Origin of the sequence: Chitinophaga caseinilytica (assembly GCF_038396765.1) — a bacterium.
GTDB classification, from domain to species: Bacteria; Bacteroidota; Bacteroidia; order Chitinophagales; family Chitinophagaceae; genus Chitinophaga; species Chitinophaga caseinilytica.
Genome location: NZ_CP150096.1, coordinates 2,991,422 through 3,106,764 on the forward strand (window position 1 = coordinate 2,991,422; position 115,343 = coordinate 3,106,764).

A 115,343-nucleotide genomic window follows, 5' to 3' on the forward strand; every position below is an offset into this window, starting at 1 on the left:
GAAGGGCACGGAAATGGCCACCATAGCGGGTTGTATGGTTTTCATCCGTTCTTCCAGCAGGCGGATCAGGATTTCGTCGACGTAAGTGAGGGGTTGACGGAGGGCTTCGTACAATTCATCGAAGCTGTTGGCCGAGCGGCCGAGTTTTTCGGCGTAGCGGCTGAATCCGAAGTGCTCGTCCACACATTCCTGGATAAGATCGGACAGATCTTCGAGGTACATGGTGGCGAGGTGTTTGGCTTTGTCTTGCGTGCCCATGGAGCCGAAGGCCCAGCCGAGGTCTTCGAGCTGGGAGAAGCGGGACGCTTCGGGGAGGAAGTCGCGCTTGCAGATCCGGTGCGCCAGGGTGGGATTGTGGCCTTGCAGGAAAGAGATCACGTCGTCGATAGTATGCACGTAATCGTCTTGCAGGGCGAGAATGCGCGCCGCATTGGGGCTCAGTTCCCTATCCGCCGGAATGCGGGCGAAGAGGGTGGAAAGGCCGTTTTTGGAGAACAGCGCCACGGTGGCTTCGATGCCCAGGTCTGCCTGTACGGAGGGGATGCCCCTGGTATTGAGGAAACCTTTCAGGTAGGCCGTGGCCGGGTAAGGCGTGTTCAGCTGTGTAAAAGGCGGTGTAATGAGGAATACGGGTGCGCTCAAATTCGGATTCGTTTAAACCGCAAAATTAACCCGAAATAATTAAACCCGGATTTTTCCTATTTTACGAGCTGCGAGTTATGAAAAGAAAGATGATCATAGCGGCCATGGCCTTCGGTCTGCCGGCCGCTGCACAAACGGATACCACGGTGCTCCAGGGCGTTACCGTGCAGGGGTACGCCCAGCAGCGCGACCTCTCCACCGTTCCCGGGGCGGTGAGCGTTATCAGGGAGCAGGATTTGCAGCGGATAGCCCCCGGCTCCCTCGTGCCCGCGCTCAACGCGGCGCCGGGCGTGCGCATGGAAGAGCGTTCGCCGGGCAGTTACCGGTTAAACATCCGGGGCAGCTCCCTGCGGTCGCCCTTCGGCGTCCGCAACGTCAAAATGTATTATAATGGCCTGCCGTTCACTGATCCCGGCGGCAATACTTACCTCAACCAGTTTTCTCCCGTCATATTCTCCTCCCTCGAAGTGCTGAAAGGCCCCGGGAGCAGCCTGTACGGCGCCGGAACAGGGGGCGTTCTCCTGGGAGACCGCCGCTTCGGCCCCGAAAACAGCTTCAGCGCGGGGTATACGGCCGGCAGTTTCGGCAGTCACCAGGCGGTAGTCAGCGCCGATTTCGGCAGCACGAAGTTCCGGCAACAGGCCATGGCATCGTGGCAGGAGGCAGGCGGGTACCGCGACCGTACCTACATGCGCCGCTATGTGGCGGGCTGGGGCGGCAGATGGGAGGCCAGCGAACGGTCTGTGCTGGAAGCGCACCTGCTGGCCGGCGATCTCTATTACGAAACGCCCGGCGGTCTCACGCTGGCGCAGTTTCTCGCTAATCCGAAGCAGGCGCGCCCGGCAGCGGGGGCTTTCCCTTCCGCAGCAGGCGCACATGCCGCCATTTACCAGCAAACGCTGTGGGGCGGCTTGAAATGGGCGTACCGCTGGAACGAGCATTGGGAGCATGCCGTGGGCGTGTACGGCGCCTGGAGCGGCCTGCGCAACCCGTCTATCCGGAATTACGAACAACGCAACGAGCCCCATGCCGGGGCGCGGACGGTGGTGACCTGGAAACAGGGGCCCTGGCGCGTGCTGGCGGGAGCGGAAGCACAAACAGGGAATTTCCGCACGCGGGTATCTGCGAATAAGAACGGCGAGGCGGGCATGCTGCAGACAGACGACCGCATCCGCAACGGCCTCCTGTCCCTCTTCGCGCAGTCTGAGCTGGTGCTCGGCGGCGGCTGGGTGTTCACGGCCGGTCTGAGCATGAACGGCGCCAATACTACGATCCGCAGGGTGTCGGAAACGCCGGTATTCCGGTTCTCCACGCAATACGACAAGGAATGGGCGCCGCGACTGGCCATTCTGAAGCAGTTCAACGCCTGGGCCAGTGTGTATGCCGTAGTGTCTAAAGGGTTCTCGCCACCGGCGGTAGCCGAATTGCTGCCATCTACCAGCGTCATCAATACCGATCTGCAGGCGGAAAAAGGATGGAACTACGAAGCCGGCGCACGCGGCGGCAACAGCCGTTTCCGGTACGACGTGAGCCTGTTCCGCTTCCAGTTGAAAGACGCGATCGTGCAGCGGCGGGACGCTTCCGGCGCCGATTACTTCGTGAATGCCGGCGCCACCGTGCAACAGGGCGCGGAAGTGGCCCTTGCGTATCAGCCGCTGGATGTGCTGGGGCTCCGTGGCGGGTGGACATTCCACCATTTTCGGTACGACGAGTTTTCCCAGGCCGGCAAATCATTTAACGGCAACCGTCTTCCCGGAACGCCGCAACATGCGCTCACCGCTTCGGCGGATGTGCGCATCAGTCCTGCGTTCTCGCTTTTCGCCACCTGGCTGTACAACGACGATATTTTCATGAACGACGCCAATACCGATAAATCCGCCGCCTTCCACCTGCTTGGCCTGAAAGCCGAATACAAACTGAAGGGCAGGGGATGGGATGGCCGCCTGTTCGCCGGAGGCGAAAATCTCCTCAACCAAACCTACAGTCTCGGCAACGACATCAACGCCGCCGCCGGCCGTTATTACAACGCTGCGCCCGGTCGTTCTTTTTACGCAGGTTTCGCCGTGAAATTGAGCGGATGGAAAACGCCTGCAAGTAAATACCAGCCGATGTTCCGGTAAGGTATATAACAATAATTCCAAAAATGATTATCCCCCGGAACGCATAGCATTCCGGGGGATTTTTATTGTGTGTTCCCGTAAGAAAATATTGCTGGATAAGTTGTGCTTAAAAAAGTGCGTCGCTGCAATGGTTGCATCCAACATGCCTTTATCTTTGCTTTGTACTTGATTGGGGCCAATCCCCACAGGTACCTCATGGCGGCTCCGGCTGCCTCAACATATACCGCCCGCCCTGCCCAGGTTTACACCGAAGCATGGCGGGTACTTTTTTACACCATATATTCCCACGCACTTTTGTAAGCATCGTTCGCTTCGGCGTAGGCGATAAAACCCGCGTAGTACGGCAATCTCGATAATGTTGCGCTGTCGCCGATGACCACGAGTTTTTTGCGCGCCCGCGTCATGGCCACGTTCATCCGCCGGATGTCTGACAGGAAGCCGATCTTGTTGTCGGAATTGCTGCGCGTCATGCTGATATACACCACGTCGCGCTCCTGCCCCTGGAAGCTGTCGATCGTATTGACGGAAATCCTGTCACCGAAAATTTTAAGATCGGGATGATGGTCGAGCTGTTCGCGCAGCAAACCGATCTGCTCCTTATATGGCGCAATCACAGCGATAGAAGGGAAATTGCCGGGTTGATAATGCGGCAACAGCGTTTCCACGAAGCCCGCCAGGTGGCGGAAGAGGAATGCCGCTTCTTCGGGGTTGGAGGTGCTGGTGCCTTCCGACTTTTCATCGAACCCGCAGCCCGCCGTGTCTACGAACGCCAGCGGCGCATCTTCGCCGAAAAGCAGGTGCCCCGCCACGGAAGGGTGCGCTTTCAAACGGCTGTCGTAAAATGCGGAGGAGGAATATCCCATGATGGTATTGTGCATGCGGTATTGCTCTTCGAGCATGGTCACCGATCCCGGATGCCGGGCGGCGAGCTTTTCGAGCAGGGTTTCTGCGAGGCCGTTGCGCGCGGCGTCTGCCGATTTGATGGTAGGCGGCAGCTGGCAATGGTCGCCGGCGAGCACCACTTTTTTCCCTTTCAGCGCGGCGATCCAGCAGGCGGGCTCCAGGGCCTGGCCGGCTTCGTCGATCACCACGGTATCGTATTGCAGGTGGCGGACGGTGTAATGTTGCGCGCCCACCGGCGTGGCGGTCACCACCTGCGATTTGTCGAGAATGTCCGAAACGATGTACTGTTCCATCTTTTCGACGCTTTGCATGATGTTGCGGGCTTCGGCGAAAAGGGCTTTCCGCTGCTCGCGCTCCGACTTCCCGAAATTGCGTTTGTATTTATGCGCCATATCGCGGAACTCGTTGGCCTGCTTGCGGAGCCGGCGGATTTCCTTGACAGACGAATGGTTGCTCACCTGCGCATCCAGCGTAATGTCCGTCAATTTCTCAGATACTTTAACGGGATTGCCTACACGGAGTACGCGGAGGCCTTCGGCGAAGAGTTTCTCGCTGAGCAGGTCTACCGCGGCATTGCTGGGCGCCACCACGAGGATCTTTTTATCGTCGTTGGAAAGCAGCGCCTTGATGGCCTGTACGATGGTGGTGGTTTTGCCGGTGCCGGGAGGGCCGTGCACTACGGCCACGTCGTTGGCGGACAAAATTTTATTAACGGCTTCCTGTTGGGAAGGGTTGAGGGTTTGGGAGGAAAAGGGTGAATGATGTGCGTCGAACGCAGGTTGTTCCGCGCCGGTGAGCACGCGCACGAGGCGGCCTTCGGTAGATTTTTCGAGGAGAGATTCCGCTTTCTGGAGGGCGGAGAACATTTCTTCGTAGCTGGCATTGTCGAACAGCAGATCGATGCCCAGTTTGCCGCTGTCTGCCCATTCCGGCAATTCATCCGTTTTGAGCGTGATCTTGAGGCGGTTGCCGCTTTGCCAGGCAATGGTACCCTCGGCACGGTACTCCTTCGGATCATGCTGCGAAAACAGCACGGCCGACGCGCCGAAACGCAGCTGGTGCGGCACATCGTGATGCGTGGTGCGCTCGATTTCCACCGTCAGGTAATCGCCCCGGCTCATTTCCGAACCGCGGATGGCCACGGGGTACCAGGAAAGGCCATTGGCGCGCCTTTCGGACACGGATACGCTTTCTGTGAGTTTACGGTAATTTTCCCTGTCGTCCGACTTCTCCTGCTGCAACAACTGCCGGAGCCTGCTGAAATAATCCATCCCGCAAAGGTAATCATTCCCCGAAGGTCACCCATCAACCTTTAAGAACATATTAACATTTTGATGGCTATTTTCGGGCCGCCGTATGTCACCCAACCCTCACCTGCAACTGTCCGATCCCGAATTGTGGGATAAAGCCCGGTCTGGCGACCTCCGGGCGTTCGGCGTACTGTACGACCGCCTCTGGGAGCCGCTGTACGAAACGGCCTGGTGGCGTCTGCGCGACGAAGACGCGGCCAAAGACATTGTCCAGGAAACATTTATCCACTGCTGGCAACAGCGCGCCACGCTGCTCATCCGCGAATCGCCCGGGGCATATTTCCGGTCGGCCGTTCGCCGCCGCGTCCTGAATCATTTACAATCCGCCGCCGTCCGTGAGAAATACACCCGTCTTTCCGGCGAAAGCCTCCCCGTTTTGAGCCACGACGCTTCCGAAAAAGTGGCGGCCCGCGAACTGGAAAGCCATTACCGCGCACAGCTGGCCCAATTGCCGGAAGCGATGCGCGAAGTGTTTACGGACAGCCGTGAACTGGGCTTGAGCGTGGCGGAAATCGCGGAGAAAAGACGGTTGTCGCCCCAAACGGTGAAGAACCAGCTGTCTGGCGCGTTGAAGAAAATGCGCAAGGGGCTGGGGCAATGGTTAAAAATATTTTTCTGACGCATAGTACCGGGATGGTCCGGGCGCTGTCTATACATCAGCAAGGAGAAAAACATGGAAGATCCCCGCATCCAGGAGCTACTGGACAAACACGCCGCCAATGCCTGCACGCCGGAAGAACTGGCGGAGCTGCACCGCTGGTACGACGGTTTCCCGCAACGGGGAACGCCGGAAGGCAAGGCTGTGGCCGGAAGGGAGATGAAACAGGCCGTATTTGACGCCATCGGCGGAACGGTGGCTGTTTCCGCGCGGAGGCGCGCCATCCGCACCTGGAGCGCCGCTGCGGCCGCAGTGGCGATGCTGGCGGGCGGATGGTGGATGTTCCGGCAACAGCACGTTTCCCCGGTTATCGTAGAAGTGCGTGTTCCGGCGGGCGACAGTTCCCGCAACATCCAACTGCCCGACGGCTCCCGCGCCTGGCTCGCTGCCGGCTCCACGATCCGCTATCGCGAAGGGTTTGCGGGCGGTGATAGACATGTGGAACTGCCGGATGGACAGGTCTTCTTCGAAGTAGGGCCATCCACCGAAAAACCTTTCAGGGTTATAACGGGAAAGGGGCTGGAAGTGAAAGTCCTCGGCACCGGGTTCACCGTTACCAGCTGGCCGGAACTCCCGCAGACAGACGTGTACGTGGCTTCCGGGGCCGTGCAGGTGAGCGATAGCGCCGGTGTGGTAGGAGTGCTGCGCGCGAAGGAAGGATTGGGGTACGAACGGGGGAAACCCGTCCATAAAACCACCGGCGACCAGCCCGATCCCCGCAGCGGAACGTACCAGCTGAAGGAAGCCGACTTCGCCACGGTAGCTGCTCTCGTGAAAAGGCGCTTTGGCCTGGAACTGCGTTATGATCCTAAAACCATGCGCGAAGTTCGGTTCAACGCGATCGTGGAAGGCGGCATGACGGCCCCCCAGTTTTTCGATATGCTGCAATTGCTCAGCGGGATCCCCTGGAAACAGGAAGGGAACACCGTTTCATTTTTCAATTCATAACCCGAATCCGACAAATTAATCCGCCGGATGCGCGCCCCGCCGAAAAGCGGCAGGGAACGTATTGCCGGGACCATCCCAAACCGATACCATGCGATTTTACCTGACATGTATGCTCTTCCTGTGCTGCCTGGGCGTATCTGCCCGGCAGTCCGGGAAAATCTCGATCACATTCCCGCGGACTACGCTGGACACGGCTTTTCGCCTCCTGGAAACCAAAACCGGCTGGCACATTTCTTTCGAATCCAGCCGGGTGAAACACCTGAACGTAGCCGCCCGCACTTTCCGCGACATGACGCCGGAAGCGGTGCTGACGAGCCTGTTAGCCGGCACGCATTTAAGCTTCCGCAAAAGCGGGATGAACGTGCTCATCATTCCCCGGCCGCCGGCCAAAACGCTCAGCGGCTTCGTTTCGGACGCCGGCAGCGGGGAACGGTTGCCGGGCGTAACGCTGGCTGCGCCCGACTTCCAGCAGGGAACGGTCACCAATAGCTTCGGGTTTTACAGTCTTTCCCTGCCCGCCGATAGCTTGCGCCTGCAAGTCGGCTACATGGGTTACCGCCGGCTGGATACCGTGCTGCTCCTCCGCGACGATGCGCATCTGAACCTGCTGCTGGAACCCATTACCCAGCAATTACATGAAATAACCGTGAAGGGCACTGCCGCCGAATCGATCGAAGAAAGTTCGCAGATGAGCCGGATCACGCTGCCGCTGGGCGTTGTAGGCTCCACGCCGCGGATCCTCGGGGAGAAAGACCTTTTCAAAACCCTGCAATTACTGCCCGGCGTGAAGCAGGGCACCGAAGGCACGAGCGCCCTGCTGGTGCGTGGCGGTACGCCAGACCAGAACCTCATCCTGCTCGACGGTGCGCCCATGTATAACCCGATGCACCTGCTGGGTGTGTTTTCTACTTTCAACACCGCCGCGCTTAAAGACGTAACGCTCTACAAAGGCGCGTTCCCTGCGCGTTTCGGTGGCCGCCTTTCATCCATTGTTGACATCACCACCAAAGACGGCAACATGCAGCAAATGCATGGCGAAGCCGGCATCGGGCTACTGGCGGCCTCGCTGTCGGTGGAAGGGCCGATCAAAAAAGACAGAACGTCTTTCATCGTTTCCGCCCGCCGGTCCTATCCCGACCTGGCCGCTACTTTTTTTGTGAAACGCAACGATAAGGGGCTCGAGAAATTCAAATCGTATTTCTACGACGTCAACGCCAAAGTCCACCATCGGATCTCCGACCGCGACCAGCTCTATTTCAGCGTGTACAGCGGCCGCGATCAGCTGCATATCCGCACCCGCGACATCCCGGATAAAGAAGAGCGGAAAGATGATTACAGTATCAATAACACGAATGTGAGCTGGGGGAACCATATCGCGTCGTTCCGCTGGAACCACGTATTTTCTTCCCGGCTTTTCTCCAATGCGATGCTCATCGGCTCGCGATACCAGTTCAAGGTGAAGAACAGCCTGGAAGAAATGTATAACGGTTCTTACTTTTCCGAGCGGCTGGAATTGCATACCGGGATCGAGGATTACGGGGGAAGGATGGATTTCGATTTCCGGCCGAAGCCATCACACACCATCCGGTTCGGTACTTCGGCGATGTACAGGGTGTTTTCGCCGGGCGTGATGCGGCAGCGGCAGGAAGGGAGCGGCGTTGGCGTCCTGGATTCCACCAACGCCAACGAGCGTGTACGCGGCGCCGAATTTGACCTGTACGCGGAAGACGACTGGGAACTGACCCGCCGCCTGAAAGTGAACGCGGGTTTGCATTGGAGCGGGTTCGCCGTGCAGGGGAGGTTCTACAATTCGCTGCAGCCGCGGCTGAGCGCGCGGTACATGCTGCCGGGGAACTGGGCGCTGAAAGCCTCGTATTCGCGCATGACCCAATTCATCCACCTGCTGGCCAACAATACGATCTCGCTGCCCACCGACCTCTGGGTACCCGCCACCAAATACATCCGCCCCCAACAGGCAGACCAGTACGCTGTCGGCGTTGCGAAAAACCTCTTCGGTGGCAAATACGAATTTTCCGCCGAAGCGTATTACAAAAGCATGCGCAATGTGATCGAATACAAAGACGGCATGGGTTACATCACTTCCATCCGGGACAATCAATGGGAGCAAAGTATCGCCGTCGGGAAAGGGAGCGCATACGGATTGGAGCTGTTGCTGAAAAAGCCGACAGGAAGATTGACCGGATGGATCGGGTATACCCTGGGCTGGAGTTACCGCCAGTTGGACGGGGTGAGCATGGGAAAGCGATTCCCCTACAAGTACGACCGCCGGCACGATCTGCATATACTGGCTGCGTACAAACTGCGGAAAAACATCGAGCTCACCGCCAGTTGGACTTATCAATCCGCCGCCCCGCTCACCGTATCCGTTGGCCAGTATATGAGCATATATGGATCCAATCTCCAGTGGATCAGCCAGGTTTCCGGCCGCAACAACGTTCGCCTGTTGCCCTATCACCGGCTCGACCTGGGCGTGAATTTCACCAAAGTCAAAAAGAACGGAATGATCCGCACCTGGAACATCAGCATCCTGAACGCCTACAACCAATTCAACCCGTTCTTCGCCACCGAAGCGGCCTGGCGAGGCGATGAGCGGCGACCGGGGAAGGTGACGATGCAGCTGTCTAACCTGATGCCTTTCATGCCGAGTGTTTCCTATCAACTTAAATGGTAAAAATCATGAAACGAATATATTTACTCTTAACGCTGTGCGCCGTTGCCTTTCCGGGCTGTATTAAATATATATCGCTGGACGTGGAGCATGAAGTGAAACCCGTGCTGAACGCGCTCATGTACCGCGACAGCATTTTAACCGCGGAAGTGAGCATCAGTATGACACCGAATACCGCAATGCCAGGCCTGCGGAGCGACGCGGTAGTGAAGTTGTACGAAAACGGTACTTTCCTGGAAACGCTGGCGAAAAATGAGCACGAAGGCAAAACGCGGTACGTGAGTAGCCGGCCGCTGAAAGGGGGGACGCATTACCGGATCACCGCCGAAGTGCCCGGTTACCCGATGGTGGAAGGGGAAGACGTGATCCCCGGCCAGGTGATCGATTTTACGGCAGACCTGGAAAAGCGCCCCGCCAATGGTGCGAACGATTATTTCATCCAGTTGAAGCTGAACGATCCGCCGGCGCAGCGGAATTATTACCGTGTGCGGTTGTATTCCCTGACCCAATATTCAAATTCAACACCCTGGCGCCGTCTGAGTAACATCACGTACCTGGGGCCCGAGCTGGAAGACCTTTTCTTCGGCGAAAGCAATCTGTTTCAATATGTGTTCGACGATGCGATGTTCGGCGGGCGTATCCGGCAATTGCCGTTCAAAACCCGGGAATGGTACCGCGTTATCAAATTCGAGCTGGAAGTGAGCGAAATTACCCGCGACACGTACCTCTTCATGCAATCCGCCGAGCTGCAACGCAGCAAGAACCACCATGCTTTCGCCGAAAAAGTGACAGTGCATAACAATATCCGGAACGGGCTGGGCCTCGTTGGCGGGATCGCCATCGGGTGGAAGGAATTAATTCCCTGATAGCTACAGATTACCATGTAAAGCAAAACGGCGCCCCGTTCCCGGGAGCGCCGTTTTTTTATTACGGTACGTTGTGCGTCAGGGCTTGTCCCACCAAACAGGTTCCGCCATATAGGTCGGATTTCCCGCATTGGGATTGGCTTCCAGCACTTTGACCATGTTGTAGTTGATCTCGTACGATGGAACGGCGCAACGGCGCGGCCAGTCGGTGGGGTTGGGATAACCTTCGGCCATTACGTGCGACGGCCGTTTGAACCCTTTGTAGACACCAGTGGCTTCGTTGTAATTGCCGCCCGCGTCTGCACAGAAATTCATGCGGCGCATATCCATCCAGGCTTCCGGTGAATAGCTCAGCGCGATCCATTTCTGGATCATGATATGGCTCATCGTGATATCCTGCGCGTTTTGCACAACGGATGTGCTGGCGAGGAAATTATCGATCGTGGTGCCGGCAATGCCCATGGTGTTCATATGCGAGCGGATGCCGGCTTTGTAGGCGGCCAGTGCTTCCGGGCGCTTGCCCTGGCGGAACAGCATTTCCGCTTCGATGAAGCGCATTTCGGCGTTGGTGATCAGCAGGCCTTTGCCGCCGCGTTGGGTGTACCAGGAGCCGGTGGACACGATTTTATCGCCGGGCTTCGGGGCCACGGGGTTTTTCCGCAGCGTGATGAAACGCGCATCGCTGGCTGCCGGGCCGGATTTGGGCATGTCGGACGCCATATCTACGCCCTCGGAGCGTACCAGCACGCCGCCGGCGTCGGTTGCACTGGGGATCATGAGCGCGGCGCGCGGGTCTTCCATGTTGTTGGCGCCGGTAGGGGCGCCGGTGTATTTGTTGGTGAGATAGTCGATGAACAGTTTCGTGGGGCGATAGTTGTTGTTGATGTTCACGTATTGCAGCGCGGCCTGAACGGTAGAAGTGGCCGGCGATTCGTCTACGTATTGCATGATGGCGCCCTCATCGTCGGTTTTAGGCGCCTTGTCGAGCAGATCGAGCACGGCCTGCGGATTGAATCCCGCTTTCTTGGAAGTGTGCAGCAGGAAGCGGGCCTTCAGCGCATAGGCCATCTTGATCCAGTCGGTGGCACTGCCGCCATGCAGGTAATCGCCTTTGGAAAGGGCGGGGGCGATGGCGCCCTGGGTTTTCTGGAGGTCGGCGATGGCTTCGTCCAGCAAGGCCAGCACTTTCGTTTGCACGTAAGCGCCGTCGTCGAATTTGGGCGTGAGCACTTTCGGATCGTCGAACTCATCGTAAGGCAGCATGCCGTAATAATCGGCCATGTACCCGAATCCCCAGGCTTTCATGATCTTGCCCACGCCCACGTAATGCCAGGCGTCCACTTTCTGCGCGGCAGCGATCATGGGCTGGATGTTCACGGCAGTGTTCACATACCAGCTCTGCCACGGCCATCCGGCAATGGCAGACGATGCGGCGGTGGAATTCCAGCGGCTCATTTCGTAAGCGGCCAGACCGTTGACGTAAACGGTGGCGAGCTGTTGGGTGACGAGTGCCGCGCGGGTGCCGGCGCTTTCATATCCGTCCACGAACTGCGCGAGGATGGGCGGAAGGCGCTGCTCGGGCGTGGGGTCCGCTTCCTGGCCTACGTTCGGGTTTTGATTGATGTCCAGCCATTTCTTACAGGATGTGAAGGAAACGGCGGCTATGGTGAGAATGCAAATGATCTTTTTCATGTCCCTCAGAATTAGAATTTAACATTTAAACTAACACCCAGTCCGGAAGTGGAAGGGATCCCGCCGTAGTCGATGCCTACAGACCCGGAACCGATCACACCCGCGCCGGCAGCGCTGGTCTCGGGGTCCATACCGGTGTAGTTCGTGAACAGCAGCAGGTTGTTGCCGTTGAGGCTCAGCGATGCGTTTTTCACCCATTTCATGCTGGTGAACATTCCCTGCGGGAGGTTGTAGGTGAGCGACAGCGAGCGCAGGCGCATCCAGTTCACTTTTTCCACGAAGAAGGGGATATGGTTCAGGTACATTTCGCGGTAGAATTTCTCCGTAGCTTTTACGGTAGCGGTTTTAGCCTCGTACTTGTTGGTGCCGGGGTTCATGGAAACGCCGGTGAGGGTGATGTCCTGGTCACGGTTTTCGGTGATGGTGCTGAGGCCGTTGCTCACGAGCATGTATTCCGTTCCGTTGAACACATCTCCGCCCAGCCGGAAATCCCACAGGAAGGAAAGGTTCCAGTTTTTGTAGGTGAAGCTGTTGTTGATGCCGCCCAGCAGGTTGGGCTCGCGGTTGCCCACGTTTTCGGTGGTGTTGCCGGAGATTTTGGGCAGGCCGGTCACCCAGTCGAGGATGGTGTTGCCGTTTTCGTCGTGCTGCCAGCGCGAGCCGCTGAGGCCCATGAAGTTGCCGCCGTCGAACGAGGCTGCTTTCGCATTGCCGACCTGCACGTCTGTCACGTAAAGGATGGGCAGGGCAGCGGGGAGCGATTTCACGGTGCCTTTGTTTTTGGAGAAGTTCAGCGCCACGTCCCAGTTGAAATCCTTTTTGCGGATGGGGTTGGCGTTGATAGACACTTCAATCCCCCGGTTCTCGATCTCGCCGGTATTCACATAGCTGAGGATGTAGCCGGTGGCGTTGGACACGCGGGGCTGGAGGATCTGGTCGCGGCTGTTGTTGATGTAATACGTTACGTCCAGCCCGAGGCGGTTGCCGAGGAACCGCAGTTCCGTACCTACTTCTGTGGATGTAGTGGTTTCCGGTTTCATGTTCGGGTTACCGCGCGTCCATTCATTGCGGAAACCGCCGCCGATGGTCAATTCCGGCGTTTTCAGGTAAGTGGCGGTCTGGTAAGCCGGCGCCACTTTGCCCACCTGGGCCCAGGAAGCGCGCACCTTGCCGTAGCTGAGGATGCTGTTCTTTTCCATCAGTTCGGTGAAGACGAAACTGCCGCTCACGGCGGGGTAGAAGAACGACCAGTTATCTTGCGTGAGGGTAGACGTCCAGTCGTTACGCCCCGTGGCGCTCAGGAACACCATATTTTTATACGAAACGCGGAGATCGCCGTAAGCGCCCACGAGCCTGGAGCGGTCGAGCTTCTGCAGGGCGTAGCGGTCGCGGCGGTCGGCGTTGTTGATGGTCCATTTGTTGGGCAGCAGGAGGTTTTCCGCGCGGAGGGAATTGGATTTCGTTTTGAAATCTTCCGCGGTGGTGCCCAGCAGGAAGTTCAGGTCCCAATCCCTGCCGATGTTCTTGTGGAAGTTCAGCATGAAGTTGGAATTGATGTATTGATAGTTCCTGTCCGTTTCGGAGATCATCCCTTTCAGCCAGGCTTCCTTCACGGAGGAGCCGGGGGAAACGATGGTGGAGAACTGGGTCACGTAATTATCGATACCGAGGCGATAGGTAGCGTCCAGCCAGTCGGTGATTTTCACGTTGGCGTAGGCCGTTCCCAGCCAGCGGTTGGTTTTATCGCCCTGCGGGTTGCGGTGCAGGATCCAGTTCGGGTTTTCGAGGTCGCCGTCGGCATCGAGGCTGATGGCGGGCAGGAGGCGGACCTTTGCGCCATTGGGATCGAGCCAGTACCGCATGTCGCGGTTACGGGGCCATACCAGCGCGCCTTCCAGCGCACCGTTGGTTTTGGCTTCCCAGAGCCCGTTGGCCGTGAGGGTTTTGGTGGTGTTGGCGTGGGAGAAGGAAGAATTGATACCGAAAGTGAACCGCCCTACCTTCTGTTCACCGTTAAAGCGGACCGTGGAGCGGTTGAAGCCCGTGGTAGGCACGATGCCGGTTTGCCGGAGATCGGAGCCGGAAAGGAAGAAGTTCCCGTTCTTGTTGCCGCCCGTAACGGTGAAGCTGTTATCGAACGCCTGGCCGTGCTGGAAAAAGTTGCGGACGTTGTCGTACACTTCCTCGCCTGCTTCGAAGCGTTTGCCCCAGGAAACGGTGGTTTGGTCGGTGAACGAGCCGTTCAGCGAAGAGCCCTGCTTGAAGGTGCTTTGCTGTTTCGGTAGTTTGTTCACCCAGCTGTTGGTGTACCGGGATGTGATGGATGCGCTCACGGCGCCGTCTTTGCCCTTTTTGGTGGTGATGACGATGGCGCCGTTGGCCGCGCGGATGCCGTAGAGGGCCGCGGCGGCGGGGCCTTTCAGCACCGAAATGCTTTCGATGTCTTCCGGGTTGAGGTCCATCGCGCGGTTGGAGTTGGTGGTGGAGCGGTTGATCATCCCGTCGAAGGCGCTGTTGTCTCCCTGGCCGGTGGAGTTATCGATCGGCATACCGTCTACCACGAACAGGGGCTGGTTGTCGCGCTCGAGCGAGGTGCCGCCGCGGATAACGATGGAGGCGGAGGAGCCGGGGGCGCCACCGGAGTTGGTGATGTTGAGGCCGGCGATCTTGCCGTTGAGGGAATTGATGAGGTTGGGATCCTTGTTTTTCATCAGTTCATCGGCCTTGATGTCTTGCACGGAATACCCCAATGCCTTTCGTTCCTTTTTGATGCCCATGGCGGTTACCACCACTTCGCCGAGCGCGCTGGAACTGGTTTCCATTAAGACGCGGAGCGTGGCGTTATCCCCGATCAGCACGTCTTTGGTGACATAGCCGATAAAGGAGAACTCCAGCACTTCGCCGGGCGCTGCGGAGATGGTGAACTGGCCGGATGGGTTGGTTTGCGCATAGCGCGTGGTGCCTTTGATACGGATGGAGACGCCGGGCATAGGTGTGCCGTCGTCTCCCTGCACGGTGCCGGTGATGGCTTTTTGCTGGGCCGGGGAGATGGCTGGCAGCAATAGGAGTATTAACGACAAAGCCGTTAATAGCCTGAGCATGTTTCTCATGGTAGCTGATTTTGTGAAAGAATATAACTGGTTGACAAATAGTGACATAGCTGAGCTGCATGCACATTGCACGATTTAAATTGGTTGCCGTTCCCGTGTCTTTTGGGCAAAGGGTTATCCAGACGTGGGTTTCCCGTTTGTTTTACAATGTGTTAAGGAATAGCGATTTGATTTTGATAAATATGCTGTCGTACTCGATGATTTCCCGTTGAAAAGCGTTTTCCCTGACCGGAATTGCGAATTCGACACCAATATAAGCGCAAAACCCGGTGAAATCAATGGATGTGGATTATTTTTTATTTCATATGCTTGCGAATTGCTTTCAGGGTGTTTACATTTACGCTTTGAAATCCCCCATATCGCCCCATGATTTGTATTTTATTGATTGTTAACGGTATAGGATTTCGGGGGATGATCGGGTAGGCTTGATAGTTTAACATTTAACTAATTTACTGTATCTTTGCATTGTTATGATACCATCGAAAGAATTTGAGCATATCCGCAATACCCTGGACGCGATCACCAGTTTGCGGTCGGCCATGCGGCAGTTCATCTCCAAAAAGATCAAGGAAGGGAATTATGACATCACGTACGAGATGATGCAGCTGCTGTTGGTGCTGTGGCGCGGCCATGAAGTGAACCAGCAGGAGATCGCCAACCTGCTCATCAAGAACAAGGCGAGCATCACCCCGTTGATCGACAACCTCAGCAAGCGCAAGCTCGTGGTGCGGACGGAAGACCCGTCTGACCGTCGCAACAAGATCATCGCCCTTACCAAGGCCGGGCGTGAGTACATGGAGGCGTTCAGCCCGGTGCTCGACGATTTCTTCCATCGGATAGAGACCGGCGTGACCATGGCCGAACTGGAAATGGTGAGCGAAGTGCTGATGAAAATGCGGAGGAACCTGGTGTCCTGATTTTTTTGCCCTAATGGTTAAAGATTTAACTATATAATGTTTAACGAAGATTGATCATGAAGAACATACTTGTCATATGGACGGCGATATTACTGGCATCGGGGCCTTTGCAGGCGCAGGATTCCCTGCGCCGGGTGGTGCCGCTCCCGGAGATATTCCGCCTCACCGAAACGGCGAACCCTTCGCTGAAGGTGTCTGCCGCCGGCGTAGCCCTGGCGCGCCAGCAAACGGAAGTGGCGCGGCTCCAGCGGTTGCCGGGCCTCAACGCCTCGCTGGGAGCGGGGTACATGGGCGATCCGCTCATCATCGACCGGAACTTTTCCAACACCACGAGCGTAGCGATGCCCAGTTTCACGAACTCGTTCGCGCTGCAGGCTACCCAGCTCATCTTCAAAGGGAACCAGGTGAAAAACAACATCGCCGCGGCCACGCTCCGCGAGCAACTGGCGGAACTGGGGCTGGAAAAGAACACGCAGGACATGAAGCTCCTCGCCGCCGGGAACTACTTCGACCTCTACAAACTCTACAACCAGCGGAAGGTGTATGCAGACAACATCGCCCTGGCCGGCGAACGCCTCAAAAACATCCGCCGGATGCACGCGGAAGGGATGGTGACGCGCAACGACGTGATCCGGAACGAACTGTTGCTGTCTAACCTGCAACTGGCATCCAACGTCATCGGCAACAACATCAACATCCTCAATAAACAACTCACCACGGCGCTCGGCCTGCCCGATGAACTGCTCATCCTCCCCGATACCACTTTGCTGGAGGAACACCCGGCAGTGAAAGACATCCGCTATTACCAGGCCCTCGTGCCGGGGCACCAGCCGGATGTGAAAATGGCCGCCAAAAGCACGGAGATCGCGCAGGCGGGACTGAAAGTCACGAAGGCGGACAGGCTCCCTTCGCTGTCGGCCTACGCGGGCAATAACCTGTCGAGGCCCGTGACGTCGGTGAGCCCCGCGCTCGACGCATATGCGAACGGCTGGCAGGCGGGATTAACGCTTTCCTTCAATATCGCGTCTATCTACACGGCCCCGAAACACATCAGACAGGCGGAACTGCAGGTGGACCAGTACCGCGCGGTGGAAATGGAGAAAATCCAGCAAGCGGGCGTGGCGGTGAACGCGGCGTACGTGAAGCACAACGAAGCCATCACGCAATGGCAGACGCTGGAGCAGAACCGGCGCCTGGCGGAAGAAAACTACCGCATCATCGAAAAGAAATACCTCAACCAGCTGGCCCTGGCCGTAGACCTGCTCGATGCCACCAACGCCAAGCTGGACGCGGAACTGCAATACACGAACGCGGAAATCAATATCCTCTTCACCTATTACCAGCTCCTCAAAACCACCGGACAATTATAAACACACAACACACTACATACAATGGCAACGCAACATAACAACAACAGGAAAACAGGCCGGCACAAACGGCGGATGATGTACGTCAACATCGCCGCGTTCGTGCTCATTGCCGCGGGGCTCGTTTGGGTGCTCCGCCAGTATTTCCATGTGGGCGACGGCAGCTATACCAATGCCGCGCAGGTGGAGGCTTTCATCAACCCCATCAACACCCGCGTGCCGGGTTACATCAAAGAAATCCGTTTCATCGAGCACCAGGCAGTGAAGCAGGGCGATACACTGGTGGTGATAGACGACCGCGAGCTGCAAACGGCCCTCGCGCAGGCGGAAGCGGCGTATGCCAACGCCCTGGCGGCGAAGGCTACTACGGCATCTTCCGTGCGGACGGTCAGGAACAACATCGGTGTGTCGGAAGCGAACATCGCCGGCGCGAAAGCCCGGCTCTGGAACGCGGAACAGAATTATAAAAGATACGAAAGCCTGCTGAAGGACGATGCCGTTACCCGTCAGCAGTTCGAACAGATGAAAACGGAATACGACGCGCAGAAAGCCACTTACGACGCCCTCGTGAACCAGCGTACCACCACCAGCCTGAGCGCCGATGAAACGGCCACCCGGCTGGCGGTGAACGACGCGGAGATCAAACGCGCCAAAGCGGCGCTGGACATGGCCCGCCTCAATATCGGCTACACCGTCATCACCGCCCCGCACAACGGGTTCGTGGGCCGGCGGAGCATCAACGAAGGGCAGTTGCTCCAGGCGGGGCAACAGGTGGCCACGATCGTGACGAGCGAACAGAAATGGGTGACCGCCAATTACCGCGAGCGGCAGATGGACAAGATCCGGATCGGCCGGAAGCTCCGCATTAAGGTGGATGCGCTCGGCGATAAGGAATACATCGGTGAAGTGACGGCCATTTCAGCCGCCACGGGGAGTCGCTACGCCTCCGTGCCTGTAGATAACTCGACCGGCAACTTCGTGAAAGTGCAGCAACGGATACCGGTGCGCATCGAATTCACGCAAGACAATGCCCCGGAAGCCCTCGCGCTGCTGCGCGCCGGGATGAACGTGGTGATCACACTCGATTAATCATGAACCAGTTATACGACAAAGGACTTTTTCACAGCTGGGTGCCCAGGCCCTGGCGCTGCTGCTCATCGGCGTTTTCGAGCTGCCGGTGCTGGCGGCCGCGGGTGTATATACCGGTAATATCAGCGATATGGTGGGGAGCCTCGGCACTTATACCGAAGTGATCTCGATGGCCAATTACGCCAACGTGATCGGCATGGGGGCCGTGGTGCCGGTGATCTTGCGGCTGGAGCGGCGGTTCCGGGGGAAGGAATTGCTCCTAGGCTGCTTCCTGGCGCTGGCGGCGCTTTCCGTGCTATGCGCCATGACCACGGAGCCCCTGGTAATCGTGGGCGCTTCGTTCCTCATGGGCATTTTCAAGATGCTGGCTTTGCTGAAAATGATCCCCGTGATCATGTTCCTCATCACGCCCACCGGCGACCGCGGCAAATTCTATTCGTTTTACTATACCATCAGCATCGTGACGAGCCAGCTGGTGATCTGGGGGACCACCGGCCTGGCGTACAAATCTGAATGGCAGGCGGTGTATTATGCGATAGCGGGGATTTTACTGATCAACGCATTGCTGGCTGTGATTTTCATGCATAACAAGCGCAGTGCGCGGGCGGTGTCTTTGAAAGGCATCGACTGGTGGAGCATGGCGATCTTCGCCGCTGCTTTTCTGTTGCTGGATTATGTGCTGGTGTTTGCGCGGCAGCAGGCCTGGTTTTCGTCCACATCGATCCAGTGGGCGGCAGTGGGGTTTGTGTTGATGGCGGGCCTGTTCATATGGCGCCAGCTAATGCTTCGACATCCCTTCATAGACGTGCGCGTTTTCCGGAAAACGCCCGTGTGGCATGGATTGCTGTTGTTGATGAGCCTGGGCGTGTATATGGGCACCGCGGCCATGCAAACCACATTCACCACAGGCGTGCTGGGGTACGACAACTATACCAACGCCATCCTCTACGCCTGGATGATCCCCGGTATCATCGCCGGCGGCATCATGGGCGCGGTGGGCTTTAAACGGGGATGGCATCTCAAATACTTCATTTTCGGCGGCTATCTGTGTTTCATGGCGTATAGCGTGAGCATGTACTTCCTCATGGCGCCCGTCATCGACATCGAATATCTCTACGTCATCAGTGTGGTAAAGGGTTTGGGGATGACGGTCCTGTTCATCGGGATCTGGTATTACGCCATGAGCACCCTCCCGATGGATGAAATGCTGAGTGCCGTGAGCGTGCTCATGGTGGTGCGGACCTTCGTGGGCGTAGCGCTTTTCGCCGCGGTGTATTCCTGGGCGCAATACCAGCTGCAATGGCAAAGCGCCGCTAATCTGGCCACCGGGATGGATGCCGTTGCCTACGACGGCGGGATGGCGCTATACGGCCAATTGCAGGTGCAGGCAGTGCTGGATGCCACCAAAACGCTGTACGGGTACGTATGCATCGGGGGGCTTTTCATTTTGACGTATGTGTTGACGCATCACTTCGGCCGGCTGGATTTCCGGCGGATGGTGACGATCAGTCGCGCGATTTCCGGGACGCCGCTGAAGGCGCGTTTCCGCAGGAGGAGGGACGACGATGAGGGGGATGCGGTGGCCGCCGCGGCAGCGGCGGCTTGAGTTGTAATGGGAGAGACCGGAAGTTGTGGTTGGATTTCGGTGTTTGGCACGGCGTGGGATAGATTCCAGAATATCCCAGGCGCGATGACGATGTGCGATTCAAATCCTCCGGTTCAGGAAGTCACAGCACACGCCTACTATCACTCCCCAACAGCTTCAAAATCATTTACAACGTTGGAAATCGGTCAAAGACCGCCACGGATGCAATTCCGCCGGAAAATTCCCGGAAAATTCCCATATTGAGTCAAAATAATCTTACAAAACATATGTCTACAAGAAGAAACTTCCTGTTGCAAACCGCATTGGGACTGGTCGCCACCGCGGCGGGGCCCCTGGCTGCGGTAGCGGCGGCGCCGAAGCCGGAAGGCCAGCGCTTCCCCATGGGCATGGCGGGTTACACCTTCGCCAAGTTCAGTGTGGATGAAGCGATCGCCCAGATGCAACGCGCCGGCATCGAGTACATTTCCGTGAAAGACATCCACCTGCCCCTGAACAGCTCGGAAGAGAAGATCGCCGAAGTCCTGGGTAAGTTCAAAGCGGCCGGCATCAAGGTGTACGCCGTGGGTGTGATTTACATGAAAACCGAAAAGGCCGTGGATGAGGCGTTCGCCTATGCTGCGAAGGTGGGCGTTCCCCTGATCGTGGGTGTTCCCAATCCCGAATTGCTCGATTACACAGAGGCAAAGATCAAAGCGACGAACATCCGCCTGGCGATCCACAACCATGGCCCGGAAGACAAGCTCTACCCCGGTCCCAAAAACGTGTACGACCTCATCAAGCACCGCGACGCGCGCATGGGCATTTGCCTGGACATCGGTCACGCCATGCGGGCAGGAGAGGAGCCCGGCCAGGCGATGAAGCTGTACAAAGACCGTATTTTCGATCTGCACCTGAAAGATGTGACGGTGGCCTCCAACCAGGGGAAACCCACGGAGATCGGCCGCGGGGTCATTAATTTCCCCGGCTTTGTGCAATCGATGGCAAGGATTAATTATAAGGGCATTTGCAGTATAGAGTATGAGAAGAACATGGCGGACCCGCTGCCGGGGATCGCGGAGGGGAAAGGGTTTTTTGAGGGGGTGGTGAGGAGTTTGGTGAAGTAGGGTTCCTGATTTTTGGAGGGCTCCATGGCTGTAGTGGTCATGGAGCCTTTTTCTGTCACTGCATTTTGGATGCCGTAAGTGTCTGTATTTTTATTTAACTCAAAGATTCCGTTAGCTTCGACAAGTTGAGTATTCTCGCCATTCCGAATGTGCCAAACATTTATTGCATTTTCTAATTGAGCTGAAGTAGTGATTTAGTTTCGCGAGTAATTTTTTTATTGTTGCCATTGGATGTACGATTTCATTGTAGTGTGGGCTGATTGATGCCAAAGCTTTGAGAGGAGCAGATTGTTTTCATCCCCCATACGAACTGAAAAGGGATAGTAAAAATCCTACATTTAGAGTAGAAATAGGCGATCCATGCAACACTGTTCAGGTTAATGATCATATTTATGGACTTAGTTCAGCTCTAATTGATCCCAGTGCCAGTAATGGAGGCAATTTTATTTGTTGTATAAAAATTGTAGTCGATACGGGACCTTGCATTGATCAGCCAACTATTGATCCTACCGATACTTTATCTGTGGTAAGTATAAAGTTTCACAAGCTTACTGCAAGTCAACTGCTAATTAGTTATCAATTTACATTTACTAACTGTGGTTGTTAAACTTATTGAAACGACATTGAATATTAACAATACATAAAATCCCCTATTATGAAAAAATGGAAATTCACTTTCGCAAGTATTATTATCATTGTTGCCGTTGGATGTACGATTGCAGTACAGGCTGGGCTGATTTACGCCAAGCCTTTGAGAGTTGCAGATTGTTTCCGTCCCCCATACGAACTGCAAAGGGGGTGTTTCGGGTCGTCATTTACAGTAGAAATAGGCTCTCTATGCAATGCTGTCCAGGTTGGTGATCATGTTTTTGAACTAAGTACAACTCTTATTGATCCTGCGGTCTCCTGTTTTGGTGGCGCTTATATATGTTGCATAAGAATTGTAGCCGATAATGCACCTTGCTTTGATCAGCCAACTATTGATCCTTTCGGTCCTTTCCCTACGGGTAGGTATAAAGTCTCTCAAGTTTTCTGTAAGGCTACTCCAAATTGATGTAATTCTGTCTTTTGTTCTTTGTTGATACTAGGCGTTAGGCAGATGTACAATGTTTAATATTTTGATTCACTGTTGTATTTATTTTAGCTACATATGCTGATGTATTTTTCTTTATCGGTCCATATAACTAAAAAATACTAATCACATTCAGGTATTAGTAATTTCCTAGATTGGGCGAAAATTGAGCTCATAAGGACAGGCAACTATATTGATGGGATGTGGCTAATTCGAAATATCCAATTAGAGGTAATTTCTGCATAGGGAAGAATACATTTACCGAATCTGAATCGTACCTGGATATAATACGTTTGCGGACAAGTCCTGGATGGCCCCTTTGCATACCATCACTTTAGTGAAATGCAAGATCTCGTCAGTATATTATAGATATTCCAATATTTTAATGTTTTTCATTAAAAGGCATCATAAAGTTTGATGCCTATTTGTTTTGATAGCCTTTTCGGGGGGCGGGTAGCTGTAGCAATTACTGTGATTGAAATATAATTTGATCAATCGAGTTTAGGTTGATTTTTTTAGTATAAAATGTGATGTGCGCTGGGATTAAGGTATTTATAAAAATACTGTATAAATCTTCAGATTTTTTTTACACTGCATTCTTTCTGCTGTAGGTGTTGTTAATTTAGCTATGTCAACAGCAACGAAAAGCTTAAGACGCAAAAAGAGTACGCAATTTATTGAATGCCTATTCCACCATTTAAAGTCAATTACCATTGATTTAATTGTACCCAAAGACACAAGAGTATGCTTAAGAATGTAACTCGGAAAATCCGAATTTCACAGCTTTGCCTGGAGCTTATTGTCGCGTTGTTAATTATCTTATGGGTGTATACATCCATCAGTAAGATATTTGACTTCAGCAATTTTAAAACCCAATTAGGATTGTCGCCTTTCATAAGTGGTATGTCTGGATTTCTTTCATTTGCAATTCCTACGGGTGAATTACTACTTGCTTTATTGCTCGTAATTAAGAAAACAAGAATAGTAGGGCTGTATGCGTCTTTTGCCCTGATGCTCATGTTTACAATTTATATATACATGATGCTACAATATGCATATGATTTGCCATGTAGTTGTGGAGGTGTTCTAGCAAAAATGACTTGGAGCGATCACCTTTATTTTAATGGTGCGTTTACAATCGCTGCATTAATTGGTGTGCTAATCGTTGAAAGAAAAGTATACGTACTTAAAACAGCCTAGTTAAAGTAGAATCCTAAAAAGTAATTAATATGAGAAGAGCTGTGTTATATCGTATCGGTGGAATTGTGGTCGTTGTGACTGGATTTATGTTTCTATTAATGAGTATTACTCCACTTCCGAACGCTGCAAATAACGGTTTTTCCAGGAACTTATTGTCTAGTTCATCACTTCATGAAATCACATCATATGAGTTTGTTGAACCTTTGAATAAGATTGTGGGAATATCTGATGACAAAATATTTTTAGCCGGCGATAGTCCAACAGGATTACTAGCGATCGATAAAAAAAGTGGGAAAACCGATACGATTGTTATTCGAATGAATATCCCTCCCGATAAAATGGTGCCGTATTGTTTGGAAATAGATTCTAATAAATTGTATTTGCACTTGAATAATTTGCAGGTAGTTGTTTCAGGGTCTTTCTCCGATGACGGAATAAAAGTATGCTCGTTAAACACTCAGGTATTTACCAAATCAGTGCAGATTTCGCCAGAGCAATTGGTAATACGAACATTTAATAAGGATTTTAGCGAACAGATTTTTGAAAAGATTAGTTCCATTACAGGCGAAAAAAGTAAGGAAAAAGTTGTTGAAGAACTAATGGATGGCCAAGGCGGTATGTCTACAGACGGAATGTTGAAGTTTGAGAAAAAGAGTGGAAGACTTTTTTATGTCGAGGCATTTCGAAATAGGTTTTATTGCATGGATACAGGTTTGAATTTGTTGTATAAACATCGGACAATTGATACTATATCAACCAATGCAGTTGGAGTTGCCACGGAGGATTCTGGTGATTCCACATTGAAATTGATTCCTGGAATGGCACGAAAAAACGTGAATAGGGACATTTTGTTAGATGAAAAGTACTTATACATTGTTTCAAATTTAAGAGCTGATAACCAGAGTCACTCTTTATTTAACAACTCCGTCTCTCTTGATCGGTATCAAATTGTTGATGGTAGTTATAATGGAAGCATAATCATAAATAAAATCAGAAATAAGGCTTTTAAATCATCAAAAATTTATAAAGATGAATTATATGCCTTATATGATGGGAAGATAGTGGTTTATGATCTTAAGACAAAGTAAAAATATAGCGCTATAAAAGGATCACTTCATGTCCTTAAAATGAGGTTAATTAATCCAATTCTTAACTCTTAAAAGATTACGAACATGAAAAATTTGAAATTTAGCTTTGCTGCGATTATTGCAGTTGTTGCCCTGGGTTTCACTATCGCTGCTCAAGCCGGCGCATTTGAAACTAAAGCTGTACGCGTTGCTGATTGTTTCCGTCCTACCGTGGAACTGAAAAATGGCTGCCCTGCTGGTGAGCCTGCTCAGGTTCTGATTGGTGCAGCATGCTCTAGCGTTCAACTTAATGATCATATCTATGATCTTAGCACAACTCTTATCGATCCGACTCCTGCAGTTTGCAATTCTGGCCAATTTATCTGCTGCTTCCGCATTGTAGCAGAAACCTCTACCGCTTGTTCTGATCAGCCGACTATTGATCCGGAAGGTAGCTTACCGTCAGCTAAATACAAAGTATCTCAAGTATTTTGCAAAAGCACTAATAACTAATAGACATTAGTTGTTAATAAATGGTAAAGGGGCATCATATTTAATCGATGCCCCTTTTAATTTGAATTGTATATAGGAAGTTATTAAATATTATAATTCGTGTCGTGTTAGTGCCTGAAAAGATCTTTTAGAGTATTGCGGAGGCTAACGTCCCTTAGTTCTGGGCCGAATGATTGGATTCCGGAGCTAGCGGATTGGAAGGAAATCAGTTTTCCTTGATTATCAATTAGGATATATACTGGTATAGAAGATACACGAAAAATGTTTCCGCTAATGAGTTCATCAGGATCGATTGTATGCACCCACGGCATTGCTTCTTTAGAAAGTGCGGATTTCCAAGATTTTTCATTTTTGTCTATGGATATACTAACGATGCCTAATCCGTTATCTCCGTATATTTTATAAACTTCTTTAAGATTCGGAATTTCCTCCCTGCATGGCGTACACCAACTTGCCCAAATGTCAATTAAAACATACTTTTTTGTCGCAGCGTATTGCAAAATGCTTATAGAGTCGCCAGACTCTGTGGGAAATTTGAAATCGGGTAGGATTTTACCTTCCATGATATTGTGAGCATCTGTCAGGTAGTGGAGCGTTTTGTTAATAATTTGTCCGTAATAACTTTCCTTGACTTTGTTACTAAAAGTGCTATAAATGAAAGCTAGTTCTACTTTTCCCAGTTTTTGTGAAAATAATTCTGTAATAACACTTGTACCGTAACTATCTGGATATTTAAGTAAAGCCTTTTTTACAGTAGTTGTATATATACTGTCCATCGCGTCGCCTCCTTTTGGGAACCGGAGTCTCATGTCTTTATTAATTGCGCGTATTTCATCAATTAATTTATGATAGTTTTCATTGGTTTTGGAATTTATGAAGTTGACTACTGGCCAATTTTCTAAATTCCCTTGAATCGAGAAATTATTATTTTCTATAATAAATGGCATAGGTTCCAATCCACTCGGAACCACTTTTTTGATGTCACTTTGGTCAAATGCAAGTGCATGAATTTTCCCTACAATATCGTCGGTGCCAGACAAGTGAAAGGATTCGTTTTTGCTAAAAGTTATGCCAATGGTGTCTATTTTAGTTTCGTTATTTGTTTTAATAAGGTATATTCTGGTGCCGTCAGGTAGACCTTTAATTTTTCCTTTGACCGTATAATTAATTTGATTGCTTGCTAATGTTGTTAGTGTTGGAAGTAAACAACAGGAAAGAAAAATTAGCTTTTGTAAGGTGTATTTTCTCATTTTTAATAAGGAGGTTTATTTTGTTAGTTAACGGAAAAACTCTTCATTTTATAAAGCGGCAAGGATTTTCGCTTCAATGTCTGAGTCTAGGAAATAGGAATATGAAATTGTTTTTCCTTCTTTATTAAGTAGTAAGTATCTCGGGAATGCAAAAAATGCATAATCGGATAAATATTTAGTGGAAAAGTTTTTACCGGTATTATCTTCCGAGAAAAGTACTGTTTCCCATTTTACATTGGCGCTTGAATTTATTTTTTCAATTTTTGAAAGTGATTTTATATTCGCAGCACATGCTGCGATAACACTGAATCCTTTGTCCTTGTACTTTTCTAGTAGGAGATTGACCTTTGGAAATGCTGCAATACAACTGGAACACCCAATCGACCATAAATCCAGTAACACGACTTGACCTTTAAAATCCTTGATATTTAAATGTGTTCCTTTTGTGGTTTTTCCTTCGAACGGCAATGGTACACTATATGAATTAAATAATTTCATATTGTATTGCTGCCAGCCTTTAAGTATTTCGTTTTTTTCGTCCTCAAAACTGGTAATGAATATTAATATGTCTTCGACGGTAAGGTCGAATTCATCAATTCGAGTAAAGAATTGTTCTGTGAGTAATTGATAATAATCACTTAAATATGGTGTAAAGCCGTCTCTTTCATTCTTGATCCCAAAACTGTCAGCCTTAGCTGTATTCAAAAAGTACTCTTTTATTTTTTCAAGCATTATATCCTTGGAGGGTCTGAATGCGGTGTTTTGACAAAGCTTAAGGTAGTTTTTTAGTTTATACAAATAATAGGCTTTTGTTGTAATGTTGTCTTTACCGCCAATACTATCGATATAACAAAAGTACTCCTTTGCCATTTCGTCAAGTTGCCTTGAGTTTTTATTGTAACTTGCTGTATCTATCTCAGCTGTATATTGATGTATGTTCTTTGGTATTTTTGTATAAAGCTTTGCGCCTTCAGTTCTGTCACGCCAGTAGTGTATGTAGTTAGCTTTATTGCTTGCATTTGTTAAGAACCATTCAAATTTTCTTTTATCCTTTGGGTATTCATTCCAAAATTCAATCCATACCTGCTGAAATTTGCAAGAAAGTGAGTCCAATTTGGCAATGAGTAAGGCTCTATGCTCTGTATCATTCAGTTCTAGTTGCGCCAATCTATCACCTGCATTCCGGATTTCTGTGCCAAACTTCACTATAGAATCATACTTCAGTTGAGGGTTAGATAAATCTTTACCTTTTGCTTTCGGGACAGTAAGTGTAAGTAACAGGATAAGAATATGCAAATCCCATTTAACTTTCCTTCGAACATTCATATTTAACTATTTTAATTAAACATCGTTTTCTTAAATAAGAGTAGAAATGTTCTAAAAAGGGGTAATCACATTAATCGCTAATTACTCCAACCTGGGTTTTGCTCTAGTGACGAAAATGACATTTCGTCTTCGGGTAACGGAAGTGTATATTGGTAAGAATGGCTTAGCCGGTAAACTTGACCACCAATTGTACGTTCTATTTTGGGAGCATGGAGAGCATCGTCTTTAAGTCTGCGTAAATCACTCCACCTTATACCCCTATATATCAACTCCTTATGGCGCTCTGTCACAATTAAGTCAATTGCATCTTTCTGATTATCAATTTCAAATGGCTGGTAAGTTGAGTGCCCATTTTCGTCTGTTCTAAACCTGGTCTTAAGTAAGTTATTTACGTCCATCAGCGCAAGTTGTATATTATTTAATCTTGCATAGGCTTCCGCCCTATTTAGTAATATTTCATCATTTGCAATACCGGAGAATTTTTCACCATCATTAGAGTAGTCCCCAATAAAGATATATCCACTGTCAACTTCTTGAAAGAATACTGATTTTCGGAGGTCATTTTCTGCATAATCATTATATAGAGAAGTATCGATATACGAATCTGAGATGGATAACATTGGAATTGTCAACATCGCAGAATGAAATATTACTTCAGGATTAAAAATGCCAATGCCAAGTCTGCCAATCGGTAAGCTATTAAAATCCAATAACTTATTGTTTATTGAAAGTGACGAATCTGAGTACTTTACACATAGACCATAGTTGCCAGTTAAGAGATAAAAACGGGAAAGAAGTGCATAACAACTGTTCTTGCTAGCCCTGGTAGCAAGACTAGGTTTTGTGGGAAGTAGCGGAATAGCACTTTTTATGGCGTTTTCTATTCGTTCATATGTTTCTTTTACTCCGGCGCGTTGGCTTTTAATTGTAATATCAATACCTTCTCTTATTGGTAGCCCAAATTTGCTGATAGTACTAGCTTTATATGGTTCCGCATATAGCTGCGCAATTTCGAAGTAAGTTTTAGCAATAATAAACAACGCGTTACCTTTTATTCTGTCGTATTGTACTGCGTTATGGAGTCCCCGATCTATTTTTTCAATATTAACTAGCACGAGATTGCAAATAAATATTTTTCGATATGCTTGATTCCAATCTACGACTGCTGTATAAGGTTGTTTATATGACCAGGTATACGCATTGGTGCTATTGTTGTAATCCGGGAAGTCTATTAGATAGTTCGGCCACGTAGACTCGAGTAAATGATGGCCATCCGATGATACTTCTCCAAGTGCAGGTGTATTTGCAGAAATTGTATTGTAGTCGTCAAGCAAAAGTTCTAAGTCGTCCAAAGTTGAAGGAATGGTTTGGTTTTTATCAGCCTTAATATCAAACCAATCTTTAGAACAGGAAGTACTTAGAGCTAGAAACAAGAAAATGACTATGGTGCTGAGAGTATGTTTCTTCATGGTATAATATGATTAGTAGGTTAGAACTGTACGGATAAACCTCCGAAATAAGATGTTGGATTTGCGTAATAAGTAAATGCACCGTTCAATCTTGGATCATATTTGCTTTGTTTCCAAATTATCCCGATATTATCCACATAAAAGTAGAGTAGGACTTTTGATAAGGTTTTTGATCCTTTGAGATAAGGTGTAAGATCGCAGTTTAATCTAATGTCTTGAAGTTGAATCATATCACCACTTTCGACTAATACGCTTGCTTGGCTATATACGCTATAACGTCGATCTGGATAGGCGTCGGCAAATCCAGGTACATTCGTTATTTTCTCATCTCCAGGTTTTTTCCATGCATATAAATAGTCTTCATGTTTGAAATTTCGGTCGATATCAAAACGGCCATTGAAAGAAGACCTTAAAAACACATTTTTAAATCTATAGTTTATTCCAATCGAGGAGGAAAAGTTTCTCCACGCAACTTCGGTTCTCCAAGCTCCAGTCCAGCTAGGTGTTAGTCGGCCATTATATTCAAAGTCTTTTAGCGTTGCTGATCTAAATTGCCTGGACCCTACTATTTTGTCATCAATATAAAGTAATGCATCACCATTTTCTGCGCTAAGTCCTGCCCATTTATAGGTATATAATTTGTCGACGGGTTTACCTATTTCGGGTAATCTACCTGTGAAATTAATCGGCTGTACTTGACCTATCGGCATTTCAACAAGATAATTCGTAACTTTATTTGTATTATAACTTAAAAGAAAGACATTTCTTATTGAAATTTCACCAAGCTTATTGTTGTTTGCTAGGTTTAGATCCATCCCTTTTGTCTTTATGCTTGCATTATTGCCCTGATATTCCAGAAATCCTGTGCTTGGTGCTGATTTTATCGGTCCAATTAAATTCTGCCCATTTTTCAAATAGAATTCTAATGTCCCACTGAGTCTATTCTTAAAGAATGAAAAATCTGAAGCTATGTTAATGTGTTTGACTTTTTCCCATCCAAGTTTTGGATTAGGTGGAGTAGTAATAGTTGCATATGGAATATTTGTAGGGCTGGTAGGGTTCATGTAAGTGGCTGTAGCAAATGGGGATGTTCCGGCATTGACATTTCCACTATAGCCATATGTGATACGAAAAGCAAGTCTATCGATAAACTTTGTATTGAAGAAGGACTCATTTGATAGCTTCCAACCCAAACCAACAGAGCCTAGCGGTACAATTCTATCGTTTGCTTTCACGCCAAAGAAATTGCTCTGGTCTATTCGGCCGCTAGCAGATATTATATATTTTTCATCATAGGTGTAAGAGGCATTTGCCAAGTAACTACCAAATCTATTTACAAAACCTGATAAAATGGCAGAATAGGGAGCAATGATACTTGAGCTATTAAACGGACGTTCAATCCATGTGCCATAAAGTAAATTTTGAACCGTATTTGTTTCTTGATTGTATCCCCATTGGCGAACTTCTATGTTTTGATCTTGGTTGGTTTCTCTTCTTTCAATTGCAGCTAATGCGACGATACTATGTAATCCAAATGTTTTATTGTAATTTAAGCTTCCTCTTAAATTCCAGGAGGTGATTTTAGATGTTGATCGATCATAGGAGTCACCTTTCGGGTAGGGATATACTAAAGTGCCTGTCGATGGGTCTGTTTGTACGAATTTGTTTATTTGGTCGCGGGTGTTATACGTTTCCAAAGAATTAATCACATTGCTTTCTGCTTGATTGTGCTGGTATTGATACTGGATTGAAGCAGTTAGTGCTCCTGAAAACTGAAAATTTAAAGCCCCAATAAATCTAATATCATTTGATTGGTTTTTTATTTGCCCATTTTGAGCCTCACTTAATGGATAATAGTGCCAATCAAGAATTCCTGGAGCATTTATGGTATCAGTAAAAAGACTTCTGAAATTAGCCTGAATTGGTAATGCGTTGCCCTGATGATCAGCTAGCTTATTATACGTATATTTTAAGAGCCTATCCTGATCATTTGTTAGATTGTTTTTAGAATTTAGATCAGACTTTATCCAATTTATTTCAGTTGTAATACTTAGTTTATTAATTGGCTGCCAACTATTGTTCCATCTAAATGTTAGTCGTTCGTTTTTAGTGTTAATGTCGAATGGGACTGATTTATCGTAGCCAAAGGACGTATAATACTGGTTCTTTTCGCTTCCCCCAGTTATACTTAAGGAGTATTGCTGAGTGGTAGGGTGTTGCATTAAATGATTGTAAATTTCAGTTCTTATATCCGTATTTTCCATCTCACTGATTAACTTTTGAGTTTCGGCATTTGAAAGAGTTCCGAGCCTATTCTTGTGAAGAATTTCAGCTACAAGAGGAATCGGTTGAAATGAGTATGCACCAGTTAGATAGCCATCATAGTATCCCTGATTAAACCTTTTTTTTCCAAGTCAATTACATCTTTGCTTGGTACTGATGGGATAGATCGTATATTAGGCTTATTACTGAATGAGAAATTGCTATTGAAAGATAATGTTGCTTTTCTATTTGGTTTACCTCTTTTTGTAGTGATAACAATTACCCCGTTTCCAGCCCTTACCCCCCAAATAGATGCGGAGGCTGCATCTTTTAAAATTGTTACGCTTTCAATATCATTAGGGTTGATTACTGCGGGATCTCCCTCAAAGATGAAATTGTCAACAACTAATAGTGGAGAGGTTTCGGCGTTTATGGTTGAGATTCCTCGTATTTGATATCCAGAAAGTGGTTTAGAGATTGACGTTTGAGTTGTTCGAACAAGCCCCGGAACAACGTCGTTTAACCTATCAAGTACCTTTGATCCAACTCTTCTATTAAACAGTTCGTTATCGACAAACGTAAAACTTCCAGTGGCTCTTTCTTTAGGAATGTCTTGGTAGCCAGTTGAGACTACCTCAATCTTCTGAAGTTCAGTTACTCGCTCTTTCAATACAATGCTAACAATTGCACTTTCCTTTACTTTTAGTTCTTGATTTTCGTAGCCAATACTAGTAAATAAAAGAGTCGCATTTTTTTCGTTCGCATGTAATTCAAAGTATCCATTTTCGATAGAAATTGTATGCGTAGGAGTACCTTTAACAATAACTGTAACACCTACTAGGCCATTCCCTTTTTCATTAAGTATTTTTCCTTTTATAATAAGAAGTTTATTAGTGTCTTGCTTATTCTGAATAAAGTTAAATGTAGTTGTGAGTCGCTGCTGCTTCTTCAGAATAATCGACTTATCCTTAAACTGATACTCCACCTTAAAAGGCTCCAGCAATTCGTCCAGCACCTTTTCGATTGGAGTCTGCTTCACGTTGATCGATATCAGCGATGAAGCGTCTATCGTTCCTCCAGAATAGAAAAACGTATAGCCGCTTTGTTTCTCTATCGACTGGAGCACTTTCGATATTTCCGTGTTCTGGTAGTTCAGTGTGATTTTGGTATTCACCTGTTCGAAAGCCAGGCAAGGGATAATAAGCAAGGTCATTATCATGCCGGCGAGCAATCGAACCTTGCTGGATTTGATTGTAAACGTTCGTTCCATTACGATAGCTTTAGATAGTCAGTAAGTTTGGTTGTGTTCTTCTGCCAAAAAGAGAATTGTAGCATTCCGTGTCCGTTGTGATTGATCTGGGTAATCACGCGCTAGTTTTTTATAGTTAACGAGGGAATTGTTAATGAACGTAAATTTAACATCCACTTTGTTGGGTCATGGTTAGCCGTTTGTTAACCAACTCGTGTTTTAATGATGAGATTAACAAATAATAAACATTTATCCTTTATGGGAATTCGCAAATTTGTGTATAACATCTACGGTTGTACGTCCATGCAAATTAGTTCTAGCCTTCGATGTCCATAAAACTCAGATTCACCAGCCCCCGCCACTCAGCCGGCGGGGCGCTTTTTTTATAGCCCGTTACACCCCCGCCCACACCCACATTCCCCCCGCATCAGAAGAAAAAAATTCCTTACCTTCCCCATACCACAGAGCCCATATCAATCCATGCCCGCACAAAACAACAATAACACCGAAAATCAAATCATCAACAGCATCCCCAACGCTGCATACCTCACCGATCATAACGGTTTCATCCTCCATTGCAACTCCGCCGCCGCCAAACTCTGGGGCCGCGAGCCGGCCATCGGCCTAGACCGGTACTGCGGTGCCCACAAAGCCTTCCAGCTCGACGGGCACACCCCCGTTGACCCGGAATCCTGCCCCATGGCCATCTGCCTCCGCACCGGCGAGCCCGTGCAAGGGCAGGAGATCATCATCGAACGGCCAGACGGCACCCGCTCATACATCCTCCCCAATCCCAAACCGCTGTTCGACGCCGCCGGGAACCTGGCCGGAGGCATCAACCTCATCACCGACCTCACCGCCCAACGCCTCCAGAACGAAGGCCTCACACACCTGGCCGCCATCGTGGAGTCGTCGGACGATGCCATCATCTCCAAAACCCTCGAAGGCATCATCACCTCCTGGAACAAATCGGCCGAACGCATCTTCGGGTACAAAGCCGATGAAATGATCGGCAAACACATCTCCACGCTCATCCCGGCCGACCGGCAAGACGAAGAGCCCGCCATCCTCCGCCAACTCGCCGCCGGCAGACGGGTCGACCACTTTGAAACGGAACGCCTCACCAGCGATGGCCGCATCATCAATATATCCCTCACCATTTCCCCCATCCGCGATGCCTCCGGCACCATCATCGGTGCCTCCAAAATCGCGCGGGACATCACCAGCCAGAAACGCGGCGAACTGCTCCTCCGCCTCGGCGAAGAACGCTTTCGTATGGCTGTTTCCGCCACCAAACTCGGCGTCTGGGAAGTGGACCTCCGCACCGGGCTCGTCACCTGCTCAGACGAATGCCGCGTCATCCTCGGGCTCGATATCGACTCCGTGGCCGACCTCCAGACCCTCGAAGCCCTCCTGCACCCCGTCGGCAACACCCGCGCCCTCCTCCAACTCAAAGCCCTCGTGGAAGAGAACACCGGCGGAGATTATGACGCCGTGCACCGCATCGTCCGCCCGGCCGATCATAAACACCGCTGGGTAAGGGTCCGCGGCGCATACTTCCATGGACGCGACGGCCGCCCGGAACGCCTCCTCGGCACTTTGCTCGACATCACCCCCGAAAAAGAAGCGGAATTGCACCTCGAACGGACCGTGCAGCAGCGCACCGTAGAGCTCATCAAATCCAACGAACGCCTGGGCAAATCCAACCGCGACCTGGAAGAATTCGCCTACATCGCCTCGCACGACCTCCAGGAACCCCTCCGGAAAATCCAGACCTTCATCGATATGATCCGGGAAAACCCGGGCGACCGGCAGGCGTTCGACAAATACTTCGTCAAAATCTCCGACTCCGCCCGCCGCATGTCTACCCTCATCCGCGACGTCCTGAACTATTCCCGCCTTTCCAATGCCGAAGGCACCCCCGCGGAAACGGACCTCAACGAAGTACTGGGCGATGTGCTGTCGGACTTCGAAAGCGCCATCACCGAAAAAAGCAACCATAATAACGGGGAGTTTGCCGGTCATCATAGGCGAAGCCGCGCAATTGCGGCAGCTGTTCGCCAATTTGCTGGGGAATGCATTGAAATTCTCGACGGAATTGCCGGAAATACGGGTCCACAGCCAACCCATCACCCCCACGGAAGCGGCGATCCGGTTCAACCTGCCGGATAACAGGCCCTACGTGCAGATTACATTGGAAGACAACGGGATCGGGATCGAAGAACAGTACGTCGACAAGATTTTCGCCATTTTCAAACGGCTGCACAACCGCCAACAATACCCGGGCACGGGCATCGGGCTCGCGATCTGCAAAAAGATCGTGGAAAACCATCACGGCCATATTTTCGCGCGGCGGCGCCCGGAAGGCGGGACCGCCATGGAAGTGGTGCTGCCGCTGATTTAATCCATCATTTCCTTCAAAATTCTGATACTGCTGTTATAGTCGAAATAATTGAGGTGGTGCGCGCTCGTCTCGATCGATTCGGCTACATATGCCGCCGGCACGGTCTGAATACTATCGACGCTCACGGCAATGTCGTTGGGCGTGCTCCAATACAACATCTTTCCCACCGCCAGTTCGATCTTCTCCATCAGCCCCGTATCTTCCGCTTCCAGCTTGTATTTGGCGGAATCGCCGGCCAGAATGTAGTAACGGGTGGCGATGGGCGGTTTCGGCGCCTTGTTGAGCGCCAACAGGAAATCCGACCCAACGTCCATCTGGCCGAGCGTATTGGTAATGAGGCCCGCCGCCGATAGTCCTTTATTGACGATCTCCAGGAACGGCCCCCAGGCGCCGAGGAACTGCTTGCCGTAATTGCAGGCCAGCGTCAGCACGCGGTTGGTCCATTTGCGGACGTCTTCCAGGTTCCCGAAAGCCGATCCCGCATTGGGCGTGCCGGCCATAATCAACCGTTTCACCAGCTTGTCGCCGCCCAATTCCTCGATTATGTAACGGCTGATCAGTCCGCCCATGGAGTGAGACAGGATGTCGATAGGCTTGCTGGCGGAAACGCCGTTTTCCTGCAGGCGGTCCAGCAGTTTGGCAGCGATATCTTCGAGGTCGGTATTGAGATTTTCGTAGTCGAAGGTGAGGATGCAGTCGTATTTTTTGTCGGTCAGGAGGGACGACAGGTTGGCGGACAGGGATTTCGTGTTGCCGATAATCCCGTGGATCACGAGCAATATCCGGTCCGACTGTGCGATTTTCTCCGCGACTTTATTTTTGACATATTCCGGCTCGCCCTCCGGGAACTGCAGGTAGCGGAGTTTGAAGATTTCCTTATCGCGCCGGAAAACGACTTTCAGCAAACAGAACCACAGTGCCCGCACGGGGCTTTTGCCGGCGGCGCGCCGCTCGTCCGGCTCCCCGGGCGCATGATGCACGTACATCCGGTGGTCTCCCGAAGCGTCGGGCTCCAGGAAGCCCAACGGCACTACGATCCCGTTTTGCATCGTAAGCGCCACCACCGCTTCGTTTTCCCCGATCGGCTGGCGGACGCGGATTTCCAGCGGCGCGTTTTTCAGCGAAGCCTCGTTTTCCAGCTGCGTCAATTCCACGACGGTGTTGACGGGAGCTCCCCGCGTAGGCGGCGCCACCGGCAGAAAAGTGAACGCATCGGTATCGAACAGCGATTGCAATTCCTGCGCGGGATTCAATCCCTTCGCGCCGTTATGCGTGGGCGTAACGGCCACATCCGCCCCGAACCCGGATGTGGATTTGATGGAAATGAGGCCGTTGTCGAACTGCTTTCCCTTTTGGATGCGCTGTCCATTGCGGACGATCCGGATGCGCAGGGTCTGCGTATCCCAATCCTTCCGGAAATTCTTTTTATTGCCGTCGCCGAGCCCGCGCGATTTTACGGCGTCCAGCGTCACCATTTCCCGTTTCAGCTCCTGCGATTCTTCCACGAAATAATCCGAAAACGGGAAGAGCGCGTACACGAGTTTGAAGATCTCGGTTTCTTCGTTGACATCGTCTTCCGTGAGCATGAAGGTGATGAAATCGTTAAGGGGATTGCATTTCAGCGCAATCGCCTTGCCGTTCCGCAACACGCTCGCATCCGTGTCGGGCGATTGTTTGTCGATGGAAAAAGTGGGGGACAGGTGATAAAGCGCCACGTGGTATTCCACCTGCGAAGTATTGGCCAGCCGGATGCGGAAAGGGATTTCGGGACGGGATTCCGTAATGTCGACCGTGATTTCCTGGCCGGTACAGGATTCCCAGTTCCCGTCTTCGTCCATCAGCTGCACGTCCAGTTCGATATTCTTTTTAGGGATAGCCGTCTGCGGATTGTGCATGTTTTCCAGCGCGCGCCATTTCCCGATCTGCGCGAGGGCCTTGCCGATATAGTGGCAATGTTCGGCCTCGACGCCCATTACGCCATGCACGAGGTTGCCGGTATGATTGTCGAGGATTTTGATTTGACCGTCGGTCGTATCCAGCCGGTAATCGAAATATTGTCCGGCATCGGTATGGTAATAAATGTCGGGATCTTTCGGCAGCAGGGCTTTCACATCCGCTACCGCATCTCCGGAAATAAATATGCTGAGGCGCGGCGGCAGGTTGATGATGGACGCGGCGTACCGGGCGCCTGCGTCCGCGCCTTCCGGCACGCGCAGCACGCAATCGGTTAGTCCCACGCGGATGATGGACGTCGTGAAGTCTGGCGCCGCACTGCCCGCGTTTTTGTACAGCAGCACCTGCGCCCGGAAAAATGCCGCGCTGTCTGCCGGGATGCCGTGCAGGGCGCCGGCGTTCACCACCCATTCGTTTTCCGAGAATCGTGCAATGAGCAATGGCGCGGAAGCGTCGCTGTCGGGCCGTCCGAAAAACTGGTCGGGATTGAAGCCGCCGTATATTTTGAGTTGCGGCGTTTGTGCGTTGGCGTTTTTCCTGATCGCGGCGTACAGCGATTCGTGCAGCTTTGCGTACGACAGTCCGCCGGAATATTCCTGCAGCAGCCGCGTCATCCATCCGGAGAAAACCCCTCTCGCCGCCACGTCTTCATACGCCAGTTCGTTGCGCCCGCAGGCTGCCAGCAGCAGGTGCCGCGAGCGGGGCACTTCCAGTTTTCCGTTTCGCTGCATCTGGGCATAATTCACGCCATCGGCATGCAGGTAATCGGATAAGCTGCGGGGTATGTCGGCATCAGGGGTGAATTTCGGAAGCCCGGAATGCTGGAGGGTTTTGAGCGAACGGGTGGCGGAACCGGAATGGCAGGAATCGAGGATCACGACGGTATGCGCTTTTTCGGGGACGAGGGAAAGCAGCAGTGCCAGTTCTTTGTCGGCCAGGTCGAAGTTACCGGGCAGGCGGCTGTCGTAGAGTACGAGCGTTTCGTCTTGCGCCTGGCTGTCTTCGTTCAGTGCCAGGAATTCCGGTGCCGAGGGGGCGTGGCTGCCGTGGCCGCTGTAATAAAACAGGACGGTGTCGCCGTCGCGGATACCGGTATTTTTGCAGAGATGTTCCTGGAATGCGGCGATCACCGCTTTGCGCGTGGCACTTTCGTTCAGCAGGATGCGCACATTGCCGGGAGGATCGTCCGGAAACCGGTTGCGGAGCAGGTCGTGCATGGCTTTTACGTCGTTCAGACAGCCGTTCAATCCGGATACGCCGGAATCGGGATGGTAGGCGGAAACGCCGACGAGCAGGGCAAAGACGGACATTCGTAAATGTATTTTGAGGTTACTTCCCGAAATTACAGATTTGATGCGGATGCGGCAATTATATTTCCCGGGAAACGTATACAGGAACTTGTCATGCAAATCCGTTTGCGGTTAATGCTTTTTTCACATTTAATAGCGGAAATTTCCGGTTGTGGGGCGTATCCGCGCAAGGTTTGCTATTTTGTCGATGATCCGGTCCCACGTTTATCCGGAGATAACCAGTTAACAGCAACCTCACATGACCATCCACAGAAGAAATTTCCTGAAGCAAGGCGGACTTGCGGCGGCAGGTATCCTCACGCTGCGCATCCCTGCGTTGGCGGCCACGCAAAAGCCCTACCAGGGCGTGCTTCAGCCTACACATAATATCCCGGCAGATAAATCCATCGATGCGGCCTGGATCAAAAGTTTGTATGAGCGCGGCGAAACAACCGTATATCGTAAATCCGCCAACGAACTGAAATTTATCGGCATGCCGGCCGGCGGATTGCATGCCGGAACGGTATACCTCGGAGGCGACGGCCGCCTGTGGCTTTGGCAGGTCTACAACGATCCCCGCGAAGGGATAGACCCTAAAACGGTATTGTGGAACGACGGTAAGCAGGAAGTGAAAGTCCGCAACCGCGACGGCGCCTGCTACGTAGAGCCCGCCATCGCCGCCAACAAGCGCGTGCTCGACCAGGGCTTTGCCCTGAAAATCGAATCCGGCGGCCAGGAATGGACCAAAGAGTTGAAAGAAGACGATTGGCAGGAAGTGACGTTCGAAGCCACGTACCCCGTTGCAGTGGTGCGTTTCAAGCATAATGCGTTACCGGTGGAAGTGGAAATGTTCGCCGGCGGCGTATTCGTACCGCTGGACGCCGACGATTCCGCTTTGCCCGCCACTGTTTTCGATATCCGGATTAAAAATATTTCAGGGAAAGATGTGAAAGTGACGCTGGCCGGATGGCTGGAAAACGGCGCCCGGAAAGTATCCGCCAAAGACGGGGAAGGTGAGCGCAGGAACCAGGTTGTAAGAGGCGATGGCTTCATTACGGTACAGGGCTCCTTCGCCGCGGCAGACGGCAGTTCCAACCGCCCGGACGATGGCTATACCGCCATCACGCTCGCCGGGGAAACGGGTTTCGCCAATACCAATGCGCAACCCTGGCCGGTAACGTCCGCCTATTTTTCGACACACAGCGAAGCGCCCGCCACCGGTGCGCCTTCCGGCATCCTGAACGGCGGCATCGCTACGGAAACGAAATCCCTCGCACCGCAAGCCTCCACATCCAGCCGCTTCCTCCTCAGCTGGCATTTCAACCACCCGCTCGAAAAACTCCACGGCAAACTGAAAGACACTGAAGGCGGGTTCTTCTACGCCGCGCGCTTCAAAGACGCCGCGGCAGTGGGCAGCTATCTCGCCCGGCACCTCGATCGCCTCTGGGGCGCCACCCTGCGCTGGCGAGATACCTGGTATAATAAATCCACGTTGCCGCATTGGTTCCTGGAGCGCACTTTCCTCAATATCGGCACCCTGGCCACGGCAAACACCTACCGCTTCGCCAGCGGACGGTTCTGGTCCTGGGAAGGCGTGAACGCCTGCGAAGGCACCTGCACGCACGTTTGGCAATACGCCCAGGCCATGGGGCGCATCTTCCCCTCGCTGGAGCGCGACACCCGCCAGCGCACCGATCTCGGCATCGCCATGCAGCCCGACGGCGGTATTATCTTCCGCGCGGAATTCGAAGGCCGACCGGCGATCGACGGACAGGCGGGCACCATTCTCCGCATCTGGCGCGAGCATTGCATGAGCGCAGACAACAAGTTCCTCACGCAAAACTGGCCCGCCATCCGCAAAGCCACGCAGTTTATGCTGGCGCAGGATAAAAACGGCGACGGCCTCACCGATACGCCCATGGAAAATACCCTGGACGCTATCTGGGAAGGCGAGATCGCCTGGATCGCAGGGCTGTGTATCGCAGCGGCGCGGGCGGCGGAAAAACTGGCGGAAGACGCTGGCGACAAGGCTTTCGCTAAAATTTGCCGGGAATATGCGGACAAGGGCGGCAGGAATATGTCGCAGTTGTTCAACGGAGAATATTTCATCCACCGGCCCAATGCCGCGCACGGCCGCAGCAAACTGGGCTCGTACAATACCTGCCACATCGATCAGGTATATGGCCAGAGCTGGGCGTTCCAGGCGGGGCTCGGGAGGCTGTGGAACAAGGAAGAAACCCTTTCCGCGCTGCGCGCCCTCTGGAAATACAATTTCACGATGGACGTGGGGCCTTACATCAAGACGCACACCGGCGGCCGCCCTTACGCGGTTGCAGGCGAAGGCGGAATGGTGATGAACACCAATCCGAAAAACGAGGAAAAAGCCTATGGCGATAACGTTACCTGGCAATTGGGATACTTCCACGAATGTATGTCCGGCTTCGAGCACCAGGTGGCCAGCCACATGATGGCGGAGGGCATGACGGATGAAGCGATGGTGCTCACCCGCGTCATCCACGACCGTCACCACGCCGCGCGCCGCAACCCGTTCAACGAGATCGAGTGCAGCGACCACTACGCCCGCGCCATGGCCAGCTACGGCACTTTCATCACTGCCTGCGGCTTCGATTATCACGGGCCGAAAGGGGAGATCCGCTTCGCGCCGGCGATCGAACAGCCGGTATTCAGCGCGCCGTTTACCGCGGCGGAAGGCTGGGGCACCTATTCCCAGGAGAACCAATCCGGCGGTAGCCGTACCTGCGAACTGGAACTGGGGTACGGATCGCTCCGGCTCAAAACTTTCAAAACCGGATCGGCTGCCGCATGGAAAAAAGTGACGGTACAACTGAACGGGAAAACCCTCAAAGCCACGCTGCGCCAGGCAGATGGTACGTCCACAGTAGAGCTGGCGGATGCGGTGCGCGTGCTGGAAGGACAAAAACTGCAGATCCAATTTTCATAACCGGGCGCCCGCCGTATTTCGTAACTTCATGGTCAGCAACCCATTAAATATCGACTATGGAACCTAAGAAATACGGCGGGCCAACCGACCACCTGGCCAACGAGCGCACTTTCCTCGCATGGGTACGCACGGCTATCGGGATTATGGCGTTCGGCTTTGTGGTGGTGAAATTCTCGCTGTTCGTTAAACAGCTGTCGCTCATGCTGGGCAAGGAATATGTGGTCAAATCGCATGGATTGTCGGCCATAGCGGGTATTACGCTCGTGGCAGTGGGCGCGGCCACCGTCATTTTCTCGTATCTCCGTTACAGGAATATCGAAAAGCAACTGAACGAGGGTTCCTATGGCCATTCTTCGGGCCTCCTCACTACGCTGACCGGTTTCATCTTCCTGGTCAGCATTTTACTGATCGTTTATTTGCTGGAAAGCGTTTAGGGAAGCCGTGCTTCGAGGCAAAGCCCCAGGTCGGCGGCGATTTGCTGGTGCTCCCGGATGTTCCATTGCCAGTGGGGCTTGCTGGAATGTGTGCTCAGCATGCCGATGAACCGGTTGCCCGTCGTCACCGGTGTGGAAATCACCGAGCGGTAGCCTGCGCGGGCTGCCACGTCCCAATGCTGGGAATAGCTCTGTAGTTGCGATACGTCTGGGATAACGACGGGCTGGCCCGTCCGCAGTGCATCTCCGCAGGCGGAGCGGTCGCCGGCCGTCACCACATTGAAATGCGTGAGGAAATCCCGCCGGAAGCCGCGCTGGGTAACGATGGAAAGGGAGCGGTAGGAGGGATTGAAAAGCTGGATGTTCCCGAAATCCGCCCCATCCGCCGAAATGGCTTTTTCCAGGTAATACCCCAGTTTCGGACAGTCGTTGTTCAGGCAATTCACCTTGTTTTCTTCCGCTTCGTCGATGGCCGCACCGGCCGATTCGCTGAGCAAGGTGCTGCTTTCACTGTCGGTATGCACCCACTGGTTGTTTTTCTTTTTGAGCTGGATGGGCGGCATGACCGACATGCCGGTGTTTCCGGGGAGACGGACATTGTCGAGCGAATAGCAGTGCTGTAGCGTGTTCCAGGTTACGTTCGCGGTAAGTAACAGTTCGGCGGGGAACCCTTCGAGGGGATATCTGAATTGAATTTCGAGTTGGTTGAATAACATGTACGGGCTTTCCAATTTCTCTAAAATTAGCTGTATTGCCGCAGATTTCCAAGCCGGAAAGGGGCTGCTGACATAGGGTTGTCACTTCCTCCCCCTAAATTTCGCCCGGATACAACTACCTTCGATTTATGGAAGCAGACATTCGCCTGATGTTCGACTCGCCGGAATACAGCATCCGGGATTTCCGCTGCCGCTGCACCAGTTGCGGCGTTTCGGGGAAAGAGCACCAGGAGCACTTTTCCATCGCTTACATCCGGAAGGGAAATTTCCGGTTCAACGTGTTCCGCAACGAACTGGATGCCTACAGCGGATTGTTCCTCTTCTGCAAGCCGGGATACGAACATACCGTGGGGCATGTCCACGATCTGCCGGACGAGTGTACCATCTTTTCTTTTTCCGCCGCCCATGCCGCGTTGCTGGAAAGCCAGGCGCCCGGGCTGAAGGGGTTTTTCCGCAATCCCGACCTGCATTCCATTCTCGTGAAAGCCACGCCCGACATGGAATATCTCCACCATCGCATTTTAACGCTGCTGGAGCGCCCGCGTTTCCCGCAAATGGAAGCAGAGCAACTGATGGCCGACCTTTTCGGCAGGCTGATGAACAACGCGGATAAAGGCCCCGCGCCGTTCAGCGGCCGGGAGATCAGGCATTACATGCCGCTGGTGGAAGCAGTGAAAATCCACATCAGCACGCATTTCGATGAAGATCTGAGCCTGAACGCCCTGGCGGCCATGAGCCATATGAGCCCCTATCACTTCAACCGGATGTTCCGGCAAATGACCCACACCACGCCTTATCGCTATCTGCTCAATGTGCGCCTCCAGGAAGCGGCGTGGCAGTTGCGGCATACAGGCCGGCCGGTGACGGAGATCGCGTTTGCTACAGGGTTTCACAGTCTCGAACATTTTTCCGCCGCTTTCCGGAAAGTGTTCGGCAAACCACCGTCGGGCGCACGGGCGTAAAAACCGCAATTTTCCTTAAATGCCGCCGCGGCCGCTGCGATAGCTTTGCCGTATCAAACATTTATTATGAAAGCGAATTTGAAGAAAACACTGGAAAACGCCCGCACGTACACCCTCGCCGTGGCCGAAGCCATGCCCGAAGAAGGATTTGGTTTCAAGCCCGCCGACGGCGTATGGACGTTCAACGAATTGCTGCACCACATCGGCTATGGCATGTATTGGTGGGAAGAAAATTACATCCGCGGGCAGGCGGCCGATTGGGCGCCTACGCCCGTCACCTACGGCAAACAGGCCGTTACGAAGTACCTGGAGCAGGCGTTCGCCCATCTGGATAAAAGCGTGGCGGCGGCGAAGGAAAAGGAATTGCCGCTGGAGGGGTTCTTTGCCACGATTGACCATATTACGCACCACCGTGGACAAGCCACCGTATACCTGCGGTGCAAAGGCATCACCCCGCCGGAGTACATGTACTGACCGGCAGGTGATTTGGTTTTTTTGTTTGATGCAAAGCCGCGGGATCGCGGCTTTGCTATTGTGTTTAGCGCAGGGTCTGCACTTCGTTGATGAGCGTTCCGATGTGGTCGATGCTGATCTCGACGCGGTCGTTGTCGCGCAGGGTGAAGCTGTTGTCGGGCACGAGGCAGGTGCCGGTCATGAGGAAACAACCGTCGGGGAAGGCGCATCCGCGGAAGAGGAATTCCACCAGTTCGCCATGCCCGCGTTTCATCTGGCTGATGGCGATGCTGTCGTTATATTTGATTTCCCCGTCCCGGAAGATCGACATGCGGATCATGGTATCCGCCGGAATGGGGGATTCCGGAACGAGCAGGCAAGGCCCCAGCCCGGCGCATTTCTCGTACACTTTCGCCTGGGGCAGATAGAGCGGGTTTTCTCCTTCGATGCTGCGGGAGCTCATGTCGTTGCCGATCGTATAGCCTTCGATGGTGCCTTGTGACGACACGAAAAGCGTCAGTTCCGGTTCCGGTACGTCCCACTTCGAATCGGGCCGGATGAAAACCACTTCCCGGTGCCCGGAAACGCGGTGCGGCGTGGCTTTGAAGAATAATTCAGGCCGTTCCGCCACGTATACTTTATCGTAGAAGGTGGCGCCGCCCGCATCCTCCGATTCTTCTATCCGCGCCGTGCGGCTCCTGTAATACGTTACGCCCGCCGCCCAGACTTCTTGCGAACCGATGGGCGCCTGCAAACCTTTGGCGATGGCCTGTTCGGCAGTATGCGCGTCCAGTGGCCGCATATCCGGCAGTTCGGCCACAACGGCGGCGTAGAGGCCTTTCCGGTTCACGAATTCGTTCCAGCCGGCAGGTGTCGCGTAGAAACGGCCATCTTGCTGAACGATGATGCCTTCGGATGTTTTATAGATCCTTACTAAGTTCATAACGGGGATTATTTTTGTTGGAGGAATTGACGAACGGAATCCAGCGGCAGCTGCCACAACTTTTCCGCCAGGGCTTTCAACGCTTCGGCGTCTCCTTCGAAATGCATGGTGACCTGGCTGTATTTCCGCGCCTCACCAGGTTTCAGGGCAATAACGTCTGAAGAGGATTCCACTTCATAGAAAGGCCCCATTTGCGTGCCGTCTTCCAGCGGCCCATCATTATAACAATTCACGGCATCGCCCTTGTACGGTTCCGCCTGGTCTTCCCATTTCGAATTCACGTATTTCCCATTGGGCGTAACATCGTACAGCAGAACGGTGATAGAATTGTTGGCGAGGTCGATGCTGCCGGCGCCGGTTTTCGCGATGCCCGGCGCGATGCCGAGTTTGCCGCGCGCCTTGCCGTCGGCACGGAACAGCAGCAGGCTGTCGTTCACCTGCAGATTGCGCGCGGGGATTTTTCCGAAGTAATCGTCCGTGATCAGTTTGCGGGAATCCGCACCCGGCCGGAAAGGCGCTACCACGGCGGTTTGTTCAGACGGTTTGAACATGCCGAGGAGCCATATGCTGGGGAGCCCCGTTGTTTCCTGCCAGGCGCTGTCGCCCAGGTTGGAAACCTGGTTTTCGGTCTCGTATGCCACGCTGCGCAAGCCTTCCGGCAATGCGATCCCCAGTCTGGATTCGATGGTCTTTTTGTCGAGCAGGCGAACGGTGCGCGCTACGCCGAGCTTGAAGGTATAACCGGCGTGGTTTTGAATGGTGCCGGTATATTGATAGGAAACTTCGCCCGGAGCTTCCGCCGTTACGTTGTAATGCGCAGTGTCGATCATGCCCGGCGTTTGCCAGTGCGTGAATTCGTAAGGCTTGCCGGGAGGGAAAAACAGGGCGTACTGGCCGCCTTCCGGCCCGAGCCAGAAGCGTTCTTCGCCGCCGAAGGCGTTGATGTGCGGCGTCAGTTTGCCGGAACCGATGAGGTCGTAATTGATCCAGCCGAAGCTGTTGCCCGCGTCGCCGGAGGCGGAACTGGTCATCACGCGGGCCTGGTAATCGCCGGTAACGAGCACGCGGCTACTGTCTCCCGGAAGCTGCAGCACCACTACGTTTTTAAGATGCTGGCGCAGGAAAGCCACGTCTTCGCCGAAGTTGGCGGGTTTGCCGGGCTGCTTGTTGCCGCTGGTTTGACAACCTGCGATGCCGGCGGTTAATAAACATGCCATGAGTAATGGTTTCATATCGTTCGGATTGTTTGTTACGGTTATGATGCGGGATCAGAGCGAGACGCCCCGTTTCCAGGGGATGAAATCGTCCTGTTCCAGCAATTGCGCCTTGGCGGTGTAATGCCCGCTGGCGGAGGAAATGAGCAGTTCCATGATGCGGTCGGCCGCCTGCTCGAGGGTTTCGTCGCCATTGATGATCGGCCCCGTGTCCAGGTCGATGATGTCGGGCATTTTGGCGGCGAGCCGCGAATTGGTGGAAAGCTTCAACACGGGCGTCACGGGGTTGCCGGTTGGCGTGCCGAGGCCGGTGGTGAACAATACCACGTTCGCGCCGGCGCCTACTTCCGCCGTCGTCGATTCCACGTCGCTGCCGGGCGTGCACAGGAGGGCCAGTCCGGGCCGCTGCACCCATCCGGGATAATCGATCACATCGGTAACGGGAGAGGAGCCTCCTTTCCGCGCGGCGCCGGCCGATTTGATGGCGTCGGTGATGAGGCCGTCGCGGATGTTGCCTGCGGATGGATTGGAGTCGAATCCCGAGCCCACGGCCTCCGCGCGGGCGGCATACGTTTTCATCAGCCCGGTGTATTTTTCGGCGAGCCCTGTATTCACACATCTGTCGCTCAATTCCTGTTCAACACCGCAAAGCTCCGGGAATTCGGACAAGATCACCGATCCCCCCAACGCCACGATCCTGTCTGCCACTTTACCCACCGCAGGGTTGGCGGAAATGCCGGAAAACCCGTCGCTGCCGCCGCATTCCATGCCTACGATCAGTTTGCTCAGCGGCGCGGGTTTGCGTTCCTGCGCATTGGCTTTCGCCAGTCCGTCGAACGTTTGCCGCATCGCCTGCTCTATCAGCAGTTTTTCCGTGCCTTCCTGCTGCTGCTCGAGGATCACGAGGGGCCTGTCGTACCCCGGCGACCGCTTTTCGATCTCTTCCCGCAACATCGCCACCTGCGCGTTCTGGCAACCGAGGCTGAGCACGGTAGCGCCGGCAACGTTGGGATGCGTCACGTACCCGGCGAGGATGCCGCAAAGCGTGCGGGCATCGTCTTTGGTGCAGCCGCAGCCCATGGTGTGGGTCAGCAGTTTGATGCCGGTGACCTGCGGGAATGGGCGGCTGGAGGCCGATTCGGCTTGTGAAGTATGTTTGCCGCCGTGAAGCATTTCCTGCAGGAGGGATTCGTACGGATTGCCTTTTTGATAGCCCAGGCCTTTCGTGAGCGTTTCGTGGAGCAATTGCACGTTCCGGTTTTCGCAGAACACCAGCGGCAGGATGATCCAGTAATTGCCGGTGCCCACGCGGCCGTCTGACCGGTGGTACCCCAGAAAACTGCGGTCTTTCCAGGTGCTCACATCGGGTGCCTGCCAGTCCGTTTTCCGTTCTGCCCGCACGCCGAAATTTCCTGATGCGTGGCGGACGTTGGCGGTGGAAATGAGTTCCCCGGGCGGGAGGTCTTCCTTCGCCTGCCCCACGAGCACGCCGTACATGATCACGTCGCCGTTTTGGGGGATGAAGGTAGTGGTAAGTTTGTGTTTGGCAGGTACGTCGCGGAGCGCGGTGACGCCGCCGGCCGGGGTGCCTTTCGGAACGTCCTGCAGGGCCACGATCACATTGTCTGCCGGGTGGATCTGAAGTATTTGCTGACGCATGTTGGTTTAAGGTTGAAGGGATTGTAATGCACGGTCGAGATGAACGTAGCCGCCGTCTACATGGAGGAGCTGGCCCGTGGTGTGACTGGATTTTCCTGACAGCAGGAACGCCGTCATCTGCGCGATTTCCTCCGGCGTCGTCATCCTGTTTTCCAGCGGGATGCGGGACACGATGGAGGCGAGTTTTGCTTCTTTGTCCCCGAAAGTATTGATCCAGTTTTCGTACAGCGGCGTCCACGATTCCGCGACGATGATCGCGTTGACGCGGATGCTCCAGGGGAGCAATTCCACCGCCCATTCGCGGGTGAGTGCGTTTCTGCCGCCATTCGCCGCTGCATAAGCAGACGTATTGCCCTGGCCGGTTTCCGCCGTTTTGGAACTGATGTTGACGATGGCGCCGTGGCTTTCCTTGAGCATGGGCAGCGCATGATGCGCCATCAGGTAATAATGCACGAGGTTGCGGTGGATCGATCGCATGAAGGCTTCGTACGATCCGGACGCGAGCCCCACGCCATCATTGATGCCCGCATTGTTGACGAGCCCGTCTATCCGCTCGAATTGCTTTACTACCGCCTCAACGGCGCGTTTGCAGGCTTCGGGGTCGGTGAGCTCGGCAGCGGTTTGCCAGCCTTTTCCACCGGCAGCCTGGATGTTGGAAAGATGTTGCAGATTGTCGGCTTCGCTTCTGCCGACGATAACGGGAATGGCGCCTTCCTGCGCCAGTACCGCCGAAATGGCCGCGCCGATGCCTTTGGCACCGCCGGTCACGATAATTACTTTGTCCTGTAAGCCAAGGTCCATAACGTGTGGTATGAGGGTTTATTGAATATGCTGATCCGTTCAGGAAATGGCTGCGCGCTGCCAGTCGCCGTTCACCATCCGCCAGATGTTCCGCGGGTTTTCGTTGCGTAGCTCTTCCGGCAACATATGCCCCGGAAAATCCTGGAAACACACCGGCCGCGTGAACCGGTAGATCGATGCCGTGCCAACGGAAGTGCCGGCGCCGGGCGTAGCTGCGGGCCATGGCCCCCCGTGCACCATGGCGTGGTTCACGGCCACGCCTGTCGGGAAGCCGTTCACGAGCAGGCGCCCCGCTTTTTCGCGGAGGATGTCTGCCAGTGGCGCATGGCGATCGAGATCGGCCGGTGTACCGTGGATGGACGCAGTGAGCTGCCCTTCCAGGGCTTCGGCGAAAACGGAAAGACCGGCGGCATCGTCGCAAAGCACGAGCAGTCCCGCCGGACCGAAAACTTCATGCAACATGCCGGGTGTTTTCAATACTTTGTTCAATGACGTACGCATCATCACCGGCGCGGCTTTGCCGGCAACATCGGCGCCTTTGCAAACCGGCAGCGCGCCCAGGTCGGCGAGGCGTTGCAGGCCAGACTGGTAGGCGTTCAGGATCCCCGGGGTGAGCATAACGCCCGCCGCCAGCTGGGCGATGCCGGCTTCGAGGGCTTTGATCAATTCGTTCCCATCGCCGACGGCTACGATCACACCGGGATTGGTACAGAATTGCCCTACGCCCATGGTGAGCGATTGCAAATATTGCGCAGCGAAGGTAGCGGCGTTTTCGGCCAGCATATCCGGGAGGAGGAAAATTGGGTTAACGCTGCCCATTTCTGCATAAACGGGGATGGGCACAGGCCGTTGCGCGGCCGTTTCGAAAAGCGCCTTCCCGCCCCCGAACGATCCGGTGAAAGCGATGGCGCGCAATTGCGGATGGCGGGCCAGGTGTTGTCCTGTTTCAACAGTGGCGCCGTGAACAAGACTGAAAACCCCTTCCGGCATACCGGTTTCTTTGGCAGCTTCGAGGATGGTTTTTGCGACGAGGTGCGAAGTATGCGGATGGGCGGGATGGGCTTTGCAGACCACAGGGCACCCGGCCGCAAGGGCGGCCGCAGTATCGCCGCCGGCCACCGAAAAGGCGAGGGGAAAATTGCTCGCGCCGAAAACGGCTACCGGTCCCAGCGGGATTTGCATCTGCCGGATGTCTGGCGCGCCGCGGTCGATCCGCGCATGTACCCAGGAGCCTTCTTCGATGGTTTTCGCGAAAAGCCGGAGCTGGTTGGCCGTCCGGTCGCGCTCGCCGTTGAGCCTTGCCAGGGGCAGGCCGCTTTCTGCCGAAGCGGTCTGGAGGAGCGTTTCGCCGAGGGCTTCGATCCCCGATGCGATGGCGCGGAGGAATGCGGCGCGCGCCGTGGCCGTGGTTTTCTTGTATGCCGGGAACGCTTTGGCCGCGAGGGCTACGGCCTGGTCCACTTCCGCGGGCGTTGCTTCATGGAATGGCTGCGGGAGCCATTGCTGTTCGGCGGGGTTCCAGGCGCGGAAGGTTTGTGTGCCTTCCGCAGTCTGGCGGTTCCCGATCATCTGTGATCCGATTGTATGCATGTGTCAAACATTTATATAGATCAATTCACTTCCAGCTGGTCTTTCGGTTGCAGCTTCGGGAACGGCGCATGCGGCTCGCGCTGGTACCAGAACACGACCGAGCTGATGTCTGACTGCTGCGGCAAATACCGGCCACCGCTCCGCCAGCCCAGGTCCTGGATGGTGATTTTCAGTTCCTTGTCGAAGCGGATGGGGTCCATGATATGCCAGCGGTACAATCCGAACCGCTGCTGCGACTTGTAGAGCCCGTCCGGCCGGATCACCTGGTGCAAGCCCGCATACGGTGTAGTGAATTCCTGGTATTTCCCCTTGTTGTCGAAATTGTAGGAGCCGCAGAAATAATCTTCCGTCCCGGTGCCGCAGATCGTGGGGAATTTGCCGTCGCCGTCCATGAAAAACTTGATCTCGCCTTCTCCCCACCAGCCGTTGTTATTCACGCCCCAGGCCATGTAGGTGCCCACATAATGCCCCTTTCCCTTTATGCCGTCGATCAGCGTGAATTCCGCGTTTTTGACGGGGTTGTTTCGGCGGAACTGCGCGTGGAAATATGCCGCGTCGTCGGGCACCTGCGTGAGCGTGTAGTCGACCTGGTAGTAGAGCGTCATCCTTTCCGTATTGATGTTTTCCATGGTGATCTTACACTTCTTCCGGAAGGGCATGGGCCAGTAGCAGTTGAATGCGCTGCCGGGATTGACGGTTACGGGCAGGGATGTCAGTTGTGCGAATTCTCCCCATCCCATCCCGAAGAAATCGCCGACGGGCACTTCTACGCTGGGCGTGGTTTCATCGTCCCAATAGAAGCGGAGTATGGAATAGCGCCAGTTGCCGGTGGGCGTCATCCAGATATGCTGAATGGCGCCGGACGCGTTGATTTCCGCGAGGGTAAACGTTTGTCCGGGCTCGATGTGCACGTAGGGATTCACTTTCCATCCCTGTCCGAGATCGCGCGCGGCGCCGCGTGCGTTGCCCTGTTCGAGGGTGGCCATGCCGCCCTTGCCGGGCTCGCCGGTAAAGTTTTCCGGGGAAATGGAGCGGGTTTTGGCGTCGGATAAACGGTGGAGGTTGCCCAGGTTCATGTCGAGCCCGTTAAAAGGCTGCTGCGCTGCCGACACGAGGGCCAGGCAGGCGCAAAAGGAGAGAAGGAGCAGTGTTTTCATAATGTGTATCGTTTGAAAGGTTTTCCGCTTTATCGATTAAGCGCCCTTAACTTCGACGGTTTCCATGCACGTGGCGTATTCAGTATTTTGATGGATGGTTCAATTGGCTGCGCTGGAACGGCGCACTACCAGTTCCGCATCTATCCGGATGTCTTCCGGCGGCCGTTCACTATCGGCGATCTGGCTGAGCAGCAGTTGCACCGCGGCTTTGCCCATTTCCCGGATAGGTTGGCGGATGAAGGTGACGGGCGCGTGGAACAGGTCGAACGCCTCGCTTTCATCGAAGCTTACTACCGCCAGTTGCTCCGGCACGCGGATGCCCAGTTCGCTGATATACCGCAGCCCTTCGATTGCAAGACTGTTCGTGGCGAAAAACAGTGCGTCGGCCGGATGTTTGCCGCCGGTCAGCTGGTCGATCGCTTTGCGGATATCTTCGCGCAGGTGGCTGTACCGCGCCAGTTTGAGGCGCTTTTCCGTTTTCAGTCCGGCGTTGGCAAGGGCTACTTCGAAACCCCTGCGGCGTTCGGCGATGTGGTGAAGGCTGGTTTGGTACGCGATCATACCGATGCGTTTGCGGCCGGTGCGCAACAGGTGCTCCACCGCATTGTACGAAGCGCCGAAGTTGTTGATGCTGATGCTGCTGGCGGCGATGGAAGGGAACGGCCGGTCCATGAGCACGAACGGGAAGTGGCGCTCGCTGAGCTGGAGGATCTGCTGTTCGGAACCTTCCGAGGGGATAACGATCAGCCCGTCTACCTGCCGGTTCAGCAATACATTAATAAGGTCGGCGGATTTTTCCGCGTTTTCGTCGGAGCTGCCGAAGATGACGGTGATGTTGTGCCGTTTGGCTTCGTCTTCCACGATCCGGGCGATCTGTCCGAAGAAAGGGTTGGAGATGTCTGCCACGATGAGGCCGATGGTGTCTGTCCGCCCGCTTTTCAGGCTGCGGGCGAGGTAGTTGGGCTGGTAATTGAGCTTCCGCGCGATCTTCCTGATCTTGTTCGCCATTTCCCGCCCCACCCGGGCCTTCTCCTCTTTATTCGTCAACACATAGGATACCAGCGCCGTGGATACCCCGGCTTCCTGTGCGATGTCTTTCAGGGAGACTCTCTTCTTCATGAAATAAATATAAGCTTAAACGTTTAAGTAAGCAAGTTTTGCCGTCGAAAATCATTTTTTGGCTACATTTGCCGCTCATTTTTAGACACATGAGTTCATTAGGCTGGAAGTTAATCAGGAGTTTCGACAAGGATTTTGAAGTGAACGGAGAATCCGTGCGGGTACGTTTCGTGACGATGAATTGCGTGCATAAGCAATTGTACCAGGTGTATGTGCCGCACGAAGGCAGGGAAGTGCGTTTCCACATTCAGGAGAACGCCGCGGGGGAATTCAGGATCGTAGGCCGGGGGATTTGTCCGCCGCAGTACGTTCCCCTGGAAGCCGCGTTCGCCGAAGCGATCCTCGCATCGCCGGTAGGCTGATCTTTCCATAAAAAAAGCCGCTCTCAAAGCGGCTCCCTCTACATATATCGTATCAATCCGGCAGCGAGCGCACGTATTCCCGCGGGGTCATGCCTTTTATTTCCCGGAAAAAGCGGTTAAAGTTAGACAGGCTGTTGAACCCGCATTCATACGCCAGTCCCGAAATGGCAAGCTCGCCTTCCGCCAGCAGCTTGCAGGCATGCCCTATCCGCACTTCATTGACGAACGACACGAACGTTTTCTGCGTCCGGCTTTTGAAATACCGGCAAAACGCCTGCTTGTTCATGTTCACGAGGCGCGACACCTCGTCTAGCTGGATCTCGCTCTTGAAATTTTCGAACACAAACTTGAACACCGTATCGATCCGGTCATTGTCTTTCGCCTGGTAAGTATTCACATAGCCCTGGCTGGCCAGCAGTTCGAATTCCCGCGTACGGGTGAGCACGTCGAGCACGCGCATGAAGGAAATGAGCTGCGCGAAGGGCGGCTGCTCCGTCATCTCGAGCAATAACGATTTTAACGTCCGTTTCGCCTGTCCCGAAAATTTCATCCCCCGCCTCGATTTCTTCAGCAGCAATTCCGTTTGCCGCCCCAGCCCGAAATGCGTCATGGAGGCCAGGAGCTTGTCTGGCTCGATGAAAAGCGCCACGGACCGGGCGTGCTGGTAATTATTCCGGTCGAAATACCGGCTGTCGTTATGCCAGACATGCGGAATGTCCGGCCCCAGCAGAATCAGCTCATCGCTGTCGAAATTCTCCACACTGTCGCCGATGATGCGCCGTCCTTCGCTTTCCACCACGTACACGAGCTGGCATTCCTTATGGAAATGAAACTCCGTCGAGAAATACGGCAGGTCGATCACCCGCATCGCAAACACGCCCATGTGGGCCTCTTCCTGTATTTTGGTGAAAACCGGCTTCATATTGATGGAATTTAAATTATCCGGGATATTACATGCTAATATAAGCGTAAATCTGAAATCCCCGTAACAAATCTGAATTTCTATTGCCTCCAATTATTAAAATGATGTGACAAACTTGCTAATATAGGCGCAGAAGTCATCAACGGTCCGTTAGTATTCCCCGGGCTGTTACGTTAGTTTTGTTGCATAACCGATGCCGCTGCGCGAAATGGTGGTGGAATGAATTAACTTATGCCTGGATTAATAATGGAAAGAATGAAAGACATGCTGAAGGATAAGGTAGTCCTGCTCACGGGCGGGGCAGACGGTATCGGTTGGGAATGCGCATTGGCCTACGCTTCCGCAGGTGCAAAGGTCTGCATCGCAGACCTGAATGCCGCGGGGCGCGACAAGCTGGCGAAGCTGCCGGGGGAAGGGCATTCCTTCCTGTTGTGCGACGTAACTTCCGACACGGCCGTAGGCCAGTTGTTCGCGGAGATCGGGAAAGTGTACGGTAAGCTGGACGCGGTCCACAATAACGCTGGTATCGCGCAGCCCGCCAGGCCGCTGCACGATACGGAAGATGCAGAATGGGAAGCCCTCATGCGGGTGAACCTCAAAAGCATCTACCTCACCACCCGCCACGGCATCGCCCTGCTGCGCGCATCCAACGGCTGCATCCTGCACACCAGCTCGCTCGTAGGCAGCATCGGGCAGGAGAACCACGCCGCCTACGTTGCCACGAAAGGCGCCGTGAACGCGCTCACCAAAGCGATGGCGCTCGATTATGCGGCAGACGGCATCCGTGTCAACGCCGTGGCGCCCGCCGCCATCCGCACGCCCATGCTCGAAGCCTGGAGCGCCGAACAGCCGCAGCCGGAAATCATGCAACGGTATCTCGACCGCCTTCAGCCGCTGGGCGCCATGCCCGCCGGCGACGTGATCGCCGACGCCTGCGTGTTCCTGCTCAGCGACGCCGCCCGCTTCATCACCGGTTGCATCCTGCCCGTAACGGGCGGCGCGGAACTGGGGTACCGGGCCATGATCTGACATTTCTTTCATTACATGATAAAAAACATCGACATCGCAGACGCCCGGTTTGCGCTGAAAAACGGCGCCGGCAGCGACGCCGTGCACAAAGATCCGCAATACGCCTATGCCGTCACGCACCTGCAGAACGAACAGGGGCAACGCGGCACAGGGCTCGCATTCACGCTCGGAGAAGGCAACGACCTCGTTTGCCGCGCCGCCCGGTTTTACGCCGAAACCCTCCGCGGGAAAGACATCGAAACGCTCATGAGCAACTTCGGCAGCACCTTCCACGCACTGGCCAACGAACAACAGTTCCGCTGGCTGGGGCCGCACAAGGGCGTCGTCCACCTCGGCCTCGCTTCCGTCACCAACGCGTGCTACGACCTCTGGGCCAAACAGCGCGGCGTTCCCCTCTGGAAGCTGCTGATCGGCTTATCGCCCGAAAGCATTGTCAATACGCTCGACCTTTCTTATCTCGAAGATGTGCTCACCCGTGAGGAAGCCATCGCTATGTTGACCGAAGCTTCGGAAACGGCGGCCGGCCGGATGGGGATCCTCGAAAAAGGATATGCCGGGTACGATACTTCCGTAGGTTGGTTCAATTACGACGACGAGCAAGTGCGCGAGAATTGCAAACGCGCGCTGGACCAGGGTTTCGAAGCCATGAAACTGAAAGTGGGCTCCGCCGATCCGAAGCGCGACATCCGCCGGGCCAACATCGTCCGCCAAACCGTCGGCGATTCCGTAAAAGTGATGCTCGACGCCAACCAGCAATGGAACCTCCCGCAGGCCATTTCCATCTGCAACGAACTGAAGCAGATGCAGCCGTATTGGGTAGAAGAGCCGACGCATCCAGACGATGTGCAGGCGCACGTGACGCTGGCGAAAGCCGTAGCCCCGGTGAAACTCGCGCTGGGAGAGCATGTTCCCAACCGCGTGATCTTCAAGAACTACCTGCAATCGGGCTGCGCGGGGTTCATGCAGGTGGATGCCGTGCGGGTAGGAGGGGTGAGCGAATTCATCACCATCAGCCTGCTGTGCAAAAAGTTCGGCGTGCCGGTAGTACCGCACGTGGGCGACATGGGGCAGCTGCATCAGCACCTCGTGTTGTTCAACCACATCGCCATGGGGCATGAAGCACTTTTTCTCGAACATATCCCGCATCTGAAGGAGCATTTCCTCCACCCGGTCCGCATCGAAAACGGCGTGTACGTTACACCGCAGGAACCGGGCAGCAGTTGCGACTTAAAATAATCCAATAATCCACGTATGATCGGAACCGCAGATATCGTCATAACCATCGGTTATATCCTGCTTATCGTCGCCATCGGGCTGTGGACCGGGCTGCGGAAGAAATCCGCCGCCACGGAAGGCTCGGGCGCGTATTTCCTGGCGGGCAAAACCCTGCGCTGGCCCATGATCGGCCTGGCACTCTTCGCCACGAACATTTCCTGTCTTCACCTCGTGAGCCTCGCCCAGAGCGGGTTCGATTCGGGGCTGCTGAACGGGAATTTCGAATGGATGGCGGCATTCACCCTGATATTGCTCGCCCTGTTCTTCGTGCCGTTTTACATCCGGTCGGGCGTAGCCACGCTGCCCGATTTCCTGGAAAGGCGGTACAACCGCGCTTGCCGCGACTGGCTGGCGATCGTGTCTATCGTATCGGCCGTCATCATTCATATCGCGTTTTCGTTCCTGGCGGGCGGCATTGTGCTGGAAACGCTCTTCGGGATCGATATGTACGCCAGTATCATCGTGATCGCCGCGCTCACGGGGCTTTACACGATCGTGGGCGGCTTGCGGGCCGTGGTGGTGACCGAATCCATTCAAAGCGTAGTGCTCATCGCCGGAGCGGTCATCATTACCGTGGCGGCCTGGAACAAAATGGGCGGCTGGCAGCCGATGGAAGCGGTGCTCGCCAACCAGGGCGCGCTGGACAAACTGAGCATGATGCGCCCGGTGGGCGATGCTTCGGGCATGTCGTGGATGGCGGTGTTCCTCGGGTACCCGATTTTGGGGATATGGTACTGGTGTGCCGACCAAACCATCGTGCAGCGGGTGCTCGGCGCCAAAGACGAGAACCATGCGCGGGTGGGCGCACTGTTCTGCGGATTCATCAAAATCCTGCCGGTATTCATTTTCGTGCTGCCGGGGCTTTTCGCCTGGGCACTGTATCAATCCGGCGGGCTCGACCTGTCGGCCCTGAAACACGGGAACGGCGAGGTAGACTCCAAAGGCATATATACCCTCATGATCACGCAGCTGCTGCCTTCCGGGCTGATCGGCGTGCTGGTGGCGGCGTTGCTGTCGGGCCTCATGAGCCAGATCGCCGGGGCGCTGAATTCCATCGCTACATTGGCCAGCTTCGATCTGTACAAGCGGTTCCGGCCGGAGACGAAAGATGCCGACCTCGTGAAAGTGGGCCGTTGGGCGTCGGCGGTGGCGCTGCTCGTCTCCATCGGGCTGTTGCCTTTGCTGAACCGCTACCAGAGCCTGTTTGAAGGGATCAATGACGTGATCGCACACATCGCGCCGCCCATAACCTGCGTATTTCTGCTGGGGATTTTCTGGAAGCGGGCTTCCGCGCGGTCGGCCCAGCTCACGCTGTGGATCGGGTCTGCGCTCGGTGCGCTGGTGTACGCGATGAACAAATTGTACCCGCAGGGGCCGCTCGGCGGCATTCCTTTCATGATGATGGCATTTTACCTCTTCCTGGCCTGTGTGGCCATGCAGGTACTGTTTTCGTTCCTTTATCCCGTGGTGCATACGGAAAAGAGCGGCGCCTTGTACTGGCGCTCCTGGCGCGAGCCGCTCGAAGGGGAAGGATGGAAGGGTTTTGGTAACTATAAATTTTTGTCGGTACTGTTGCTCCTGGTGATGGGGGTGCTGTACTGGATTTTCAGATAACCATGTTTAAAAACGTTATGATGATGAAGAAACTGATACTATTGATGATGCTGTATTGCGGCGGATCGTTCGCGCAGTCGCCCGCTAAGACCGATCCCGCGGTATTGCGCCAGTTCATGGACATGCGCTTCGGGATGTTTGTGCACTGGGGGCCGGTAAGCCTCCGCGGCACAGAGATCGGCTGGTCGAGGGGCGAGCAGGTGCCAACCGCTGAATACGACAATCTCTATAAAGAATTCAATCCCGTATTGTTCAATGCGGACGAATGGGTGAAAGTGGCCAAAGACGCGGGCATGAAATACCTCACCATCACCGCCCGCCATCACGACGGCTTCTGCCTATGGCCTTCCGCCTTCACGGAATACGATATCGCTTCCACGCCTTACAAAAAAGACGTGGTAGGCGCGCTCGCAGCCGCCTGCAAGAAACAAGGCATCAAATTCTGCATTTACTATTCCGTGCTCGACTGGTGGCATCCGGAATATCCCAACCACTCGTCTACCAAGCCTTCCATCGATCCTAAATCGGATATGAACAAATACGTGGCTTACATGAAAAACCAGCTGAAGGAGCTCGTTACCAAATACGACCCCTACATGCTGTGGTTCGACGGGCAGTGGGAAGAACCCTGGACCGACGAGCGCGGCCGCGAGATCTACGCTTATCTCAAACAGCTCAAGCCCTCGCTCATCACCAATAACCGGTTGGGGAAAGAATTCGCGGCGATGGACAACAAGCAGATCGACCATACCAAAATGGTGGGCGATTATGATACGCCGGAACAGGTGATCGGCAAAATGAACCTCACAACGCCCTGGGAAAGCTGCTTCACCATTTGCAAGCAATGGGCCTGGAAGCCGAACGACCAGCTGAAATCCCTCGAAACCTGCCTCGACATCCTTTCCAGAACGGCCGGCGCAAACGGCAACCTGCTCCTGAACGTAGGCCCCATGCCCGATGGCCGCATCGAAGCCCGCCAGGTGGCGCGCCTCCGCGAAATCGGGGACTGGATGCGGAAATACGGAACAGCGGTATACGGAACGATGGGCGGCCCCTGGGAGCCGAACGACAAATTCGCCGCCACGCGCAAAGGCAATAAAGTGTTCATCCACGTACTCAAATCCGCCGAAGGCGGGCTCACGCTGAAAGCCCTGCCGGGACGGAACATCAGCAAATCCGCCATCATCGGCGGCGGCGCCGTTACCACGGAAACCGCGAGCGACGAACTGCGCATCAAAATCCCGCAGCAGCCGGCCACTTTGCCGTATGTGATCGAGCTTACGCTCGACGGCCCGGCGGAACAATTGCCTATTCTTTAATCTTTTTAAACGCAATACATGAGAACGGTTTTCGTTTTGCTCATCGTGATGCTGGCCGCAGGTTGTGCGGAAAAGAAGACGGAGCGCTTCGGGATGGTGACCGGCATCAAACCCGAAAAGATCGCCTATTACAAGCAGTTGCATGCCCATGTCTGGCCGGGCGTGGTGAAAACCATCGAGGCATGCAATATTCGCAATTACTCCATTTATCTGAAAGAGATGGATGGAAAAACATATCTGTTCAGTTATTTTGAGTACACAGGAAACGATTTCGCCGGAGATATGAAGAAGATGGCGGCAGACACGGTCACGCAGCGTTGGTGGAAAGAAACCGCTCCCGCGCAGATCCCCCTGCCAGACGCGGCCGCAACCGGCGAAACGTGGTCGAAGCTCGAAGAAGTGATGCACCTGCCTTGAAATAGTCAACCAGCACAGTAAGCAATATCCATGTACAGTTTTATGAAACGATGCGCGGGCGCCATGGCGCTTTCGCTCGCCACACTGGGCGCCACGGCCCAGCAGTTGCCCGCAAACAAGCCCAGCGCCGCCCAACAGGCGATGATCGACCGGGGATACGGCATGTTCATCCATTTCGGGGTGAATACTTTCGCAGATGTGGAATGGTCGGACGGTACCATCCCCGTCAGCCAGTACAACCCCACCCAACTGGATCCCGAACAATGGGTGAAAACCGCTAAGGACGCAGGTTTCCGGTATGTACTGCTCATCACCAAGCACCACGACGGGTTTTGCCTGTGGGACAGCAAGTACACCGAGTACGACGTGGCTTCTTCGCCCGTGAAGACCGATGTGGTGAAAGCTGTGGCCGACGCCTGCAAAAAGCACGGCCTGCAGTTCGCCATTTATTATTCGCTGTGGGACCGCAAGGAACCCACCTACAAAGATGCCGATCCGCAGCCTTACATCGACTATATGAAGAACCAGTTGACGGAGCTCTTCACGAATTACGGCCCCATCTGCGAGCTGTGGCTCGACGGTGGCTGGGACCGCAAGCCGGAGAACTGGGGCATCGACCAGCTGTATGCGCTGGTGAAGAAATTCAATCCCAAATGCGCCGTGAGCGTCAATCACACCATCGTGAACGAAGAAGGGAAACGGAATTACACGCGGCCGTCGAACATGACGGAAGACAACAAGTATTTCTTCCAGTATTTCCCGTCCGACTTCCGGCTGTGGGACCCGCAGATCATCACGCGGTTCGATAAAAAGCAATATCTCCACCAGGGGAAATCGTACTACCTGCCTTACGAAGCCACGATTTGCCTCAGCAGCCGCTACAACTGGTTCCAGAAATCGGCGCAGCTGCCCGTGCGCGAGATCGACGAAATGGAAGAACTGTTTTACTGGAGCACGGCCAACAACAATTGCCTGGTGATGAACATCCCGCCCGACCAGACGGGCCGCATCCGCGAATACGAAGCGTTGGCGGCCATCAACCTGGGGAAACGGCTGGGCCTTGCGCCGGGGAAACCTTTGCCGAAGAACGGTAAATTCGTGTCGGAACGCAGGCCCGCAAAGGCGTCGAGCGTGTATCCGGCGGATGCGAACAATCAGTACGACGGCAGTAAGGTGACCGACGGAAAGCTCGATAGCCGCTGGGCTTCGGCAGATACCCTCGCTTCCCTCGAAATTTCGCTCGATCCTTCCGAATACTTCAATAAAATCAGCATTTTCGAATACAAGGATGTGAAGAATTCCAAAGACGGGTTCTCGCAACTGCGCGAGCCGCGCATCCGGGAATATGCGATCGACATCCGCCAGAACGGCCAGTGGGAAACGATCTTTCTCGGCCATGAGCCCATGGGCGATTGCAAGGTGGTCCACCTGCCGAGGCGGTACAAGACAGACGTGCTGCGCTTCCGCGTGATGAAAGCCATCGACCTGCCGTCTATTTACGAAATTTCGGTAATCGATATGGCAAGAAAATAGGAAGTCCAGTTATTTAATTAAAATTTGAGAGAATTTCCAGAGACCGGCATCCCGATTTTTCGGGATGCTTCCTCATTAATACCCAATTAAATTGTATGATATGAAACAACTTTTTACAGGGATGCTACTCGCCGTTGCTTTCTGTGCCGCGGCGCAGCCGAAGCCGGAACATAACCTCCGGCAAACCGATCTCCCGCGGAAATGGGACGAAGCCATGCCGCTGGGGAACGGGATGATCGGCGCCCTCATCTGGCAGAAATCGGACAAGCTGCGGTTTTCGCTGGACAGGGTAGATCTGTGGGACGACCGGCCCATGGCCAACATCGACAAGCTGACTTTCAAATACGTAACGGAGCAGGTCCACAAAAAGGATTACGCCCCCGTTCAGCAATTGGGCGACGTGCCCTACGAAGCCAACGCCGCACCCACCAAAATCCCCGGCGCCTCGCTGGAACTGGACATGAAAGGCTGGGGAAACCCCGTTTCCTCCGTGCTGGACATCAGCAACGGTGTGCACGAAGCCCGGTTCGCTTCCGGGGCGGTTTTCCGCACCTACGTGCACGCGGGGCAGGATGTAGGCGTGTTTTCGCTGGAAGGCGCGGTTTTCAGTCCCGAGCTCATCGCGCCGTCGTATGTCTCGGAAAGCAAGGGCGGTGAAGCCACGAGCGTAGACGGGCAAAGCCTGGTAAGACTGGGATACGGAAAGGGAACGGTCACCAAAGGCGCGAACGCCATCCGTTACCGGCAACCGACTTACGAAGGGCATTTTTACGAAGTATTGGTAGAATGGACCGTGAAAAACGGTAAAACCACCGGCTGGTGGACGATCACCCCCGATCGGCCCGCCGTTATTCCTGCCGCTTCCAAAAACGAAGCGAAGAACTGGAAAAGCCACGCCGCCTGGTGGGCCGCTTTCTGGAAACGCTCTTCCATCCAACTGCCCGAGCCCCTGCTCGAAAAACAATACTATCTCGATATGTACAAATTCGGCAGCGTAGCCCGTGCGCATACGCCGCCGATCTCCCTGCAAGCGGTGTGGACGGCAGATAACGGCCATCTTCCGCCGTGGAAGGGCGATTTCCACCACGATCTCAACACCCAGCTGAGCTATTGGCCCGGGTATACCGCCAACCATACCGATCTCACGGAAGGTTTTACCAATTGGCTCTGGAACACCCGCGCGGAAAACGAACGCTATACGAAGCAGTATTTCGGGGTGGAAGGGCTCAACGTTCCCGGCGTTACCACGCTTACCGGCAAGCCCATGGGCGGATGGATCCAGTATTCTTTCAGTCCCACCGTGGCGGCGTGGCTGGCGCAGCATTTCTACTGGCAATGGAAGTTCAGCGGCGACGAAAAGTTCCTCCGGGAACGCTGCAAGCCATGGTTCGACCGGGTGGCCGTTTACCTGAAGAACGTCCGCGTCAAGGATCCCGCTACCGGTGTGTACAAATTGCCGCTCAGCTCATCGCCCGAATATCATGACAACAGCATCGATGCCTGGTTCACCGATTATTCGAACTACGACCTCGCGCTCATCCGTTTCTTCTTCACCGCATATGCCGAAGTGGCCGCAGCGGCGGGAGACGGATCGGTGCCTCCGGCCGCGGACGCCCTGAAAAACTATCCGGAACTATTCAGTGTAGACGGAAGGCTGGCCATCGCGCCGGGGCATCCGCAATTATCGTCGCACCGCCACCATAGCAACCTCATGGCGATTTATCCGGTAAAGATTTTGTCGTACGACCGGCCGGACGACCGCCGGGTGATCGACAGTTCCCTGGCCTGGATGAGCCGCAAAGGAACCAGGGCCTGGGTGGGTTATTCTTTTGCCTGGGCGGCGTGCCTATACGCGCAAACGGGCAATGGGGACAGTACGGTGAGCTATCTGCGGAAGTTTGCGTCGAACTTCGTGTTGAGCAACAGTTTCCATGTGAACGGCGATCAGAAAGGCGGACAATATTCCGGGTTTACATACCGTCCGTTTACGCTGGAAGGCAACTTCGCGTATGCGCAGGGTGTACACGAAATGCTGCTCCAAACCCGCGATGGCGTGGTGCTGCTTTTTCCGGCTACTCCGAAAGACTGGAAGGCGGCTGGTTTCCAGCAACTGCGCAGCGAAAGCGGTTGCCTGGTCAGCGCTTCGCTGGAAGGCGGAAAACTGAAAAGCGTGACTTTTGCGTCCGATAAAAATCAAACCGTGAAAGTGAAGCGGAATACGCCCGTGGGGAACATCGCTCCCGGGAAATCCGCTGTGGACGGGGATGTGATCACTGTAGAACTGAAGAAGGGCCGGCCCGTTACTTTGTTAGTAGATTGAGGAAACATACCGAATGAAAAAGGCTCCACGTGTTTTGCGTGGAGCCTTTTTTATGCCGGGGCATTATTATGGAACAATAAAGAATTCATGGACGCCCATGGCCGGAAGACTGATTTCCGCATCGGGCGCAAACCGTTCGCCGCTTTGCAAACGCTGTAGGCCGGAGGGTTTCAGCGATCCCCAAACGAACTTCGTGCTTTGCGCGGTTTTTTCGGGATTAAACAATCGCACCATGAGGCTGCCGTTTTCCTGCGGTGTGATGGAAGTGGCGATGACGGATTGATTGCTGAGGCTGAAGAGGCTCTGTGGCACAGTTACCCCGGCTTTCAGCGGGAAGCTCAGGAAGGGCTGGGTGAACATGGCCGCGGCTTTTTCCATATCGGCGCCGCTGTTTTCCGCGTGGGGGCGCAAAGCGTACCGGTAGCTGCTCACGCCTTCCTGGTCGGATTTGTAATTGGTATGCCAGTAATTGTTCATGACGTACGCGAACCATGTGGCGGTGGGTTTCCCGTCTTTCCGCCATTCCTTGTGGCTTTGCGAAATGGTCAACCGCTCGTCGATCATGGCGCCGGGCTCTACCATTGGTGTTTCGAGCAGCATCCATTGGACACCGCGGTTTTCATCGGAAACGTTCAGCCACCGGCGGCCGTAGAGGAAATCCATGTTGGAGCCGGGAAGCTGATCATCCAGGTAGCGCATGGTGCCATAACCCGCGTCCAATGTAGTTGTGGGCGATGTGATGCCGAAGGGGAACCCGAAATGCAGGGCTTCCTTGCTACGAACGGGCTTTTTGTCTACGATATTCTCTATCACCGCTTCTTTCGCGCCGGCATACAGGATGATGCGCTTTTCGAGGGAGCGCGCGCCGGGCGCTTCGCCTTTCAGTGAAATTACCGTCAACACCGGCCCTTCGTCGATAACGCTGGCCGTGAGCGCAGGCGTGGTTTGCGCGCCGGCGGGGTCTCTGCCGGGAACGTACCAGTAACTGTTCAGGCCCTGATCGCCGAACTGGCCGGCGAGGTTATGCCCGTCCGGCCCGGAAAGTTGCGTGATGCTCCCATTCCCCGGATGCCACGCCAGCGAAACGAATCCGTTGGAAAGGCCTTGCGCGCTGCGTTTGAACGGCGTCGCGGTTTTAACGGTTTCGTCGGAAACGGTGTAAACGGCCGATCCGAAGGGAGGGACGTTTTCTGCGATGAATGCGTAGCGGCCGTTGTGGATTTTTTGCAGGGGGGATTTTTTTCCTTTCGCATCTTTCACCGAAGCGCCTGCCACCTGTATTTCAACGGGCCCCGACGCCGGCCATGAGTGCGTGTTTACGACTACGATCTTTTTAGAAGTGGCGTCTGTAAAGGGTTCCAGGAGGGAGGTCGCCAGTGCGCCCGTCTGTTGGTCGCCGTCTTGCATGAACTGCTTCTTGATCCGCCATTGCTCCGTCACGAAATCGACATCGGGTTGGGAAATGCTGTTATGCGCACCCCAGGTATGTTCGTGGAACATGAGGATGTTGGTCCAGGCTTCGTAGAACTGCCGGCTGGAATAGCGTTTCGGCGACAGAATGGCGTAAGCGTTGGCGATCTGCTGGAGGCGCAGGCTGTTGACGCGGTTCTTCCCTTCTTCCTGCGCAGTAGAAGCGGCACCGTCTTCCCAATAAGGTGTGATGTCTCCGGAAACCACCGGCAAGTCTTTCCCGTATTGCTTTTCGAATGCGGGGAAAAGTCGGTCGGGCGTGGAAAGCACGATTTTCGGTGACGAATATTTTTCATTCCATTCCTTCACGAAACGGCTGATGGCAGTGTCTATCGGCCCATTGTCGGCCACAACGTTATAACGCCATTGCACGAGGGTGTAGGGATAGTTTTTGTTGGCCAGGTCCTGGAGGTATTCGGCGATCTTCTTCGCGCCCCGTTCGAAAACGGCGCCGGGTGCGGTACCATGCCAGGAAGAATAACCTTTCCCGCCTGTCCAGAAGAGGATTTTCTCTTCTCCCGACGGACTTTTCCAGTACACCGGCTTATCGCCCCAGGTGCGCACGAAATGCCCGACACGGTCGCCGAGGTAGGGATGGTTCTCGCCCAGGTAATTCGGGCCGCTGGAGAAATATTTCACGCCCCCTTTCGCCAGGGCCGTGACCGTAGACCAGGTGTAACCCGGCACGTCGGAGATCATGGCGCTGGGGATGGTAAACCCGAACTCCTTCCGCAATTGCTGCGCGTAGTCGGTGTAATGGAACATTTCTTCCGGGAGGCTCAGCCCGGTGAGGATGTTGGCGTACAGCGCCGAAAGACAGATGTCGCCATTTTTCACGGCCTGGACGAACGCGGCTTTCCGGTCGGCGCTGGCCTGTTTTATCCAATGCTCCACGGCCCACAGCGATTCGATGTTCCAGCGGAATTTCGCTTCGTCGGGGTAATGCTTCGTGGAAGCGATCATGTCGAGCGCATCGTCGATATTCTTGAGGTGGATTTTCAGGACGTCGGGCTGTAAATGTGAGTAGCCGATGTCGGTATGGGAATGATGGATGAAATGCAGTTCCCGGTGGATGATCGGAGCGAGCTGCACGAATTTGTCGGTAATCACTTTCTTCCCGTCGAGCACTTTGACCCGGATGCTGTCTGCCCGCTGCACGGGCGTTACCGGTACATCGAAGTTGGAAAGGCCGTCCGTCGCCACGAATGAATACGTGGCATTGCCCGCCTCCACCCGGTATGTGCGCGGCATTCCGAAATGGAGGGCCGTCAGCGTGAGGGGCTGCTTCCCGTTCCGCAACAGGAAAGGCTGTGGCGCAATGTCCACTTTTTCCTGGAACGTGAATTTGAAGGTCATGTACCAGTCGTTGCTTTGCTGCGCCTGTCCTACCACTTTCAACACTACCGGTTTTCCGGGCTGAACGGCGGAAACGGGCAGCCGCAGGAAAGCGAGGCCGTGCGCGTCATTGGCGCCGTCGCGCTTCGTTTGCATGAACACGATCCGGCTGCTGTCGGGCCCGGCGTACGACCAGTTCGGGTTGCTGTTGCCGGGGATGGTGGTGAACGTCAGCATTTTTTTGTTGTTGACATACAGGTCCCAATGGCGGTTGCCGCTGCTGGTGGCCGACGAGTGGCCCGCCACCCAGCTGAAATAGACATATTTCCCTTTGACCTTCGCGGGAACGGGAGCTGTTTCCCAGACGATTTCCTTGTGGCCGTCTGTAGCGCGGGTCAGCAGGGCGATGTTGGCATCGTCGGGGAAAGCAGAGAAATACCGGATGTTTTCGCCGGAAATTTCTTTTTCGTATCCGCTGATCCAGTCGATCTGCCCGAAATACGGCACTGTTTTTTGCGCGGTCGCCTGTAGAGCACAAGCCGCCAGCGCGGCTATTATCATCATCCTCATAGTCAGTTATTTATTGGCTGATGGGCAGCATCTCGCCGGAAGCGATCTCTTCCAGGGTTTTGCCCTTCGTTTCGAAAAGGTATTTTTTAGCGTAAAAGAAGGAGATAAGGCAACAGGCGGAGAAAATGAAGAACGTGGCCGCCACCCCGATGCCGTCGCGCAGCATGGGGAAGAGGAGGTTCACGAGCCAGTCAGACACCCACATGGTCAGGATGCACATCGACAAAGCCGTTCCCCGCACGTGCGTCGGGAAAATTTCCGTAGCGATGACGAATTTCAAGGGCCCGAGCGAAAACGCGAAGAAAAGGAGGAACAGCATGATGGACAGGAGCATCCCCCATCCCGTAACGCCCGCCAGGAAGCAGGTGGCCGTGGCAGCGAGGGCAATCGCCGAGCAGAGCGAACCTACGATGTACAGCGGTCGTCTGCCCAGGGAGTCGACTTTCCAGATGGCGATGAAAGTGAACAGCGTGTTGGCCGCGCCGAGCATCACCTGGTACAATAGCGCGTCGCTCGCTACGATGCCGGTGCTTTTCAGGATGGTGGGACCGTAAAAAATAACCGCGTTGATGCCGCTGAATTGCGACAGGGCTGTGAGTACCGCCGCCATAACGAGTAAATTCCGCAGGGGCGGGCGCATCAGTTCGTTGAACCCGCCGGCCGGTTTTTGCGACAGCGCGGTGATGGCGGTCATTTCGCGTCGCGCTTCTTCCGGGCCGCTGATGTTGGTGAGGATGGAAAGGGCTTCGTCGTTGCGGCCGTATTGCGCCAGCCAGCGCGGGCTTTCCGGCACAATGGTCAGCAGCAGGAAAAACGCCCCGGCAGGCAGCGCGCCCACGAGGAACATGCCTCTCCAGACTTCCGCCGCGAACAGCCAGCCCCAAACGCCGTCGGTACTGGCGCCGGCCGCGTGGCGCTGGATGAAAAGGTTGCTGATGTAGGCGCAGAGGATGCCGATGGTGATAGCGAGCTGGTAAAACGTGACGAGCCGCCCGCGCTGGCGGGCCGGCGCCAGCTCGGAAATATACAGCGGCGAAATATTGGAAGCCACGCCCACGCCCATTCCTGCCAGTATCCGGAACCCGATGAGCATGGTGTAAGAGGTAGACCACGCAAACCCCGCGGCGCTCACAAGAAACAGGATGGCGGCGAGGAAAAGCACTTTCTTGCGGCCGATACGGTCGCTGAGGTTGCCGGAGAACAATACGCCGATGATGCAGCCCAGCAGCGCGCAAGACACGAACCAGCCTTCCTGCGAGGCGGAAAGGCCGAACTGTGATTTCACGGGGTCGATGATGCCGCTGACAACGGCCATGTCGAACCCGAAAAGAAACCCGCCCAGCGCGGCGATGAGCGTAACGGTGATGGTGAAGAACTGTTGACGGTTTGGCTTCATAACGTAGGATTTATAATTCAGCAATGATCGTCTTTAACGTACGCTACCACGAGGGACGCGGGACTTTCACCTTCGTTGCGGCATGTGTAGGCATTTGCTTCCGCAGGCACCACGAATGTTTCTGCGTAATGGAACATTTGTTCTAATCCGCCGGCGGCCACGCTGATCGCGGATCCCGAAACGAGCATGCAGATGTGGCATTGCCCGTTGGTAGGGATTTCCACGGTGCCGGTGAACTCGTACCGGTCAACGGTGTAGAAATGTTCCGGGTGGGTAGGCAGGTGGATTTTTCGGCCGGTGTCCCAACTCTGCGCGATTTGCGGTTGGGAGATGAGCTCTTCCGGGACCCGATCGCCCTTGCGGTCGAAATACAGGTTGGCGAAGGCATGATCAAGATGGATGGGGCGCGGCTGGCCGTTGAGGCCGGGCCGGAGCCAGTCGTACATCTTGAACGTGAAGATATAGGGGGTGCTGCTGATCTCCAGCACGAGGTTGTTTTTTCCGGAGGCGTGAACGGTACCGTTGGGAATGAGGTAGAGCCCATGCTTTTCCGCGGGGAACCGTTGCACATATCGCTCCACGTCCAGCGGGATGGATTTTTCCTGCGCGTCGTTCAGCGCCGAACGGAATTCCCGCGGATCGATGTTTTCCTGGAAACCAAGGTACACCGCGGCTTCCGGCTCGCAGTCGAGTATATAATACGTTTCGTCCTGCGTGAAATTTTCCCCGAAATGTTCGCGGACGTTTTCCGGGCGCGGGTGGCACTGGATGGAGAGGTTACCGCCGTCGTAAGTGTCGAGGAAATCGAAACGGATGGGGAATTCTGTACCGAAGCGCTGGGCCGCTTTGCCGAGGAGTTGTTGATTGTTGCGGTAGGCGAGGAAGTCGAACGAAACCTCCATCAGCAAGCCTTTCCCTTCCAGCACGATCCCGTTTTCAGGCGTGATCAGCTCAAACGACCAGGCGTAATTCACTTCGTCGGGGTTGAGGCCGGCGAGGTGTTTTTTCATCCAGTTCCCGCCCCAGACGCCGGCTTCGAACCAGGGCCGGGCGCGGAAAGGCGTGCGCAGAAGCTCGTCGAGCGAGGCGCGGAAATCGTCGCCGGTCATGAAGGTGAGGGTTGCTTCCCGTTGCGCGTCGGCCATGATGGCGATACGCGGCAGGAGGGAGGCTTTGTGCAAGTTCAGTACCGGCCAGTCTACGAAGTAAAAGCGTTTATACGTTGCCGTTTCCGACCCGATGTTGGTGATACTGCCGGCCCGCATGCGGTATTGAATTTCGTTTTTGGGAACGTCGGCGTAGACCAGCATTCCGTCGGGGGAAGCAAGCGCGGCGCCCGTTCCGTATATAATGTGGATGCCGGGCGTGCTGGCGGGCCTGAGCATGGCGAGTTTGGACGGATCGAAGAAATCCCCCAGGGCGCCGGTGTATTTTTTTCCGAACACGGGATCGTCGCCACCGAGGGAAGCGGCGACTATTTCATCGATGACGGAAGTGTCGTACAGGCAGGCATTCACATCGTACCAATGCGCAGGAATCCCGCGGCGCTGCAAAGCGGTGTGCAATTGCGCACGGAAGGTTTCCCATAGCATGCCGCCGAACCCGTCTATCACCACCCGCGTTTCTCCCGCTATCTTTTCTGCCAGCGCATCGAACCCTTCGGCAATGGCGCGGCCGGTTTTGCAGGAAGGGAAAATATTGTAGCCTTCTGTGGGTTGGGCTTGAACGGGCAGCAATGGCTGGGAACTGAGGCGTGCAGGCGGTTTGGTGGATGCGTCTTTCAACGCGGCGGCGCCGGTGAGGATGCAGGGCTCAGTTTCCAGGCAGTAGGACAGGTGGATGTTCAGTCCGTTCAAACGCTGTTGCAGCGCAGGCCCGAAGTGCGCAGCCGCCCGGGCGATGTTACCGCCGATCACGAGCTCTTTACATGCAAATGCTTCCAGCCTTGGACGAAGGAAAGCGCCAAGGTTGTCGCCGAAGGTTTCGAAAATGGGGAGGGCGGTTTCGATGTGCACCGTGGCCATTTCGCGGACGGAAGTGATGGGTTGTCCCGTGGCGGTGGCGAAAGCGCGGAGGAGCCAGCGGGTGGAAAAGTAATCATCGGCCAGGGCGTCTTCGAACGGTTGGTCGAAAAACGCGCCGGAAGCGGGAATGCCGGGGCCTGATCCGGCCAGTTCGCCGTTTGCCAGGAAGGCCGATCCGAAACCCGTGCCCAGCGTCAGCAGTACCGTTTTTTTCCCTTGCAGCTGCATGCGCTGTTGCGCGCCCAATGCGAAACAATGCGCATCGTTCGCAAAAAGCACCGGCAAACCGGCGGTTTCCGGCCTGTCCTGCAACGCCTGCTTCACATGCAGCCCGAAAAGCTGTCCGAATTTCCCCACCGTTGCCGGGATGGCGCAGACGCCCTTTTTGTAATCGAACGGCCCGGGGAACGCGATCCCGATGGCCACCGTTCCTTCCATCATCACCTCGCCGATGCATGCGGCGATGGTACCGATGACGGTCTCCGCCGGTGCATGTGAATCCAGTTGGCGATGCGCCATGCGCAAAGGCGCGTCTGGCGCCCCGTCGTTAAATATTCCGGCGGAAACATGGCTCCCGCCTACATCCACCCCAATTCGTCGTTGTGCTTGCATGTAGATTTATATCGGTCTTTTGATGTTACTGATCTGCTTGCTATGGATATTTTCGGTCCCGACGGGATTCCCGTTTGCCGGGTGCCGTTCGGGCCTGTTCACTGTTTATACATCCATATTGTACATATGTACAAACATATTCAATTTGTCCATCGGTACAAAAATAATTTTCGACTGGCGGTAAGAATGATGCAAGTGAGGGCTTTATATAGTATGTTTTTGAAGAAAGCGGCCCTGGTGGCCTTATTTTTCGGGTGTTTGACCGCCTGTTTACCGGCGTCGGCGCAAGACGGTATTTCCGCCACGATGGCCGTCCAGCAAGCGATCCGTAAATCCGGGCGTGCGGTGGTGAAGGTCTTTGCGTTCGATACGGTGAAGCAGGTGCAAACCGGCGGACCGTTCAGCGCGGTGGTCGTTTCCGCGGATGGATGGCTGCTGACGGCCGCCCATGCATCGCGGCCCGGGCATACCTACCTCGTTACTTTTCCCGGCGGGAAAACCGCGCTGGCCGTAGGGATGGGCCGGATCGACACCGACGAAAAAGAAACCCTGCCAGACATCGCCACGATGAAGCTCCTCGCCGCCGGCCCATGGCCATTCGCGGAAATGGGCGCCGCGGCGAAAAAGGGAGACGCCTGTATGATGCTGGCTTTCCCCGAATCCACCGGGCTGCCGTTCCCCACGCTACGCTTCGGGCTCGTCACCGATCCGGCAGACGGGCACGGGTTCCTCATTTCCGGATGCACGATGGAAGTGGGGGATTCCGGCGGGCCGGTTTTCGATATGGACGGCAGGGTGATCGGGGTGAACAGTCGCTGCCAGGCGGCGGAAGCCCTCAATCATCATGTGCCCGTAACCGAATTCAGGAAATATTGGTCGTCGCTCACCCGGCAGGCCAATTACCACCAATACCCGCAACCAGACAGCGGTTGGGATGTGCCCGTTCCCCCGGCGATCGTTCCCGTGCTTCCGCCGCGCACGCTGGCGATACAGGGCGCGGTTGGGTTGATCAGTAAAGGAAAAACGACCGGCGGAACGGTCTGGCGTTCCGGTAAGCGGGGAACGTTCATCATCGGCAAGCTTTCCGAACTGGGGGATACGGTTTGGTTGAAAACAGCCGGTGGAAAGGAAATCCGGTTGAAAGTAGTGGCGCGCGATCCTGGAAATGACCTGGTATTGCTGTCTGCCGGAAAGGATCTCCGCTTGCCGGGTGTGGAAAATCTCGCGCGGAATGGGGAGGAGCCTGTGCTTGGAGGGTTCCTTTTCGCCGCGCTGCCAGGCGGAAAGCAGAAAAGAGGGATCACCGGCACCGGGACGTTCGACATGCCGCCCCGCCTCAGCAGCGGGTATTTCGGCGCGAAGCTGGTTGAGAAAAACACCGGTGCCTCCATCGCGTTCCTCGATCCGCAGGGCCCCGCATCGCGGAGCGGTTTTTTGCCGGACGATCAACTGTTGCGCATCAACGATCTGCCATCCTCGGGCTTCGTCAACGATCTCCAGCGATATCAACCCCATCAAACCATCACCATTACTTTTCAACGCGGCGACAGTCTACTCCGCAAATCCGTCACCCTCGCGCAGCGCCTGGAAGCGCCGCTTAACAACCATCCCGCGGAAATGTATGAAGGCGGGAAAAGCGGGCGCAGGGATGGTTTCACGAAAGTATGGTTCAGCGACCTGCACATCTCTTCCACCGAATGCGGTTCACCGGTTTTCGACGAAGAGGCCCGGTTCTGCGGGATCGCCATCGCCAGGTACAGCCGCACTGCGACGGTGGTTTTGCATGCCGCGGAGATCGTTCGCTGGATGGGATCGCTGTCGCTTTGATGAGCCGTTCCGATGTTATTTTGACTTTTGCTTCCTGAATTTTGTTGCTTGCTTGTCTATGTAAGGGAGCGGCTTTTATTTCGTGCCTTATCGTTATGAAAGGTAGATCAGACGCCGCGTTTCTATTCCAGCAACTGCCGCATGCCAATGGCGAAGCGGTGTTGATGCAATTGCACGGGTGCTACTTCGACCGGATTTTCAAGCTGGTCCTTTCGCTCGTAAAACACCGCGAATCCGCTGAGGAACTGGCCAGCGACGTGTTCGTCCAGCTCTGGCAGCGCCGCGATAAATTGTCTGAAATCAGGAATCCCGAAGTGTATCTCTACGTCACCGCCCGCAACAAAGCCTTCACTTTCCTCAAGCAGCAGCATAATTTTACCGATCCGCTCGATGGGATCGATGATTTCAAACTGGAACTGGCCCGGTCTCCGGAAGACCTCCTTATTTCCTCGGAGATGCTCCACCGCATCAATATGGCCATCAACGAACTACCCCCCAAATGCAAGCTCATCTTTCAGCTGGTGAAGGAACAATCTTTCAAATACCGTGAAGTGGCTGAAATCCTCAATCTTTCCCTCAAAACCGTAGAGGCCCAGATGGGTATCGCCATGAAAAAACTGGGGAAAGCCATCGCTTTTTCCACTATCTGAAATTTTTTCATTTCCATTTAAGGGTACCGGGCATTTTTTGCACTCCTTCTATAAACGACCGGCATTTTTCCATATGAACAGAATCTGGGAATTACTCGCTAAGAAATTCAGTCAAGAGATCACGGAGCAGGAGAGCCGGGAGTTGGAGGATTTGCTCAAAACGCACCAGCGCGATTTCCAGCAGAACGAAATGCTGCAGGCCGCCTGGGAGCTGGATGCCGTGGCGCCGGAAGACGATGGCGCCCGCGGGCGCAGCGAGTTGCGGCTGAAGAAAATGCTGGGTGAGGTGGCGGTGGAAGTGCCGGGAGAAGAGGCCGTCGTTCCGTTCGTAGTTAAAAAAACGCATTTCCGGCGATACGCCAAATTGTACATCGCGGGGCTGGTGAATGTGGCGGCCATTGCCCTGGTATTGGTGTTGCCGCGTTTGGGAGGAGGCGATCCGCTGTACAACAAGATCAATACGGAGCGCGGCGCCAAAACCACGGTGCATTTGCCCGATGGGTCTGTCGTAACCCTCAATTCCGGCAGCCGGCTGAGTTACAACAAGGATTTCGGCGAAAAGAACCGCGAAATCAGGCTGGAAGGGGAAGCCTATTTCGATGTGGTGAAAAACCCCGGCATGCCGATGATCGTTTCCACCGGGAACGTGGAAGTGAAAGTGCTCGGTACCACCTTCAACGTAAAAGCCTACCCGGAAGATTCGGTAGTGGAAGCGTCCCTGTTCACCGGTACCATCCAGCTGACCACCGAGCAGGACCCGGAACGGGTGATCATGATGCGCCCCCGGGAAAAGGTCACCATCAGCCATCAGCACGATCAACTCGCCACCGCAGCTTCCACCCGCGATAAAATGAACGAAACCGTTTCCCTCCGGCAGGTGATGTTCAACCGGTCAGACAGCAGTTTCGACGAAACCGCCTGGATGAAGAACAAAATCGTTTTCAAATCCGTCCGCTTCCGCGACGTAGCCAACGAATTACAGCGTAAATTCAACACAGACATACATTTCAACGATACCATTTTCCAGGACATCCGCATAACGGGAACATTCTCCGATGAATCCATCCACGAGATCATTCTTGAATTGCAGCAAACCATACCATTTCAGTACACCAGTTCGGGCCATAAAATCTATATCAGCCAATAATTAAATACCTGTAGAGAAAGGTATTCCACGTCTTCGGCACAGACGCATTTTTATACAACAATGCTTTACATACATGGGATGATGCGGCTTCCGGAAGCCGCAGGTATCGCCTGTTGCCTAATATGTTCATTTTAAAAACCAAAATTGACATGACTTTGATACAATGCTGCAGGTTTTTGCTGTATGCGACGGTGATACTTTGCCTGGGGCCTTTCCATGGCGCGTATGCACAGCAAGTCGGCATTCCCGGCGGGAAGAAGACGGTCAGGCAGGTGCTCGAGTTCGTAGAGCAGACTTCTTCGTACCGTTTCCTCTATACCGAAGATCCCGCGTTCGACCGGATTGCGGGCAGCTACGAGGGGAAAGGCGAGATCGCCCAGGTCCTCAACGCCGTCCTCAAACAAACGGATATCACTTACCGCGTAAACGCCAATAAGCTCGTCACCCTCCAGACACCACGCTCGGCGCAGCTGGCGGCTAAAGACAGTGTAGGCGAAAATGTTACTGTTTCCGGCACTATCTCCAATCTGCAGAACCAGCCCATCGCTTCGGTCAGTATTTATTTGAAAGCCAATCCGCTCGTAGGTACGGTGTCCGACAAAAACGGCTATTTCATCATCAGCAACATTCCCCGCCATTCCGTGCTGGTGCTTTCTTCCGTGGGTTATAGGACGCAGGAGGTGGAAGTAAAGTCCATCCCCGCCGGCAGCCTCCGCAAGTTCCCCGTGCTCATGGAACTGGAAAGCCTCACACAGAGCGAAGTGGTAGTAACCGGAACGGGCACGCAGAAGAAAGTGAGTGTGGTTGGTGCTATCACCACCGTGAACCCCTCCGAGCTCAAGGGCCCTACGCGCTCCCTCACCACGCAGCTCGCGGGAAGGGTGGCCGGCGTCACGTTCGTACAGCAATCCGGGCAACCGGGGCAAGACGGTGCTTCCTTCATCATCCGCGGCATCAATTCCGTGACGGGGAACACTTCGCCGCTGGTGCTGATCGACGGGCTGAGGAGGAACATCGATGACGTAGACCCCAACGACGTGGCCACTTTCACCGTGCTGAAAGATGCGTCTGCCACGGCGGTTTACGGGCTGGAAGGCGCGAACGGCATCATCGTCATCACCACGAAAACGGGTAAAGTGGCCTCGCGGCCCACGATCCGGCTTTCGGCTTCGTCTTCCATCAACAACGCCAGCTACAAACCGAAATGGGTGGATGCGCCTACTTATGCGCGGATGAAGAACGAGGCGCTGGTAGTCCGCGGGAAGCGGCCATACTACTCGGAAGCCGACATCGCCCGGTTTGCGGACGATGACATGGATTTTTACCCGAATGTAGATTGGTACGAAACCATGGTCAAGCAAAACAACCGCTCCAATCGCGCCAACTTCAATATCAGCGGCGGCGGCAATGCCGTTACCTACTATATGTCCGGCGGCTTCTACAATGAAAAAGGCATGTTCAACGCCCGGAACGATAATAACGCCAACTACAACCAGTTCAATTTCCGCTCCAACCTCCGCGCCGACCTTTCGCCTACCACCGCGCTGGGACTGGGCTTTGACGGGCGCTACAATACTACGACCGAGCCGGGGCAAGGGGTTGGCAACCTGCTGAATATCATGAACATGATCAACCCTACATTGTTCCCTGCGGAATTTTCGAACGGCATGGCGCCGGAGGAGCCGGCCAATATCAGGAACCCCTGGTCGCTGCTCAATAAAACCGGCTTCGTGAAGCGGTATCAGAATTACATGTCTACCAATGTGAACGTTACGCAGAAGCTGGACTTCCTCACGCAAGGGCTTTTCCTGAACGGGATCGTGTCTTTTACGAAAGGGAATGTGTATGCGCACCGCTATTCCAAGAATTACCAGCAGCATGCGCCGGATTTCGCCAACAGCCACATGGGTACCGGGCGTGATGAAAACGGGAAGCTGGTCACCATTAACAAAACGCCGGACATCGACGACAAGATGCAGTTCGTGTACGAGGCGCCAACGGGCGACCGTGTCATAGAACTGCAGGGGAGCATCAATTATGCGCGGACGTTCGGGAAACTCTCCACCACGGGGCTGCTGTTGTACAAACAGCGCGAATACCTGACCGATGCGCCGGGCGGCTCGGGCGCCACGTTGCTGATCAATGCCCTGCCGGCCCGGGAGCAATCCGTAGCCGGGCGGGTGACTTTGGGATGGGACGACCGCTATTTCACGGATGTGAATTTCGGGGCCTCGGGCTCGCAGATGTTCACGCCCGACAAACGCTGGTCTTCGTTCCCCTCGATCGGTTTCGGCTGGGTGCCGTCTTCCGAAAAATTCTGGGGCGGGATGGAAGACGTCGTAGACTTCCTCAAGTTCCGGGTTTCTTATGGATCGGTGGGTTCTGCCGGCAATGCGGAGCGTTTTGGGTACATGGCCACTTCCGGGCCGGTGACCGGATATGTGTTCGGGTTTGGACGGGCGGCAGGCAGTGGACTGGGGATTCCCGGTGTGGGAGAGTCGCGGCTGGAGCAGCTGGGCCTTACCTGGGAACGCAACCGGAAATTGAACCTGGGCGCCGAGATCGGGCTGTTCCGTGCGTTAAAGATCATCGTAGATGCATATAGCTACACCAACAACGATCAGCTGATTTTCCTGAACAGGTTGCCAGCCACGCTCGGCCTCCCTTCCGTGCCCCGTGCCAACCTCGGGAGAACGAAATCGGAAGGGGTCGATATCGATCTGACGTACGCCAAATCCTGGGGGAATTTCAAGATCAGCTATATCAAGGGCATCATCAGCTATAACAAAAATACCATCCTGGAAAACGGGCAGCTCGATCCCAAAGTTTCATACCAAAGCGGGATCGGGCTGGATTATGGCCGGCAACTGAACTACATCGCGCTGGGGCTTTTCAAAGACCAGAAAGATATCGACAACAGTCCGGTGCAAACCTGGAACAAAGTGATGCCGGGCGATATCAAGTATAAAGACATCGACGGAGACGGGGTGATCACTCCGAACGACCGGATCTGGGCAGGCAACAGCTACCCCAAATGGAGCTACTCGCTGGCGTTGGATTTACGGTATAAAAAGTGGACGCTCGCTACCCGCGCCATCGGCAAATTCAACCTGTACAGGTCCATCAGCGGCGGAAGGATTCCCTTCAACCCCTACAACTCCGGCGGTACGGATAACGGCGCCGTGTACCAGGCATCGGTGAACGACCATTGGTCGCCGGCTTCCTGGTCGGGTACCACTGCCACTGAGAATTTCAACGCCACCTATCCACGGCTCGGATTCGGAACGGACAATCAGAACAACGCGCAAACATCCACTTTCTGGCTGCGGGAATCGTCGTACCTGCGGATTGCGGACGCGGAGCTCGGTTATAACTGGACGCCCCGCACGAAAAAATCTCCCTTCAAGAGCATCTATTACTACGGGCGCTGCGATAACGTGATCACCTTTTCCCGTTTCAAAGACTGGAACCCCGAACAGGAATCATCGTTCGCTTATCCATTGAAACGTACGCTTTCAGTGGGGCTGGAAATTGGATTTGACCTTTAAAAACCGTTTATGAAAAATAGCATTCTGAAAATAACGGCGATCGTGCTGTTGACGATGCAATCCATCAGCTGTAAATACCTGGAAGCAGACGAATATCTGCACGAGGTGAACAACCTGAACGATATCTGGACGCAGCGCGTGGATATCCGTAAAGCATGGGCGGCCTGCTACGGGCATCTTCCCAACTATACCGACCTGGCCTGGTCCTGGCCTTTCAATACGAATTACGACGAAGGCCATGCCGGCAGGGATAACTATACCAGTCTCGTATTCGCACAGGGGAAATTCAATGCAGACAACGTGCTGTTCAACTTCTGGGCCAATTTCTACCGCGCTGTCCGCACCTGCAACCTGTTCCTCGAGAATTACCATAAAGCCAACGACAAGCTGCTCGTGCCCGGCGAAGTAGAAGGCTATGCGGCCGATGCACGTTTCCTGCGGGCATACTACTATTCCCTGTTGCTGCAGATGTACGGGCCATTCCCCATCGTCGAGAAAACGGTGGACTACTCCAACGAAGCCGCATTGCCCACCAATCGCAATACGGAAGAGGAATGCGTGAATTTTATCATTGCCGAACTGGATAAATGCATCGCCACGCTGCCGCAAAACGACCGGATACTCGTTTCCGAACTGGGAAGGCCCTCGCGCGAGGCCGCTATGGCATTGAAAGCCGTGGTTTTGCTTTGGGACGCCAGTCCGCTCGTAAACGGCAACCCCGACTACAGCGGTTTCAAAGATGCGAAAGGGCGTAATTATTTCAGTCCCGCAACGGATATAGAAAAGTGGCGCAAAGCGGCGGCGGCGGCCAAAGCCGTGATCGACCTGGGGATATTCGAATTGCATACCACGCCGGCCAACCGCGGCTACACGACGGTGCCGCTCGGCGATTTTCCGGGGAACGATGTGGCCTGGCCAAACGGCCCCGCGGGCATCGATCCATACCGGTCTTTCAAGGAGCTGTTCAGCGGTGGACAAACCTATTGGAACAAGGAAGGCATCTGGCAGGTGAACGTTGGATCGCAGACGGCCCTGCTGTCTTTACTCGGCTTTCCCAGGAACTATAACAACGGGGAAGACGCCACCTCGACCGCTGTTGTATACGCCACGCAGAAATTGGTGGATGCTTATTTCATGAACAACGGGGAAACGATAGACGTGGAAGACAAGCGGTTGTACAACGACGTAGGCATTGCCGAAAACGGGGACGGCTATTATATCAGCGGGTCCGGTATGGAAGCGCATACGCCGATCATTACCGGCTTCAAGCTGTCGAACACCAATGCCAAAGTGCCGAAGCGGGTCTTGAACCGGGAAGCGCGGTTTTATGCGACCATCGGGTTTATCGGCCGGGGATACCAGCAAAATAACGGAACGCTGTATTATGCCGATTACAAAGCCAATGCGCTCGACGGTTTCCTGCAATCCGACCGGCCTTCCACCCGCTCCGGCTACCCGATCGTGAAATGGGTGGCGGAAGACGACCTGAAGGCGCGCGGCAGCAGCGACAAGCCTTACTACGTGCTACGCCTGGCGGAAATTTACCTGAGTTATGCCGAGGCGCTCAATGAATACGATCCCGGTAACGCAGATGTGTTGAAATATCTGAACCTGGTCCGCTTCCGGGCGGGATTGCCGGGGTATGCCGCCGCCAGCAAGGAGGAGACGCGAGAGCGCATCAAGCGTGAAAGGCATGTGGAATTCGCTTTCGAAGGGAAACGGTATTTCGATTCGCGGCGCTGGAAAGATGCCGGGAAGCCCTTGCGCGACCGGTGGGGCAACAGCCAGGGCATGGGCGGGCTGGTGTACGGTTGCAACTATACCGCGCCCGACGGCAGTTTTTATGACCGTGCGGTGATCGACGGCTATATCTTCCGCCCCAAAAACTACTTCCTGCCGATCCCTTTCGAAGAAGTAGCGAACTATTGGGGCACCATGACGCAAAACCCAGGTTGGTAGCACATTAAAAACCAGAACATGAAACGCATTCAAAACATATTTCTTGGCCTGATCGCCACCGTCGTTTTTAACGCCTGCGGAAAGAACGACTACGAGAACAAGGAGTTCTACAAACAGGAAGTCTACATCATATCTTCCGAGTCCACCTCGGCGGTGGAAAGGGAGATCAGTGACATCCAGGTCCACACTTTCGTGGATACGCTGAAATATCTCAATGAGCAATATGATTCCGACACCATCATCGACGATAAAACTTTCATGGCGGAGATCAAGTTCAAGGTGGGTATCGGCGGATCTTTGCCTGCGGCGGAAAAAGTTCGGGTGGTAGTAGGTTTTGATAATGAAGCACTGGAAGATTACAATATCCTCAAGAATGCCGATAAAATCATTCCAGCAGCTACGGAATACATGTCCAGCAAGCCTTTCGATGATAAGGAGGGCGGTTTCGTCATCGAAATCGAAAAAGGGAGCGCGTCGGCGTCCCTGATTTTTACCGTGCCGGTGGAAAGAGCCAAAATGGAAACGTATGAGAAATTCGCTTTCCCGCTAAAAGTGCTCCGCGCCGATAATGTCCCGCTAAGCAGGCAGTTTACCAATTTCATGATCGCCGGGCTGCGGGTGGATAAAGACAAAACCGTGAACTGGTCGGGATTCCCCATCCCGAAAATCCCCACGGGCCGATACACTTCGGTACAGATCATGGGCAACCCCGGAGAAAACAATACCGACGGCCGTACCCGGAAATACAAATACATCACGCCGCTGAGCGTCACCGACGATCCGAAGCTGAACGATAAATATATGGTCTGGGGCACCAGCGCCTGGAGCTTCGAGATGTTCGGATTTCACAGCGCGGGGTACATGTACAATGTCCTGACGCTGGTCGACAAAAACTACGGCATCTACAGGATGGACCCCATCCTGCCCGGGAACAACGATTTCCCTTACCACACCTTCGCATACGCGACCACGCAGGAGCCCAGCGAAGAAAATTTCTACGATCCACGGCTGAAAACCCTTACGCTGCATTATAAAAACGTGATCGGGGAAGACTATACGGATGTGCTGACGTTCGAAAGCGAAGACCTGACGCTGAACCCCGTGCGCGGCGGGTCCTTTTATCAGCCGCAAAGCTGGGAACAGGTAAGGAGCAGAGGCTATAAATACTGGCTTCCGCTGTAGCGACTCCCGTCATTGCCATCATCCAAACATTCATCGCCTCCCGGTCCATGCAAGGGCCGGGAGGCCCGATTATTAAATATCCGATATGAAGAAAATCATGCGATCCGCCTGGATACTGGCATTCCCCCTGCTCGCCGCGTGTTCGGCCATGCCCGTGAAAACCGCTTCCAGCCCCCGCTGGCAACAGCAATTCTCCGAAACGCTTCCACTGCTGGGGCACCGCAACTGGATCATCGTGGCAGACCAGGCTTTCCCGCAATTGAAGGCGGAAGGCATCACATACATCAACACGGGCGACAGGCTGCTGCCGGTATTGCAGGAAGTAATGGCCGCCGTGCAGCAATCAGGTCATGTTAAACCCATCGTGTACCGGGATAAGGAGCTTCAATTCATCACCGAAACCCAAAGCACCGGCATCGGCGCTTTCCGCGATTCCGCAGCGGCCGCGCTCAAAGGGAATAACGTCCGCGAGATGCTGCACGATTCCGTATTCGCGAAACTGGACGCGGCCGCCGGGCTGTTCCGGGTAGTGGTGCTGAAAACGGACGAAAAGCTGCCCTACACCTCGGTGCTGCTGGAGCTGGATTGCGCGTATTGGGACGGGGAGAAGGAAGCCGCCCTCCGGAAGGCCATCGCACAACCCTGACCGCTGTAATGATATTTCCGGTAGATTACCATTAATTTGTGGTTGCTTATGAAATACCTTTTTACCACATACAGCTCGTTTTTCTATACAGCCCTCATCGCGTGCCTGACTTACCTGGTGATGGATGGCGAGAAACTGAATATCGTCATCGATGGGGAATATTATACCTTAACCAACCGGACGGGACTGTTGTATTCAGCCATGATATTGGGTTTGATGTGGCTGATCTACATCGGGCAGGATTCTTTTTTGTATTCGAAGAAGCTGATCTGGCTGCATTTCGGCGGCACATTACTAGCGGTGGCGGCCATGTGCTGGTATCATTCACAGGGGTTTGAAGGGAGATATGTGTCCATCAGTCAGCCCGGAGCTTCACGATATGGTGGCAGTTCAGGCACGCATCAATATTATGTTTTGCCTTATACCTGGCTGCTGGTGCTGCTTTTCATGGCGGCGCAGACCATTTTTATCACGCATGTCGTGAAAGGGAAGACCTCCCGTTACTGAACTTGTCAGGGCAACTTCGCGACAAGTTTTTCCGGCGCATGTTTCAGGAACAGGTGGATGAGCTTCCATTTCCATCCTGGTACGATGGTAAACCCGTTCCCTGCATTCACAACTGCTTTCGCGATGAAGGCGGGCTCCATGAGGAGGGATGCTGGCAGGTCGAGGCCGGCGGTCATTTTACTGCGGATGTATCCCGCAACGATCACGTTCACGATTACTTTCCGGGGAAACAAATGCTGCCGCAACCCGGCAAGGTATTGCGTGAAGGCCGATTTGGTGCTTCCATATATGAAATTGCTTTTCCTGCCCCTTACGCCCGATAGCGACGATAGCCCCACGATCCGCTCCAGCCCCGGGTTTTCCGGATCGGTGGCAATGATGTTAAGGATGGATACGGCCCCTGCATAATGCACCTGCATCATCCGGAAGCTCCCTTCAAAATCCACCAAAGCCTGCTCCTGTGGCACCTGGAACCCCGCGGCATACAGAACGATCTGCGGCTTTTCGGGGAGCGACCGGTAAAACGCCCCATGCCCCGCGAAATCCGTAGCGTCGAAATACAGGACGGTGACATTTGAGCCTTTCGGAACGCCCGTCTGCACAAAGCTTTCCAGCTCCGCGGTACTGCGCGATGCGGCGATAATACGGTAGCCCCGGTCTGCATATTGCACGATGGCGGCTTTGGCCACATCGGAATTGGCGCCGAGAATAAGAACGGTTTTGGGATGCATGCGATCGGTTTGGCCGGTAAAGGTAATCGTTCGGCACGAAAAAAGGTTGCGGACGAACGCCGCAACCTTCTGACAGAAAGCATCGATCATGCTACAACTTCTGGACCTTCCGGGAAACGGTTTTACCATGATGCTGCAACAGCAGGATGTAAGTGCCCGTCTGCAGGCGGGCGCCGTTCACCGGGTACGTATGTCTGCCTTGCTGGAGCATGCCGTCCACCATCACGCCCACCGTTCTGCCCTGCATGTCTACAAGCGCCAGGCGCGTTCTGCCGGGTTTCGGAAGGGTGAACGTTACGTTGGCCGTATGCTGGAAAGGATTGGGATAATGGCGCAGCTCCGTGGTTTCGATCTTCGCTTCCGCCGGCAGTTTCACTGCGGATATCGCCTGCAATCCGCTGCCGGTGAGGATGTCCACCTCCGTATAGCTGTTCCACGCATTTACGCTGTTGCCATGCCCCAGGATCCGTACGTATTTTGCGGATTGGGGCGTGATGGAAAAGGTTTCTGCGTTCAGCGAAGTGCCGCTGCTGCTGAGGTTGGCGGCCGCAGTAGCCCACGTCGCGCCGTCCTGCGACAACTGGATATCAAAAGAAGAACTTCTCACATTCCCGTTATAAAACGCGATCGCCACGCCGGATACGGTTTGCGGCGATCCGAGGCAGAATTGGATCCATTGCCCGTCGCCACTGGCCGACCAGCGGGTGTTCAGGTCGTTATCAAGCACGTTCGCCGGCACATTGCCATCGTCTCCGCTCGCGGAAACGGGCAGGCACGCGGGTTCCGTAGCCACGTTCACTTTCACTTCCGTATAACTGTTCCACGCATTCACGCTGTTGCCATGCCCGAGGATGCGTACGTATTTGGCGGTTTGCGCCGTGATGGGGAACGTTTCCAGCTGGAGCGATGCGCCGCTGCTGGAAACATTGGTTGCGGCGTTCGTCCAGCTGGTGCCGTTTTGCGACAGCTGGATGTCGAATGAGGAACTCCGCACATTCCCGTTGTAGAACGCGATCTGCACACCGGTCACCGTTTGCGCCGTATTCAGGCAGAACTGGATCCATTGCCCGTCTCCACTGGCCGACCAGCGGGTATTCAGGTCATTGTCCAGCACGTTCGCCGCCACGTTCCCATCGTCTCCGCTGGCCGCCACCGGCACGCAGGAGGGCGTGGCATTCACGGTGATATTGACGGCCGGTGTGGTCGTAGCAGCGTTGTCGTTATCGGTCGCTTTGGCGGTGATGGCGTAACTGCCCGCCGCAACATTGCTCCAGGTGATGCTGTAGGGCGACGAAGCATCTTCGCCGATTTTGGTAGCGCCCTGGAAGAATTCCACTTTGGAAACGGTACCGTCGCTATCCGCCGCGTTCGCGGAAACCGTGATGCTGGCCGGTGCCGTGAAAGTGGCGTTGGCGGCGGGCGAAGTGAGGCTCACCGTGGGCGGGGTATTGCTGCCAACGTCGCTGGGACAAAGGTCTGTCGTGCTTTTGGCGACGCAGATGTCGGCGAGGTAAATGGTTTCGTCGCGGAGGTAGGAGGGGCTGGTAAGACTGCGGTAGAACCCGAATTTAGGGGCACCATATCCTGCACCGTCTTCCCACATGTCGATGTTATTGTTGGTGCAAGACAGCAAGGTAACGCCGTCGCTGAGGCGTTTGATGACGAATTGCAGCGTGCCGGCATCGTCGTGCTTTATCTTAACGTACGCTTCCACCCAAACGCCGAGAAAAAGACTGAGATCGGCGCTGGCTTTCACGCCGCCACTTCCCGGGTGGCCAATTTCCATTTTGTTGTCGTAGCGGGGTGTGAGGTGAAGGATGGGAGCACCGCTGCCATGGCCGTTGCCATAGGCTTTGAGCTGCATGATGTGGGTGAAGTTGGGCGACGCCTGGAAGTTGGCGTCCAGCTTGAATTTCCAGCGGTAATGGGAGGTAGAGCCCTGCGTGCCCTGTTGCTGGGTTCCATTGCCGCGCAGCTCGATCCGCTGGCGGTCGGTGGCGCCGCAACGGTCGTCGTCGAGGTCGCGGTGAAGGGTAAACGCGAACACGTATTTGCCGAGCGCCGCGTCCATCACTTCCGCGATGTGGCGGACGGCGTGCCCGCAGTCGGGCGATTCCACGTTGTAGCCTTTAGGTTCCAGCAATTCATACGTGTTGCCGGGGCCGTCGGCCACGGCGGTGGATTGGGCGTTGGCGGACAACGGTCCGAAGAAAAGGGCAAAGGATAGCAGCCAGGCCGGCCTGCTGCGCGATAAGTAATTGTGGTTCATGGTGCGTAGGGTTTGAGCTTTGGTTAAACAATGATTTTCATACACGCGGAATATGGGGCGGAATTGACGGAAAATGGGAGTGCGGGCGGATTACAGTCGACCGAAACTCGATAATTTCATAACCGGGAATTTTTTGTTTTGATGAATTTAGTTATATTTATGCAAACGATTGCACGAATTAACAAGAAAGTAGAAAATTATCGAAGTAGAAAGCCCGGAATATAATAAGGACACGTTATGAACAGCTAAGCCGTTTCCGCGAAGCGTATTCCCATTGTTTACATCTGAAATGCAGGGCATGGAACATGCTCCTGGCACTGTATTGCCTTTGCATTTAATAACCCGACAATATAAACCCGTATGAAAACACATCTAACCAAACTCTATGCGCTGGCCGCCTGGCTTTGCCTGTTCATCCTCCCGGCGTCGGCCCAAACCCCGGTTTCCCAGAATGGCCAGCTGCAGGTCATCGGCCTCAAACTCTGTAATCAATATGGCAACCCCATCCAGCTGCGGGGCATGAGCACCCATGGCATCCAATGGTACGGATGGGGGAGCTGCCTCACCGAAGCATCGCTCGACGCGCTGGCGTACGACTGGGGGGCAGACGTGCTGCGGATTTCGCTGTACGTGCAAGACGATGGCTACGAAACGGATCCCGCGGGCTTCACCGCCCAGGTGAACCGCCTCATCGAAGAAGCCACCGAACGCGGGATGTACGCGCTGGTAGATTGGCACCAGCTTACGCCCGGCGATCCGAACTTCAACCTGGCAATGGCCAAAACTTTCTTCACCGCCATCGCCAATCAGCACAAAAACAAGAACAATATCATCTACGATGTCTGCAACGAGCCCAACGGTGTTTCCTGGGCAAAGATCAAAACCTACGCAGACCAGATCATCCCCGTGATCCGTGCCATCGATTCGGACGCCGTGGTACTCGTGGGCACCCATGCCTGGGCTTCCATGGGCGTGTCTGACGGGCGCTCGGCGCAGGATATCGTCAGCAATCCGCTGAACTTTTCCAACATCATGTACACGTTCCATTTTTATGCGAAAGACCACCAGGCACAATATCTCAACGAACTGAACTGGGCATCCGACCGCCTCCCGGTTTTTGTGACGGAGTTCGGATCGCAGGAAGCCACCGGCGACGGACCCAACGATTTTACGATGACGCAGCAGTTCATCGACCTGATGCGCAACAAAAAGATCAGCTGGTGCAACTGGAATTATTCAGACGATTTCCGTAGCGGGGCCGTTTGGACAACAGGCACCTGCTCCGCCGGCCCCTGGACCACCGCGCGGCTGAAGCCCGCCGGCGCATGGATCCGTCAGCGCATGCTGAGCCCGGCAGACGATTTCCCCACCGGCCCCACGAACCCCACTTGCCAGCCCGTTTCCGCCAGTGCAGACGATGGCAACGTACCGGCCAATGTGCTCGACGGTAACCTGGCCACGCGCTGGTCTGCCAGCGGCAATCCCCAATGGATACAGTTCTGCCTGGCCGATACCGTAACCGTTACCGGCGTGAAAATCGCTTTCTACAGTGGCAACACCCGCACGTCGAACTTCGACGTCCAGACGTCGCTGAACGGCAGCACCTGGGCCAATGCGATCACGAACCGCAACAGCAGCGGCACCAGCACCGCCCTGGAAACGTTCACCTTTACCGCGCAACCCGCAAAATATGTGCGCATCGTAGGCCATGGCAACAGCGTGAACGCATGGAACAGTTATACGGAAGTGCAGATCATGCAGCAAACGAACGTTCCGCCCACCGTGAGCCTTACCGCTCCCACAAACGGCGCCACTTTCACGGCACCGGCCAGCATCACGGTTTCCGCGAACGCAGCGGATAGCGACGGTTCCATTTCCAAAGTGGAATTCTTCCAGGGTGCCACCAAGATCGGGGAATCGCTCACGTCGCCCTACAGCATCAGCTGGAGCAACGTAGCGGCCGGCAGTTACGCCATCACCGCCAAAGCAACCGACAACGGTAATACTTCCACCACTTCGGCCGGGGTCAGTATCACGGTAGGCGCCGCGCCTGCCTGTTTGCCGGTAAGCGCCAGTACAGACGATGGCAACGTTCCGGCGAATGTGCTCGATAACGATCTGAACACCCGCTGGTCGGCCAGTGGCAACCCGCAATGGATCCAGTTTTGTCTGAGCACGGTGCAAACCGTTTCCGGTGTGCAGATCGCGTTTTATAACGGGAACGTACGCACGTCGAATTTCGATATCCAGGTGTCGCAGAACGGCACCAGCTGGACGAACGCCGCCACCAATCTCACCAGCAGCGGCACGTCTACCCAGCTGGAAACCTTCTCCATCGCACCGCAGTCCGCCAAATACGTGCGGATCGTGGGGCATGGCAACAGCGTGAATGCCTGGAACAGTTATACGGAAGTGAAAATCGTGGCCGGCAGCGGGCTGCAGTCCATCGCGGCGGCCAAACTGCCGGAAGGGGAAGCAGCGGCGGAACCGGAGCTCATCGCTTCACCCAACCCCTTCACATCGCGGCTGAACGTACAGTTCGTGCTGCGTAAAGCGGGACAGGTGCGGCTGATACTTTTCGATATGAACGGGAAACCGGTTACGGTGTTGCAGGAAGGACAGCTCCCGGCCGGAAGGCACAATGTTTCCCATGCCTGCGGAGAACTGGCACCGGCTACGTACATCCTGCAATTGCAGGCCGGTGGCAGATCGCTGTCGAAGAAAGTGCAGAAATTCTGACCATTACTCCTGACCTATACGATCGGGGAGCAGGCCGCAGGGTTTGCTCCCTTTTTATTTTCAAGGTCTGGCGCCGACAACCTATGCCCCGAACTGGCGCAGGTGATGGTCGGCATGCTTGTAGGCGAAAATGCCGATCTGCTCCTCGGTCATCTTGCCGAAGAAGTCGTGGATGAAGGTGGGATTGGAAAATTGCCCGTATGCCTGTACGCCCTCGATCCAGCGTTGTTTCTGCTTTTCGACGTCGCCCTCATCTTTGACGGTAAACCTTTTGCCGGTGGGGGTATTTTTTGGCAGGGGCTTTTCGTTCCGGGTGTTGCTTTTCAGCGCCCATCTGCCGAAGATTTTCCCGAGGAAATCCTGCCGGTAATCTTCGGGTTGCGTGCCCTGCACCCATTCGTCCCAGATCGTGCAATGTTTGGCCATCTGGTATACGTTCATCTTTCCCCAATTCCGGCGGCTGTTTGCGCCGATAGACCGGATGCGTTCGATGAGCTCGTTGCGGGTGGAGGGATCAAATACTGTTTTCATGGTTGAAATTGTTGATGGGTTGAAGGGAGAAGTAGTTGCCGGAATCGTCTTTAAAGAAAGCTTCCGTGCCGTAGAATTCTTTGGTAGGCGGCTTGATGAATTCCACGCCTTTCGCTTTGAGCTCTTCGTATGTGGCGTAAATATCTGAGCAGGTGAGCACGCCGCAGCCGAAAACGCCTTGTTTGATGAGGGAAATCAACGTTTCGGCGGTTTCTTTCGGGAACATCTTGCTCACTTTGACGGGGAACAGGACGATCTGGAGGTCGGGCTGTTCGGGCGGGGAAACGGTCAGCCAGCGGGAATCCGGGCCCATGGGGATATCGTCCACCACTTTGAAGCCGAGCTTGTTCACGTAGAAGTCGTAGGCGCTGTCCTGGTTCAGCACATGAATGTTGGTAATGGTCATTTTGGTGATCATGTCAGTTTGTTTTTTGATGATGAAACAAAGTTCCGGAATGGGCGGGAGATACTATTCTTCAAAATTGCTATTCTCGTGCAGCCCGAGGCGATGGGCATAACAACCGGGAATGAAGGAAAGCGGCGTGGCGCGGATTTGCTCCCGCACGGATTTTTGCCGCAGCAGAAAGGCCGACGGGGTTTCGCCGGTCAGTTTTTTGAAGAGGCCGCTGAACGACGTCAGGCTCTGGAAACCCACGGAGAAGCAGGCTTCGGCAACGGGTTTGTTATCGCGGAGCAATTGCCGCGCCGCATCGATCCGGGTGGCTTGCAGGTATTGATGGGGCGTTTTCCCGTAAATGGATTTGAACAGGCGGATGAAGTGGAACTTTGAAAAGTAAGCCTCGTCGGAAATATTGTCCAGGTCGATCTCTTCTGCATAATTGGCGTCTATGTACAGCTTCGCCTGAACGATCCGCCGGTAGAGGTATACCTTCGGATATTCTTCCGCCTGGGCGGGCGATTGGGCGATATGCGGCAGTTGCTTCGTTTCCATCCACTGCCAAATTACGGAATGGCGGCTACTGCGGCGGGTGGAGGATGTGACGGATGAAGGGGGGATTTATGCCGCGAAGCGGGCGCCGTATTTGGCAGGTTATCGAAAAAGATGCATATTGAGGCGTCACCGGCCATGCTGCCCCATCCGAATACTACAAACGGCCACCGCCCCAGCGCCGTATCATCTACTATGTAAACGAATTTTAACATGACGATCGAACAAATCTTCAAAGACAAGACCATCAAGGCCAAAGCCAAAGTGGCTACCATCGGCCAGTGGCTCGTTGCCGGTGAACTGCCGCTGGACGAACTGCTCGCTTACGCCGAAAACCAAAAGGCGGCCGACAAAGCTACCTGCATCGAATCGGTGGAATATGCCACCAAAACCGCGCCCGGCATCGCCGATGAAACCCTGCTGGCCTTCGTGACCAAATCCCTGAAAGACGAAGAGCCCCGCGTGAAATGGGAAAGCGCGAAAGTCATCGCCAACATCGCCAAACAGTTCCCTGCGCAACTGGCCCCATCCATCAAGCACCTCCTGGCGAACGCGGAGAACGATGGCACGGTCGTACGCTGGGCCACCGCCACCGCATTGGCCGAAATCCTGAAGCTGAAAACGGAAGCCAACGCCAAACTGCTGCCGGCCGTGGAAAAACTCTGCGATAAAGAAGAAGACAACGGGGTGAAGAAAAAGTACCAGGACGGTATCAAGAAAGCGAAGAAGTAAGCCGGTCAGGCCATATTGCGGACGAACGCATCGAGGTCTTCATCTTTCGCCAATCCCAGTTTTTGTTTGATGCGGTACTTGCTCATGCGGATGCTTTTCGGCTCAATCCCCATGATGCTGGCCATTTCCTTCGTGTTCCGCTTGAGGAAGATGCAGGCGCAGTATTTCAGGTCGAGGTCGGTCAGCTTATGGCCGGCCTTTTGCTGCAGGCGCTGGTAAAAGCCGGGATGCACGTCTTTGATATCGGTCTTGAGCTCCTCGAAATCATTGTCCAGCCGCGTTTGCTGGTGTAAGAGCCGGTTGAGTTCCGTTCGTTTGATGTCGGGGCTGCGATGGTCTTCCAGTTTTTCTTTCAGGAGCTGGAGCATTTTATTCTTTTGTTCCACCTGCAGGGCACCGGCCATGACTTCCTTCTGCAGGATTTCGTTCTGCGCCAGGATGATGGCCTGTTCGGTTTGCAGGCGAGCGGCTTCTTCGGCTTTGAGTTTGGCCTGTTCCTGCTGTAGCTGCGCGTTCAGTTCGGCATTTCGTTTCCCGGTTTCGAGGGTACGGTTTTCTTCCGCTTTCAATTTGGCGTGGAGGCGGGCTTCTTCTTTTTCCAGTTCCAGCAACTGGCTGCGTTGGAGGGAATACCGCAACCGGAAATGATAGGAGCGGAACATGAACAGTAAACCCGCCAGCAGCGCGGCTGCGATGGCGATGTAAAGATATTTCTGCCGCCGGTGGAAGGTTTCGCTTTCCCGGAGGAACCTGATCTCCTGTTCCTTTTCCCTGGCGAGATATTGGGCTTCGAGCTTTTTGCCGGCGCTGCTTTGTTCTGCGTCGTAGACGCTTTTATAGTCGGCCACGTAAAGTTTATGATACTGCAACGCTTTGGCGAAATCGTTCCTGCGTTCGGCGAGGTCGGAAAGATCGTGATAGATGCTGGAACGGATATAATAGTCGGGCATGGGATCCCCCGCAAAAAGCGACAGCGCCTGGATAAGGTAGGTTTCCGCAAGTTGGAAGTTGCCGCTGCGCTTGGCGTCTTCGTTCATCAGTCCGTATGCCGAGGCCTGGAGGCGTTTGTCTTTGTCTTTCGTGGCGTAATTGAATGCCAGCATGGCGTATTTGCGGAGGGAGTCCGTCGTTTGTGCGGACGCGGGGAAATGGCGGTTGTACGAATCGGCGAGATTGATGCAGGGGATGGTGATGAGTTGCACCATGCGCATGTAGGGCTCGTTTTGCAGGTATACGGCCACGGCGCGGCGGTATGCGTTCATGGTGGAGTCGAGGAGGGACGCGTCTTTCCCGCCGTTTTTCATGTATTTGTCATGCACCGCCGAGCCGATGGCCTGCCACGATTCGCAGATGTTGTTGGGGTCGCGGCTTTGCAGCGCCGCTTCGAGCGACAAATGCGCGTAATGGACTTCTTTTTCAATGTCTTCCCAGGTGGAAAAGACCGTATAGACGGCATAGTAGATGGAAGCCTGCAGCGCCGGGTCATTTCCCGTTTTAATGAACGCCAGCGCCTTCAGGAAAGCGGCCAGCGCTTCCTTTTCGTGGTTGTCCATATTGAGGTCGCGGCCTTTGTTGTACCAGGCCCAGGCTTTGGTGCGGGCGTCGGTGGTTTGGCCGGCGAAGTAGAGGCTGCTGTCGGCATCGCGGATGTTTTGGGGAACGTCGCGCAGTTTGAGGTAAATGCTGGCCCGGGCAACGTAAGCGTACGCCTTGTACCGGGCGTCGTTTTCGGCGGAGGCGAGCGTCAGCGCGCGGGCCGCCAGGCGAAAAGCTTCCGTGGTGTCGTAATAGCGGACGGTATGGGCCAGCAGGCTCAGCGGAATGATCTTGTCGCGGTCGGCGGCGCCTTCCCGGTCCACGATCGCGTACAGGCTGTCGGTATAGCGGTTTTGCGCGGCGAGGGGAAAGCCCGCAGCAATACGACCGTCAGCAATATCATGAAAAAGCGCATGCGCATTCGGATATGGATTACAGGGAAGCGTCCCAGTTCAGCGGAATGCTTTTCAGCAGCTGCCCGTGCAGTTTATCATCGTTGGAAGCGAGGTACACGCATAACGGGGCGCCTTTGTCGTTGGTAGGCACCAGCGCGATGGCGGTGTTGTTTTGCAGGAAGAAACGATAATATTGATGGGTGATGCCTTTCACTTCCGTCCATTCGTTTTCCAGTTGGAGCATGGTGGCTTCGGTGAGGCCTTCCGCGAACGCCAGGTGTGCCAATCCGCCCATGCCGGCCTGCACGTATGCCATCGACCAGAGGAAATGTTCCATCGTATCCGCGTCCAGCAGCCATTCTTCGCGGTCTGCGTCGTAGCTGCCGTATACGGCGGGGTCGGGCTTTCCGAAGTCTTCATGATCGATCCCCCAGATCACCACGTCCTGGTTTTCGGTATAAAACACGAGCATGCCGCTGTCTGACAGGTACAGTTTTTCCGGTGGCAGCAGCCGGTTGAAGGCGGTGTTCAGGGCTTCGAAACGGCCCATCGTGCGGTAATAATCCCGCAGCACGGCGGGTAACCGGCAGCCGAGGCGGGCTTCGGCGGCGGCGATGTCGGTTTCTTCATATCCCTGCGGCTGGTCGGGGAGGGAGAAGAGTTGGTGGATGAGGGGTTTATAGGTCATGCTGTTTCAGTACGAGTTTGTATTCGCGTTTGAAGCTTTTGGGATTGAGGTCCTGGAACTCGAACTGCCCCGGTTTTTCTACGAGCGTTCCGAGCAGTGCCATCGCCTGATCCTGGGTATAATCTTTCGGGTAGTATATCCCGTCGAACGTGATATCGCCGAGCCGTGCTTCGAAACTGTATTTGAATTCGTCGTCGCCGCCGTAGGTAAGGGCGATTTTGCCCGTCCAGTGTATGTGGAACGTGTTGCCGGTTTGCCGTTCGATGCGGATGTGGTGATCGGCGACGGAATCGTGCCCCAGCAAATAGATACTGAAGTTCAGATCGTCGTATTCCCAGTCGTCCGGCAGCGGGAAGGTGTCTGCCGCGAGCTGCAGCGTTTCCCATCCCCCGAAATCGAATTTTTCCCCCGGCGCAGCCACCCGGATGCCGGTATTTCCGTGTGCGGTAGACGACAACGTGCAGCTATGATAATTCCCCCAAACGGATTTGGATTGCCAGTCGGGCACCGTATCATCCTCCTCTTCCTCGCTTTCGTCTTCCGCGTAATAATCGTCCGTTTCCAGGTGGAAATGAAAGAACAACCCCGCTTCGGGGTCCATTTTGGCGCTCCAGCTGAACTTTTTCACCGCATGGCCGCCGGGGTACGGGTTATCTTTAAAATATATCCGGTTTTCCATAGCTGCATATTATTAATAAAAGTCACAGTAATAATTCCAATCGCCGGTTTTTGGATGTTTGGCGAGGAAAACCGTGCCGCTGTCTACGATATTGATATTGGCTTTTTCGTCGGTGGCGATTTGCATCACGAACTCGAAACCTTTGCCCATGCTTACGCCGGGTTGGCAAAAAGAGGGGAAACCGCCCAGTTTGTGCCCGTAATGGTTCGGGAAATCGTGGTGGTAGTCGGAAATGATCCCTTTGTCTTCCAGCGCAATAATGGTATCGCTATCGCCGGAGGCCAATCCGCCGCCGTCCCAAACGGGACAATCCTGCGCAATGAGGTTGGCTTTAAGCGGGAACGGTTTGAACCAGGAATCGGGGTTGTGCAGCTCCTTGCGCATGATAGGTTCATCGTACCCATATTCCCGGACGAGCCAGTTTTGACCGTTGGGGGTTACGCCCATGGGCAGCTCCGGCGACAGGAATACCGTGAGGAACCGGGTGTTTTTTACGATATCAGGTACGAAAGGCAGGCCTTCCAGGCAAAGCTGGAAAAGGGGGAACATGGGGTGGCCGGACTTGTCGAGGGGAATGACTTCGTTTTCCCGGTACACGAATACCCGCGATACCCAGCTTTCCGTGAGCGCCTGCGTGGGCCTGAAACCGCCGGTGCTCATCCAGGTGGCCGGGCGGCTGATATGTCCTTTTAATTGTTCCTTGTCCATGCGCAACGAAATTAATGAATTAAGCAAGCCGGTCGTCTACAAGGCAAATATAAAGTGCTGTGGCTCAGTTTGGAAAGTTGTAGACACTTTGTAGACGCTTCCCGTTTGGGGATGTAGACGCTTTGTAAGCGCCGTTTATTTGGAAGGGTGCGGATGTGGGCGCAACTTTGCCAGACCGGAATTCCGGCCTTTCATCATCCCAAAAAACACCCCGGCCCCTGGGCCGGTTACACCTCAAACATCACTTATATGGACAAAAAAACACAATCCATCGTAGCCTACATCACCATCGTTGGTTGGATCGTTGCGCTGCTGCAGTACAACAACGGAAAAGACGCCGCCGTGCGCTTTCACCTGAAACAATCGCTGGGCGTCATGATCCTCGGCCTGGCGCTTGCAGTGGCGGTCACCGTATTGACCACGATCGTTCCGGCGCTAGGGTACCTGGCGTATGCGAACGTGCTCGTGCTCATCCTCTGGATTTTGGGCATCATCAACGCCGCCAACGGCGCGCAGAAACCTTTGCCGCTTGTAGGCGGGCTCGCGGAAGCAAAACTGAATTTCTTCTGATGGAGTATACCATCACGCATCTCGACCCGCTGTTTACCGCCGGCAACGGTAAAAAACTTACACAGTACCGGGATGCGGGATGTTTGCCGGCCACGGTAACGTCGGACGAATCCCTCATCCGGCACGTCCTTCAACAGCTGACGGCCCTCCATCCCGTGCTGGCAGCGGTGCTGGACGCGGAACTGCTGGCCGGGAACCGCGTGCGCTCGGTGTTCAGCTGGCCCGAAGGCCCCTTCTGCGTAAGCCTGCTCCGGCCTTTCAAAAAACGGTATAAAGGGGCGAAACTGGAGCGGAGCCTGGGGAAAGACCCGCACTACGGCCCGGCAAGCCCCGCTATCGAACAATATTCCTCACCCCTGGCGCCCGGGCAATACCTGGCGGCAGAAAAAAATGATACGCGCATGAGCGATAATATTTTTTACACCAATGGAGATAGTCCTGTTATGCTCCAGGCCATCGCCAAAGCACAGGAAACGTTTAAATACTGCTGGCGCGAACTGAGCTGGGAAGCCCGCCGCATCGTGCCCGCGCTCGATCTCGCCTATGTCAAGATCGCTTTCGTACAGCCATCCGGCGTTCCCGGCAAGCCGAAAGTCGAATATATGTGGGTGGCCGACATCGGATTCGACGGCGACCTGATTTATGGAACGCTCATCAACTCGCCCGGCATCGTCAATAATGTGGCGAAGGGCGATGCGGTCGAAGCACCGCTCAACCAGCTGTGCGACTGGCTTTTCGCCAGCAACGATACGCCGTACGGCGGTTTCAGCATCCAGGTGCTGCGCAGTGAAATGGACGATGAAGAGCGGGATGCGCACGACGAAGCCTGGGGGCTCGACTTCGCTGAGCCAGACACGGTTTTCGTGGTGCGCGACGAGGAAACGGACCCCGCGGCGCAGGAGGAACATCCCATGAGCATCAACATGAAAGACAGCCTGCGCGATTTCCTGCAGAAAAATCCCGCGGAGGCCGGCAAAGCCGACGAAGAGGGGTTTACCATGCTGCACCGCGAAGCCATTGCCGGCAACCGCAGCACGGTGGAGGCATTGCTGCAGGCGGGCGCCGACAAATCCGCCCGAACCCGTTCCGGTAAAACGGCGCTGGATTTCGCGCGGCAACTCAACTGGCAGCATCTCCTTCCGCTTTTACAACCTGCCTGATCGATAACAGGCCGTATAAATCGCTGGTGCCCCCGGGCGCCGGCGGTTTATACGCATTTTCACCCGGCGGAAGCCCCTGCCATGGAGTGTATCCTTCAAAATAATTCCTGACTGAAATGAACTGGAAAATATACCTCGCCGCTGCGCTGGTGATAGCTGGCGTCATCTTGCTCAGTTCCTGCTACGGCACCCGGAAAACCCTGCTCTTCGAAAACCGGGTGTACCACTGGAAGGTGTATTTCGTCAAAAAACGGCACTTGTCGGTGGGGACGTATGCCCATTTTGAAGTGTACTACAAAGGCGTGCAGTTGATCCTTCCCAAAGAAATCACCGACGGAAAGCGCGCTGTCGGCGAATTCGCATCGGCCGTGGCCGTCGATAACCGCAGCAGCCAGTTCGGGACGTTGATCGTTGTTTTCGAAGGCGATTTTCAGCGGGACGACGGCGTGCCGTTCAGATCGTTCATCACCCTGCACATCCGGCCAGACGGAAAAGCGGGATTGATCGTGCACAACCCCTGCAACGGCCACGAAGCACAAATGGAAATTGCGTACCTATCCCCCGAATAAAAACTGCCAGACTGAAATCATAGCCTGGCAGTCATTTTAGTGGTGGAATCTATTTGTATTCCGGGTTCTGGGTGATCACCGCGCCCGTATTCCGCTCTATCTCCGAAAAGGGAACCGGCCAGAGGTTGTGGTACGGCTGGATGGTAAGGCCCGATTTTTCATTGTATTTCTTGTCACGGTCGTACAACAGGCCCATGCGGCAAAGGGTTACCATGCGCAGTTCTTCCACGTACAATTCCCGCAATCTTTCATCGAGGAGGTAGTCGATCGTTACGTCGGCCTCCGCCACAGGAGCGGCATTGGCGCGGGCGCGAATCTTGTTGATGTCTTCGGCCGCTTTCGATTTATCGCCTTTCTTAATGTAGGCTTCAGCGCGGAGGAGGTAAGTTTCGGCCAGGCGCATGAGGTACGCATCTTTGCTATACACATCGCCGCTGGAGTTGAACAGCAGCTGGCCGGCGAAGGGCGACTTCAGGGGATTGCCGTTCGCGTCTTTCTGGATCACTTCTATCGGAAAATCCCCTTCGGAGAAAGTCGCTTTTTTGAGAACGGGGTACCAGCTCCGGATGGTATCGGCAAAGTTGGCGGCCTTCGCCTTGAATCCATCTTTCACATACCATTTCCCATACGCGTCTGAATTTTTAGGCACACCATCCATGATGAAATCGCGGACGATGTTGTATTCGCTGTTCCGGATATCGTTGGGGTCTGTCCAGATGTCGTACAGGAAATACTTCGTCGGCCGTATCCACCCGATGCCGCGCCCAGCAAGCTGATCGTTGAACGCCAGCACCGCGGGTTGGCTCGAGGGCGGCGCTCCGTTGACGGAGGTCATCACCCGGAGGTTGGTCAGGTTGGGCATGATGGCCCACTGGATCACGTCGCGCGCGGGCGATGCGGGATTGAGATAATCGGTCTGGATGACGAAAATGCCTTCTTTGTTGCCGCTGGTACGGTTTTGATTGTTCAGCTCGAAGAGATCGCGGTACACGTCGCCCGGCTTGCCGGCCCGGCGTCCGAAACGCTGCGTCATGAGCGACAGCGCCGGATGGTTGATGGCCTGCGTAGCGGCGTTAATGGCATCGTCGTAGGCTTTCAGCGAGATGAGCACTTCGGTGAGCAGGTGGTAGGCTGCCTGTTTGTTCACAGCGCCGTCTTTCACGGCATCGATGTCTTTGAGGTAGAGCAGCGCTTCGGTGAGGTCTTTTCGGCAGAGGTTGTACACTTCGTCGCGCGTGGCGCGCACGTAATCCGTCCGCGGAATGGTAATTTCCTCCGTGATGAGCGGCACGCCGCCATAGAGATTGGCGAGCATATTGTAGCCCCAGGCGCGGAAAAACAGTGCCTGCGCCTTGAAGGAATTGCGGTCGGCCTCGGAAAGCGCTACGGCTTTGGGCACGCGGCTGATGATGACATTGGCGTTCGAGATAACGGTGTACACGTTTTGCCAGATCACTTCCACCACGTTGAAAGTGGGCACCATCGTGTTTTTATAGTCGTTGAGCTTCACCGGTGGATTGTAGTCGGTCGCGTTCACCGCAAAATCCGTGGCGTACCGCAGCGAAAAGTTCGCGTCGAGGTTGATGCCGCCGAACAGGATGTGGCGCATGCGGTTGTGGAGGTAATTGGTGGCCGACTGGAAATCCGCCGCGGTATTGAGCGCATTGTCGGGCGTATAGAAATCGAGCGGTTCCTCTTTGAGGAATTTCTCTGTATTGCAGCTGGAGGCGAGCATTACTGCGAAGGCGGTCATGCAGCCGTATCGGAAGATCTTGTTCATGGGTTCGAAATTTAAAATTCAACATTTAAACCGACGGTGTAGCTCCTGAGCAGCGGGAAGGCCTCGAGGTTGAGGCCGGTGCCCGACTCAGGGTCCCAGCCATCCCAATCCGACAGGGTGAGCAGGTTTTTACCGTTCACGTAGGCGCTCAGGCGGCTGATGTTCAGCTTTTGGGTGATAGACGCGGGCAGCGAGTAGCTGAGCGTTACGTCCTGCAGGCGAACGAAGCTGCGTTGCACGTACGGGGAGAAGGTTTCGCCCAGTGCGGCGGAGTAGTAGCCGATCTGGCGGTACCTGGCGTTGGGGTTTTCCGGCGTCCAGTAGTCGAATTTGAAGAAGTTGCGGTTTTGCATATTGTCCGGGTTGGGAAGCGTGGACCCCGGCTGGCCGTAATAATATTTTTTACCGCCCTGGATGGAATTGACGAACATCTTGAACTCGAACGCCTTGTAGCGCAGGGTGTTGAGGATGCTGAAGCGATAGGAGGGGTCGGTGTAGCCGAGGATCTTCCTGTCTGCCGCAGCGGTGTAAGATCCGTCGCCGTTTATGTCTTCCACTTTGTAAGTCCCATACGTAAATCCACCGGGGATGATGCCGGCGTTCCTGTCGGCCACCTGCCACATCCCGATGATGTTGTAATCGTATGCCACGCCGTAGGGCTGGCCGATGAAGATCTTCGACGCCACGAGATCGTCTTCCTTCCCGTCCTTGTTCGCATCGATGCCGGTGATGCTTACCACCTTGTTGCGGTTCAGGGAGAAACTGGTATTCACGTCCCAGGAAAAGTTTTTGTTGCGGACCGGCGTACCGTTCAGTGCCAGTTCGACGCCTTTGTTGTGGAGCTTCCCGACGTTGAAGGGAATGCTCGTCTGGCCGTTGACAGACGGAATATTGACCGTATACAGCAGGTTGGAAGTATTGGCCGTGTAATAATTGACTTCGCCGGAAAGTCGGCCGCTGTAGAGGGAAAAGTCCAGCCCGAAATTGAGCGTTTTGGTGGTTTCCCATTTTAGGCCCTGGTTGGCGAGGCTGCCGATCCCCTGGCCCTGGAGCGCCAATCCGCCATCGCCGAACAAATAGCCGTTGGCGATGGAGGCGTTCATGCGCGAAAGCGTCTGGTAGCGGCCTACGGTACGGTTGCCGTTGGCGCCGTAGCTCAGCCGGAACTTGAGATCGTCGATTTTCCCGAGTTTCCCTTTGGCCCAGGGCTCTTCGGTTATCCGCCAGGCCAGCGCGGCGGAGGGGAACACGCCGGTCTTGTTGCCGGGCCCGAAGCCGGAGAAGCCGTCGTTCCGCACCGTTCCCGTGAAAACGTACCGGTCTTTGTAGCTATAGATCAAGCGGTACATTTGGTAAAGACTGGTTTCTTTCCAGGCGTCGGAATTCACGGTCTGCAAACTGGGCTGCCCTGCTTCCAGGCTGTGATAGCCGAGCGCGGGGTTGGCGAAATTGCTGGCGTTGGCATTCGTCTGTTCGAATTTCCGCTTTTCAAATCCATACACGAAAGTGGCGTTGATGCCATGGTCCCCGAATTCGCGGCGGTAATTGAAGATATGGTCGAGCGTCTGGTTGTATTCGGAGGAATTCATTTTGCTGCCGCTCCCCGTGAAGTTGGCGCCATACAGGTCGAAGTTGAATTGCTGGGCGGTAACGTAGTTCTGCCCGAAATTGACGCGGTAATTGAGCCCCTTCACCCAGGGTACCGTCACGTCGGCATACATCAACCCGAACAGGTTGTAGCGTTTGTCGAGATTGTTCTGCTGCGTTTGCAGGATGGGGTTGAGGTTGGAGCCATCTGGCAGGCGCAGCGGCTTGCCGGTGGAATCATAGGCAGACAGGAAAGGCGTGTTGCGGATGACGGTCGTCAAGGTCGGCGCCACGCCTGAATAATCGCTGATGCCGTAGCTGGATTGAACGCCCACTTTCAGCCAGCTGGCCACTTTGCTTTCCAGGTTCACCCGGAAGCTGTAGCGTTTGTAAGTATCGTTGATAATGACGTTTTCCTGATTGGTATAGCCGAGGGAGAAGAAGTAGGCGGTGTTTTCCGAGCGGCCGGAAACGCTCACGTCGTGGTTTTGCATGAGCGGGTTCCGGTTGGTAAGCAGTTGCCACCAGTCGGTGTTCACACCTGCCTGGAAGCCTTTGGCGGATTCGGCGGACATGCGGGTGAGCGGGTCCCAGCTGGGGTTTGGCGCGTCGAGGTTGGCGCCGGTACGGCTTTCGTTGATCCACCGGTCGGCCACGAACTGGAGGTACCCTTCCTTATCGAGCGGGAGCATGTCGCGATTGGAGACCTGCGAAAGCGTGAGGGCGCCGTTGTAGGAGATGAGGGGCTTTTTGCCGGCGCGCCCCGTTTTGGTGGTCATGAGCAACACGCCGTTCGATGCCTGGGAACCGTAAATGGCCGTGGCGCTCGCGTCTTTCAGTACGTCGACCGAGGCGATGTCTGCCGGGTTGATGTCTGCCAGGTTGCCGCGGAAGATGATCCCGTCCAGCACGATCAGTGGACTGGTAGTGCCGCTCAGCGAAGTGCGGCCGCGGATGCTTACCGATGGACTGGAGCCCGCAGTTGTCACTGCGCCTACGTTCAGCCCAGGTACGGAGCCTTGCAGGGATTGGAGGATGTTGACGTTCGGGGATTCGCGGAAGGCGGTGAGGTTGGCCCTGGCGGTGGTGCCCGTGACGTCTTTTTTCCGGGCGGTGCCGTATCCGATCACCACCACGTCGGTGACGATGGTTTCTGCCTGGCGCTCCATAATGATCCGGAGCGGGCTGCCGTTGTAGGTGATGTCTTGCGGGGTGAAGCCGACGTAGGTCAGCCGCAGTACCGTCCCGGATTTTACCTGCAGGGTGAATTCCCCTTTTTCGTTGGTTTGCGTGGCTTTGGCGCCATCGCTGCTGCGGACCGAAACGCCGGCCAGCGGGAGGTTCCCCACATCGGTGACGCGCCCGGTGAATGACTGTGCATAACTTTCGGCGCACAGGCAAATGGTGAAGATGGTCAGCAACATCGTCTTGAACGTCGTGTGTAGCATCATCGTTAGGATTTTGATCGTTAAAAAAGTGGATGGGAACAGCAATACCCGGCCGCAGGGAGATTTCCATCTCCCCGGAAGCGAATCCATACTGTCATTTCAATCGATTGTATTTTGGGCCGTCAAAGCGGGCCGGACATAGTTCGGCTAAACATCATAACGTAGTTTTAGATGATTTGGAATGTGTGGAATTCGGAAGCCCCGGCTTTGGTTTCGCCGGAAAGAATGCATTTAATTTCGGTTAATACTTGGTTCGATCCTGGTGTTCTCGCAAATGTTTGATGAAGTACGTGTGGCGCTTGCCCGGTTATTCGTCAGTTTTTCAAATCGTGGTTGCATTGTGCTGCCGGGCCGCTGAAAACAATGATAGTAAAAAATATCATCCGGGCAATATGGCGAGTGGTTTAAATTATGGAGTTGTGAATAAACAATGCGGATTGATCAAAATTCAATCATAGCCGCGAAGGTAAGGTCGTCGACACACCGGCACAAAAATTTTTTTCCATCGCATTCACCCTTTTTAATACTTTCATTGACTTGTCGATAGAAGACCACACATGCATTGGCCGGAGGTAGTGGCCCGGTCGGTGTTACGAGTAACATGAGACAGAATTATAATATGCGATAGCATATGGATATATGCGTCTTGAGGAAATTTATTTGTACGGATAACGCTGACCTAAGTTTGGGGTAAATATGGATCAACCAATTTCAGGAGAGAACACTGCGTTCGAAGAGTTGTTCCGGCAACATTTTGTATCACTCTGCACGATAGCCTATTATGTGGTGGATGACAAAGATGCCGCACGGGACATTGTCCAGGATTTTTTCCTGGGGTTCTGGAGCAAACGCCAACAGATCAAGCTCACGCATGACTTTAAACATTACGCCACGAAGGCGGTCCGCTACGCTTCCATCAACTATCTGAAGAAAACGGGAAGGGTCAAACTGGAAGAGCTGGAAGTGATGGACGGGCTGGCCATGCAGTTCACGACCGAAGACAAGGAAGTGCGCGAAACCCGGTACCGGGCGTTGTGGGAGGCATTGAACAGGATGCCGGAACAGCGGCGCAGGATATTCCTCATGAGCAACCAGGAAAAGATCAAGTATAAAGACATCGCGGAGCAGATGGGCATTTCCATCAATACCGTCAAAACACATATCCGGCTTGCGCTCCTGTTTTTACGGGAAGAATGCAAATGGATGGTGAAGCCGGTGTCGCTACTGCTTTGCTGCCTTCAGTTGAACCTGTTATTCTAACCTTCAAACTGATCTTATGCCACAATCACCCGATCATACCGGAATCGACTGGAACAAAATACTGGAATCGTTAGAAGAAGCTAAAATCACCCACGATATGACGAAAGAAGAGTTCTCTGCCCTGGCTACCGCCCGTGAAGCACGTGCCCTGCTGGCTGCGCAGGAATTCGACGAAGACGGTGGCTGGCGGGAATTCACGGCCCTGCGCGAAAAACGCAGGAAGTTCCGGCTGCGCATCGTCCGCCTCGCCGTAGCGGCCGGCCTTGCGCTGGCCATCGGCGCCGGCCTCTGGCTATTCACACCCTCCGGCAATACGCTGCATACCGCAGATTCCGCCGGCCCCGGTAAAGTACGCCTGCGCACCGCCGACGGCCGCATCCTGGAACTGGACCGCGGCGCCGGCACCATCCAGGATAATGATATTGCCCGGATCCAGGCTGCCGGCGACTCGCTCGTTTACACCGCCGGCAACACCGGCAGTGAAGGCGCAAAAATGGATACGCTCGAAATACCCGCCGGCATGCCGTTCCGGTTGCTGCTGGCCGACGGTACCAAAGTTTGGCTGAACGCAACCTCGAAGTTGATCTACCCGGCAGCTTTCCATGGCGAGGCGCGGGAAGTTTACCTGGAAGGGGAGGGCTATTTCGAAGTGGCGCAGAACGCAAGGCAACCCTTCCGCGTGCATAGCGGCAAGACCATTACCACCGTGCTCGGCACGGCTTTCAATATCCGCGCCTACAGCGCGTCGGTGATCACCACCCTCAGCAGCGGCAAGGTGAAGGTAACGGCCGGAGCGGCTGTAGTGACGCTGCTGCCCGACGAACAATCGACGTTCGACCCGGAAAGCGGCCGCCTCGACAAGGCGCCCGCCATTGCGGCAGACATGACGGCCTGGGTGCAGGGTAACCTTTATTTCGACAGTGCGCCTCTGGCAGATATCACCGAAAGCCTCGGGCGGTATTACGGGCTCGATTTCTCTTTCGATGACGCTGCCACAAGCCAGCTGCGTTTCACATTGGACATGCCGCGCCCCGCCACCATCGAGGAAGCCCTGGCACAACTGAAAGCCAGCCGCACAGACCTCCATTTCCAGATAAACGGGAAGGTCGTCACCGTTTCCCGGCGCCTGCAACCATAAAAAAAACAGCGCAACCAACCATCATCCGCCCCGGCGGCATCCGTTCAACTTTAATATCTTATCCATATGAGCAACAAATCGGGCCCATCCTTCCTCCGGAAGGTTGCAGGAGTGTTTTGTATCCTGCCGTCCCTTATCCTGCTGATTACATGCATCCTGTTCGCCGGCCCGGCCAGCGCACAGGACGAAGCCGCCATCCTTTCGACGAAAGTGACCTACGAGGCCAACAAGTTGCCGCTGGGCAAAGTGCTCAAAGACCTCCGGCAGCAGCTGCGGTTACGGTTTACTTTCAACGAGGAGCATATCCGCAGGCAGCCAGCCATCACCATCAAGGCACAGGGGATGAAGCTGGGCGCGTTCCTGGACGAGTTGCTCAGGCCGACCGACCTTGCTTATGCGGTAGACATGGGGACGGTGATCATCATGAAAAAGGCGCCAGTCGCTTCCACGAACGTTGCGCCGGCCTCCACCGAGCTGCACCAGGTATTGCGCGGGCGGGTGGTGAGCGCATCCGGCGAACCGCTGGAGGGTGTCAGCATCCGCGCCCAGGAATCCGGCCAGATGACCGTTACCCAGGCAGACGGGATGTTCATGATGCTCCCGCGCGTGGGGGAGCAGCTCCGGCTCAGCCGCCTCGGGATGAAACCGCTGGTTTATAAAGTGAAGGCAGATTTTTCGGAACTGGTCTTTCTGCAGATGGATACCGTTATACAGGCCATCCAGGAAGTGGTGGTGAACGGCTATCAGAAGATCGATCCGCGACTGGCGACCGGTTCGGTATTGAAGCTCTCCGCCGCGGAAGTGCTCCAGCCGGGCGTGGCCACCATCGACAAGATGCTGCAGGGTAAAGTGCCGGGCCTCATGATCATCAATACTTCCGGCGGCGTCAACGCCGCGCCGAAAATGCGGATGCGCGGTACTTCCACGCTGCTGGGCAACGCTTCGCCGCTGTGGGTGATCGACGGGATGATCCGCCCCGATCCTGTCAACGTTTCATCGGCCGTCCTCAATAACATCATCAACGGCGAGTCCCGGGCTAACTTCGAACTGATGGGCAATGCCATCAGCGGTGTGAACCCATACGATATCGAAAGCCTCACCTTCCTCCGCGACGCTGCGGCCACCGCCATCTACGGCACCCGCGCGGCCAACGGCGTGATCGTCATCACCACCAAAAGAGGGAAGGAAGGCCCCGTCCGCATTTCCTACAACACCGATTTTTCTTTCCAGGCACGCCCTTCCTATAACCAGCTCCATCTCATGAATTCCAAAGAAAGGATCGAGTTTTCACGCCAGCTGCAGGAAGACCATGTGGTGATGCACTATTTTGGCGTAGGGCTCGACGAAAAACTTTCCTACGAAGGGAAATTACGGGAAATGTATGCCGGCAATATCACGGAAGACGAGTTTCACCGGCAGGTATCCATCATGGAAACCCGCAATACCGATTGGTTCAAACTGCTGTTCCGGAACGCGTTCAGCATGAAACATTCCGTGGGGATCAGCGGCGGCAGCAACAAAACTACTTATTACGCTTCGCTCATGTATGCCGACAATAAAGGCGCATCCCGCGAAGACGGACTGAAATCATATGCCGCCACCTTCAACCTCCGGACCCAGATCGGGAAACGGCTGACGGTCGACATGTCGTTGCAAAGCAATCACCGGAAGTCGAGCGCATATTACGAAGGTGTCAACCCGCTCCAGTACGCGCTGCAAACCAGCCGCATCTTCGACCCCGGCGATTACATCGCCATGCAGAACGCCGTGCTGGGCTGGGCGGCGCCGACAGATCTGGAGACGAAGCGCCCGCCTTATACGCTCAATATCCTCAACGAAATCGAACATTCGAAAAATACCTCGTCCAGCCGCTCTTCCAGCCTGAACGTGTCGCTGGATTACAAGATCGCTAACGGACTTTATTTCCGCAATAATTCCAGCTATATCATCGACGCTTCCGACGGATTGGCTTACGCCGATTACTACACTTTCGAGGCTTCGAAGCTCAGGGGCTGGGACCTGGCCTGGACGCCGACGCCTGCCGTGGTGAAGCTGTCGCCGCTGCCCGCAGGCGGTATCGCCAGCCTGAACGCGTTCAGTAAATCCGCGTTCGGGATCCGTAACAGCATCGATTACAGTACCGGTGTGTACGACAACCGCGACCAGTTCAACGTTACCCTGGGGAACGAGGTCAGGAGCGAAGTGGGTTACGGGACCAGCAGCATTACGCCCGGTTATTTCCCTGATCGGGGCGATATTTTTTCTCCGTCGGACCAGGGCCTCCGGACGCTGAGCCTGCAAGCCGTCAACCGCAGGAAAGACAACACGGTTTCAGGTTACGCCACCATGGCGTACAGCCTGAAAAACCGCTACATCTTCAGTACCACGGTGCGGGCAGACGGCTCCAACCGCTTCGGGCGGACGGCCAACACCAACTTCCGGCCGAACTACAGCGTTTCCGGCCGGTGGAACGCCGCCATGGAGCCCTGGTTCCCGAAGGGCAATTTCCTCACCGATTGGCAGGTGCGCGCTTCTTTCGGCACGCAGGGCAATGTGGTGACGGAAGTAGGCCCGAACCTCATCGCCGGCTACAGCTCCAATAAAACCAATCCCATCACGGGACTGCCTTATCTCTCCATCAAATCCATGCCGTACCCCGACCTCCGGTGGGAGAAAACCTACCAGTGGAACCTCGGCACCAACGTCGGACTCTTCAACAGCCGGCTGCTGGTGAACCTGGACTATTATTCCAAAAAATCGGTGGACGTGATCGATATGCTGCCCATACCTTTCGAATACGGGATGGACTTTATGTACCGCAATGGCAGCACCTTGTATAACGAAGGGCTGGAATTGTCTATCATGGCGCACCTGATCAGGAAGAAGCACACGGCGCTTTCCCTGAACTTCAATACCAGTAAAAACCTCAACAGGGTTTCCGACCAGCTGATCGTTCAGAACTACAGCGCCTTCTTTACCGGAAGCGGCGGATTGCCCGGCAAGGCCATCAGCGGTATTTACTCCTATATTTTCAAGGGGCTCGACAACAAGAAAGGCCTGCCTGAATTCGACAAGCTGGACAAGACCGAAAGGACCTCCGATCCCAATGCGTTCCTGGTATATTCCGGGCAACTGGAACCGAAGATGACGATGAGCCTGTCGCCCGTATTTACGTATAAATCCTTTTCATTTTCGTCTGCCATGCTGCTCAGCCTTGGTAGCGTAAAACGGCTGAACCCGCTGTATTACCGTCATGGTGCCAGCAACAACGCGCCGGGGCCTTATGCCAATATGAACCGCGAATACCTCAACCGCTGGCGAAAACCCGGAGATGAACTGCGGACAGACATTCCCGCGTTCGTAGATGGCACTTCGGACCTGAAGCTAATAGACATCCCCTACACTTCCAACAGCCGAGCCGCTGCCGGCCAGATCATGAACATCCAGGAAAACCCGCTGACGGCCTACGGTTTATCCGACCGGATGACGGTGAAGAACAATTACCTGCGTTGCAGCAACATCAACATGATGTATTCGGTGCCCCCCAGGTGGCTCGCCGGCTCGGGCATCAGGGGGCTCAATGTCGGGCTTTCCGTCAACAACGTTTTTACGATCGCCAATTCCAGTCTCAAGGGGCAGGACCCGGAAATCGACGGGGTGGGAACGTCTGCGTTGCCATTGACCCGCCAGTTCGCCGGGACCCTGAGCGCCACCTTCTAGCCCATCACCTTTTCAACGTAAGCGCATGAAAAAATTAATCGTCATATTGATCGCCGCATGTAGCCTGGCCTCCTGCAAAAAGTTCCTGGAAGAATATTCTCCTTCCGACGTAACGCCCAAATCCACGGCGGATTTCAACGAAATCCTCTTTTCGGACGGCTATCCCGATGCGAGAAAAGAGCTGCATCCCTGGCTGATGTACATGGAAGATGATATCCAGTTTTATATCAGCCCCGCCAATATCATCGACGCGCCGACTTACTATTCGGCCATCCGCGGCGCCTACGAATGGCAAGCCGTGCAGGGGCGCGACGGGTCGGGCGCTTCCCCGGAATACTTCAACGCCTGGGGCAATTATTACAAACTGCTGCTCGGCGTAAACGTAGTATTGCAGAATGTTGACCGGTCGACCGGCGACCCGGTGCTGAAAGACCAGGTGAAAGGGGAAGCCTACGCACTGCGGGCCTATTACCATTTTAAACTGGTGAACATCTACGCAAGGCCGTATAACGATTCCACCACCACGCCCGACAAACTGGCCGGCGTCCCGCTCCGTACGAACGGCGACCTGTCTGACCAGTACATGACCCGTAACACCGTGAAGGAAGTCTATGACCAGATCACCAGTGATCTGGACAGTTCCATCCTGTTACTGGAAAGATCGCGGAAAACGGACGATGTATTCCGTATATCGCACGTAGCGGCGCATTTGCTGGCGAGCCGGGTTTATCTCTATATGGAAGATTGGCGACGCTGCATCCAACACGCCGATGCCGTGCTCCATCAACATCCCCAGCTGATGAACTATATGGATTGGACCGGGGTGACGCCCGACTTCGACAATTCCTTCATTGGGCCGGAAAATGTGGAATCGGTGTGGTGTTACGGATCCGCCGAGGAATATTATCCGATGAACGAAGCTGGTTTCGGGATGTGCTTTGAAGTGTCCAGGGAACTGGTCAGCTGCTTCGAAGACAACGACCTCCGGAAAGCGAACGGTATTTTTGAGGTGCCCGCGGAATACAAACCTTTCATCGGGCTGGACTACTTCCAGAACAAACGCATGTACCCGAGCTCTGCGAGCGAGTACCTCCTGATCAATAACTCATGGCGCAGCTCAGAGGCTTACCTGAACCGGGCCGAGGCGTACATCCAGTTGTACCGTACAAAAGGCGACGCCGCCGCGGCCAGCGAGGCGCTCAAAAGCCTCAATACGCTTCGCGCGCAAAGATTCGCTCCCGCCGATTTTCAGGCCTGGACGCTGAAGCCGGCCGATATCCTCCTGCAAATGTGCCGCGATGAGCGCCGCCGCGAATTGTATTTCGAGGAAGGGCATCGCTGGTTCGACCTGAAACGGTATGGAATGCCCGCGATCCGGCACGTATACCATCCCGATCTGTCGACCACCCAGATATTCACCTTGCAGAAGCGGGACGCCCAGTACGTGGTGCCCATCCCGGAAGTCGTGCTGACCAGGAACCCGGCGCTCGTGAGGGACCCGCTGATCCCCGGCACCCGTCAACCCGACTGATCCATCATCCTCCAAGAAAAAAATCAACATGAAATCATATTTCATCCCGGTACTGGCGCTCGTTTTGATGGCTTGCAAGAAGGAAGCCCCGCTGACGGCGAGCCCCGTCAAAAAGTTCTACACGCTGCCACAGGGCAATGCTCCGGCAGACAAAGACATCCTGGACATTCACGGCAAATTCGGTACCTACATCCTGTACCGCTTTTCGCAGGACGATTACGCCTACAATTATTACAACGAGCTAAAAGACAGCGCATTCAACGCCAACCCCGCGTACATCGATACCGCGCTGGGTTTTTTCCGCCACCAGCTGATGGACCTGTACCCGGAAAAATTCCTCCGGAAAACGATGCCGTTCAAAGTGTTGCTGGCGGCTTACATCGGTACCGGAACCGCGCGCTCGGCCACGGGCTTCGCCACTACCCAGAGCATGCTCGCCATCGGCTGGGCAGACAGCACGCTGCTGCAAAAAACGCCTGCTGAATTGAGGAAGATACGCAGCCTGATGCACCGGTTTTACTGGGAACGCGCTTACCGCACCGAGAGTTTCGTTTTGCCGCCGGCTTTCCTGGCCACGGCACCCGATTACCAGAAGATCAATGTCAACAACAGGTATTCCGAAGGCATTGTGGCTGACGGGTACTACAGCCTCAACCTCAATGCAGGACAGGATTTTGTGGCCTACATCGAGCTCATCACCGGGAAAACGACCGCTGAACTGGAAGCCGGCCTGTTCCAACCCGGCATCGATACCAAAGGGCTCATCCGGAAGCGCTACCAGATCATCGTGGATTATTACAAACAGGAATTCGGGATAGACCTTCAGGCGATCGGGCAAAGGCCCTGACGCAACGTCTCCCGCACCAGCACCGTAACGATCATCCTGAAATACAGATTATGAACCATAGAAGCAGGCCCTTTATCGTGGCTGCCCTGGCTGTATCATGCAGTTTCAGCGCCCACGCACAGGAGCAGAAGGCCCCTGGCCCCGAAAACTCCTTCCGCAGCGCCGTCATCAAAAACGTACTGGAAAAAATAAAAACCAGGCACTTCTCGCCCCGCCCGTTTGACGATGCCTGGTCGGCCGCCGTGTACGACAAATACCTGCAACTGCTGGACGCCGGCAAGCAGGCGTTCCTGACCACCGATATCCGGCGGCTCCAGGCCCAACGGCTGCAGGTAGACGACCAGTTGCTGGCCGGGCAGACGGCTTTCTTCGATTCGGTGTACGCCATCTACCGCCTCCGGCTGAACGAAAACCAGCGGATCATCATGCAAGCGCTCGATGGGAAATTCGATTTCGACAGGAAGGAATCCGTCCAGCTGACCGGTGCCGCGCGCGATTATGCCGCCGGCGGGAAGGAAAAGGAAGAAATGTTGCGGAAACTGGTGAAGTACCAGGTGCTCCGCAATTACATGGACCTCAAGGCGGCAGAAGGCGATACGCTGGCGACCGCCGGGGTGCCCGATCCCGCCACGGAAGCGAAAGCCCGTGAGCGCGTGCGGAAGTGGTACGCAGATTTCTTTCGCGTGAACGGCGGGGCGAACGACGAAGACGAAAAGTTCAACCTGTACATGGCCGCGGCGGTATCGGAAATCGATCCGCATACCGTGTACAGCGGCCCGAAAGATAAATCGCTCCAGCAAAACATCACCAAACGGTATTTCGGGATCGGGATGGAACTGGGCGAAAGGGACGGCGATTTTTATATCAAACGGCTGCTGCCGGGCGGCGCTGCCTTCAAAAGCGGCAGGGTCCGGGAGAACGATAATATCCTTTCCATTTCGGGTGAAAACGGGAAGATGGTGCCCGTGAGAGGGCTCACGGCCGGCGAAGTGTCTGCCATGATCCGTGGGGATAAGGATACGGAACTGCAACTGAAATTGCAACAGCCCGGGGATTCCATCCGCACCGTTATGTTGAAAAGGGGAGAAGTGGTGGATATGGAGAACCGCGCCAAAAGCGCCGTGCTGGAACGGAACGGAAAGAAGTTCGGGTATATATCCCTTCCGCTGTTTTACATGGACCCCTCCGGCTACGGCATTACCGGTGCGTCGGCAGACGTGGCCCGGGAAGTGGAAAAACTGAAGGAACAGGAAGTGGAAGGCATCATCATGGACCTGCGCGGCAATGGCGGCGGGTCGCTGGACGAAGTGGTACGCATGAGCTCGCTTTTCCTGCCCGCAGGGCCCGTAAGCTGGTTACGCAGCCAGCAGGAATTCAAGCCCTACAACTCACCGATGGCGCAGCCTGCTTACGAAGGGCCGCTGGTAGTGATGGTAGATGAAAAAAGCGCATCCGCTTCCGAAATCCTCGCAGCAGTGATACAAGACAAACGCCGCGGCCTCATCGTAGGCCCCTCATCCACCTACGGCAAAGGCACCGCCCAGATACCGGTGAACATGGGGAAAATGGGGGACCCCGCGCGCAACATCCCCAGCGTCAGCTACGGCACCCTTCAAATGACGGTGCAGAAATTCTATCGCGTCACCGGCGAATCAACGCAGCTCAAAGGCGTTATCCCCGACGTTGTGCTCCAGGAAAGCATGAGCCCGCACGACCAGCGGGAGCGCGACTTCCCTTCCAGCATGGCCTGCGATACCGTCCGGTTCCCTGCATTCGAGCCCGCCGGCCCCGGATTCCGGTACGGCGCAGTGGTAGACAGTGCCCGCAGCCGGATCGCCCGTAACCCCGCTTTTGCTGAAGTTGCGGTGAACATGGAACGACAGAAAGAACATGCCAGCCTGCCCGTTCCCCTCGATATGCGCTCCTTCCGCCAACATTACAATACGCTCTCCCGTATCGAGACCGGCATCCGCAACGCGCGGACGCTGCCCCCCGCACAGGCCCTGGGCGCCAGCCTGCCGATGAACCGGAGCCTGCGGCCAGACCTGCGCAAAGACGAGTCCTCCCTTCCCGCCAACCAGGATTGGCTGAAAGGCATCGCACAAGACATTTACATCGGCCAATCCGTTGCTATCCTGGAAGACATGGCCGCCAACCCGGAAAAGCCCGGAAAAAAATAATCCGGTTTTCCCCTCACTCATTTCACAAACCCGATTGACTATTACTTAAATAACCGCACATGAAAAAATATCTCCTGTTCGCTTGCTGCCTTTACGGCGCAAGCGCATTTGCCCAGCAGTCTGACGGCAAAGTCACGCTGATCATCAATCAGCCGGAAAATGCCATCGTTACCGGCGACCTTGGCAGGAAATTGAACGATACCATGGTGTACCTCTACGAAATGTACGCCGGGGAAAACGACAGCGCCCAGATCAAAGACGGCAAATTCATCATCAGCAAACCCATGCCCAAAGGCGGAAGCATCCACATCATCAAGGTGGGGCAGGGCGCGGACCTGAAAAGCGTGATGCTCGCCTATGTGGAAGGCGGTAAAATGCACATCGCCGGGAAAGGTGATTATCTGACCGGTGCGAAATTTTCGGGAGACAAGTGGGTGAAGGAATGGATGGAAGTATATAACATGCTCGATCCCGAGACACCGGTCAGCAAACAGTTGGCCGTGCTGGAAGAAAAGTTCCGCGAAGCGAGCCAGTTAGGTGATGAGGATGCGGCCATCGAGATCAACAAAAAAGCGGATTCCCTGATGAAAATCCGTTTGACCGCCATGCGGAAATGGCTGGCCGGGAATATGAACTCCGGCGTTTCCGCTTACCTGGCCACCTGTTACATCGAAAATATGAAGGCGAAAGATTCCATCATGAATCTGCTCGGCGAACACGCGAAAGCTTCCCGGATCGCCCAACGGTATTTCCATCCCGGCAAGGTAGACCCTGCACCTGTGTCTATGGGCTTCGACGACAGCAAAGCCGCCGACCGTAACTTCTCCGCCGTTGCTGTAGGGCAGGACGCTCCGCAATTCTCCGCTCCCGATGTAAACGGTAAAAATGTTTCGCTGGCGGATTTCAAAGGGAAATACGTGCTGGTGGATTTCTGGGCCAGCTGGTGCGGCCCCTGCAAACCGCAGATCCCCTTCCTGAAAGCCGCGCGCGACAAGTACAAGAACAAAGACCTGGTGGTACTGGCCGTTTCGCTCGACAGCAAGAAAGAAGCCTGGGAAAAAGCGATCGCCGCCCATCAGCTCGACTGGATCAACATCTCGAACCTGAAAGGCTGGTCTGAGCCCGCGGCGCAAGCCTATGGCGCCTCCGCGATCCCCTTCAACGTGCTCATCAGCCCGGAAGGCAAAATCCTTGCCATGGGCCTTTACGGTGAAGACGTTGAAAAGAAACTGGCGGAATTCCTGAAATAATCCATCCACGTTTTGATAGAACTGGGGCTGGCGCTACGGCTGGCCCCTTTTTAATTTAATGCCATAATAACGTTTCATGAAAAATATCATACAGATCGCGCTCGGCCTGCTGCTTCCCTTCGGATGTTTGGGAGCGGACGGGTTCGTCATCAAAGGCAAAGTGTCCGGCATTATCAGCGGATACGTATCTATCGTTGCGCCGGCGGTGGAAGGCGCGGCCAAAGCCCCCGGCGAATTGCCGGAACGGGTCAGGATCGTGGACGGAGCGTTCATTTTTGCCGGCAGCGTTGCGCAACCCGAGGTCGTGGAACTGAAAGTGAGCACCCGTACCGTCCGCATCCTGCTCGAAAACACCGAATACACCGTGGAATCCAGCCTGCAAGACCTGACCGGCAAGCATTTCAAAGGTAGCCGCCTCAACGATCAGTATTGGGATTACATGGAAAGTAAATCGCCGCCGCTGACCTACGTTGCCGATCATGCAGATGCGCCCATCTCCGCATTCCTCGTGCACGAATTCACGCGCGACCTGGCAGACGTGCAAAAAGGCTACGACCTGTTGAGCCCCTCCAACAAGGCATCGTACTGGGGGCAGGAAGTGGCCGCGCGCCTGGAACAGTTCAAAACTACCGCCGCGGGCAAAGTCATGCCGGATTTTTCCATGACGGGGCCGCAAAATGAAAAGTTTTCCATCGGCAGCATGCGCGGTAAAGTGGTAGTGCTCGATTTCTGGGCGTCCTGGTGCGCGCCGTGCCGGGCGTTCATCCCGACCATGCGGGAATATTACAAGGCCTGGCAGCCGAAAGGCGTGGAGTTCGTCGCCGTGTCGTTCGACGATTCCCGGGCCAAATGGATACAGGCCATCGCCGAAACCGGCATGGAGTGGAAACAGGGCCTGGTAGACGGGGGATTTGGCGCGGATTCGCCCGTCAAAAACAAACTGAACATCAAAAGCATCCCGCATGTGATCGTTGTGGGTAAAGACGGGAAGATCGCCGCGTGGCTCGATTACTCCATGAAATCGAAGCTGCCTGAGATCCTTTCCCGTCTTGCTCCCTGATCAATTTTTATCGCGTGGTGTAACCGCCATTGGCGAAAATCGTCTGACCGGTGATCCACCATCCGTCCGTTACGAGGAATTCGATCAGCGGGGCGATGTCCTGGATATCGGTGAGGCCGCCGAGTGCCGATGCGGATTTGTGGTAGGCAACGGCTTCGGGCGTTTCCTGTCCGTAGAAGAACGGCGTGTCCATGGGGCCCGGGCCAACGGCGGTCACGGAAATGCCCCGGCTGCCGAATTCTTTGGATGCGGCCCGGGTGAAATGCTCGACAGGGGCTTTCATCCCGCCGTACGTGGCGTATAAGCCCGTGTAGGCGGCCAACAGGGAGGTGACGATCGTGCAGATCTTCCCGTTGTCGTTCAGTTTTTTTCCGGCTTCCTGGAGAAAGAAATACGCCACTTTCGCGTTGATGTCGCTCATACTGTCGAATTCCGCTTCCGTGGTTTCTACCATGGGTTTCTTCAAAACTTTGCCCACGGTATTGATCGCAATATCCACCCCGCCGAATTTTTCGATGCCGGCGTCGAAGAGTTTGGAGATGTTCGATACGCTTCTGAGGTCTGCCTGTACCAACACCGCTTCCGCGCCCGCAGCGCGCACATCGGCGTAGGTTTTTATGGCGTCTGCACCGCTGCTGTCACTATTGTAATGGATCACCAGGTTCGCGCCCCTGGCGGCGAAATTCCGGCTGAGCAAGCCGCCCAGGTTTTTTGCGCCGCCGGCTATCAGTACCGTTTTCCCTTTTACATCGTTACGTGCCATGATCGTGAGTTTTTTGTGAACTCAAAATTCAGCACTATTGACGGATGCATTATGGTGAACTTTTCGGTATTTTATGTGCCTTTGTTTTGCGATTTCCGGAATTCACCCGGCGTTATGCCCGTCCATTTTTTGAAGAACTTGGAGAAGTTGGACGGGTCGTAGGTCAGTTTCATGGCCACTTCGGCGATAGATACTTCGGGGTCGGCCAGCAACGCTTTCGCTTTCCCGATAATTTTCGCATCATAGAAATGACAGGGGTGATTCCCTTTTTCCTTTTGAACGATGTCTGTGAGGTGCTGGTGCGACACGGCCAGTTCCCGCGCGATCTGGTTCAGCTCCAGGAATTCGGGCGCAGCGCCTTCCACCACATCTTCGATATGACGGTCGATGAATTCAAGATATTGCAGTACGATCGCGGTGCTCCTTTTCTCTTTCATTGCATGATTCTTCATCGTATGCCGGGGTTGGGTGTTAAAATGCGGCTGTCGCCGGATGGGCTGTTCTGGGTTTCAAAATACATAAAATCCCTGATTATGAGGTGATATCCCTTCATTATCAAGGTATCCGCAAACGAAATTGATTCGTCAGCCGCTTCACCGGGAGCGGCTTTTTCGTGACGCAAATCATACCGGCCGGCGTACGGGATCATCGTTTCCCCGCTTCGGAATCGGCAATTTCGCGGATCATGGATGCACACCAGGAAGAAATCAGGGCGCTGCTCGACCGGAGTTATCCCTTGCTGCCGGCGCCCGTGAAGACCATCATCTGCCAATCG

The 115,343-nt window shown here is 54.6% G+C and carries 85 protein-coding genes (2 of these 85 running past the window's edge); 50 read left to right on the forward strand and 35 right to left on the reverse strand.

Annotated elements, in window-relative coordinates; genetic code table 11:
- Window positions 1-642, reverse strand: the start of a protein-coding gene (locus WJU22_RS12510) for a B12-binding domain-containing radical SAM protein (RefSeq protein WP_341843566.1). The gene continues 1,554 nt to the left of window position 1, outside the view; the window shows 642 of its 2,196 coding nt (coding positions 1-642); it begins with the start codon at window positions 640-642; its stop codon lies beyond the left edge, outside the window.
- A 77-nt stretch (window positions 643-719) separates the two neighbouring features.
- Between WJU22_RS12510 and WJU22_RS12515 the strand changes: the two genes are divergently transcribed.
- The gene (locus tag WJU22_RS12515; RefSeq protein WP_341843567.1) at window positions 720-2,762 is read left to right on the forward strand and encodes a TonB-dependent receptor; all 2,043 of its coding nucleotides are present in this window, start codon (window positions 720-722) and stop codon (window positions 2,760-2,762) included.
- Between the two features lie 269 nt (window positions 2,763-3,031).
- Here the strand turns inward: WJU22_RS12515 and WJU22_RS12520 are convergent, their stop codons facing one another.
- A complete protein-coding gene (locus WJU22_RS12520; protein ID WP_341843568.1) occupies window positions 3,032-4,936 on the reverse strand; it encodes an AAA domain-containing protein in 1,905 nt (634 codons plus the stop codon).
- An 85-nt stretch (window positions 4,937-5,021) separates the two neighbouring features.
- Between WJU22_RS12520 and WJU22_RS12525 the strand changes: the two genes are divergently transcribed.
- The 4 genes from WJU22_RS12525 (at window position 5,022) to WJU22_RS12540 (ending at window position 10,136) form a co-directional block, all read left to right on the forward strand.
- On the forward strand, window positions 5,022-5,594 hold the full coding sequence (locus tag WJU22_RS12525) for an RNA polymerase sigma-70 factor (protein ID WP_341843569.1): 573 nt from the start codon (window positions 5,022-5,024) through the stop codon (window positions 5,592-5,594).
- A 54-nt stretch (window positions 5,595-5,648) separates the two neighbouring features.
- Complete coding sequence (locus tag WJU22_RS12530) at window positions 5,649-6,581, forward strand: FecR family protein (protein WP_341843570.1); 933 nt, start codon at window positions 5,649-5,651, stop codon at window positions 6,579-6,581.
- Window positions 6,582-6,669: 88 nt separating this feature from the next.
- Window positions 6,670-9,273 (forward strand): TonB-dependent receptor, encoded by a 2,604-nt coding sequence (locus WJU22_RS12535; protein WP_341843571.1) that lies wholly within the window; start codon window positions 6,670-6,672, stop codon window positions 9,271-9,273.
- Window positions 9,274-9,278: 5 nt separating this feature from the next.
- The gene (locus WJU22_RS12540; RefSeq protein ID WP_341843572.1) at window positions 9,279-10,136 is read left to right on the forward strand and encodes a DUF4249 domain-containing protein; all 858 of its coding nucleotides are present in this window, start codon (window positions 9,279-9,281) and stop codon (window positions 10,134-10,136) included.
- Window positions 10,137-10,214: 78 nt separating this feature from the next.
- On the opposite strand, the gene WJU22_RS12545 is transcribed toward WJU22_RS12540, so the two are convergent.
- Together WJU22_RS12545 and WJU22_RS12550 are read right to left on the reverse strand one after the other, a co-directional pair.
- The gene (locus WJU22_RS12545; RefSeq protein ID WP_341843573.1) at window positions 10,215-11,828 is read right to left on the reverse strand and encodes a SusD/RagB family nutrient-binding outer membrane lipoprotein; all 1,614 of its coding nucleotides are present in this window, start codon (window positions 11,826-11,828) and stop codon (window positions 10,215-10,217) included.
- Between the two features lie 11 nt (window positions 11,829-11,839).
- Window positions 11,840-14,938 carry a SusC/RagA family TonB-linked outer membrane protein gene (locus tag WJU22_RS12550; protein ID WP_341843574.1) on the reverse strand — a complete coding sequence of 1,033 codons (3,099 nt, stop codon included), beginning with the start codon at window positions 14,936-14,938 and terminating at the stop codon, window positions 11,840-11,842.
- A 470-nt stretch (window positions 14,939-15,408) separates the two neighbouring features.
- Between WJU22_RS12550 and WJU22_RS12555 the strand changes: the two genes are divergently transcribed.
- From WJU22_RS12555 to WJU22_RS12595, 9 genes are all read left to right on the forward strand, one after another.
- Window positions 15,409-15,855 carry a MarR family winged helix-turn-helix transcriptional regulator gene (locus tag WJU22_RS12555; protein ID WP_341843575.1) on the forward strand — a complete coding sequence of 149 codons (447 nt, stop codon included), beginning with the start codon at window positions 15,409-15,411 and terminating at the stop codon, window positions 15,853-15,855.
- Between the two features lie 56 nt (window positions 15,856-15,911).
- On the forward strand, window positions 15,912-17,225 hold the full coding sequence (locus WJU22_RS12560) for a TolC family protein (protein ID WP_341843576.1): 1,314 nt from the start codon (window positions 15,912-15,914) through the stop codon (window positions 17,223-17,225).
- A gap of 21 nt (window positions 17,226-17,246) precedes the next feature.
- Window positions 17,247-18,311 carry an HlyD family secretion protein gene (locus WJU22_RS12565; protein ID WP_341843577.1) on the forward strand — a complete coding sequence of 355 codons (1,065 nt, stop codon included), beginning with the start codon at window positions 17,247-17,249 and terminating at the stop codon, window positions 18,309-18,311.
- Between the two features lie 130 nt (window positions 18,312-18,441).
- Window positions 18,442-19,917: an MFS transporter gene (locus WJU22_RS12570; RefSeq protein ID WP_341843578.1), complete on the forward strand. Its 1,476-nt coding sequence runs from the start codon at window positions 18,442-18,444 to the stop codon at window positions 19,915-19,917.
- A 266-nt stretch (window positions 19,918-20,183) separates the two neighbouring features.
- Window positions 20,184-21,020, forward strand: coding sequence for a sugar phosphate isomerase/epimerase family protein (locus tag WJU22_RS12575; protein WP_341843579.1), 837 nt, complete (start codon window positions 20,184-20,186; stop codon window positions 21,018-21,020).
- Between the two features lie 655 nt (window positions 21,021-21,675).
- The gene (locus tag WJU22_RS12580) at window positions 21,676-22,074 is read left to right on the forward strand and encodes a hypothetical protein (protein WP_341843580.1); all 399 of its coding nucleotides are present in this window, start codon (window positions 21,676-21,678) and stop codon (window positions 22,072-22,074) included.
- Window positions 22,075-22,836: 762 nt separating this feature from the next.
- Window positions 22,837-23,292 carry a MauE/DoxX family redox-associated membrane protein gene (locus tag WJU22_RS12585; RefSeq protein WP_341843581.1) on the forward strand — a complete coding sequence of 152 codons (456 nt, stop codon included), beginning with the start codon at window positions 22,837-22,839 and terminating at the stop codon, window positions 23,290-23,292.
- 29 nt (window positions 23,293-23,321) lie between these two features.
- Window positions 23,322-24,380 (forward strand): hypothetical protein, encoded by a 1,059-nt coding sequence (locus WJU22_RS12590; RefSeq protein WP_341843582.1) that lies wholly within the window; start codon window positions 23,322-23,324, stop codon window positions 24,378-24,380.
- An 84-nt stretch (window positions 24,381-24,464) separates the two neighbouring features.
- On the forward strand, window positions 24,465-24,872 hold the full coding sequence (locus tag WJU22_RS12595; protein WP_341843583.1) for a hypothetical protein: 408 nt from the start codon (window positions 24,465-24,467) through the stop codon (window positions 24,870-24,872).
- A gap of 107 nt (window positions 24,873-24,979) precedes the next feature.
- Here the strand turns inward: WJU22_RS12595 and WJU22_RS12600 are convergent, their stop codons facing one another.
- The 5 genes from WJU22_RS12600 to WJU22_RS12620 all read right to left on the reverse strand — a co-directional run bounded on the left by WJU22_RS12600 (window position 24,980) and on the right by WJU22_RS12620 (window position 32,449).
- On the reverse strand, window positions 24,980-26,122 hold the full coding sequence (locus WJU22_RS12600; protein ID WP_341843584.1) for a TlpA disulfide reductase family protein: 1,143 nt from the start codon (window positions 26,120-26,122) through the stop codon (window positions 24,980-24,982).
- Window positions 26,123-26,170: 48 nt separating this feature from the next.
- Window positions 26,171-27,448: a TlpA disulfide reductase family protein gene (locus tag WJU22_RS12605; protein ID WP_341843585.1), complete on the reverse strand. Its 1,278-nt coding sequence runs from the start codon at window positions 27,446-27,448 to the stop codon at window positions 26,171-26,173.
- 77 nt (window positions 27,449-27,525) lie between these two features.
- Window positions 27,526-28,917: a RagB/SusD family nutrient uptake outer membrane protein gene (locus WJU22_RS12610; protein ID WP_341843586.1), complete on the reverse strand. Its 1,392-nt coding sequence runs from the start codon at window positions 28,915-28,917 to the stop codon at window positions 27,526-27,528.
- 20 nt (window positions 28,918-28,937) lie between these two features.
- Window positions 28,938-31,181, reverse strand: a complete 2,244-nt coding sequence (locus tag WJU22_RS12615) for a hypothetical protein (RefSeq protein WP_341843587.1) — start codon at window positions 31,179-31,181, stop codon at window positions 28,938-28,940.
- A gap of 104 nt (window positions 31,182-31,285) precedes the next feature.
- Complete coding sequence (locus tag WJU22_RS12620) at window positions 31,286-32,449, reverse strand: SusC/RagA family TonB-linked outer membrane protein (protein WP_341843588.1); 1,164 nt, start codon at window positions 32,447-32,449, stop codon at window positions 31,286-31,288.
- A gap of 459 nt (window positions 32,450-32,908) precedes the next feature.
- On the opposite strand from WJU22_RS12620, the gene WJU22_RS12625 reads away from it, so the two are divergent.
- Together WJU22_RS12625 and WJU22_RS12630 are read left to right on the forward strand one after the other, a co-directional pair.
- A complete protein-coding gene (locus WJU22_RS12625) occupies window positions 32,909-34,600 on the forward strand; it encodes a PAS domain S-box protein (RefSeq protein WP_341843589.1) in 1,692 nt (563 codons plus the stop codon).
- Entirely contained in the window at window positions 34,509-34,832 is a 324-nt protein-coding gene (locus WJU22_RS12630) for a sensor histidine kinase (protein ID WP_341843590.1), read from the forward strand. The genes WJU22_RS12625 and WJU22_RS12630 overlap by 92 nt, the downstream gene beginning before the upstream one ends.
- On the opposite strand, the gene WJU22_RS12635 is transcribed toward WJU22_RS12630, so the two are convergent.
- Window positions 34,829-38,095, reverse strand: a complete 3,267-nt coding sequence (locus tag WJU22_RS12635) for a caspase family protein (protein WP_341843591.1) — start codon at window positions 38,093-38,095, stop codon at window positions 34,829-34,831. The genes WJU22_RS12630 and WJU22_RS12635 overlap by 4 nt on opposite strands.
- Before the next feature lie 238 nt (window positions 38,096-38,333).
- On the opposite strand from WJU22_RS12635, the gene WJU22_RS12640 reads away from it, so the two are divergent.
- Together WJU22_RS12640 and WJU22_RS12645 are read left to right on the forward strand one after the other, a co-directional pair.
- A complete protein-coding gene (locus tag WJU22_RS12640; RefSeq protein ID WP_341843592.1) occupies window positions 38,334-41,036 on the forward strand; it encodes a GH116 family glycosyl hydrolase in 2,703 nt (900 codons plus the stop codon).
- A 56-nt stretch (window positions 41,037-41,092) separates the two neighbouring features.
- Complete coding sequence (locus WJU22_RS12645; protein WP_341843593.1) at window positions 41,093-41,470, forward strand: YidH family protein; 378 nt, start codon at window positions 41,093-41,095, stop codon at window positions 41,468-41,470.
- On the opposite strand, the gene WJU22_RS12650 is transcribed toward WJU22_RS12645, so the two are convergent.
- Entirely contained in the window at window positions 41,467-42,186 is a 720-nt protein-coding gene (locus WJU22_RS12650) for a GAF domain-containing protein (protein WP_341843594.1), read from the reverse strand. The genes WJU22_RS12645 and WJU22_RS12650 overlap by 4 nt on opposite strands.
- 128 nt (window positions 42,187-42,314) lie before the next feature.
- Here WJU22_RS12650 and WJU22_RS12655 point away from each other — a divergent pair, with 128 nt between their 5' ends.
- Together WJU22_RS12655 and WJU22_RS12660 are read left to right on the forward strand one after the other, a co-directional pair.
- Window positions 42,315-43,148: an AraC family transcriptional regulator gene (locus WJU22_RS12655; RefSeq protein WP_341843595.1), complete on the forward strand. Its 834-nt coding sequence runs from the start codon at window positions 42,315-42,317 to the stop codon at window positions 43,146-43,148.
- Window positions 43,149-43,214: 66 nt separating this feature from the next.
- Window positions 43,215-43,622: a DinB family protein gene (locus WJU22_RS12660; RefSeq protein WP_341843596.1), complete on the forward strand. Its 408-nt coding sequence runs from the start codon at window positions 43,215-43,217 to the stop codon at window positions 43,620-43,622.
- 64 nt (window positions 43,623-43,686) lie between these two features.
- Here the strand turns inward: WJU22_RS12660 and WJU22_RS12665 are convergent, their stop codons facing one another.
- From WJU22_RS12665 to WJU22_RS12695, 7 genes are all read right to left on the reverse strand, one after another.
- On the reverse strand, window positions 43,687-44,544 hold the full coding sequence (locus WJU22_RS12665; protein WP_341843597.1) for a fumarylacetoacetate hydrolase family protein: 858 nt from the start codon (window positions 44,542-44,544) through the stop codon (window positions 43,687-43,689).
- An 8-nt stretch (window positions 44,545-44,552) separates the two neighbouring features.
- Window positions 44,553-45,776, reverse strand: a complete 1,224-nt coding sequence (locus WJU22_RS12670) for a DUF6786 family protein (RefSeq protein ID WP_341843598.1) — start codon at window positions 45,774-45,776, stop codon at window positions 44,553-44,555.
- 36 nt (window positions 45,777-45,812) lie between these two features.
- The gene (locus tag WJU22_RS12675) at window positions 45,813-47,417 is read right to left on the reverse strand and encodes an altronate dehydratase family protein (RefSeq protein WP_341843599.1); all 1,605 of its coding nucleotides are present in this window, start codon (window positions 47,415-47,417) and stop codon (window positions 45,813-45,815) included.
- 6 nt (window positions 47,418-47,423) lie between these two features.
- Entirely contained in the window at window positions 47,424-48,218 is a 795-nt protein-coding gene (locus WJU22_RS12680) for an SDR family oxidoreductase (protein WP_341843600.1), read from the reverse strand.
- Between the two features lie 39 nt (window positions 48,219-48,257).
- Complete coding sequence (locus WJU22_RS12685) at window positions 48,258-49,808, reverse strand: aldehyde dehydrogenase (NADP(+)) (RefSeq protein WP_341843601.1); 1,551 nt, start codon at window positions 49,806-49,808, stop codon at window positions 48,258-48,260.
- Window positions 49,809-49,828: 20 nt separating this feature from the next.
- A complete protein-coding gene (locus WJU22_RS12690; RefSeq protein ID WP_341843602.1) occupies window positions 49,829-50,965 on the reverse strand; it encodes a glycoside hydrolase family 172 protein in 1,137 nt (378 codons plus the stop codon).
- A 99-nt stretch (window positions 50,966-51,064) separates the two neighbouring features.
- On the reverse strand, window positions 51,065-52,084 hold the full coding sequence (locus WJU22_RS12695; protein WP_341843603.1) for a LacI family DNA-binding transcriptional regulator: 1,020 nt from the start codon (window positions 52,082-52,084) through the stop codon (window positions 51,065-51,067).
- An 89-nt stretch (window positions 52,085-52,173) separates the two neighbouring features.
- Here WJU22_RS12695 and WJU22_RS12700 point away from each other — a divergent pair, with 89 nt between their 5' ends.
- Entirely contained in the window at window positions 52,174-52,446 is a 273-nt protein-coding gene (locus WJU22_RS12700) for a hypothetical protein (protein ID WP_341843604.1), read from the forward strand.
- A gap of 52 nt (window positions 52,447-52,498) precedes the next feature.
- On the opposite strand, the gene WJU22_RS12705 is transcribed toward WJU22_RS12700, so the two are convergent.
- Window positions 52,499-53,368, reverse strand: coding sequence for an AraC family transcriptional regulator (locus WJU22_RS12705; RefSeq protein WP_341843605.1), 870 nt, complete (start codon window positions 53,366-53,368; stop codon window positions 52,499-52,501).
- 231 nt (window positions 53,369-53,599) lie between these two features.
- Here WJU22_RS12705 and WJU22_RS12710 point away from each other — a divergent pair, with 231 nt between their 5' ends.
- From WJU22_RS12710 to WJU22_RS12740, 7 genes are all read left to right on the forward strand, one after another.
- Complete coding sequence (locus WJU22_RS12710; protein WP_341843606.1) at window positions 53,600-54,397, forward strand: SDR family oxidoreductase; 798 nt, start codon at window positions 53,600-53,602, stop codon at window positions 54,395-54,397.
- A gap of 15 nt (window positions 54,398-54,412) precedes the next feature.
- Complete coding sequence (locus tag WJU22_RS12715) at window positions 54,413-55,633, forward strand: enolase C-terminal domain-like protein (RefSeq protein WP_341843607.1); 1,221 nt, start codon at window positions 54,413-54,415, stop codon at window positions 55,631-55,633.
- Between the two features lie 15 nt (window positions 55,634-55,648).
- A complete protein-coding gene (locus tag WJU22_RS12720) occupies window positions 55,649-57,286 on the forward strand; it encodes a sodium:solute symporter (protein WP_341843608.1) in 1,638 nt (545 codons plus the stop codon).
- Between the two features lie 23 nt (window positions 57,287-57,309).
- A complete protein-coding gene (locus tag WJU22_RS12725) occupies window positions 57,310-58,605 on the forward strand; it encodes an alpha-L-fucosidase (protein WP_341843609.1) in 1,296 nt (431 codons plus the stop codon).
- A gap of 18 nt (window positions 58,606-58,623) precedes the next feature.
- Complete coding sequence (locus tag WJU22_RS12730; protein ID WP_341843610.1) at window positions 58,624-59,022, forward strand: L-rhamnose mutarotase; 399 nt, start codon at window positions 58,624-58,626, stop codon at window positions 59,020-59,022.
- Between the two features lie 42 nt (window positions 59,023-59,064).
- Window positions 59,065-60,555, forward strand: coding sequence for an alpha-L-fucosidase (locus WJU22_RS12735; RefSeq protein ID WP_341843611.1), 1,491 nt, complete (start codon window positions 59,065-59,067; stop codon window positions 60,553-60,555).
- A gap of 100 nt (window positions 60,556-60,655) precedes the next feature.
- On the forward strand, window positions 60,656-62,875 hold the full coding sequence (locus tag WJU22_RS12740; RefSeq protein WP_341843612.1) for a glycosyl hydrolase family 95 catalytic domain-containing protein: 2,220 nt from the start codon (window positions 60,656-60,658) through the stop codon (window positions 62,873-62,875).
- Between the two features lie 66 nt (window positions 62,876-62,941).
- On the opposite strand, the gene WJU22_RS12745 is transcribed toward WJU22_RS12740, so the two are convergent.
- The 3 genes from WJU22_RS12745 to WJU22_RS12755 are packed head-to-tail and all read right to left on the reverse strand — an operon-like array spanning window position 62,942 to window position 70,282.
- Window positions 62,942-66,250 carry a hypothetical protein gene (locus WJU22_RS12745; protein WP_341843613.1) on the reverse strand — a complete coding sequence of 1,103 codons (3,309 nt, stop codon included), beginning with the start codon at window positions 66,248-66,250 and terminating at the stop codon, window positions 62,942-62,944.
- 10 nt (window positions 66,251-66,260) lie between these two features.
- Window positions 66,261-67,646 carry a sugar porter family MFS transporter gene (locus WJU22_RS12750; protein WP_341843614.1) on the reverse strand — a complete coding sequence of 462 codons (1,386 nt, stop codon included), beginning with the start codon at window positions 67,644-67,646 and terminating at the stop codon, window positions 66,261-66,263.
- A gap of 17 nt (window positions 67,647-67,663) precedes the next feature.
- Complete coding sequence (locus tag WJU22_RS12755) at window positions 67,664-70,282, reverse strand: ROK family protein (RefSeq protein WP_341843615.1); 2,619 nt, start codon at window positions 70,280-70,282, stop codon at window positions 67,664-67,666.
- A 258-nt stretch (window positions 70,283-70,540) separates the two neighbouring features.
- Here WJU22_RS12755 and WJU22_RS12760 point away from each other — a divergent pair, with 258 nt between their 5' ends.
- From WJU22_RS12760 to WJU22_RS12795, 8 genes are all read left to right on the forward strand, one after another.
- The gene (locus WJU22_RS12760) at window positions 70,541-72,109 is read left to right on the forward strand and encodes a S1 family peptidase (RefSeq protein ID WP_341843616.1); all 1,569 of its coding nucleotides are present in this window, start codon (window positions 70,541-70,543) and stop codon (window positions 72,107-72,109) included.
- Between the two features lie 95 nt (window positions 72,110-72,204).
- Window positions 72,205-72,759, forward strand: coding sequence for an RNA polymerase sigma factor (locus tag WJU22_RS12765; RefSeq protein ID WP_341843617.1), 555 nt, complete (start codon window positions 72,205-72,207; stop codon window positions 72,757-72,759).
- Window positions 72,760-72,832: 73 nt separating this feature from the next.
- Window positions 72,833-73,906, forward strand: a complete 1,074-nt coding sequence (locus WJU22_RS12770) for a FecR family protein (protein ID WP_341843618.1) — start codon at window positions 72,833-72,835, stop codon at window positions 73,904-73,906.
- Between the two features lie 149 nt (window positions 73,907-74,055).
- On the forward strand, window positions 74,056-77,454 hold the full coding sequence (locus WJU22_RS12775) for a TonB-dependent receptor (protein WP_341843619.1): 3,399 nt from the start codon (window positions 74,056-74,058) through the stop codon (window positions 77,452-77,454).
- A gap of 9 nt (window positions 77,455-77,463) precedes the next feature.
- Entirely contained in the window at window positions 77,464-79,413 is a 1,950-nt protein-coding gene (locus WJU22_RS12780) for a RagB/SusD family nutrient uptake outer membrane protein (protein ID WP_341843620.1), read from the forward strand.
- An 18-nt stretch (window positions 79,414-79,431) separates the two neighbouring features.
- Window positions 79,432-80,595: a DUF1735 domain-containing protein gene (locus WJU22_RS12785; protein ID WP_341843621.1), complete on the forward strand. Its 1,164-nt coding sequence runs from the start codon at window positions 79,432-79,434 to the stop codon at window positions 80,593-80,595.
- An 85-nt stretch (window positions 80,596-80,680) separates the two neighbouring features.
- Window positions 80,681-81,241: a hypothetical protein gene (locus WJU22_RS12790; protein ID WP_341843622.1), complete on the forward strand. Its 561-nt coding sequence runs from the start codon at window positions 80,681-80,683 to the stop codon at window positions 81,239-81,241.
- A 48-nt stretch (window positions 81,242-81,289) separates the two neighbouring features.
- Window positions 81,290-81,748, forward strand: coding sequence for a hypothetical protein (locus tag WJU22_RS12795; protein WP_341843623.1), 459 nt, complete (start codon window positions 81,290-81,292; stop codon window positions 81,746-81,748).
- 5 nt (window positions 81,749-81,753) lie between these two features.
- Here the strand turns inward: WJU22_RS12795 and WJU22_RS12800 are convergent, their stop codons facing one another.
- Both WJU22_RS12800 and WJU22_RS12805 read right to left on the reverse strand, forming a co-directional pair.
- Window positions 81,754-82,479, reverse strand: coding sequence for an SDR family NAD(P)-dependent oxidoreductase (locus tag WJU22_RS12800; protein ID WP_341843624.1), 726 nt, complete (start codon window positions 82,477-82,479; stop codon window positions 81,754-81,756).
- A gap of 91 nt (window positions 82,480-82,570) precedes the next feature.
- Window positions 82,571-84,748: a discoidin domain-containing protein gene (locus WJU22_RS12805; protein ID WP_341843625.1), complete on the reverse strand. Its 2,178-nt coding sequence runs from the start codon at window positions 84,746-84,748 to the stop codon at window positions 82,571-82,573.
- A gap of 360 nt (window positions 84,749-85,108) precedes the next feature.
- Here WJU22_RS12805 and WJU22_RS12810 point away from each other — a divergent pair, with 360 nt between their 5' ends.
- A complete protein-coding gene (locus WJU22_RS12810; RefSeq protein ID WP_341843626.1) occupies window positions 85,109-87,487 on the forward strand; it encodes a cellulase family glycosylhydrolase in 2,379 nt (792 codons plus the stop codon).
- A gap of 81 nt (window positions 87,488-87,568) precedes the next feature.
- Here WJU22_RS12810 and WJU22_RS12815 read toward each other — a convergent pair whose 3' ends face one another.
- The 3 genes from WJU22_RS12815 to WJU22_RS12825 are packed head-to-tail and all read right to left on the reverse strand — an operon-like array spanning window position 87,569 to window position 88,970.
- Complete coding sequence (locus WJU22_RS12815; RefSeq protein WP_341843627.1) at window positions 87,569-88,018, reverse strand: DUF1569 domain-containing protein; 450 nt, start codon at window positions 88,016-88,018, stop codon at window positions 87,569-87,571.
- Window positions 88,002-88,436, reverse strand: a complete 435-nt coding sequence (locus tag WJU22_RS12820) for a VOC family protein (RefSeq protein ID WP_341843628.1) — start codon at window positions 88,434-88,436, stop codon at window positions 88,002-88,004. Before WJU22_RS12820 ends, WJU22_RS12815 begins: the two co-directional genes overlap by 17 nt.
- A 51-nt stretch (window positions 88,437-88,487) precedes the next feature.
- A complete protein-coding gene (locus tag WJU22_RS12825) occupies window positions 88,488-88,970 on the reverse strand; it encodes an AraC family transcriptional regulator (protein ID WP_341843629.1) in 483 nt (160 codons plus the stop codon).
- 210 nt (window positions 88,971-89,180) lie between these two features.
- On the opposite strand from WJU22_RS12825, the gene WJU22_RS12830 reads away from it, so the two are divergent.
- Complete coding sequence (locus WJU22_RS12830) at window positions 89,181-89,699, forward strand: HEAT repeat domain-containing protein (RefSeq protein WP_341843630.1); 519 nt, start codon at window positions 89,181-89,183, stop codon at window positions 89,697-89,699.
- 5 nt (window positions 89,700-89,704) lie between these two features.
- Here the strand turns inward: WJU22_RS12830 and WJU22_RS12835 are convergent, their stop codons facing one another.
- The 4 genes from WJU22_RS12835 to WJU22_RS12850 all read right to left on the reverse strand — a co-directional run bounded on the left by WJU22_RS12835 (window position 89,705) and on the right by WJU22_RS12850 (window position 93,705).
- The gene (locus WJU22_RS12835; RefSeq protein WP_341843631.1) at window positions 89,705-91,558 is read right to left on the reverse strand and encodes a tetratricopeptide repeat protein; all 1,854 of its coding nucleotides are present in this window, start codon (window positions 91,556-91,558) and stop codon (window positions 89,705-89,707) included.
- 109 nt (window positions 91,559-91,667) lie between these two features.
- A complete protein-coding gene (locus WJU22_RS12840; protein WP_341843632.1) occupies window positions 91,668-92,318 on the reverse strand; it encodes an SMI1/KNR4 family protein in 651 nt (216 codons plus the stop codon).
- A complete protein-coding gene (locus WJU22_RS12845; RefSeq protein WP_341843633.1) occupies window positions 92,308-92,997 on the reverse strand; it encodes a hypothetical protein in 690 nt (229 codons plus the stop codon). The genes WJU22_RS12840 and WJU22_RS12845 overlap by 11 nt, the downstream gene beginning before the upstream one ends.
- A gap of 12 nt (window positions 92,998-93,009) precedes the next feature.
- Complete coding sequence (locus tag WJU22_RS12850; protein ID WP_341843634.1) at window positions 93,010-93,705, reverse strand: hypothetical protein; 696 nt, start codon at window positions 93,703-93,705, stop codon at window positions 93,010-93,012.
- A gap of 249 nt (window positions 93,706-93,954) precedes the next feature.
- On the opposite strand from WJU22_RS12850, the gene WJU22_RS12855 reads away from it, so the two are divergent.
- From WJU22_RS12855 to WJU22_RS12865, 3 genes are all read left to right on the forward strand, one after another.
- On the forward strand, window positions 93,955-94,275 hold the full coding sequence (locus WJU22_RS12855; protein ID WP_341843635.1) for a DUF4870 domain-containing protein: 321 nt from the start codon (window positions 93,955-93,957) through the stop codon (window positions 94,273-94,275).
- A complete protein-coding gene (locus tag WJU22_RS12860) occupies window positions 94,275-95,435 on the forward strand; it encodes a DUF2314 domain-containing protein (RefSeq protein WP_341843636.1) in 1,161 nt (386 codons plus the stop codon). Before WJU22_RS12855 ends, WJU22_RS12860 begins: the two co-directional genes overlap by 1 nt.
- Before the next feature lie 116 nt (window positions 95,436-95,551).
- Window positions 95,552-96,004, forward strand: coding sequence for a hypothetical protein (locus WJU22_RS12865; RefSeq protein WP_341843637.1), 453 nt, complete (start codon window positions 95,552-95,554; stop codon window positions 96,002-96,004).
- Window positions 96,005-96,053: 49 nt separating this feature from the next.
- On the opposite strand, the gene WJU22_RS12870 is transcribed toward WJU22_RS12865, so the two are convergent.
- Together WJU22_RS12870 and WJU22_RS12875 are read right to left on the reverse strand one after the other, a co-directional pair.
- Window positions 96,054-97,784 (reverse strand): RagB/SusD family nutrient uptake outer membrane protein, encoded by a 1,731-nt coding sequence (locus WJU22_RS12870; protein ID WP_341843638.1) that lies wholly within the window; start codon window positions 97,782-97,784, stop codon window positions 96,054-96,056.
- Window positions 97,785-97,795: 11 nt separating this feature from the next.
- Window positions 97,796-100,822 carry a SusC/RagA family TonB-linked outer membrane protein gene (locus tag WJU22_RS12875; protein WP_341843639.1) on the reverse strand — a complete coding sequence of 1,009 codons (3,027 nt, stop codon included), beginning with the start codon at window positions 100,820-100,822 and terminating at the stop codon, window positions 97,796-97,798.
- Window positions 100,823-101,515: 693 nt separating this feature from the next.
- Here WJU22_RS12875 and WJU22_RS12880 point away from each other — a divergent pair.
- From WJU22_RS12880 to WJU22_RS12915, 8 genes are all read left to right on the forward strand, one after another.
- Window positions 101,516-102,079 carry an RNA polymerase sigma-70 factor gene (locus WJU22_RS12880; RefSeq protein WP_341843640.1) on the forward strand — a complete coding sequence of 188 codons (564 nt, stop codon included), beginning with the start codon at window positions 101,516-101,518 and terminating at the stop codon, window positions 102,077-102,079.
- 16 nt (window positions 102,080-102,095) lie between these two features.
- Window positions 102,096-103,217 (forward strand): FecR family protein, encoded by a 1,122-nt coding sequence (locus WJU22_RS12885; protein ID WP_341843641.1) that lies wholly within the window; start codon window positions 102,096-102,098, stop codon window positions 103,215-103,217.
- Window positions 103,218-103,283: 66 nt separating this feature from the next.
- Complete coding sequence (locus WJU22_RS12890) at window positions 103,284-106,937, forward strand: SusC/RagA family TonB-linked outer membrane protein (protein WP_341843642.1); 3,654 nt, start codon at window positions 103,284-103,286, stop codon at window positions 106,935-106,937.
- Window positions 106,938-106,962: 25 nt separating this feature from the next.
- Entirely contained in the window at window positions 106,963-108,468 is a 1,506-nt protein-coding gene (locus WJU22_RS12895; RefSeq protein ID WP_341843643.1) for a RagB/SusD family nutrient uptake outer membrane protein, read from the forward strand.
- A gap of 28 nt (window positions 108,469-108,496) precedes the next feature.
- The gene (locus tag WJU22_RS12900) at window positions 108,497-109,315 is read left to right on the forward strand and encodes a hypothetical protein (RefSeq protein WP_341843644.1); all 819 of its coding nucleotides are present in this window, start codon (window positions 108,497-108,499) and stop codon (window positions 109,313-109,315) included.
- Between the two features lie 50 nt (window positions 109,316-109,365).
- Window positions 109,366-111,495: a S41 family peptidase gene (locus WJU22_RS12905; RefSeq protein WP_341843645.1), complete on the forward strand. Its 2,130-nt coding sequence runs from the start codon at window positions 109,366-109,368 to the stop codon at window positions 111,493-111,495.
- Window positions 111,496-111,554: 59 nt separating this feature from the next.
- Window positions 111,555-112,745, forward strand: coding sequence for a TlpA disulfide reductase family protein (locus WJU22_RS12910; RefSeq protein WP_341843646.1), 1,191 nt, complete (start codon window positions 111,555-111,557; stop codon window positions 112,743-112,745).
- A 76-nt stretch (window positions 112,746-112,821) separates the two neighbouring features.
- Entirely contained in the window at window positions 112,822-113,805 is a 984-nt protein-coding gene (locus WJU22_RS12915) for a TlpA disulfide reductase family protein (RefSeq protein WP_341843647.1), read from the forward strand.
- A 7-nt stretch (window positions 113,806-113,812) separates the two neighbouring features.
- Here WJU22_RS12915 and WJU22_RS12920 read toward each other — a convergent pair whose 3' ends face one another.
- A complete protein-coding gene (locus WJU22_RS12920) occupies window positions 113,813-114,568 on the reverse strand; it encodes an SDR family oxidoreductase (RefSeq protein WP_341843648.1) in 756 nt (251 codons plus the stop codon).
- 71 nt (window positions 114,569-114,639) lie between these two features.
- Window positions 114,640-115,020, reverse strand: coding sequence for an AraC family transcriptional regulator (locus WJU22_RS12925; protein WP_341843649.1), 381 nt, complete (start codon window positions 115,018-115,020; stop codon window positions 114,640-114,642).
- Between the two features lie 233 nt (window positions 115,021-115,253).
- On the opposite strand from WJU22_RS12925, the gene WJU22_RS12930 reads away from it, so the two are divergent.
- Window positions 115,254-115,343, forward strand: partial view of a Crp/Fnr family transcriptional regulator gene (locus tag WJU22_RS12930; RefSeq protein ID WP_341843650.1) — the start only. It continues 573 nt past the right edge of the window; 90 of the gene's 663 nt are visible here — the first part of the coding sequence; it begins with the start codon at window positions 115,254-115,256; its stop codon lies off the right edge, out of view.

What these genes read in the sequence shown, in the direction of transcription:
- WJU22_RS12515 (WP_341843567.1), top strand. Translation starts at nt 720, where the DNA reads ATGAAAAGAAAGATGATCATAGCGGCCATGGCCTTCGGTCTGCCGGCC.
- WJU22_RS12520 (WP_341843568.1), bottom strand. Translation starts at nt 4,936, where the DNA reads ATGGATTATTTCAGCAGGCTCCGGCAGTTGTTGCAGCAGGAGAAGTCG.
- WJU22_RS12525 (WP_341843569.1), top strand. Translation starts at nt 5,022, where the DNA reads ATGTCACCCAACCCTCACCTGCAACTGTCCGATCCCGAATTGTGGGAT.
- WJU22_RS12530 (WP_341843570.1), top strand. Translation starts at nt 5,649, where the DNA reads ATGGAAGATCCCCGCATCCAGGAGCTACTGGACAAACACGCCGCCAAT.
- WJU22_RS12535 (WP_341843571.1), top strand. Translation starts at nt 6,670, where the DNA reads ATGCGATTTTACCTGACATGTATGCTCTTCCTGTGCTGCCTGGGCGTA.
- WJU22_RS12540 (WP_341843572.1), top strand. Translation starts at nt 9,279, where the DNA reads ATGAAACGAATATATTTACTCTTAACGCTGTGCGCCGTTGCCTTTCCG.
- WJU22_RS12545 (WP_341843573.1), bottom strand. Translation starts at nt 11,828, where the DNA reads ATGAAAAAGATCATTTGCATTCTCACCATAGCCGCCGTTTCCTTCACA.
- WJU22_RS12550 (WP_341843574.1), bottom strand. Translation starts at nt 14,938, where the DNA reads ATGAGAAACATGCTCAGGCTATTAACGGCTTTGTCGTTAATACTCCTA.
- WJU22_RS12555 (WP_341843575.1), top strand. Translation starts at nt 15,409, where the DNA reads ATGATACCATCGAAAGAATTTGAGCATATCCGCAATACCCTGGACGCG.
- WJU22_RS12560 (WP_341843576.1), top strand. Translation starts at nt 15,912, where the DNA reads ATGAAGAACATACTTGTCATATGGACGGCGATATTACTGGCATCGGGG.
- WJU22_RS12565 (WP_341843577.1), top strand. Translation starts at nt 17,247, where the DNA reads ATGGCAACGCAACATAACAACAACAGGAAAACAGGCCGGCACAAACGG.
- WJU22_RS12570 (WP_341843578.1), top strand. Translation starts at nt 18,442, where the DNA reads ATGGTGGGGAGCCTCGGCACTTATACCGAAGTGATCTCGATGGCCAAT.
- WJU22_RS12575 (WP_341843579.1), top strand. Translation starts at nt 20,184, where the DNA reads ATGTCTACAAGAAGAAACTTCCTGTTGCAAACCGCATTGGGACTGGTC.
- WJU22_RS12580 (WP_341843580.1), top strand. Translation starts at nt 21,676, where the DNA reads ATGAAAAAATGGAAATTCACTTTCGCAAGTATTATTATCATTGTTGCC.
- WJU22_RS12585 (WP_341843581.1), top strand. Translation starts at nt 22,837, where the DNA reads ATGCTTAAGAATGTAACTCGGAAAATCCGAATTTCACAGCTTTGCCTG.
- WJU22_RS12590 (WP_341843582.1), top strand. Translation starts at nt 23,322, where the DNA reads ATGAGAAGAGCTGTGTTATATCGTATCGGTGGAATTGTGGTCGTTGTG.
- WJU22_RS12595 (WP_341843583.1), top strand. Translation starts at nt 24,465, where the DNA reads ATGAAAAATTTGAAATTTAGCTTTGCTGCGATTATTGCAGTTGTTGCC.
- WJU22_RS12600 (WP_341843584.1), bottom strand. Translation starts at nt 26,122, where the DNA reads ATGAGAAAATACACCTTACAAAAGCTAATTTTTCTTTCCTGTTGTTTA.
- WJU22_RS12605 (WP_341843585.1), bottom strand. Translation starts at nt 27,448, where the DNA reads ATGAATGTTCGAAGGAAAGTTAAATGGGATTTGCATATTCTTATCCTG.
- WJU22_RS12610 (WP_341843586.1), bottom strand. Translation starts at nt 28,917, where the DNA reads ATGAAGAAACATACTCTCAGCACCATAGTCATTTTCTTGTTTCTAGCT.
- WJU22_RS12615 (WP_341843587.1), bottom strand. Translation starts at nt 31,181, where the DNA reads ATGGAAAATACGGATATAAGAACTGAAATTTACAATCATTTAATGCAA.
- WJU22_RS12620 (WP_341843588.1), bottom strand. Translation starts at nt 32,449, where the DNA reads ATGGAACGAACGTTTACAATCAAATCCAGCAAGGTTCGATTGCTCGCC.
- WJU22_RS12625 (WP_341843589.1), top strand. Translation starts at nt 32,909, where the DNA reads ATGCCCGCACAAAACAACAATAACACCGAAAATCAAATCATCAACAGC.
- WJU22_RS12635 (WP_341843591.1), bottom strand. Translation starts at nt 38,095, where the DNA reads ATGTCCGTCTTTGCCCTGCTCGTCGGCGTTTCCGCCTACCATCCCGAT.
- WJU22_RS12640 (WP_341843592.1), top strand. Translation starts at nt 38,334, where the DNA reads ATGACCATCCACAGAAGAAATTTCCTGAAGCAAGGCGGACTTGCGGCG.
- WJU22_RS12645 (WP_341843593.1), top strand. Translation starts at nt 41,093, where the DNA reads ATGGAACCTAAGAAATACGGCGGGCCAACCGACCACCTGGCCAACGAG.
- WJU22_RS12650 (WP_341843594.1), bottom strand. Translation starts at nt 42,186, where the DNA reads ATGTTATTCAACCAACTCGAAATTCAATTCAGATATCCCCTCGAAGGG.
- WJU22_RS12655 (WP_341843595.1), top strand. Translation starts at nt 42,315, where the DNA reads ATGGAAGCAGACATTCGCCTGATGTTCGACTCGCCGGAATACAGCATC.
- WJU22_RS12660 (WP_341843596.1), top strand. Translation starts at nt 43,215, where the DNA reads ATGAAAGCGAATTTGAAGAAAACACTGGAAAACGCCCGCACGTACACC.
- WJU22_RS12665 (WP_341843597.1), bottom strand. Translation starts at nt 44,544, where the DNA reads ATGAACTTAGTAAGGATCTATAAAACATCCGAAGGCATCATCGTTCAG.
- WJU22_RS12670 (WP_341843598.1), bottom strand. Translation starts at nt 45,776, where the DNA reads ATGAAACCATTACTCATGGCATGTTTATTAACCGCCGGCATCGCAGGT.
- WJU22_RS12675 (WP_341843599.1), bottom strand. Translation starts at nt 47,417, where the DNA reads ATGCGTCAGCAAATACTTCAGATCCACCCGGCAGACAATGTGATCGTG.
- WJU22_RS12680 (WP_341843600.1), bottom strand. Translation starts at nt 48,218, where the DNA reads ATGGACCTTGGCTTACAGGACAAAGTAATTATCGTGACCGGCGGTGCC.
- WJU22_RS12685 (WP_341843601.1), bottom strand. Translation starts at nt 49,808, where the DNA reads ATGCATACAATCGGATCACAGATGATCGGGAACCGCCAGACTGCGGAA.
- WJU22_RS12690 (WP_341843602.1), bottom strand. Translation starts at nt 50,965, where the DNA reads ATGAAAACACTGCTCCTTCTCTCCTTTTGCGCCTGCCTGGCCCTCGTG.
- WJU22_RS12695 (WP_341843603.1), bottom strand. Translation starts at nt 52,084, where the DNA reads ATGAAGAAGAGAGTCTCCCTGAAAGACATCGCACAGGAAGCCGGGGTA.
- WJU22_RS12700 (WP_341843604.1), top strand. Translation starts at nt 52,174, where the DNA reads ATGAGTTCATTAGGCTGGAAGTTAATCAGGAGTTTCGACAAGGATTTT.
- WJU22_RS12705 (WP_341843605.1), bottom strand. Translation starts at nt 53,368, where the DNA reads ATGAAGCCGGTTTTCACCAAAATACAGGAAGAGGCCCACATGGGCGTG.
- WJU22_RS12710 (WP_341843606.1), top strand. Translation starts at nt 53,600, where the DNA reads ATGCCTGGATTAATAATGGAAAGAATGAAAGACATGCTGAAGGATAAG.
- WJU22_RS12715 (WP_341843607.1), top strand. Translation starts at nt 54,413, where the DNA reads ATGATAAAAAACATCGACATCGCAGACGCCCGGTTTGCGCTGAAAAAC.
- WJU22_RS12720 (WP_341843608.1), top strand. Translation starts at nt 55,649, where the DNA reads ATGATCGGAACCGCAGATATCGTCATAACCATCGGTTATATCCTGCTT.
- WJU22_RS12725 (WP_341843609.1), top strand. Translation starts at nt 57,310, where the DNA reads ATGAAGAAACTGATACTATTGATGATGCTGTATTGCGGCGGATCGTTC.
- WJU22_RS12730 (WP_341843610.1), top strand. Translation starts at nt 58,624, where the DNA reads ATGAGAACGGTTTTCGTTTTGCTCATCGTGATGCTGGCCGCAGGTTGT.
- WJU22_RS12735 (WP_341843611.1), top strand. Translation starts at nt 59,065, where the DNA reads ATGAAACGATGCGCGGGCGCCATGGCGCTTTCGCTCGCCACACTGGGC.
- WJU22_RS12740 (WP_341843612.1), top strand. Translation starts at nt 60,656, where the DNA reads ATGAAACAACTTTTTACAGGGATGCTACTCGCCGTTGCTTTCTGTGCC.
- WJU22_RS12745 (WP_341843613.1), bottom strand. Translation starts at nt 66,250, where the DNA reads ATGAGGATGATGATAATAGCCGCGCTGGCGGCTTGTGCTCTACAGGCG.
- WJU22_RS12750 (WP_341843614.1), bottom strand. Translation starts at nt 67,646, where the DNA reads ATGAAGCCAAACCGTCAACAGTTCTTCACCATCACCGTTACGCTCATC.
- WJU22_RS12755 (WP_341843615.1), bottom strand. Translation starts at nt 70,282, where the DNA reads ATGCAAGCACAACGACGAATTGGGGTGGATGTAGGCGGGAGCCATGTT.
- WJU22_RS12765 (WP_341843617.1), top strand. Translation starts at nt 72,205, where the DNA reads ATGAAAGGTAGATCAGACGCCGCGTTTCTATTCCAGCAACTGCCGCAT.
- WJU22_RS12770 (WP_341843618.1), top strand. Translation starts at nt 72,833, where the DNA reads ATGAACAGAATCTGGGAATTACTCGCTAAGAAATTCAGTCAAGAGATC.
- WJU22_RS12775 (WP_341843619.1), top strand. Translation starts at nt 74,056, where the DNA reads ATGACTTTGATACAATGCTGCAGGTTTTTGCTGTATGCGACGGTGATA.
- WJU22_RS12780 (WP_341843620.1), top strand. Translation starts at nt 77,464, where the DNA reads ATGAAAAATAGCATTCTGAAAATAACGGCGATCGTGCTGTTGACGATG.
- WJU22_RS12785 (WP_341843621.1), top strand. Translation starts at nt 79,432, where the DNA reads ATGAAACGCATTCAAAACATATTTCTTGGCCTGATCGCCACCGTCGTT.
- WJU22_RS12790 (WP_341843622.1), top strand. Translation starts at nt 80,681, where the DNA reads ATGAAGAAAATCATGCGATCCGCCTGGATACTGGCATTCCCCCTGCTC.
- WJU22_RS12795 (WP_341843623.1), top strand. Translation starts at nt 81,290, where the DNA reads ATGAAATACCTTTTTACCACATACAGCTCGTTTTTCTATACAGCCCTC.
- WJU22_RS12800 (WP_341843624.1), bottom strand. Translation starts at nt 82,479, where the DNA reads ATGCATCCCAAAACCGTTCTTATTCTCGGCGCCAATTCCGATGTGGCC.
- WJU22_RS12805 (WP_341843625.1), bottom strand. Translation starts at nt 84,748, where the DNA reads ATGAACCACAATTACTTATCGCGCAGCAGGCCGGCCTGGCTGCTATCC.
- WJU22_RS12810 (WP_341843626.1), top strand. Translation starts at nt 85,109, where the DNA reads ATGAAAACACATCTAACCAAACTCTATGCGCTGGCCGCCTGGCTTTGC.
- WJU22_RS12815 (WP_341843627.1), bottom strand. Translation starts at nt 88,018, where the DNA reads ATGAAAACAGTATTTGATCCCTCCACCCGCAACGAGCTCATCGAACGC.
- WJU22_RS12820 (WP_341843628.1), bottom strand. Translation starts at nt 88,436, where the DNA reads ATGATCACCAAAATGACCATTACCAACATTCATGTGCTGAACCAGGAC.
- WJU22_RS12825 (WP_341843629.1), bottom strand. Translation starts at nt 88,970, where the DNA reads ATGGAAACGAAGCAACTGCCGCATATCGCCCAATCGCCCGCCCAGGCG.
- WJU22_RS12830 (WP_341843630.1), top strand. Translation starts at nt 89,181, where the DNA reads ATGACGATCGAACAAATCTTCAAAGACAAGACCATCAAGGCCAAAGCC.
- WJU22_RS12840 (WP_341843632.1), bottom strand. Translation starts at nt 92,318, where the DNA reads ATGACCTATAAACCCCTCATCCACCAACTCTTCTCCCTCCCCGACCAG.
- WJU22_RS12845 (WP_341843633.1), bottom strand. Translation starts at nt 92,997, where the DNA reads ATGGAAAACCGGATATATTTTAAAGATAACCCGTACCCCGGCGGCCAT.
- WJU22_RS12850 (WP_341843634.1), bottom strand. Translation starts at nt 93,705, where the DNA reads ATGGACAAGGAACAATTAAAAGGACATATCAGCCGCCCGGCCACCTGG.
- WJU22_RS12855 (WP_341843635.1), top strand. Translation starts at nt 93,955, where the DNA reads ATGGACAAAAAAACACAATCCATCGTAGCCTACATCACCATCGTTGGT.
- WJU22_RS12860 (WP_341843636.1), top strand. Translation starts at nt 94,275, where the DNA reads ATGGAGTATACCATCACGCATCTCGACCCGCTGTTTACCGCCGGCAAC.
- WJU22_RS12865 (WP_341843637.1), top strand. Translation starts at nt 95,552, where the DNA reads ATGAACTGGAAAATATACCTCGCCGCTGCGCTGGTGATAGCTGGCGTC.
- WJU22_RS12870 (WP_341843638.1), bottom strand. Translation starts at nt 97,784, where the DNA reads ATGAACAAGATCTTCCGATACGGCTGCATGACCGCCTTCGCAGTAATG.
- WJU22_RS12875 (WP_341843639.1), bottom strand. Translation starts at nt 100,822, where the DNA reads ATGATGCTACACACGACGTTCAAGACGATGTTGCTGACCATCTTCACC.
- WJU22_RS12880 (WP_341843640.1), top strand. Translation starts at nt 101,516, where the DNA reads ATGGATCAACCAATTTCAGGAGAGAACACTGCGTTCGAAGAGTTGTTC.
- WJU22_RS12885 (WP_341843641.1), top strand. Translation starts at nt 102,096, where the DNA reads ATGCCACAATCACCCGATCATACCGGAATCGACTGGAACAAAATACTG.
- WJU22_RS12890 (WP_341843642.1), top strand. Translation starts at nt 103,284, where the DNA reads ATGAGCAACAAATCGGGCCCATCCTTCCTCCGGAAGGTTGCAGGAGTG.
- WJU22_RS12895 (WP_341843643.1), top strand. Translation starts at nt 106,963, where the DNA reads ATGAAAAAATTAATCGTCATATTGATCGCCGCATGTAGCCTGGCCTCC.
- WJU22_RS12900 (WP_341843644.1), top strand. Translation starts at nt 108,497, where the DNA reads ATGAAATCATATTTCATCCCGGTACTGGCGCTCGTTTTGATGGCTTGC.
- WJU22_RS12905 (WP_341843645.1), top strand. Translation starts at nt 109,366, where the DNA reads ATGAACCATAGAAGCAGGCCCTTTATCGTGGCTGCCCTGGCTGTATCA.
- WJU22_RS12910 (WP_341843646.1), top strand. Translation starts at nt 111,555, where the DNA reads ATGAAAAAATATCTCCTGTTCGCTTGCTGCCTTTACGGCGCAAGCGCA.
- WJU22_RS12915 (WP_341843647.1), top strand. Translation starts at nt 112,822, where the DNA reads ATGAAAAATATCATACAGATCGCGCTCGGCCTGCTGCTTCCCTTCGGA.
- WJU22_RS12920 (WP_341843648.1), bottom strand. Translation starts at nt 114,568, where the DNA reads ATGGCACGTAACGATGTAAAAGGGAAAACGGTACTGATAGCCGGCGGC.
- WJU22_RS12925 (WP_341843649.1), bottom strand. Translation starts at nt 115,020, where the DNA reads ATGAAGAATCATGCAATGAAAGAGAAAAGGAGCACCGCGATCGTACTG.